Below are 112,599 nucleotides of genomic sequence, written 5' to 3'. Positions count from 1 at the left end.
TGACGGTGCACGCACTACCGCAGAACTTGCCGATGGCTCGTCCCTGCGCTGGGCGTGCCCCCTCATCATCGGCAGTTCAGTGGAGGCGTGGTGCGCGCTTGCCGGTGTGAAGACACAGATCGAGAAACTGCCTCTGGCGATTATCTGGCTTGAGGTGAACGGCGATGATCTGCTGGTCGAACCCGGGCTGCTGCATGTGTTCGAGCCCACCACAAGCGCTTACCGCGTCAGCTTCGGCGGCACTGGTGCCCGCCCGGGGCATCAGATTGTAACGGTTGAGATGACCGGCAACTCACCTGAGTGCACAGCCGCAAAGGCAACCGACGCGCTCACCCGGCTGGGTGTGTTGCGACCCGGCGCAACAGTCACAGAAATTGCCTGCCAGCCGGCCCTGAGCATCGTTGCCCCAAGCGCCAGCAATCGGGACGCCTTGCGCACAGCACACACCCGATTGGCCGAGCAAGGGATCACGCCCAGGCTAATCGGCACCCTGAATGATCTCAAAGCCGACACGCTCAACGATCACATCCTTCAGGGCCTGACCGCTCACCTGTAATAGGCCGGAAAAAAATCCGTCTTGTCCGGGTCGCACCCGGCTGACTGACACAATGCTTGATAGCGAGGCGCATCGAAGATCTGGCGCAAGACCGGAATGGGGACCGGTTCTCCTCCCAGTCGGCGCTTGAAGTCACTCAGCCCGTCGCCTTCTGTTATCCCGCCGCCCAGATTGCAGGCAGGTGCGCCACGGTCCGCGAGCGCGCGCAACCCCAGCCACAGTAAGCCGTCCCCATCGCCAGACGACGTTTCGCGGGCGGCAACAAACAGATATTCACCGCAGGCTGGCGCGATGCCCATTTGTGCGACCGACGTGACCTCACCCGCCGCATCGCACACACCGACAAGAACCGTATCGGGAAGCCTCACCAGATCACGCAGGATATCGTCAGAAAAGCGGTAGACGGACGCCGCACCCCGGCGAGACATCAGGTCGGGGTAAAGGCGCATAAAGGCCTCCGCCAATCGCGCCTGGTCCGTCTCGATGGATGCCGCCTCAAGCCATTTGCGCAATCGCTGTGCCCGTTTCTTGCTGGACAGCGCACGCAGCCGTTCTTCTTCACCCACTGTCAGATCAACGCGGTAAAGCGTCCGGCCTGCATCAGACATCTCAGGCCAGGCACCTGCGAGACGCCCCGGCATCGCGAGCGGGTGCTGCATGATGTATCCGGCGACATACCCCTGCCCCTGCGCGAAGGCCCGCCATGCATCCGGCAGTTGAGAAAGATCGCCAGTGCCGGCAAACCCGCTGAAGCCGTAGGGGGTGAAGACATCAGTCGCACCGCGATAGCTGCGCTCCGCGATGGGGCACACAGCCTTGCAGCCGTCACCTTCGGCGACAAACAGCTTTGTCCGTGTCCCTGCCGCACGGCCCATCAGGCCGGCAAAGTCCCGTCGATGGGCGAAGCAATGGTCAATGCCGTCAAGCGCTGCAGCCCACCCGTCGGCATCCGTATCTGCCACAAGCCAACTGCGCATCATGTGAGGACATCTCCGGCAGCAAGTGAATGGTCAGCGATCACATCGAGGCACCGGCCGTCACCACACAGCACCCGCGCCACGCCATCAGCATCACCCTGCACAACCTGACCCGGCACGCCCAAGGACTCACAAGGCGCGCAAAGCCGCGCGGATCGGATCTCAACCCGGCGGCCATCTCCGGCAAAGCAGAAGGCTGCAGGCAGAGGTACGGGTAAGGCACGCACCAGATTTGAAATGGTCTGCGCGGCACCGGCCCAGTCAATGCGGCTGTCATCCGGTGTGCGGCGCGGGGCCATGCTCGGCCGTCCTGCCTGCGGTCGGGCCGCTGGCAGATCGCCGGTTGCGGCAATGCCGTTGAACAGGTGCAGCACGCTTGAAGCAGATACAGCGTTCAGTTTGGCGGTGAGGCTCCAAAGATCGTCATTGTCGTCTATGGCAACATGTGACTGGGACAGGATTGGCCCCGTGTCAGCGCCCTCGCCAATCCTGTGCAGGGTGACACCAGTCTCGGTCTCCCCATTGATGAGCGCCCAGGACACGGGATGCACGCCGCGATAGCGCGGCAATAACGACGAATGCACATTCACCGCACCCAATCGGGGTGCGTTGAAAACCGCTGGCGGCAACAGGGCAAAACGGCACACAAGCAGCAGATCCAAAGCTGCCAGTCTGTGCTCCAATTCCTCAAGCCGCTGGCTTCGGTAGACGGGAACCGAAAGGTGCGACGCAACGCTGTGCATCTCCGCATCATCGGCGTCGGCCAGGTCCGTTGGCACCGCGCAGAAGTCGGGCACGAAACCGTCCTGCCCCAGAGCCGAGAGGATGCCAGCGCCTTGCGGTTTACACCCGGCGAATGCCCATCGAATACCGGCCTGGTCCGTCATGGCGTCTATGTCGCGTCCGCGTCCCATTCACCTGCCATTGGGAAAAAGGCGGCATTGGGGCGGATAGGCTGATCAAGGCCCGGTATCAGCATGGGCTCGATTATCGCCTGAATGTTCTTGGCATTGAGATCGAGGTGATATTCCAGCCAGAACCAGAACCGCCCCAGATCCTGAACATAATCTCCCAACTGCTCCGCCTCGCCGACCCACTGGACAATGTTCCACATGAGCCGCCCTTCGAGGATCGCCGCCCAAATGTTCTCAGGCACATAGAGCGTCTGCATCACCTCGCCCTCGTCATCCCAGTCAATGACAAGACCGGTCTCGGAGTTGGCCTTGAGGACGAAGGAAAAACCTGAATGCGGCCCCTCGATCGTGTGCCGGATACGCGCATCAAAATCGATGTAATCACGCGTGATGTACTTTTGCACAAGGTCTGTGCGGGCGCGGCTACGGGCTTCAAAATCCTCGTAGCGCACATCGTTCAGATAGGCATTGATCGCATCAAGCTTGGGCCGGAACCGCTTTTGCAGTTCGCTGATGTCCTCGAGCATCCGGTCCCAGTCGATCTCCCCGTGGGTGCGCACGATCCCGCCATCAACACTCCACCGGTCTCCAGGGTAGAGCTGCACCAGCTCACAGCCCGATTGCGCATAGTCGGTGTTCATCATGTCTTCGAACAGGGCGGCCGTCGTGCGATTGGCCCAGTTGTTGTGGAAGTACTTGTCATCCAGCCAGCAGAAGTCACCAGCAAAGGGCGCGATGCGTTTTGGCTTCACATGATCGAGCATGCGCCGCTGATCCGCGAAGGCGACCTTGCGCTTGTCGGCCTCGCGCCGCATCTCGTCTTCGCTCATGCGGAAGCAGCCGGGGAACATCGTGACGCCACCGCTCTGGATGAAAACGATATCGATCTCAGGCCATCGCGCCTTGATGTCCTTGCACAGGGCAACGTCATTGAGGTTGTCATTGACGTTGAGGAGCACGCAATCAGGGCTCTCGATGACAAAGCCCGAATTCTCCCAATCGTGGCTCCGCTCAACGGCAGAGGGCACGCGGGTCAGCGGGGTCACGCCGCCCAGCATCACGGTTTCCCAGCTCTTGAGCCTGCGGATGTCGTGAAAGCCCATGGCCCGCATCACCCGCTCCGACGTATGAGCCCGCAGCGATGGATGCTCGTCATAGGCCGGCAGAAAGACCGGCGTGTCGCGATCAATGTAATTGATCGACGGAATGTGGAAGTGATCTTCATGGGTGTGGGTGATGAAGAGATAATCCACATCCTTCACCACCTCTTCGGGGGGGACGCGGGCCGGCGGATACTTCCAAGTGCTCAGATTGTAGACCGGCTCATTCAGGAACCACGGATCGCACAGGAGCGTGCCGAACGCCCCGCTTATCTTGAGCGTCGCATGGGTGATGAACTGAACATCAAGCCCGGTCATCCATCACTCACTTTCCTGCAGCATGGTTTCGAAATAGCCGCGCACCTGTGAGGCATCCGGAAAGCCCGGTGTCATAAGCGACGCGGGGGCCTCATAGAGAAACGGGTTTGCCATGTTGCGCGCAATGAAACTCGGGTCCGCCGCATTGTTGAAGCGAAAATTCGCGGTTATGCGGGCCTGCTCAGTTCTGTTGGTGCCCGAGCGGTGAACAAGGAAAGGCGAGAACAGCAATGCTGCGCCAAGGGGCACGTCGACCTCCACGAAGTCGGTGTCGCTTAGCCCGTCCATGTCCATGCTCAGCGGATAGTCCTCTCCCGCTCCGTCGAGCAGCGGCCGCAGCCCGTCCCTGTGGCTGCCGGGCACAACCTGCAGCCGTCCCATCTCCGCTGTGACAGGCAAGAGAGGGAGCCACACGACCATCCCGTCAATACTGCCCTGCATGTTGCTCCACTCCTGGTGGGCCGGCAGCCGGTGATAGCGCTCCGACCGCGCAAGGCCCGGCGAATGAAACCACACAACAGGACGGGCACAGATAGCCGGAACAGCAACCCCGAGCGACCGCATCAGCTTCTGAATGGCGGGGTCCGTGCTCAGCCGATGCAGGCTGACCGTGTGATTACACAGCCGCGCCGCCCCATGATAGGCCTCAAACCGGTTCTCAAACAGGTCGCGGAGCATTTGGTTGAAGCCTGCGGACTCAATGTCCGGATACGGATCACCCGTCTTTATGCCTGCCGTCAGCGAAAATATGCGTGCGATGTCACCGCGGAGCTCGGCAAGGGCGTCAGCTGCAATCAGCCCCGGCACCACCACATAGCCGTCACGGGCATAGCGCCGGCGAAGCACGTCAGGCGTGGTTTCGCATGCGGCTGTCATCCGTGTGCCCAGACAGCGGGCGGCGCAGCTTCGTCAACCAACTCCAGCAACCGGTCTATGCGCGTTTCGTCATTGAAATCCGCCTGCACCTTTGCACGCCCCCGCGCGCCGATCTGAGCCAAGCGCTGCTGGTCGGACAAGGCATCGTCCAGCCAGCCCGCAACATCTGCAGGGCTGTCCGGCAGGGCAAGAAGCTCCGTGCCGAAGTCAAAGAGCTCTGACAGCCAGCTTGTCTTCGCCGTCGCAGCCACCGCTGACTGAACCATCATATCCAGAAGGCGTTCGTGGAAATCGAAATAGGGAGCAAAGAGATTGAGCCCGATCTGCGCGCGGGCATAAAGCCCAGGGAGCTCTTCATATGGCAGCGACGGAAGCGCGTTGAATGCATCACCCGACTGGCGCTTCATTGCCACCCAGCTTTCACCGACAAAGGTCACCGGCAGTTTCCTGAGTTCCTGAACATAAGACCAGCGGTACTGATACCGGGCAGCCAGGTCGACCAGCCGCCCCACCTGGATGGCCGAAGCTGGCGCGCCAACCAGATCAAGCACCCGCGAGTAGCCCGAATTCATATAATCAGCCACTGGATCGGCATGCGGGTTGCGGGCTGCCCGCTCCAAACACTCATCGATTATCTGGCGCACCTGCTCGGGCATCTTGTGGCCCGCAAGAAAGTCGTCCGGCGCCATGGCCTGCCCCACCATCAGGACAGGCAGATCGCGCTCCACCGCAGGAAGCGGCGCCGATGCGGAGACTGTGCTGGTGAAGAGCCTGATATCGAGTTGGACTTGAAGCGCCTGCTCCAGGAACGTCCGGTGCTCGCGGGATGCCACGAACAACACCGTGTTCCCAGGCAACTCCTCAATGCGCGCCGCATGCTGGATAGGATGATCGCCCAGCATCACCGCATAGGGACAGCCGAAGCGCTCCACCAGCAGGCTGCCATCACCGAGTTTGATGTCGCGGCCCCAGCCCTGGTAGCCAATGAAGAGATCTATCTGCCGTGGCACGCGCAGCGATTGAAGGTTGGACAGATCGATGACCATCACCTCATGCCCGCGCGCCTCAAACAGCTTTGCATCCAGCGCGACCCGGTCACGGATCACGTTGTGGGCGCTCTCGCCGTTGAACATGACGATTGTGGCCACGTGCGAAGCTCCCCGCCAGCCTGTTTCGGTCTCTTGATGGCAGCGGGAGCCTAGCCAAACCGTGCTTAACGGTTCGTTAAGCATGCGCTGCGCGCAATGCGCCGCATGACGAGAATCGCAATCATGCAGCCCTATTTCGTGCCCTATGCGGGGTACTTCCGGCTGTTTGCGCAGGCAGATTTGTTCGTCATCTATGACTGTGTGCAGTTTACGCGGCGAGGCTATATCCACCGCAACCAATTGCCCGACACCGGAGGCAAGCCGCAATGGCTGACCCTCCCCCTTCAATCCGCGCCACGCGAAACGCGGATCGATGAAATGTGCTTGGCCGACGACGCACCTGCGCGGCTGACCGCCCAATGCCGCAGGTTCCCGTCGCTCACCACCCTGCCGGAAAGCTGGGCCACTCTCTTTGCGGCAGCCCAGGGCCCGCTGGTGCCGTGGCTTGCGCGCTCCCTGGACATAACCTGCACGGCTCTGGGCATCACCACACCGATGCGGCGCTCCAGCAGCCTCGACCTGCCCGGCAGCCTCAAGGGTCAGGAGCGCATCATCGCGATCTGCGAGCGGCTCGGGGCATCGACCTATGTGAACGCACCGGCCGGGCGCGACCTCTATGACGCGACACGTTTTTCAGCGCATGGCATCACCCTCGAATTTCTGCCCCCCTATGACGGGCCGAAATGGAGCATCCTGCATGCCCTGCTGACAGAAGGCAGCGCCGCCACGGCAGCGCGCATCAACGGCGGAGACACCGAATGACTGACCCCAAGGCCGGCCCCGACCTCAACGCGGACATGCGCCGCACCTATGATGCGCGCGATGCAGCGCACTGGGAGCGCATGGAAGCCCTGGTGGCAAACGGCAAGCTGTCATTGCGTGACGTGCTGACCAGCTATCCTGCCTTCATCCGCCGCCGCGACCTGCCGCGTGTCCTGTGCCACTACGAACTCTTTCGGATGATCGAAGACATGCCCGGCTCCATTGCCGAGCTGGGTGTGTTTCGCGGGTCGGGCCTGTTCACATGGGCCAATCTGCTTGAAACCTTCTGCCCCGGTGACCGCACCCGCAAGGTCTATGGCTTTGACCATTTCGCCGGCTACAAGGACCTGGAGGACCGGGACGGCGCGGCTGCCCCCTGGATCGACAACACCATCGGCCGCATGGTCTCCAGCGGTGAGATCGTGCAGGAACTTGTGGACCTACACACCGCTGACAATCTGCTGCCCGGCATCGAGCGCGCCCGGGTCATCGACGGCGAGATCCGCGAGACAGTTCCGGCCTTCGCCGAGGCCAATCAGGGCTTGCGGCTGGCACTGCTTTATTTCGACATCGGCACCTACGAGCCGACAGCGGTCGGCCTCAAACACCTCTATCCGCTCGTCATGGAGGGCGGGATCATTGCCTTCAACGGCTACGGCATGCCGCCCTGGCAAGGTGAGGCAGAGGCCATAGAGGAATTCTTCGAGCCGCTTGGCGGCGCCCCCCACATGCGCAAGTTCCCCTTCTCCACCGTCCCGAACGCCTACTTCATCAAAGGCGAGGATTGATGTCCGCAAGGCGCATTCCGCTGATGCAGCCGATGCTGCCGACGGCGGACGATCTGCTCCCCTATCTCCGCCGCATCGACGAGAACCGCTGGTACTCCAATTCGGGCCCGCTCCTGCGCGAGTTTCAGGCGCGGCTGGCGCACGCATTCGGCACGGCTGAAGGGTCTATCGTGCTTGCCGCCAATGGCACGCTGGCCCTGCAGCTTGCCCTCACCGCCACCGCACGACCCGGCCGCCAAAAATGCCTGATGCCTGCCTGGACATTTGCCGCGACCCCGCTGGCTTCCATGCAGGCGGGGCTGGAACCGCATTTCGCCGATATTGATCCTGCCACCTGGGCCCTGTCACCGGATGCCGTCATGGCGCGACATGACCTCGACGATCTCGCCCTGATCGTCCCTGTCGCCCCCTTTGGACACCCGCCGGATGTGGCGGCTTGGAACAGGGTGATGGACCAGACCGGCGTGCCGGTCGTGATTGATGCAGCCGCGGGCTTTCACGGGCTGGCGCACGCGCAATCGGCCCCCGCAGCCACCATGCCCATCATGGTCAGCCTGCATGCAACAAAACCACTGGGCATTGGCGAAGGCGGGCTGATCCTGACCAATGACGAAGAGCTGGCAGCAAGGCTCGACCGCCTGCGCAGTTTCGGCTTCGGCGACCGGGCCGTGCTGGACGCTGCCGGTACGAATGCCAAGCTCTCGGAGTACCACGCTGCCGTTGGACTGGCAGCGCTGGACGCTTGGCCGAACAAGCGCAGTGCATTGGTCAAAGCCCACGCCCGCTATGCCTCCAACATCAGGTGCATGACAGGCATAGGGCTGATGGGCGGCTTCTCAGCCGACTGGACATCCACAACGCTCAACATTCTGACCGAGGAACCGGCCGCGGCTGTGATCGCACGGTTTGCCGCTCACGATATCGAAGCACGCTCATGGTGGGGCTCCGGCTGCCACCGGCATCCGGCTCTCTCGGACTTGCCGTCAGACCCCCTGCCCTACACCGACGCGCTGGCACCGCATGTGCTTGGCCTCCCCATGTCGCCGAATATGTCAGACGCCGATATCGACCGCGTCTGCGCTCTACTCCGTGCAGGCTAGACCTGTCAGCAGGTCGGTCCCACCCGGCAAGCTCACCCGAACCACGCGCAATCAAATGCGGAGCGGTTTGCGGTAAAACAATGCACCTTTCCGCCATGAGGCGTGTTCTAGTCAGATGACCCAGCATCACACCGACGCCGACCGCCTCGCCGACGAGATCATCCGCCAGACAGGCGGCACGATCGTGCTCGCCATGCCCCTGGGGCTTGGGAAAGCCAATCTGACCTGCAACGCGCTGGTGGCTCGCGCCATGGCGGACAGCTCTATCTCGCTGACTATCCTGACGGCCCTGACGCTGGAAAAACCATCTCCGTCCAACCCCATAGAGCGGCAATTCATCACGCCGGTGATCGACAGGCTGTTCGGCGGCTACCCGGACCTTGCCTATGCGGGCCCTTTGCACAAGGGCACCCTGCCGCCCAATATCGAGATCATCGAGTTCTTCTTCCTTGCTGGCCGCTGGCTGTCCTCGCCGCGGGCGCAGCAGAACTACATCTCGGCAAATTACACCCACGCCCTGGGGGCGATCCTCGACCGCAAACCCAACGTGCTGGCGCAAATCGTTGCCCGCCGCGGGGAAGGTGACGGCGCGACAGTTTCCCTGAGCTGCAATCCGGACCTGACACCTGACCTCTTGAAGGCGCGCGAGGAGGGGCTGATCAACCCGCTGCTGGTGATGGAGGTGAACGACAATCTGCCATTCATGGATGGTGATGCCGCCTATCCCGAGAGCATGGCAGATCATGTGCTGGAGGGGGCGGACTGGCCGCTCTTCGCGCCGCCGCGTGAGCCCGTGTCTCCGACCGACCATGCCATCGGCCTGCAGATCGCCCGGCTCATTCCCGATGGGGGCACGTTGCAGATCGGGATCGGGTCCATTGGCGACGCAGTCGCTGCCGGCCTGATCCTCCGCCATCAACGCCCGGGTGATTTCCACGATGCGGTAATGGCACTCGAGCAGAACAGACCGACCGGCACATCACACTTATCCGCCTTCAGAGAGGGCTTGTTCGGTGCCAGCGAAATGTTCGTGCCCGCCTTTCTCGACCTGATGGAAGCGGGTGTGCTGTCCCGCGAAGTGGACGGGGCCTGTCTGCAGGCCGGGTTTTTCCTTGGTCCCACGGATTTCTATCAGCGCCTGAGAGACATGCCGGATCAAGAGCGGGCGCGCATTGCCATGCGGCCGGTCTCCTATGTCAATGAGCTGTACGGGCCGGAGGACGAAAAGCGGCGGGCCCGCGTCAACGCCCGCTTCGTCAATAGCGGCATGATGGCCACCCTGATGGGCGCCGTGGTGTCCGATGGGCTGGAAGACGGCCGGGTCGTGTCGGGCGTCGGCGGGCAGTACAATTTCGTGGCCCAGGCTTTTGCCCTGGAAGGCGCCCGCTCAATCATCGCCATCCGCGCTACCCGTGAAGGCCCAAAGGGCACGGAAAGCAATATCCGCTGGGGCTATGGCCACACGACAATCCCGCGCCACCTGCGCGATATCGTGGTGACGGAATATGGCGTCGCCGATTTGCGCGGAAAGTCAGACGCGGACGTGATTGCCGCCATGCTGGCAGTTACCGACAGCCGATTTCAGCGCGAGTTGATTGAAATAGCGATCAAGGCGGGCAAGCTGCCTGGGGACTTCGAACTCGACCCACGCTTCCGCTCCAACACTCCTGAGGCCCTTGCCGCCCGCCTGAGTGATGCCGAAGCCCGTGGTGATCTGCCGCCCTTCCCTTTCGGGACCGACTTCACGGAAACCGAGCAACGGCTGATGCCTGCCCTCGCGCTGATGCGTGATGCATCTGCCAGCATGACGGGGGTGCTGCGGCTGGCACAGGCTGGCATTTTCGGTCGCCCGGACCCGCAGGAAGACGCCTGCCTCGACCGCATGGCCATGAGCCGTCCTGCTACATGGCGCGACCGGCTTTATGCGACGCTGTTGCGCGGTGCAGTCCGCCAGACGTCAATCATCTGAAGCTGCCTGGGCTTGCTTTACCGGGCGCTCATCAAGCGCCTTGTGGACGAAGCTGATGCAGACCGACCCGTCCCCGACGGCGGAAGCCACACGCTTGACCGAGCCGGAGCGCACATCACCAACCGCGAAGATGCCGGGACAGGACGTTTCCAGATGAAAGGGCTTGCGCTCCAGCGGCCAGGCGGCTCGTTGAAGGTCTGTATCATCAAGCGCGTCTCCGGTCCGCACAAATCCCTTCTCGTCCAGCGCCACTGCCGGATCGAGAAACCCTGTCGCCGGCGCCGCCCCGATGAAGAGGAACAGGTGCGATGCCGGAAGGCGCGAGACCTCACCCGTCTTGTTGTGTCGGGCCTGGATGCAGTCGATCCGGTCGTCTCCCTCAAGGGCCTCGACCTCCATATGGGTCAGCAGGTCGATGTTCGGCGTGCGCTCGATGCGCCGGATCAGATATTGCGACATGGAGGCGGCGAGCCCGTCGCCGCGCACCATGATGGAGACTTTCCGCGCCCGCGACGACAGATAAACAGCCGCCTGACCCGCGGAGTTGCCGCCGCCGACAATCACCACCTCTTCGCCGCGGCACATCATGCCCTGGATATGACTTGCCCCGTAATGGACACTGGTGCCCTCGAAGCGGTCGAGGCCTTCGATCTGCGGCTGCCGGTAGACGGCACCCGTCGCCAGCACCACGGTGCGGGCTTTGAGTGCCATGCCGCAATCGGTGGTCAATGTGTGCCACGGGGCACCGCAGGTAATCTCCGCAGCCTCCTGGGCAATGGCAATCTCCGCACCGAACTTCTGTGCCTGGAGAAACCCACGGCCCGTCAACGCCTGGCCGGAGATGCCCGTGGGGAACCCGAGATAGTTCTCGATGCGTGAAGATGATCCCGCCTGTCCGCCGATGGAGCACTTCTCCAGAACCACGACCGACAACCCTTCTGAGGCTGCATAAACGGCTGCCGCCAGACCCGACGGCCCACCGCCGATAACCGCCACATCAAACTGCGCCCCATCCGGCAGATCGGCTGTCATGCCGAGGCAGTCCGCCACCTGCTTGATGGTTGGTCGTGCCAGCCGTTGTTCACCACAGACAATCACCGGTCGCTCCGGCTCCGGCGCGTCATCGTCCGGCACCATGCGATAGGGCACACCGTTGCGCGACAGGAACTCGCGGATTGACGCCGTGAGCTGCTCTGAAGCATCGCCGATGATGAGGATGTCACCATGGTGCTGCGCAATCATCCGCATACGGCGCAGAATGAACGCTTGCAGGATCTTCTCGCCCAGCATCGGTTCAACTGCCAGGAGGTCCCGCAGCCGCTGCGGGCCAATCTCGACGACCTCGAGATCGGTGCGCGCGCGGCCGCCGACAAATGAACCGCGCCCGCTCATGGTCACGGTCTCGCCGGAGAAACTGCCCGCCTCGTGCACATGGAAGCACTCTTCCCGCTCGCCCTCCCTGCGCAGGATTTCGAGCGCGCCGGACATGACGATGAAACAACTGACATTGCGCTCGCCGATCGACCACAGGCGCGTACCCGCCGCAATCGACCGCACCTCGCCATAGGGTCGAAGCTGGTCGATCTCACTGTCGCTCAGGACCGGATAAAGCTCATCGGGCCGTCCGGCGGCACCTGCGGCCCATGGCGGGGTATCAGGTGCCTCGGCGGCAGGTACCCCGCCTGCAACATCTGTAGAGGACATGGGGTCTCCTTGTCGGGAAGGGTCACGCAGCCGCGATGATGCGCGCGCATGCCTCCGCGAGAAGTCCCCCCAGCTGCGGATTATACTCAGGAAACAAATGCGCCTCTATGGCTTCCAGTTCCATCAGAAGCAGTTTCCCCTGATGCGGCACCACATCAATGCGGGTGGCAAGCGCCGGTGCAGGCAGCACGTCAAGAAAGGCCCCGCAGGTCTCAAGATCAGAGGCAGTCGGCTCATAGATTTCGTTGCGGCCGCCATGATGTGTGTGGATCAGATAATTTCCCTCGGCCGGGAGCTTGCGAAGCGCATGAGAGAAACGGTCTTCCACGAACACGAATGAAATTTCTCCCTCATCCAGAATGCCTGGGAGAAAGGGCTGAGCGAACTGGCTGACCGGAATAGTGTCATCGCCCGGTTCATCGGCCCTGATCCGGCGCATATCGAAGCCGCCACCGCCCACAAGCGGCTTCAGGACAATCTCGTCGGCACCAAGCCGGGCCCGGACATCGTCCACGGTCACTCCATCACGGTCGATAAAGGCGGACGGGATAACAGGCAGCTCCTGTGCTTCCAGTTCCCCCAGATAGCGTTTGTTCATGTTCCACAGGATTGTGGCGGGATCATTCATCACCGGTGCATGGCCCGCGGCCTGCTGGACGAAGGCCGCAAACGCCTCCGGCTTTTCCTTGTAGTTCCACGTGGTGCGGATGAAATAGAGATCAATGTCATCCCGCGCCGGGTCCGACTGCTCCCAATCGAGCTCCACGAGATCCAGTCCGGCTGCCTGGAAAGCCGGCATGAAGGCATCCCGCTCCCGGTCGTGCTCATAGGCATCCGGCCACCGGTCCGGAGAACCCGTGAGCGTGTGGCGACAGGCAACGAAGGCGACGCGCTTTCGGTCAGCCATGAGCGTGAATTCTCCCCGCAGAACTGTATTCAGCAACCAGAGGTAGAAGAAAATTCGTCCGTAATCAAACTAACTATCTGTGACAGATGGATTTTTCGTTCCCAGCTGGAATCGGTTCGGCATTGCTTAACATTCATCAATTACCACTTATGCGCGGAACCGATTGCGCCGATGGATTGCCATGCTTGGACGCCTGACAAACATCTACTGGCCAGCGCCCGCGGAGGGGCGCGAACTGCGCGCGGCTTCCGGGCGCATCCTCTCTGCATTCTGTCTCATGGCGGCCCTGTCGGGCACGATCGTCAATATCGTCAACCTGCCCTATCTCGACCGTTTCTGGGCGGAGATGGCCGTGGCTCAGGCAATCGCCTTCGGTTTCGCCGGCCTGCCTTTGCTGGTCAATGAACAAGAGAACTTCGCGCGACGGGCCCTCATCTGCTGCAGCGGCCTCATGGTGTTCTTCATCCTGCTGTCACTGAGCATCGGCAATGTCCTGTCCTCAACAAACATCCTGTTGCTCTCAGCAATTGCCGCCGTCACGCTCGCAGTGGGATGGCAATTCGGGCTGACTGCCACGGCAATCATCGTCGCCGTCTATCTCGGCAACTTCGCAATTGAGCTTCAGGGCCCTGCTTCGGGCATCACGGATCCTGCTGTTCTTGTTGCGCTCATTTGCGCTGCAATCATCATTTTCATCGGCTGCACAATTTATCGCCGCGAAATGCAGCGCGCCGTGCGTCGCATCGAAACCCAGCGCATCCGGGCGATGGAGGCCGACCGTGCCAAGACCGATTTTCTGACGGTCATGAGCCATGAAATCCGCACCCCGATGAACGGCGTCATCGGCATGCTTCAATTGCTGTCCACCGCAGACATTCCGGATCAGGAGCGTGATCAGGCGGAAACCGCGCTGATGTCTGCGACATCGCTCCTGGAAATTCTCAACAATATTCTCGACTATTCACGCAATGAGGCCGGTGCCAGCACCATGCGGCCGCAGCCCTTTGACCCCGCGTCACTGCTTGAAGAAGTGATTGCGCTGTTCACACCACTGGCTGACAGCAAGCACATTGCCCTCGAACTCGACGGCGCCCGTGCACTGTCGAGATGCGTGATAACCGACCCTGACGCGCTGCGCCGGATCGTCACCAATCTGATCAACAACGCGATCAAGTTCACCCAGCAAGGCCACGTGCGCGTCGGGGTGCGCGAGATGCGCAAGGCCGACAATACATGCTGCCTGCGCATTGAGGTGGAAGACACCGGCATCGGCATCCCCAATGACCGGCTGGACGAGATCTTCGAAAGTTTCCGCCAGCTTGAGGACACCATCACCAGAAGCCACGGCGGCACGGGACTGGGGCTTGCCATCTGCCGCCAGCTTGCGGACCTGCTGGATGGAGAGATCGGCGTGCAGAGCAAGCTGGGTGCCGGCAGCTGCTTCTGGCTGGAAGTGCCCTTCACTCTGCCTCACCAGGAAGCCCTGCCAGAACAAACCTTGCTCAACGCAGGCGACTGATGTCTTGGCTTTCCCTGCTTCGGCCCCAGGGGGTTCAGGCTGCTTTCAGGAAATCCAGCCGTGCATCGACCCGGCCCGGGGCCACTTCCAACACATCCATCTCGACGATGCCGTGTTTGACGAACGGGTCCTGCCGGATGAAGGCCTCAAGCGCGGGACGGTCCGTGGCCTGAGCGAGAAAGACACCGCCCTGTTGCGGCTGCAAACCGCCCACAAGAAGGAACACACCGTCGTCGAAGCCACGGGCTATCCATGCGTTGTGGGCATCCATGAACTCAGGCGCCTTTGCTTTGTTCGCTCCGAACCGCAATACGACGATAAACATTATGCTTACTCCAAGGTCAGGCACCTTTCACAGGCACCGAAAACAACCGGGGTCAGTGCCTTAGTCTGGCAATCTCGGCATCCAGCCAGCGGCACATGTCGTCAACTTCGCGTGCGACGAATGCCTTGTCGCGAAAAGCGGTCGCCAGAGCGGCAACGCCCTGGCTGCGCATCAGCACATGCATGGCCAGATCATCTGCAGCATCTGCGAAGCCAAGCTGCTCGAACTGACCAACAAGCCACCGCCGGAAAAGGGTGAAGACCTGACGCGCCCGTCCTCGATGGGCGTGCTCAAGCTTGGCGAGTTCATTATTGAGCGTGCCGACAGGGCAACCATGCGCCATGATGCTGGCCCTGTTTGTGATCAGAATACGGATGAAGCTGACAATCCGGTCCCGCGGGCTGTCGGACTCCGCTTGCCAGTCACGCAGCATGGCCCGCGTATTGGCCAGCCTCAGATCGATCACTGCATCCAGGATCTCGTCCTTGGTCTTGAAGTGATAGTAGAAATTGCCACGCGACAGCCCGGCAACACCGGCGATGTCAGCGAATGACGTGGCTTCAAAGCCACGCTCGTAGAACAACCGGTCGGCCACAGCGAGGATGAGCTCCCGCGTCTGTCCGCCGCCCTTGCCGGCAGTCTTTCCGGCATCGACGTTCTTTCGCCCGACTGCGGGCCTCCCGGTTACCATGACGCTCTTTCATTTCTAGGACGAATGTCCAACCAATTAGGACATTTGACCTAAACTCGTCAAGCAGCCTCTTCATCGAAGGTCATGATTTCGGAGTTGTCAGTGAAAGCAATCTGAACCGGATCAACGGTGCCATTGCGCCCGGCCATGCAAACTAGGCCAGCGAAATACCGGTCACAGCCGGAAAAGGAAGCAACTTTCGGCGGAACTATTCAGCAGCCTGCTTGCTGTCGCGGTCCCTCAGGAAGCGGTAGAGCTGCGCATCCCAATGGCTGGTGGCGGAGATCGTCGCCCGCTCTGTCCAGGGCCGCCAGCGCGGGGCGCCCGCCCCCTGTGGATCATCCCCCAGCACCGTGACGCGCTGGATGACCCGCTCGCCGATAAAATCATTGATGACGAAATGCTGCGTGACCCGGTTGTCCCACATGCCGATGGCGCCCTCCGTCCAGTGGAGGCGCACGGTGAAGCGCGGGTTTTGAACCCAGCGTGTGAGGAAGGCGAGAAGCGCCTCACTCTCAAACGGATTCATCTCGACGATGCGGCGGGTGAAGTGCTCATTGACATAAAGCGCTTTCTCACCGGTTGTCGGATGGACGCGCACCACCGGATGAATTGCCATTGCGTCGCGATTGCCATGCGGACGGGCATCATGCAGCGCCGTAAGCCCGTCCAGCATCTCCTGCATGGGTTCTGACAGGTCATTGTAGGCGGCGATGAGATCAGTCCACATGGTGTCACCCCCGGCCTCCGGGCAGGCGACCATGTTGAGGATCGACATCAGCGGCGGGTGCTCCGTAAACGTCAGATCCGTATGCCACTCGTCGGCAATGCCGCCCTCCGTCGCCTTGAGCTCGAAAATGTGCGGGCTCGGCATGCCGGGCTTAGCGAGGTTGGGGTGCGCCCCCTCCAGCTCACCGAACTTCTGCCCGAGGGCCACATGCTCGTCCGGCGACAGGTGCTGATCGGGAAACAGCAGCACTTTATGCTGGGACAGCAGCGCCTTGACCGCATCCGTCTCCTCAGCGCCGATTTCCGCGAGCCTGATGCCCGTTACCTCCGCGCCCAACGTGCCCGCAAGCCGTTTCACATCCCATGACTGGCCCATGGTTTCTCCTCCCGCATCACTCGCAGGCGGTCTGCCGCCGCCCCTTTGCCTGGATGCTAGTTGGGGATCCGGCATAGCCGCAAGCGCTTTGCAGACATCCATTAATCCAGGCTTTGCCGATAACCTTGTCGCAACATCATCTACCGCACGGCAAGGCACGTCCTTCATCTGCGCACCATCCCGCGCATGGCCACCCAGACATTGGAGGCGCGCCCCTGCCGACTGCGCCGCACATGCGGGGGCCCAGGAGAATCGTCCGGGCCCCCGTTTTCATGTGGAGAGGCAGGCGTTTACGCCGGGCCTTAGAGGGAGATCCCCGCACGCATAAAGGCGGCCTGCTGCTGGGCGCCATTGACGAAGACATCCTTGCGAACAACTTCGCCCGCCTCATTCAGGGTGACCACGTCCAGCATCTCGCATGTGGCGGTGAACGGCACGCCGTCGGTGCCTGTGAAATTCATCACCATCTGCCATTCAAAGACCCAGAAATCACTGCCACACAAAAGGCGGCCCCGCTCCAGGGAAAAGTCGTACTGCTCGAACAGGCCGGCGCAATGGGACAGGAGTTCATCCCGCCCGACGACGGGCTCGGAGCCATCATGGACATGGAACACGGTATCGGCGGAATGAAGCGAGGCAATCAGCTTCGGATCCCGTGTCTCCCAACCCAGGTGGTACCGCTCGAACAGGGCCTGCGTGTCCGGTGTTTCAAGTATATCTGCTGCTGCCGGCATCGGCTTTGCTCCGCATTTCCATTGGTAATGGACCCAGAAATCACGGAGGGGCCGGTGCGGCGTAGAACAAACGTGCGGCGGATCAGGCCTGGCAAGACTGAGACGCCGCGCCGATGGCAGCGCGATATCCCGCGACTGCATCCCGCGGGGTGAGGCCGAGAGTGACCCGGAAACTACGCGACAGATGCGCACTGTCGGCAAAGCCGTTGTCGAGCGCCGCATCGCGAACGAGCCCGCCGCCCATCAATTGGCGGGCAGCATCCTGCAAAGCAGACCATGACTTGAACCTCCGGAAGGTCATCCCGGTGGCGCTCTTGAAGTAGCGAAGAGCCCGCGTGCGCTCCATGCCAAGGCTTGCCGCCAGTTCCTGCTGCGACATGCGCACCATTGGATCAGCCCCCACCCGGCGCAGGACCCTGGCAATGTCATCCGGACAGGCCGGCTGCCGGTGGCCGAGCCACAGGCGCAATTCTGCCAGCGCAGCCCTGTCTCCCAGAAGAGCATCCAGAGCGACATGCCTGAGCGGGCCGGTCAGCGGGCGGGCCAGCTCATCCCCAAACGGATAAGCCAGACCGGTGAGATTGAGGATGCGGGCCCGTCCCCCGATCCATACCTGATGATGGATATCCTGCCGCACGAGCAGTACGTCGCCTTCAACCCGCGCGGCTCCTGTTTCGAGCAGGATCGGCCCATCAAGCCCCTGCAGCACAGACATCGCAGGCAAGGCATGAGCCTGCAGCCGTTCGGATGCGAACGGAAACAAGGAACTGACAAAGGGGTCGCCGAAATCACTCATGAAACCTGCCCGGCCATCTGAACCCGCCACAACGGCCTGTCAGGCTCGCACAACGGCCGCATCGGGCCAATGGAGAAGCCGGTCCGGATACATCCGTTTGCATAACCCCGATTTTTAGTGTGAAATTCATCAAACTAAATCGCGGCATCAAGGGGCCGGGGCCGCATTCGCCGACGTCAGGTCGGTCGCCAACGACAAATCAGGCCCATCCAGGGAGTGACTGCCATGGACGGAGACGAACCTGTAACTAAACAAGATATCCCTTCTGCCGGCGCGTTCTTTGCCGACAATCCCGAACGGGCGGATCTCGAATTCTTCGGCCGCATCGCCCACAACGACCGGCGCGGCTTTCTCAAAGGCGCGGGCCTGACAACACTGGGCACCATGCTGGGCATGGCGGTGCCGTTTCACCGCAACTACCCGCAAGGCATGATCCCCGCAGCCTTCGCCGAAGATGATGTGCTGGTCGGCAAGGACGGGCTGACCCTGCTCAACGACCGGCCGATCAACGCGGAGACGCCGGCGCATCTTCTTGACGATGCGATTACCCCCACCAACCGGCACTTCATCCGCAACAATGGCGTGCCGCCCGCCGACATGGACGCCGCCACCTGGCAGCTCACCATTGACGGCATGGTGGACAATCCGATGACGCTGTCGATCGACGACCTCAGAAACCAGTTCGAGGTCGTGACCATGGCACTCACCATTGAGTGCGGCGGCAATGGCCGTGCGGCCTTCAACCCGCCCGCAAAAGGCAATCAGTGGACGCTGGGGGCCGTGGCCTGCTCCGAATGGACGGGCGTCCGCCTCAAGGACGTGCTGGAGAAGGCCGGCGTGCAGGATGGTGTGGTCTATACGGCCCATGTGGGTGCCGACACGCATCTCAGCGGCGACCCGGACAAGCTGCCGATCTCCCGCGGCCTGCCCATCGACAAGGCGATGACCGACAATGTGTTGATCGCCTTCGAAATGAATGGCGATGCACTGCATCCGCAGAACGGGGCACCGTTGCGCCTTGTGGTGCCCGGCTGGCCCGGCTCCTGCTCACAGAAATGGCTGACCCGCATCTATCTGCGCGACCAGGTGCATGACGGCCCGAAGATGACCGGCACCTCCTATCGCGTGCCCAACCGGCCCGTGGCGCCGGGTGAGGACGTCGACAAGGCGGACTTCGTCATCATCGAGCGGATGCCGGTGAAGTCACTGATCACCAGCCCGCAGACCAACACGGAGTCGGGGCGAAGCGTGGAAGTGCACGGCCATGCCTGGTCCGGCGACCGGACGATTGAGGCCGTGGACGTATCGATGGATTTCGGCACCACCTGGCAAAAGGCCGAGCTGGACGCCCCGGTGAATGACGGGGCCTGGCAGAACTGGCGCATCAACCTCGAATTCCCGCAAGCCGGTTATTACGAGGTATGGGCCCGGGCGACCGACAGCGACGGCGACATGCAGCCCTTCGCCATCAACTGGAACCCCAAGGGCTACCTCAACAACACCATGCACCGGGTGGCCCTGCGGGTCGCCTGACCTGCCGGACCCATCGTCCCAACCATCGTTGCACCGCAAGATGAACGACAAGGGGCGGGAGACATTCTCTCCCGCCCCTTCGCCTGCCCCCCCCCCCGGAAAGGAGCCTCCGCGCATGACCCATCCCCGCCTTACAGCAGCCGCCCTGCTGATCGCCACCGGCCTGGCTTTCGCCCTGGTCCCGGCGCAGAACGGCGCCCGCGCCCAGGACACTGTCGAAGAAGAGGAAAGCGAGTTCGGCGTGCTGAAAGTCGCCGAGGGTGTCGAGGAGACCTATTACAACTGCGTCGCCTGCCACTCCGAACGCATCATCGCTCAGCAGGGCCTTACCCGCGACGGCTGGGACGAGCTGCTGGTGTGGATGGTGGAAGAACAGGGCATGCACGACATCGAAGACCCCGAGCGCTCAAAAATCCTCGACTACCTGGCCGCGCACTACAACGAGGACCGGCCGAACTTTCCGCAGTAGCGCAGAACATCAGCGTGGCGGCAACATTATGCGAGAACCCATCAAGCACCTCTTGCCGCTTGCCTTTCGTGCCTGCGCATAGGTTTTTGCGAGAAAAATGTCCAAATGGATCCCATCGAAATGCAGGAGCGGTTTGAGTCGGAACTATATTCAGCTCAGATCATATTTCAGATTTTGGACGAGTGTATATTTGATGAAAAAATAAAATACCGCATAAAACACGCGCGCCCATTCTTCAACACTATGTATGTCCTGATAGTCGACAGTCTGTGCGCACGAATTATTCGCTTATTCGACCCAGCAACACAGGGTCGCAACGGTATGCATGAGAATTTCTGTGTAGATAGGGTCGAGAAAGTTGTTGGAAAATCCGTCATTACAGATTCAGACAAACTTGCGATCAAGGCACTTCGGAAATACAGAGACAAACATCTCTCTCACGCTGATCTCAAAACCAGCACCGAAGAATTACCACCCCATCAAGAAATAAAGAACCTGATATCCATCGCGATCGACGCGCTCCACCGTGTGAACGGTACTATATTGATCCATAATGGAAATACGGACACACGCGGAAGACGCGTCGTTACAAGAACAACTGCTCAGTTCAATGAGATTATGACCTACGGTGCGTTTCTCATAGAACATAAAGATTCTGATGAATACAGGTCATTACTTCAAGACTTCCATCAATGACATCGCGAGAAGGAAGGCTATTAGCGTTGTATGAGGACTTCTCCTAATTCGCATCGCCATTCCTAGTCGCTCGCACCGACAAACTCCAGTTTTGTATTGACAATGTACCCACAAACGATAATTCTATACGCATGGTACAGATACCCACAGCCTCCCCTTCGTCAGCCGCTCACAGTGCGGACCAAAAGCGCAGCATAAATCTGCGCATCGAGGCCGGCACGCGCCAGCTGATTGACCAGGCAGCCGCTGCATTGGGTAAGACCCGCACCGAGTTCATGGTGGAAAGCGCCCGGCGCGAAGCCACGGATGTGCTGCTGGACCAGCGGCTTTTTGCGCTGGACGACACGGCATTCAATGCCTTCGTGGATGCACTTGATAATCCCCCGTCCGCAGGCCCCAAGCTACGCGCACTCATGAGCCGCAAGCCCGGGTGGCAGGACTGAATGGCAAGCCCTTCGGTCGGGCTGCCACTATCCGCGCCCGCACCACTGACCACAGATCATGTGGTGGAAGGCTTTGACTGCGGGGAGCCGGCCCTTGACCACTGGCTGGCAAAGCGCGCCCTGAAAAACGAAAGCCGTTTCTCCCGCACCTACGTAATCTGCCAAGGCGACCGCGTCGCGGCCTACTATTCCCTCTCCGCCGGCGCAGTGGCACGAGCAGCCGCTCCCGGGCGGCTGCGGCGTAATGCGCCCGACACAATCCCGGTTTCGATAATCGGGCGATTGGCTGTCGACCGGGCCTATGCCGGACGCGGCCTAGGCTCAGATCTGTTGGCGGACGCCTTGCGTCGCGTGGCGCTGGCAGCACAAACCATCGGCATCAGCGCTGTGCTCATCCAAGCAAAAAGCGACGCCGCCAGATCATTCTACCTGCAGCATGCGGAGTTTCTCGAATTTCCCGAGGACAGCCGCACCCTCTTCCTCCCCATCGATACGCTGATGGCCGCAATCAGTTGAGGCACCTGGCCTCAACGCCAATGCTCGGTGGGAAATGGCGGGAAGTAGGATTCAAACCCAGCCGGCGCCGCAAGGCGCTAACCAAAAGGAACCGGCGGTTCGGCCACTACGCCGTGTCGCCAATGCTCTGGAAGAAAATGGCGGAGAGGGAGGGATTCGAACCCTCGGTACCCGTGAAGGCACAACGGTTTTCGAGACCGCCCCGTTCGACCACTCCGGCACCTCTCCGCGGGGGTTCGGGGCGGCGCTTCGCGGCCCCGGGGTCGACAGGGCGCGGACAATAGCCGCGAGGCGGGGCGATCCGCAAGGGCGGGCAGGCGGGAAAGTTCGCAGGAATGCGCCGCGCACCGCGAGCGGCGTGCGCGGCTAGCCGATGAGGGCGTCCCACAAATCGCTGAGGAAGTCCGACAGCCAGTCGATCACGGGGTCCGCCACATCAAAGAAGGGGATGTAGTCCTCCAGCACGTCACGTGCGTCGGCACTCACCGCCGCCAGCACAAGCGCGCCAAGCACCACCCAGAAAAGCAGGATAACGATCCCGCGCAGCAATCCACCCATCTGTTGTCTCCCCCCTGAAACCGGCCGGCCTGCTGAAACACTTCTGCCCGCCCCGGCCGGTCAGTCCACCAGAGCATAGTCGACCGTGGCGACCACGCGCACGGTCTTTTCAAGCTGGCTGTCCGCGGAGACGCCGCCCGTATCATCCCGCGCCCGGATGACGATGACGCCCTGGTTGGCGCGCACAATGCCACCCAGCGTGGCGCCGGAATTGGCGGCGAATTCCGCAGCGCCGTCCCGCGCGGCGGCCGTCGCCTCGGCAATCAGCTCCGGCTTGATGGTGTTGAGGCTGTTGTAGGAATAGGTGGGCCCGCCGAGATCAGCCAGCACCACGCCCTGCTTGACGAGCTGGCCCGTCTCGCGGCCGAGCCTGGAGATGAGCTCGACGTTCTCGGTCCGCAGCAGCATGTTCTGGGCGATAATGTAGCGCGCCTGGCCGACGCCGCCGGAGCGATAGGCCTGCGCCAGCAGATCCGTCACCTCCAGCCGTTCAAGGCTGATTTCCGCGTCCGTGATGCCGCGCGCCAGCAGGAAATCGCGGATGATGGCGGTGTCTTCGTCGATTTCCGCCTGCACTGCCGCCAGATCATTGCCAGCCGCCGTATAGCGCAGGCGCCACATGGCGAGATCCGCCGTCACGTCCCGCTCGGCCAGCCCCTTGACGGTGACATAGCGCTCGGACGTGCGGCCCTCATAAAAGCCCTCGCCCACCTTGAGGCCGCCGAAGGCGACCCCCGCCGCCAGAATGGCCAGTCCCACGAAAGTAAAAGGTCCGTCGCTCATCATCTTCTCCCCGCCAGTGTCTTTCAGTCGCGCTGCCTGTATGCGCTGCCTGTTTGCGCTATTCGTCTGATACCCTGCCTGTTCCAAGCAATGATCGCCGATTCGAGCAACAAGATGGCAACAGCCACTTCCCCAGCATCCGCGACCGGAACCGAGCGCCTGCGCGCCTGGGCTATCCACGCTTTTACCGCGTCCGGCGCCGTCATCGCCATGCTGGCGCTCACCGCGGTGATGGAGGGGGACGCGGCGCAGGCGTTTTTGTGGCTGGGACTGGCCTTCGTGGTGGATGGCCTCGATGGGCCGCTCGCCCGCCGCTACCGGGTGGCAGAAGTGCTGCCGCGCATCTCCGGCGACACCTTGGACCTCGTCATCGACTATCTGACCTATGTGGTGGTGCCGGCGGTGCTGCTCGCCCGTTTCGGCCTCGTGCCGGACGGCATCGGCGCACTGACGGCAGGGCTTATCCTCGCGGTTTCGCTCTATACGTTTGCCAACCGCGACATGAAGACCAGCGACAATTACTTCGAGGGCTTTCCCGCCGTGTGGAACGTGCTGGTGCTTTATATGTGGGCGCTGGAGACGGACCCGTGGGCCAATCTGGCCGTCATTGCCCTGGCCGCCATCCTCACCTTCACCCGCCTCAAATTCACCCACCCCATGCGGGTCACCCGCCTGCGGCCTTTGACGCTGGCCTGCACGGGCCTCTGGGCAGCCCTCAGCCTGGCCGTGGTGCTCACCCATCCGGACGTCCCGCAGGCGCTGATCTGGCCCTGGGTGGCGCTGATTGGCTACTTTCTGGGCCTGACGGCGTGGCGCAGCCTCGACCGGACGGTCTGACATGCCATGTCCGGCGATGGGGGGACGGGAAAACGGGCCAAAACCCCTTTTGCCTGCTTGACTTGCGGCCCGCCAAAAGTATGATGCGCGCCCATTCGCCGGTGCGATCCACGGATGTCTTGCTTAAGGCTCCATGGCTTGTCCGGCGCATTTTCTTTGGATTTCGGGCGCCCTGGCGCGGTTTTCAGACCACCGCCTGGCCTGCGGCACGCCCTTAGATGAGATGGACAACGCCCATGTTCGCGGTCATCCGCACCGGCGGTAAGCAGTATAAAGTGGCACAGGACGATGTGCTGTCTGTCGAAAAGCTCGAAGGCGAGCCCGGCGACACCATCGAGATCACCGAAGTGCTGATGGTTGGCGGCGAAGGTGCCCCCAAGGTCGGCGCGCCGCTGATCGAGGGCGCCAAGGTGTCCGCTGAGGTTGTCGGCAACAAGCGTGACCGCAAGGTCCGCATCTTCAAGAAGGTGCGCCGCCACACCTACCGCCGCACCAAGGGTCACCGTCAGCACAAGACCCAGATCAAGATCACCGGCATCAGCGCGTAACCGCTAGCGACGCCCGGTCAGACAGGATTACGGAGTAAAGACAGATGGCACATAAAAAGGCAGGCGGTTCGTCCCGCAACGGTCGCGACTCAGAAGGCCGGCGCCTTGGCGTGAAGAAGTTCGGCGGCGAGAACGTCATCCCGGGCAACATCATCATCCGTCAGCGCGGCACCAAGTGGCACCCGGGCGACAATGTCGGCATGGGCAAGGACCACACCATCTTCGCCAAGATCGAAGGCACCGTGTCCTTCCGTGAGCGCGCCGGTAAGCGCACCTACGTGTCCGTGGTTCCGGATGAATAAACAGACGGTGGACATTTGCCACCGTCATCGGTGGCATCCATTCGCACGGCAATAGCCAATTCGGGAGGGAGATGGATCGCCATCTCCCTTTTGTTTTGCGCGTTATACTGCGAACGACCACCAGCGGCTTTCCCGCCGATCGGCACTTCAGGACTGTCACTAGATAACAAGATCATGGCCCAAACACTGCCCCGAATGAGCGATATCGCGATCGAGACCGGCCGTCTCGAGATGCGTCCGCTTGCGCCCGGTGACGCAGACGCCCTGGCACGCATCGCCAGCGATGAGCGCGTGGGCCTCAAGCTGGGTCTCGTCCCCTGCCCGTGCTCTGTGGCCGAGGTGGAAAGCTGGATCGCAGCCGCCCCGGCCCAGATCGATGCGGGCACGGACTATCTTCTCACGGTGCGCGACAGGGCCTCAGGCACCATCATCGGCAGCGCCGGACTGGACGAGCTGATCGAGCAGGGCATCTCGGGCCGCGAATACGACCTCGGCTACTGGTTCGACCCTGCCTGGTGGGGCAAGGGGCTGGGTAGTGAATGCGCCTTGGCCTTGCGCGACTGGGCCTTTGAAACCCTCAAGACCGGCGGTCTGCGGGCGTCCTGCCTGATGGACAATCAGGCGTCCGCACACGTGCTGGAAAAGGCGGGCTTCCACTACATGAATACGGTCCTCAAATATCGCCCCGCGCGCCGCCGGACAGCACTTGTGGCGCAGTTCCGCATGGACAAGCCCCGCTGGGAGCGCTGCGTGCGCCGGGAAAGAAACACTGAAGGTGTGGCGGCATGAAGTTTCTCGACCAGGCCAAGGTCTATGTGCAGTCCGGCGCCGGGGGCAACGGCACGGTCTCGTTCCGCCGCGAAAAATACATCGAGTTCGGCGGCCCCGACGGCGGCGACGGGGGCCGGGGCGGCGATGTATGGGCGGAATGCGTGCACTCGCTCAACACGCTGATCGACTATCGTTACCAGCAGCACTTCAAGGCGCGGCGCGGTGAAAGCGGCGCAGGTCGTGACCGCTCAGGCAAGGCGGGCGACGATGTGGTGCTGAAGCTGCCCGTGGGGACGCAGATCTTCGAGGAAGACAACGAAACCCTGATCGCCGACCTGACCGAACCCGGCCAGCGCGTGCTGCTGACCAAGGGCGGCAATGGCGGCTGGGGCAATGCGCGCTTCAAGAGCTCCACCAACCAGGCTCCCCGCCGCGCCAATGAAGGTCAGCCTGCGGAAGAACGCTGGGTGTGGCTGCGCCTCAAGCTGATCGCCGACGCGGGCCTCGTCGGCCTCCCCAATGCGGGCAAGTCCACTTTCCTGGCAGCAACCACAGCCGCCAAGCCCAAGATTGCCGATTATCCCTTCACCACGCTCAATCCCGGCCTCGGTGTCGTGACGGTGGATGAAGCGGCCTTCGTGCTGGCGGACATCCCCGGCCTCATCGAAGGCGCCCATGAAGGCCTTGGGCTGGGCGACCGTTTTCTCGGCCATGTGGAGCGCACCAATGTGCTCCTGCACCTCGTCGATGCGACCCAGGACGATGTGGCCGACGCGTACCGCACCATCTGCAGTGAGCTGACGGCCTATGGCAACAAGCTGGACGAGAAGCCGGAAATCCTTGCCCTCAGCAAGGTCGACAGCCTGACGCCGGAAATGCGCGAAGAGAAAGCTGCTGAACTGGCAGCCGCGGCCGGCCGGAAGCCCATGCTGCTGTCGAGTGCCAGCGGTGAAGGCGTGACCGACGTGCTGCGCGCCATCAATGCCTATGTGGCAGAGACGCGGCGCATGCAGGTGGAGGAGGCCGAGGCCGAAGAGGCCCGCGAACAGGCTGAACTCGAAGGCCGGCCCGACCCCACCGAAGGCTGGCAGCCATGACCACGGCCACATCAGGCACATTGCTGGCTAACGGCTCGCGCATCGTCATCAAGATCGGCTCCGCCCTGCTGGTTGATGCCGCAACCGGCAAGTTGCGGGAGAACTGGCTTGCGACCCTCGCCGAGGATGTCGCCCGGCTGCGCGCCCGTGGCCAGCAGGTGATCGTGGTCTCGTCCGGCGCCATCGCCGTGGGAAGCAAGGCCCTCGGCCTTGGCCCTCGCAACACGCTGGCACTGGAGGAAAGCCAGGCAGCAGCCGCTTTCGGCCAGATCGGCCTGGCCCGCGCCTACCAGCAGGCGATGGAGCGCCATGACATCCGCATCGCCCAGGTGCTGCTGACCCTTGGTGATACCGAGCGGCGCCGCGCCTACCTCAATGCGCGCTCAACGCTGACAAAGCTGCTCGATTTCGGGCTCGTGCCTGTCGTCAATGAGAACGACACAGTCGCCACCACCGAAATCCGCTATGGCGACAATGACCGCCTGAGCGCCCGTGTCGCCAGCATGGTGGACGCGGATTGCCTGGTGCTTCTGTCGGATGTCGATGGTCTTTACACGGACGACCCAACCCGGAATCCGGACGCGAAACTCATCCCCCGGGTGGATGCCATCACGCCGGACATCGAAGCCATGGCCGGCACGGCCGGCACGGACATGTCAACCGGGGGGATGGTGACCAAGCTGGAAGCCGCCCGCATTGCGACCGAGGCCGGTGTGCACATGGTCATCGCCAAGGGTGCGGTAGATCACCCCCTTTCAGCGATCGAGGCAGGCGGCAACGCAACCTGGTTCATGGCTCACGACACACCCGTCGTGGCCCGCAAGCGCTGGATCTCGGGGGCGCTGCAGCCCGCAGGCACCATTGTGGTGGATGCAGGCGCTGCCCGCGCCCTTTCCCAGGGCCGCAGCCTGCTGCCCGCAGGTGTCTCCGCCGTCCGCGGACGGTTCGACCGCGGTGATGCCGTGATCGTGAAGGATCAGGCCGGCACCGAGCTGGGACGCGGCCTCATCGCCTATGCATCCGATGATGCCGCCCGCATTGCCGGACACAAAAGCGGTGAAATAGAAGCCCTGCTTGGCTATCGTGGCCGCGACGAGATGATCCACCGTGACCATCTGGCGTTGAACCGCGCCGCCAAGCGCACACATAACGCCGAAGCCGGACAATCCACCGCCGGCGCACAGACGTCAGAAACCTAACCGAACGAGCATCGAGATGAGCGTCGCAGAAAAGCTTGAGACCGGGACCACCGACATCGCAGCTACCATGCGCGGACTGGGCATCAACGCCCGCACCGCCGCCAAGGCCCTGCGGTCCGCCCCGCGCAAGCAGAAGGACGCAGCCCTGCTCGCCGCCGCTGCCAGCCTGCGCGCTGACAGCAACGACATCCTCGAAGCCAACAAGCTGGACATGGACGCCGCCGAAGCCCGCGGGCTCACCGGCGCCATGCTCGACCGGCTGAAACTGGATGACGGCCGCATCGACGCCATCGCCAAGGGCCTGGAGGCGATTGCCGAGCTGGATGATCCCGTCGGGTCGACCATTGCCGAATGGGACGTGCACTCCGGCCTGCATATCGAGCGCCGCCGCGTGCCCCTCGGCGTCATCGGCATCATCTATGAGAGCCGCCCCAACGTGACGGCGGATGCAGGCGCGCTCTGCGTCAAGGCGGGCAATGCCGTGATCCTGCGCGGCGGATCCGAAAGCTTTCATTCGTCCCGCGCGATCCATGCGTGCCTCGTCGCGGGCCTTAAGGCAGCTGGACTGCCCGCTGAGGCAATCCAGCTCGTGCCCACCACGGACCGGGCTGCCGTCGGCGAAATGCTGAAGGGCCTTGATGGGGCCCTCGACCTGCTGGTGCCGCGCGGCGGCCGCAGCCTGACCGAACGCGTGACCACCGAAGCCCGCGTGCCCGTGCTCGGTCATCTGGACGGCCTGTGCCACGTCTATGTGGACAAGGACGCAGATATTGAAATGGCCAAGCAGGTGGCGGTGAACGCCAAGCTGCGCCGGACAGGCATTTGCGGCGCGGCGGAGACGCTGCTGGTAGATGAAGCCGTGGCAGCCACGGCCTTGCCCGCCGTTGCAGGAGCCCTGAAGGATGCAGGCTGCGAGATCCGCGGCGACGATGCCGCACAGAAACTGATGCCCGGCATAGCCGCCGCCACCGACGATGATTGGAGCACGGAATATCTCGATGCCATCATTGCCGTGGCCGTGGTTCCCGGCGTCGATGGCGCCCTCGGCCATATCGCCAAATATGGCTCGCAGCACACCGAGTGCATCATCACCGGGAACGAGCAGACCGCAAACAAATTCCTGACCGAGTGTGACAGCGCGATCCTGCTGCACAACGCATCCACGCAATTCGCCGATGGCGGTGAATTCGGCATGGGCGCCGAAATCGGCATTGCCACGGGCAAGCTGCATGCGCGCGGACCGGTCGGTCTCGAGCAGCTCACTACCTTCAAATATGTGGTGCGCGGCAGCGGCCAGACGCGGCCCTGATGACGTCAGCCGCCCTCCTGTCCAGCCTGTCGAACGGCCTGCGCATCGGCCTGCTCGGCGGCTCTTTCAACCCGGCCCATGAGGGCCACCGGCATATCAGCCTGGTGGCCATGCGTCGGCTTGAACTGCACCAGGTGTGGTGGCTCGTATCACCGCAGAACCCGCTCAAACCCGTGAAAGGCATGGCGCCGCTTGCGCAGCGCATGCAGAGTGCCCGCGAGATGGCGCATCATCCCGCGATCCATGTCACCGACATCGAGACCCAACTCGGCACCCGCTACACCGCCGACACGGTCCGCCAGCTGACGGAGCGGGCACCCAATACGCGTTTTGTCTGGCTGATGGGGGCGGACAACCTGCTGAACTTCCCGCGCTGGAACCGGTGGACCGAAATCATGGAGCGGGTGCCCATCGCCGTGATTGCGCGGCCGGGCTACAGCCTCAAGGCGCGCCTCTCCCCCGTCGCGACCCGCTATGCGGACCGCCAGTTCCCCCAGGCCCATGCGCGGCTTCTGCCCGACGTGACGCCGCCTGCCTGGGTCTTCATCGAAGATCAGCCCACCGCGATTTCCTCAACCCAGATCCGCCGCCAGATCGGCGCGGCCTGGCCCGTCCAGGACTGAGATCGCCGCGCCATCCGCACCCCGGGCCAGATTCCCCCCTGCCCGCCTCCTGACAGGCGATGTCAGCAGGAACATATACGGCCCGGTGTGGTTCTCATTCGTGCTGCTTTAGGCTCTTCAACCCGCAGAACTCGCCCATATGTGATGTGTCACGCAGGCGACATGCGGTTGACTTAGGCCTATTTGATTGGCGGAGTTGATGACCGGCTTGTCATCAGCCACCCCGCTGCACAGACGCGAGTGAGATTTATGCCTACTTCTTCCGGCAACACGGCGCCGAAACAGGACCTCTCCTCCGCACCGTCCCCGGAGCCTGCCCATGCGGCACACGGCCCGGAGCGCCTTGGCCGCACTGCCTTGCTCGACCGTTTCCGCGCCGTGCGGGGGGCCACTGAATGCCTGTCAGCACCCCTGACACCCGAAGACCAGATGCTCCAGTCAATGGAGGAGGCAAGCCCCGCCCGCTGGCACCGGGCCCACACCACCTGGTTCTTCGAGACTTTCTTGCTCAAGCCGCATGATCCGGCCTATGAGGTCCTTGATCCGGCCTATGACTATCTCTTCAACTCCTACTACCAGGCTGTCGGCCCGCAATATTCGCGCCCCCATCGCGGCCTCGTATCCCGGCCGACCGTGGCGGAAGTCACCGCCTACCGCGCCTATGTGGATGATGCCGTCACCGCCTTCGCCGACCGGGCGGACGACGCCACCTGGCAGGCATGCGCGCCGCTGATCGAACTGGGCCTGCACCATGAGCAACAGCACCAGGAGTTGATGGTCACCGACCTGAAACACGCCCTTTCGTTCAACCCGCGCTGGCCGGCCATCTATCCGGCACCCGAGACACAGGCTGCTGAAACCCCGCTGGGCTGGCAGGACTTTCCCGGCGGGATCATCCTGTGCGGCCATACGGGCAACCTGACCGAGGACGGTTTTGCTTATGACTGTGAAGGCCCGCGCCACCAGGTGCTGCTGCGGGATTTCGCACTGGCTAGCCGGCCGATCACCAATGCGGAGTTCATTGCCTTCATGGAAGATGGCGGCTACTGCGACCCGCGCTGGTGGCACTCGGAAGGGTGGGACCGGGTCTGCGCGGAAGCCTGGACGGCGCCGCTCTACTGGCTGCGAGACGGGGATGCGGCATCTCCCTCATCCGGCTGGACCACATACACCCTGCATGGCCGCGTGCCCGTGGCACCCCGTGAGCCCGTTTGCCACATCTCCTTTTTTGAGGCAGCAGCCTACGCCGCATGGGCCAGTGAGCAGACCGTGGCCGGCGAGACGCACGATGTTCGCCTGCCCACAGAGTTTGAGCTCGAACACGCAGCCTCAGGCCTTGATCCGCGCGCGGGCCATTTCGCGGGAACCGCACCGGGCACACGAGCGCTGCACCCGCGTGGGGCCCGCTTGGACGCAGAGGCCAGCGCTGGCGGGCTTCAACAGATCTTCGGTGACGTGTGGGAATGGACCCAGAGCGCCTATGCGCCCTATCCGGGCTTCAAACCCGCTGCCGGTGCCATCGGCGAATACAACGGCAAGTTCATGGCCAACCAGATGGTGCTGCGCGGCGGCAGCGTGGCGACGCCGGAGGACCACATGCGTGCCACCTACCGTAATTTCTTCCCCGCCCACTCCCGCTGGCAATTCTCAGGACTGCGCCTCGCGCGCGACCTCTGACGGCGTCGCTACCTCAGTCTGATCACAGCCAACGCCGCATTTCCCAGGATACGACCATGACGGCCGATACGATTTTCGAAACCGATACCGCCCCTTCCGCCGCTGATCTTGCCTTTTTCGTCGATCAGAAACCGGCGCTCGCCACCTTCCTGGATGATGCGCTGACCGGGCTCTCGGCCGAGCCAAAGCAGATTGCGCCGAAATACTTCTACGACGAGCGCGGCTCCGAACTGTTCGACCAGATCTGTCAGACCCCGGAATATTACCCGACACGCACCGAGCTCGGCCTGCTCGACCGCCATGGTGCGGACATTGCCGCTGCCGTGGGGCCGGACTGTCTGGTGGTGGAATATGGCGCGGGCTCCAGCCTCAAGATCCGGCGGCTGCTGGGCGCCCTTGATGCGCCAGCAGGATATGTGGCCGTCGACATCAGCCGGGACTATCTGCGCGCCCAGATGAGCGGCCTTGCCCGTGACCTGCCGTCAGTGCCCGTCGGTGCGATCTGCGCTGATTTCACCAAGGGCTTCGACCTGCCGCCGGAATCCGCCGCGCTCGGCAGCCGCCGCCTCGGCTTCCTGCCCGGCTCCACGATCGGCAATTTCACTCCGGAAGACGCCCAGGCACTTCTGGCGCGCAGCACCAAACTGCTGGGCAAGGGCGGATTGTTCCTCATCGGGGTGGACCTCAAGAAGTCCAAGCAGATTCTCGACGCCGCCTATGATGACGGCCAGGGCGTGACCGCGGCCTTCAATCTCAACCTGCTGAAGCGCATGCGCACGGAGCTGGGCGCGGAGCTGGACGAGCACGGCTTTGAGCACGTGGCCTTCTACAACCGGGAACAGGGCCGGGTGGAAATGCACCTGGAAGCCAAGGGCGAGCAGACCATCAGCCTTGAAGGCCAGGACTTCACTTTCTCCGACGGCGAGCGCATTCACACCGAAAGCTCCTACAAATATGCCCCTGAGGAGTTCGCGGAAATGGCGCAGAGGGCCGGTTTCGAGCCAAAAGCCCTGTGGACCGACCCGGACGGGCTGTTCAGCCTGCACCTCCTGGAAGTAGCCGTTAACGCTTGATCCGGTTCAGCTATTTGCGATCCGGGGCCTGATCGTCATATTCTCCTCATGCAAGCGGGCGATGCTGCCCGCGAGGACCGGATCGAGAGACGATTCGGTTCACGCCACGGCCCTTCAGGCCGCCGACACTCGCCCGGAGGAGTATGAAGGGCCACAGGACAGGAGCTGACACCTGAGTATCGACTTTGCCGGCCATGAGGCCGTTGAGGCAGCGGACAACGCCATGCCACAAACACAGTCGCCGTCACCTTCCGTGACATCAAACCAGTCCGAGCGGCTCCGCGACGCCGCCCTTGCGTGTCTCGAAGACACCAAGGCCGAGGATATCGTCTCCATAGATCTCGCAGGCAAATCGTCCCTCGCCGATGGCATGGTCATCGCGAGCGGCCGGTCACAGCGCCATGTGGGCTCGGTAGCCGATTACCTGGTCGAGGCTTTCAAGAAGGCAGGCTGCAAGTCTCCGCGCGTCGAAGGCATGACCCATTGCGATTGGGTTCTGATCGACGCCGGTGACATCGTGGTGCATGTGTTCAGGCCCGAGGTGCGCGAGTTTTACAATCTCGAGCGTCTCTGGTCCTCTGACATGCCGGAAGACCAGCTGGCCAACTGACCATCCTGCCGGCCCCGCCCGGCAGGCCATGAGCGCCCGCATGACCGCGTGCGGGCCTGTGAGACGACCTCAATGCGCATCACCGTTTGCGCCATAGGGCGCATGCGCGACAAGAACGAGCGCGCCCTGGCGGATGAGTACCTGGCCCGCGCCACCACGCAGGGCCGCAATCTCGGCATCACCGATGTCTCGGTCATCGAACTGGAGGCCCGGAAAGACAGCGACCAGGAGGCCGAAGCGCTTCTGGCGGCTGTGCCGGACAATGCCGTGATCATCGCCATGGACGAGCATGGCGGCCAGAAATCCAGCCGCGACTTCGCCGCCTGGCTCGATACGCTCAAGGATGACGGCAACCGCGACATCGCCTTCCTGATAGGCGGGGCGGACGGGCATGGCCGTGCGGTACTGGACAGGGCCCGGGCAAAACTGTCGCTCAGCGCCATGACATGGCCGCATATGCTGGCAAGGATCATGCTGCTCGAACAGATATACAGGGCCATATCCATTCTTTCCCGCCACCCCTATCATCGCGATTGATGAAAAGTGAGTCGGCGCCGCACAGGGCAGCGCCGCACATCCGCATCACCATAACCAATGAGACTTTTCGGCCGATCCAGACAAGGCGGCTCCGGGTCCGTAGAGGACGGGCCCGCGCGTCCGCTCGTAATTGCGTTGCTCCAGGGATGGGGCGCGGGCGCAGCGGATGCGCGCCTGCCTGCCTTCAGTGCCCGCACACCGGCCTTCAACCGCCTGGCACGCAGAGCCGCGGCAACCACCCTGACCCCAGCCCCTGTGCCCGCAAGCCTGGCAACCGGCCTCACCGCCATCGCTGAAGGCCAGGAGCCTCAGGACCCCCGCGCCCGCCTCGACGCGCTGATGCGTGCGGATGGCGGGCTGATGGCGGATCGGGGGTTCAGCGCCTTCGCCCATGACCTCAGCCGTATCGGCGGTGATTGTCACCTTCTTTGCTGCCTGACACCTTCGGGCATCGAGGGGTTTACGGCCCATGCCGCCCGCATTGCCGCGACGCTTGCCTATGAAGGCATCCGCGTCTGGGTGCACGCGATCCTGGACGGACGAGACAGTGCCCCCGATGCGGCCCTCAAGGCCATGCACGAGTTCCGCGAAGATGTGGCCGGCGTCGAGGGCGTTCAGTTCGCCACCATCTCCGGCCGTGCCTTTGCCCTCGATAGCACCGCGGACGACAAGGCGCTGGCCCTCGTGCGCAACGCAATGGTGGACGCAGACCCGCAGACCCGCGACGGTCTCGGGCAGTTCATCGATGCGCAGAACCGGGGCGGCATCAATGATGGCGACATCACCCCGATGGCGGACATCGCCTATCCCGGCATGCGCGGTGATGATGCGCTGTTGGTGCTGCATCCGCAGGCCGAAGGCATGACGCCGCTCCTGCGCACCCTGCTGCCGGAAGGCGGCCTTACCATTCCGGCAAGCCGCCCCGTGACCCTGTCTGCCTGTCGCCGCGTGATCGGCTGGACCCAGTCAGCACCGCCGTCCCTGCCTGCAAGCCGCGCTGCGGCGTTGCAGCCCTTGCTGACGCTTGAGCCCCTTCAGCCCCGCCTGCCATCCGTGCTGCGCGATGCAGGCCTCACCGTCGCCATGGCTGTGCCGCAGGCCCAGCACGGCCTGTGGGCGGAAAGCATGGAGGGCTGCCGCCTCGCCGCCAGCCGCGCTGTCCCGGCGCCCACGGCCCTTGATGTGGCGGATGCTGCGGTCCAATGGATCAAGCAGGGTGAAACCGATGTGATCTTTGCCCTGCTGGGCGGCGTGCCCGCCTCAGCCCGCAGTCTGGGCACCATGGCTTCGGGCTCGGCAGCCCGCCGCATTGTCGAGCAGCAGGACAAGGCGTTGGGCCGCCTTGCGGCCATTCTCGAACGCCGCGGCGGTACCCTCGTCGCCATGGGCACCGACACGAGCCTTGCCGCCGCCAGCGCCCTGCCCTTGCTGATCCATGGCGGTGCGGTGACGCAGGAGACGCCCCTTGCAACCGGCACCCTTGCCAATGTGGCACCCACCCTGCTGGCACTGGCCGGCCTGCCGCTGGAGGTCATGCCGCACCGGGACACTGGCGGCATATCGACGCCGTTACTGACGCTGCCGGAGGGGCTGGATGCGGCATCCTGAACGGGGACGGGTCCGGATTGCGGGACACCCCGCCCCCTTGCGCGTGCTGGGGGCACTCATCCTGCTTCCGTTCCTGGCACTGGCTGCCCCGGCGCAGGAAACCCGCGTCGATCCCAGCCAGGCTGAAGAACTGCTGGAAGTGGAGCGCGCCCTGGACGGGGCGGAGATCTCCCGCGATGAGGCACAGACACGTGCCCGCGCCGCCGCCCGCATTGTCCGCCAGTTGCAGGAGCAACTGGTGGCGGCCGGTGACCGCGCTCAGGCGCTTGAAAGCGCGATTGCCGACCGGGCCGGACATCTTGATGGCCTGACCGCTGCCCGCGCCGTTAGCGAGGCCATCCTGGCCGCCCGGCGGGAACAGCTCGTGGAAGCCCTCGCCGCCCTGCAGCGCCTCGACTTGGACCCGCCGCCGGCCCTGCTGGTGAACCCGCAGGATGCTCTCTCAGCTGCCCGCGGGGCCATCCTTCTGGGTACGCTGGTGCCGGAACTCAAATCGGTAGCCGACGAAATCTCGGCCCAGATCCGCGCCCTCGACGATCTCACCCGCACCATTGAGGCAGAAAGCCGCCAACTGGCCCGGGATGCAGAAGCCCTGGAGGCCGAACAACGCCGGATTGACGAATTGCTGGTGGCAAAGCGCGAAGAAGAGCTGGTGACGACGGCGGACGCCAGACGCGCAGCTGAACGCTATGCAAGCCTCGCCGGGCGCGCCAAGTCCCTGCGTGACCTTCTGGGCGGGCTTGAACGCGACGTGCCGACCGTGGCGGCCCTGACACCCGATCTGGCTGAGGAAGCCGTACGGCCGGATTTTGCCAGCCTGCGCGGCCATCTGCGCAGCCCGGCCTCCGGGCGCATAGTGCGGGCCTTCGGGGCAGAGGATCTGAGTGGTGACGAGATACAGGGACTGAGCCTTGAGGGGCGCCCGCGTGCCCAGGTCGTAAGCCCCGCGGATGCCGAAATCGTGTTTGCGGGCCCGTTTCGCAGCTATGGCAACGTGTTGATAATCACACCGGGCGACAATTACCTTATCGTCCTGGCCGGCCTGGCGGAGATTTATGCGACACCGGGCCAGCAGGTGCTTGCCGGGGAACCCGTCGGACGGCTCCCCGAACAAGCCGCCAAGACCGGACAGGGCCCCAGAACGGGCAGAGGAACCGCCGGGGATGCCAGCCGCGGCCCGCTGCTCTATATTGAACTGCGAAAAGACGGTGCCCCCATCGATCCGGCACCGTGGATCAGATTTGCGTCCCGTCCGGCCTGAGCCCATCTTCGGGTGGCCACATTTCGGCGGAACTGTATGCGCAAGAGGCGGCGGCCATTCCGGCATGCCGGCCGGACAGGAAGACAAAGGGTAGCTTATGATGCACCGGACGGTGATTGCAGGAGCAGCGGGCCTTGTGAGCCTCGCTCTTGTGGGTGTTTTTGCGTTGGATGCCGGTCCCTCCCGCGGCGGTGCGGAAGCAGCCAGCTCCGAAACCTACCGGCAGCTTGACCTTTTCGGGGACGTGTTCGAACGCGTCCGCGCTGACTATGTGGAAGAGCCTGTCGACAGCGAACTGATCGACAATGCCATCAACGGCATGCTGACCTCGCTGGACCCGCATTCGAGCTACCTCAACCCCAAGACCTTCCGCGACATGCAGGTGCAGACCCGCGGCGAGTTTGGTGGCCTCGGGATCGAGGTCACCATGGAAGAGGGCTTTGTGAAGGTGGTGGCGCCGATCGACGACACCCCGGCTGACAAGGCGGGCCTCCAGGCCAATGACCTGATCACCCATCTCGACGGCGACCCGGTGCTCGGCCTGACCCTTTCCGAAGCGGTCGAGAAGATGCGCGGGCCGGTCAACGCACCCATTACAGTTACCGTGGTGCGCGAGGGCAAGACCGAGGCCTTCGACGTAACCATCGTGCGCGATATCATCCGCATCAAGTCGGTGCGCTACAAGCGCGACAACGGTGTGGGCTATATCCGCATCACCACCTTCAACGAGCAGACCGCCGACGGCGTGCGCGCGGCCCTGAAGGACATGGCGGATGTGCCGGGCTACGTGCTCGACCTTCGCAACAACCCGGGCGGTCTCCTGGATCAGGCCATCGAAGTGTCTGACATCTTCCTAGAGCAGGGCGAAGTGGTGTCCACCCGCGGCCGCTATCCGGAAGATACCCAGCGCTACAATTCACGGCCCGGCGACCTCGCCAACGGCAAGCCCGTTGTGGTGCTGGTCAATGGCGGCTCCGCCTCAGCATCGGAGATCGTTGCAGGTGCGCTGCAGGATCACGAGCGCGGCGTTGTCATCGGCACCCGTTCCTTCGGCAAGGGGTCCGTCCAGACCATCATTCCGCTTGGCTCCGACGGTGCCATCCGCCTCACCACGGCGCGCTATTACACCCCTGCCGGCCGGTCGATCCAGGCCAAGGGCATCGCGCCGGACGTGAAGGTCGAGCAGAACGTCGAAGAGGACAAGGACATCCGCACCACGGGCGAAGCAGGCCTCGCAGGCCATCTTGCCGGGGACGATGACGACGAAAAGGGTGGATCCTCCGCCTACGTGCCGGAAGACCCGAAGGACGATTTACAGCTGATCTATGGCCGTGACCTCGTGCTCGGCAAGCGCAGCTTCGACCGCAACAACCCGGCGGCAACGCCGACGGCCAAGGCAGGCACGTCCGGTGCCATGGAGCCGATCCCCAACTAGGAGGGTAGGCTCACAGCCTGACAATCCGTTCATCAAACGCGGCCCCGCTGACAGAAATGTCACGCGGGGCCGTTGCTTTTGCAGCGCCGGCCACCGGCAGACTGGACCTTGACGGGACAAGCCCTTATGCCAGCACGCGTGTTCGGGTTATTCTCCCGGCAGGGTCAGTTTCCGCGTAAGCCCACCTGATTGCTCACCCATTTCTTTTCAGGCAGATGACCGCCTTATCCCCCGACACCGATCCGGCCGAAACCGCCAGCGACGAGACGGATGCCCCGCGCAGCCGCCTCAACCCGCTCGCCATCGCCGTTTTCACGCTGGCGGTGATCATCGGCGGCCTGCTGGTCTGGCTGTCCTTTACGGGTGGCCCGCAGCCGGGACAATTCGTGGTGCCCCTCAACACCGAAGGCGGCGGGGGCCGCACCATCCTGAGCGGCGATACGGTGACCGCCCCGCCGCCTCCCCAGGTGCTGGATGGCACGGACACGCCGCCGACTGACACGGCACCGCCGCCCGATGAGCCAGTGGTGGTGGCTGCGCAGGACGCGGCAGAACCCGGAGACACGGCTGACGCATCTGCTGAACCAGGTGGCCTGCAGGAGATCGGCAGCCTGGAGCCGCTGCCCCTAGGCGCGCCCCTGCGCGAGGCACCGATCGCGGGCCTGTTCGAAGAAACTGACAACGGCCTTCTGCCGATTATCAGCGGCGATGGCGCCCGTGCTGTTGCAAGCTACGCACGGCCCTTCACCAAGCCTGCCACCGGGGTCGAAGCCCGGCCGCGCGTGGCGATCCTGATCACGGGTTTCGGCCTCAACCGCACCTTTGCCGAGCGCGCACTGGAGCAGCTTCCAGCGGACATCTCGCTGGGCTTCACACCCTATTCCGGTGACCTGCAGAACCAGATCAATGCCGCCCGCGTCGACGGACATGAAGTGGTGCTCGAGCTTCCCATGGAGCCGTTCAACTATCCTGACAATGATCCCGGCCCCTACACCCTGCTGACGAGCCTGCCGGAAGACGCCAATCGCAAGCGCCTGGAATGGCTGCTGGCGCGCGGCACCGGATATTTCGCTACCGTCAACCGCCAGGGTGGCCGCTTCCTCTCTGAAACAGACGCTCTGTCGCCCATCCTCACCGCCCTCAAGCTGCGGGGCCTTGGCTTCATCGACACCGGGAGCACGGTCCGCAGTGCTACCGTGGAAAGCGTTCCGGAAGCAGGCTTCGACTGGGCCAGGGGGAGCCAGGTAATCGACGCAACGAAGTCACCGCGCCAGATTGACCAGGCCCTGAAGGAGCTGGAGGACAGCGCGCGCCAGTCCGGCATGGCGCTGGGCATAGGCACCGCCCTTCCCGTTACCGTGGAACGCGTTGCCATGTGGGCTGAAAAACTGGATGCCAAGGGCATTGATCTGGTACCAGTCTCCGCGGTGCTGGCAGACCGCTGAGCACCCTTCCGCGTACACCCGACCCGGGGCCTCCTGCATGACGTCTCTTCCCTACCGCCCCTGCGTGGGCATCATGCTGCTCAACAAGGACGGAAAGGTCTGGATCGGCCGCAGGGCCGTGGACCGGGTGGTGCAACAGGACGAGCCCGGCTCCTGGCAAATGCCCCAGGGCGGTATAGACGCGGGCGAGGACCCGCTGCCCGCAGCCTTGCGTGAGCTTGAGGAAGAGACCGGCATTTCCCAGGTGGACGTCATCGGGGAAAGCGATGGATGGTTCAGTTACGACCTGCCGGCGCATCTGCTGGGCAAAGCGCTGAAAGGCAAATATTGCGGCCAGAAGCAGAAATGGTTCGCCATGCGCTATCTCGGCAGCGATGACGAGATCGATCTGTCACAGGCCGAGGACGACGAGTTCGATGCCTGGCGCTGGGAAGATGCCCAGGTGCTGCCCGACCTCATCATCGAGTTCAAGCGCCCGGTCTATGAGCAAGTGATAGAGGCTTTCGCCCATCTGACGGGGAAGTAACTCCCCGCCCGCGCGTTACCGTCAGGCTGCGTCAGCCAACCGCTTGGCGTGGGTCGAAAAGCCCCACCAGACGACCGAGGTCAGGGGCTTGGCCACCCGCGGGCCGATACGGATGCCGCAGGCATTGGCAATCATCGCAACAAGCCTGTCAGTGTGGCGGCGCTGGTACAGGCCAAGCGCGCGGGCCTGGTAGGCCTTGGCGCAGCCCTCTCGGTCATAATCCGCGTTCGGACGGTTTGCGCAGTAATAGGCATAGGACAGCTCATCATCGTCCGCCTCGCTGACACGCCCGAGAGCGATCTTCAGCCGGCGCAGCTTGGACGGCACATCCGTTTCGTAGCGCTGGAAGTGGTCGTAGAAGAGCTTGTAGTGATTGAACTCATCACGGGCGAGGCGGCCTGCGATTTCCTTCAGCACCGGCTCATCACTGGCATCGCGGATGGCGGAATAAAATGACGACGTGCCCGTCTCAACCACGCAGCGCGCGAGCAACTCACCGCCGCGGCTGCCGCGCGTTGATTCTTCCACATCCTGCGGAATGGAATAGCCGTCCTGGAACTCCTTGAGAGCCTTGTCGAAGGAGAAACCGGGATCGGCAAGCTCGGCCCAGCGCGCAAGGGCTGCCCCGTGCTGCTCTTCCTCCGCACCCCAGCGTTCCAGCTCGTCGAGCATGGCCGGGTCATCGGCGAAAACGACGCTGAGATAGCTCACATAGTCAGGCGCATTGGCCTCCACCAGCGAGGCGGCCTTCACCGTACGCAGGAGGTCGGCATCGACCTTGGCGGCGTCGAAGGCCTGCCAATCGATATCGTCGAGCGTCCAGTGCTGGCTCATATGTCTCTACCCCGTTGAGATCTCTGTTGCGCCGGCCCGCTCCCCCAAGCCCCTCGAACCGTGCCGCTTGATATAATAAACCCGCCTGGACGCATAGATGTCCAGACGGGTTTATCGACATTCTTTCTGGGGATTTCCCAAGCCGATCAAGCACCTGGCGGTATCTTGCGGCTGTCCGGGAGCTCCCGTCTAGAGTGCGGACCGCAGCTGCCGGAGATGGTTGAGCTTCGTTTCAGCCCGCATCCGCGCGGCATCCGTCGACGCATCATCCAGATCTTCCTGGGCATTCTGGATTTCCTGGTCCAGCGCAGCCGAATCCAGCTCATCCAGCGGCACGGAATGCTCAGCCAGAAGCGTCAGGCCTTCCGCGTTCACTTCCGCAAAGCCACCACGCACGAAAAGGCGGGTTTCCTCGCGGCCGTTCTGAACGTCCACAACGCCGGGGCGCAGGGTGGTCATGAACGGGGCATGTCCCGCCATCACACCGAAGTCACCCTCGGCACCCGGCACGGTTACCATGTCCGCATCCGCAGACATCAGCAGCCGCTCCGGGCTTACGAGTTCAAAATGCAGCTTGTCAGCCATCAGCTTTTACCAGTCGCCCCTTACGCGGCTTCCGCGGCCAGACGCTCGGCCTTCTCGACGGCGCTCTCAATGGTGCCGACCATGTAGAAGGCTGCTTCCGGCAGGTGGTCATAGTCACCGTCGCATAGCGCCTTGAAGCCCTTCACGGTGTCCTTGATGTCCACGAGCACGCCCGGGGTGTTGGTGAACTGCTCGGCCACGAAGAACGGCTGCGACAGGAAGCGCTCGATCTTACGGGCGCGGGCCACCGTCAGCTTGTCTTCTTCGGAAAGTTCATCCATGCCCAGAATGGCGATGATGTCCTGCAGCGACTTGTACTTCTGCAGGATTTCCTGCACCCGGCGGGCCGTTTCGTAGTGCTCTTCGCCGACAACACGCGGCTCGAGAATACGGCTGGTGGAGTCCAGCGGGTCCACGGCCGGATAGATGCCCTTCTCGGAGATGGCGCGCGACAGCACGGTCGTGGCGTCAAGGTGCGAGAACGACGTGGCCGGAGCCGGGTCGGTCAGGTCATCGGCCGGCACGTAAATGGCCTGCACGGACGTGATCGAGCCCTTGGTCGTGGTGGTGATGCGTTCCTGCAGCGCACCCATGTCGGTGGCAAGCGTCGGCTGATAGCCCACGGCCGACGGGATACGGCCCAGAAGCGCCGACACCTCGGAACCCGCCTGGGTGAAGCGGAAGATGTTGTCCACGAAGAACAGCACGTCCTGGCCTTCATCGCGGAACTGCTCGGCCACGGACAGGCCGGCAAGAGCAACACGGGCACGCGCTCCGGGAGGTTCGTTCATCTGGCCGTAGATGAGGGAGCACTTGGACCCCTCGCCGCCGCCTTCCTTGTTCACGCCGGATTCGATCATTTCCCAGTAAAGGTCGTTGCCTTCACGGGTACGCTCACCGACGCCGGCGAACACGGAGTAACCGCCGTGCGCCTTGGCGATGTTGTTGATCAGCTCCTGGATGAGCACGGTCTTGCCCACGCCGGCACCGCCGAACAGGCCGATCTTACCGCCCTTGGCGTAAGGCGCGAGCAGGTCCACCACCTTGATGCCGGTGACGAGCATTTCGGCTTCCGTGGACTGCTCCACGAATTCCGGTGCTTCGGCGTGGATGCCGCGGCGCTCGGTGAACTGGATCGGGCCGGCTTCATCCACCGGCTCGCCGATCACGTTCATGATGCGGCCCAGCGTTCCCTCACCAACCGGCACCTGGATCGGCGCACCCATATCGGTGGCCTCCTGGCCGCGCACCAGACCTTCGGTCGAGTCCATGGCGATGGTGCGGACGGTGTTCTCGCCCAGATGCTGCGCCACTTCGAGAACAAGGCGGTTGCCGTTGTTGTCGGTTTCAAGCGCGTTCAGGATCGCCGGCAGATGGTCGTCAAAGGTGACGTCCACAACGGCGCCGATGACCTGGGTAATTTTGCCCACTGCGTTGGAGCTCATGGTCTGTGTCCTCGGTCTCGTCTCAGTCTCATGCGGCACGGAAGGTGCCTTGTTTTTTGAAACCGCCGCGGCACGTGCCGATGCGGGGTCGATTTCGGTTGCGGTCGCCTCTATGACCGCTGAACTCGGTGCTGCCGGTGCGGGAAGGGATTTGGGCCCCTTCGGCCGTTGCCGGACAACAAGCTTGAGCACATTGGAAATGCTCTCAAGCAGCGGACGGAGTACCCGCCCAATTCCGTTTTGCTTCGCCACCAACAGCGCCCCCCGGCTTGCTGCCTGGACCCTGCCGGTCTCCCAACCCCGCACGGCCAGTCTTGAACGTGGTCGAAGGGGCTTGGCGCCGCTCTTGTTCGTCTTGGTTCAGTGTGCCGCAACGCGAAGGCCGCAGCACCTGAATTCGGGCGCCTCCGCTAGAGGGCTTCGGCACCCGAAATGATCTCGATGAGCTCCTTGGTGATCTGCGCCTGGCGCGACCGGTTATAGGTCAGCGTCAGCTTGTCGATCATGTCGCCCGCGTTGCGGGTGGCATTGTCCATGGCACTCATGCGTGCGCCCTGTTCGGACGCGGCGTTTTCCAGAAGGGCGCGGAAGATCTGCGTGGTGAGGTTCCGCGGCAGGAGATCATTCATGATCTCGGTTTCTTCCGGCTCGTATTCGTAAGGCGTCGGCTCACCGGCATCATCAGCCCGCTCCGGGATGGAGGCGGGGATGACCTGCTGGCCTGTCGGCACCTGCGTGACGACATTCTTGAACGCCGAGTAGAACAGCGTTGCGACGTCGAACTCGCCGGCCTCGAACATGTCCAGCACACGCTTGGAGACGGTTTCAGCCTGGGCGTAACCGATCCGGCGCACATCGGTGAACTCGAACGTATCCACGATGAGATTGGCGAACTGGCGCTTGAGAATGTCACGCCCCTTGCGGCCCACGCACAGGATTTTCACTTCCTTGCCCTGGGCCAGAAGCTCCTGCGTCTTCTCGCGTGCCAGGCGTGCGATCGACGAATTGAAGCCGCCGCACAGACCACGGTCAGCCGTGGCAACGATGAGCAGGTGCACATCGTCCTTGCCCGTACCCACCAGCAGCGGCGAAGCACCGGCTGACGTCAGCATCGCGCCGCCGAGATTGGCGAGCACGGCGTCCATGCGCTCGGCATAGGGACGCGCAGCCTCCGCAGCCTCCTGCGCCCGGCGCAGCTTGGAGGCTGCCACCATCTGCATGGCCTTGGTGATCTTCTGCGTCGCCTTGACGCTCGCGATCCGGTTGCGAAGTTCCTTGAGGCTCGCCATTGGCTGTTCTCGGTCCTCTTAGCGGCTCAGGTTACGCGAAAGACTTGGCGAAGGCTTCGACGCCTTCACGCAGCTTGGCGTTGGTCTCGTCGGACAGTGCGCCGGTCTCGCGGATCGCGGTCAGCACATCGGCATGCTTCTCGTGGAAGGTGCGCAGCAGCTCTTCCTCGAAGCGGGCAATGTCTGCCACCGGCAGCTTGTCCAGGAAGCCCTGGGTACCGGCGAAGATCACGACAACCTGCTCTTCCATGGCCAGCGGCGAGAACTGCGGCTGCTTGAGAAGCTCGGTGAGGCGCTCACCGCGGTTCAGCAGACGCTGGGTGGTGGCATCGAGGTCGGAACCGAACTGCGCGAAGGCCGCCATTTCGCGGTACTGCGCAAGCTCGCCCTTGATGGCGCCGGCCACCTTCTTCATGGCCTTGGTCTGGGCCGAACCACCCACGCGGGACACCGACAGGCCGACATTCACGGCCGGGCGGATACCCTGGTAGAACAGGTCCGTTTCCAGGAAGATCTGACCGTCGGTGATCGAGATCACATTGGTCGGAATATAGGCGGACACGTCGTTGGCCTGGGTTTCAATCACCGGCAGCGCCGTCATGGAGCCGAGGCCATTGTCTTCATTGAGCTTGGCCGAACGCTCCAGCAGGCGGGAGTGCAGGTAGAACACGTCACCCGGATAGGCTTCACGCCCCGGAGGACGGCGAAGCAGCAGGGACATCTGGCGATAGGCCACGGCCTGCTTGGAAAGATCGTCATAAACGATCAGCGAGTGCATGGAATTGTCACGGAAGTACTCGGCAATCGCGCAGCCGGCGAAGGGCGCCAGGAACTGCAGCGGAGCCGGCTCGGACGCGGTAGCGGCCACAACCACGGAGTATTCCATGGCGCCGTTTTCTTCGAGCGTCTTCACGATCTGGGCGACGGTGGAGCGCTTCTGGCCGACGGCGACATAGACGCAGTAGAGCTTCTTGCTCTCGTCGTCGCCCTGGTTGGCCTGCTTCTGATTGAGGATCGCGTCGATCGCAACGGCAGTCTTGCCCGTCTGACGGTCACCGATCACCAGCTCACGCTGGCCGCGGCCGATGGGGATCAGAGCATCGATGGCCTTGATGCCGGTCTGCATCGGCTCGTGCACGGACTTGCGCGGGATGATGCCCGGCGCCTTCACGTCCACAACGCGGCGCTCGGCGGCATCGATCGGGCCCTTGCCGTCGATCGGGTTGCCCAGCGGGTCAACCACGCGGCCGAGCAGCCCCTTGCCGACCGGCACGTCCACGATGGCGCCGGTGCGCTTGACGGTGTCGCCTTCCTTGATCTGCTGGTCAGAGCCGAAGATCACGACGCCGACATTGTCGGCTTCGAGGTTCAGCGCCATGCCGCGGATGCCGTTCGGGAACTCGACCATCTCACCGGCCTGAACCTTGTCGAGGCCATAGACACGGGCGATGCCGTCACCGACGGAAAGCACCTGGCCGATCTCGGTAACCTCGGCATCGGAGCCGAAGTTCTGGATCTGCGCTTTAAGGATCGAGGAAATCTCGGCGGCTTGAATGTCCATCAACCGGCCTCTTTCATAGCAAGCTTCATGCGATTGAGTTTGGTGCGCAGGGAGGTGTCGACCATGCGGCTGCCGAGCTTGACCACGAGGCCGCCCAGCAGGCTGTCGTCCACCTTGGTGCTGAGCGTGACGTCGCTGCCGGTAGCGGCTTTGAGCGTCTCAGTAAGCTTCTGCACCTGCGCATCGGTGAGGGGGTGGGCGGAAGTGACTTCCGCCGAAACTTCGCCGCGATGCTTCGCGACGAGGGCCTTGTAGGCGCCAATCATGCCTTCCAGCGCGAACAGGCGCCGGTTGGTGGCCACAAGACCCACAAACTTCTTGGTGAGATCAGCCGCGCCGGCACGCTCGAGAATGGCGCCCATGGCTGCGGTCTGTTCGGCACGGTCATAAAGCGGGCTGGAAACGAGATTGCGCAGGTCTGCGCTTTCGCCCATCAGCCGCTCAAGAGCGCCAAGATCACCGGCAACGGCATCGATGGCACCGGACTCCTTTGCGAGGTCGAAAAGAGCACTCGCATATCGCCCGGCGACACCTGAAAAATTCGCGTCTTCGCCTGCCACGTATCTGCCCGCTAGAATTCACTGGTTGGATATTTCGCAACCTTGCCAAGCGCCGCGCGCCCAATGATGCCAAGGCATTGAAATAACGAAGAAAAATCGGTGCTAGCCAAATGTGCGGAATACCCGCCCCCGGCAAAACCGCGCGTTAGGTATCACACCGGTTTCCGCCGTGCAACATAGGGGGCGCGGCGTGCTGACGCACTTACGCCCCGCATAGGCGGATTCCGCTCCCCAGCGCCTGTTGGTCCTCATTTATCCCCGCCTCAATCGGGCTTGTCCGCCCCGGATTGGGCCATATCAGCCGCAGATTTCCGCCATTGAGGCCAATTCGGCCCCTGCGCGGCCACCAATGAGTCGCCCACCCGGAGCCGCCCCTGCCCGCGAACACCCGGCAAGGGTGTGAAATGCACGTAATTTTAATCGGTTGCCGCGAAACTGGGCTCTTGCAGGCGCCAGAAACGCGCCCCCACCAACGCCGCAGGCACAAGCCGGTCAGGGTCAGAAGACGCATGATGAAAGAGGAACCGTGGTCATCAGCCTCCGCACTGATGACCCTGATTAGCACGGCGCTGATCGGTGTACTCATCACCTATGCGTCGGTGCATTTCGCCCGCAATATCGAGCAGGGGTCGACCGAGCAGCGGTTCAGCTTCGCCCGCGAGGAAATGATCGCGGCGATCGAGAACCGCATGCGCTCCTATGAGTCGGTGCTGCGCAGCGGCAATTCAGTGTTCCTTGCCAGCGATGAAGTGACCCGCCGCGACTGGCGTGAATTTCATAACGGCCTGCAGCTGGACCGCCATTTCCCAGGCATCCAGGCCCTCGGCTATTCTGAGTGGGTGAAGCCCTCGGAGCTTGAAGCCTATGAGGCACGGGTGCGGGCTGAAGGCTTCCCCACATTTCACCTGAAGCCCCAGGGCCTGCGGTCGGAATACACTTCCATCATCTACATCGAGCCCATGGACCTGCGGAACCGCCAGGCCTTCGGCTACGACATGTGGTCCCAGGAAACCCGACGGGAGGCCATGTCGCGCGCCCGCGATACCGGCGAGATCACCATCTCGGGCCCCGTCCGCCTGGTACAGGAAATCGATTCCAAGGTTCAGGCCGGCATCCTCATGTATCTGCCGCGCTATGCCACCGAGTTTCCGGCAACTCTGGAAGACCGACGGACCCAGAATCTCGGATTCGTCTACGGTGCCTTCCGCATGGATGACCTGATGGAAGGCATTCTCGGCTCGGACCTGCGTGAAATCGAGATCGAAGTCTTCGACACGACGCGCGCGGACGCTGCCAACCTGCTCTACCAGAGTGACAAGATCGGCAGCGACGAGAAGACGTCCCAGACGCTTGAAGGCACAGACCGGCTGGAAATGTATGGCCGCAGCTGGGAAATCGTATCGCGCAGCAAACCGTCGCTGTTTGCCCGCGACGGCGATGTGGGCCTTACCGAATTCTTCCTGCTCGGCAGCGCAGGCGCCAGCATCTTCATCTTCGTGCTGGTGGCGGTGATGCTGAACACCCGCCGCCGCGCTGCGGCCATCGCAGAAGAGATTACCCAGGACCTCGATGACCGCACCAAGGAGCTGTCGGCCTCCCTGTGCCGGCAGATCATGATCGAAGACGAACTGCGCGTCATGGTCACCAAGGATGTGCTGACCGGGCTTGCCAACCGCACCGCCTATGGCGAGTGGCTGGAGGATGTCCGCGCTCACCTGGAGGAGGCCGAAGGAAGCCCGGCTCTGGCCGAAAGCGATACCTCCGCAGCCGATGATGAAAGCGGGCAGGACAGCGAAGCCCCGCAGGGCCCCTGCTATGGCCTGATGATCCTCGACCTCGACCGATTCAAGACGGTCAACGACACTCTTGGCCACCTGAAGGGCGATGAACTGCTGGCGGCTGTCGGCAATCGTCTTCATACGGAGCTTCCGTCGGGCCTGCGCATCGCGCGGCTGGGCGGGGACGAGTTTGCAATCCTGGTGGAGGAAGACGAGGAGCGCAGTCGCGCACTTGCCCTGGCCGAAGACATCATCGCCCTGTTCCAGTCACCCTTTGCCTGCACCAACCGGCCCATCAAGACGGCCTGCAGCATCGGCATCGCCTTCATCGACGCCGATTGCACAGACCCGCACCGCGCAATGTCGCACGCGGATATCGCGCTTTACCGCGCCAAGGCCATGGGCCGCGCCCAGGTGCGCATCTTCGACAAGGAACTGGAAGCCGACATGGTGCGCCGTGCCTCCATTGAGGATGCCCTTGACGGTGCGCTCGACCGGCGCGAGTTCCACCTCGAATACCAGCCCAAGCTCGACGCCAATGGCGGCACCGTGGTCGGCGCCGAAGTGCTGCTGCGCTGGATCCACCCGGAACTCGGTTTCGTGCCCCCGGACATGTTCATTCAGACAGCGGAAGAAACTGGCGACATCGAAGCCATCTCCGAATGGATCCTCGATGAGACCTGCCGCCAGTTGCGCAGCTGGATGGATGACGGGGTGACGGACATTCCGCTCGCCATCAACCTGTCATCGCAGCAGCTTCAGTCATCGAACCTCGCCGACAACATCGCCCGCACCTTGCGCAAGTACGATGTGCCTGCGGACCGGCTGGATATCGAGATTACCGAGAGCATGCTGATCGCCGATTTCGAAGCGGCCCATTCGCAGATCGAGAAGCTGCGTCAGATGGGCATCAGGATCGCGCTGGATGATTTCGGCACCGGCTACTCGTCCCTGTCCTACCTGCACCGGCTGGAAGTGGACGTGCTGAAGATCGACCGTTCCTTCGTCAACAGCCTCGACAAGCCGCAGTCACGCCTCATCGTGCAGTCGATCATGACCCTGGCCAAGACCCTGAACCTGCGTACGGTGGGTGAAGGGGTCGAAACGCTGGACCATGCCCGTTTCCTGCGCGCCAATGGCTGCAACGAGATGCAGGGCTGGCTGTTCAGCAAGTCCCTGCGCGCGGGCGATTTCGAGGAATGGCTCAAGTCCGGCGTCAACATGCCGATCGCCGCCAAGATCGCCGTGGTGCAATAACGGCTAAAGAAAGCTCTGCGGGTCCACATCCACCGCAAGCCGCACCGCGTTGGGCACCTTCACCGCCCCCAGCCACGCCCGCACATACTTCTGCACCGGAAAATCCCGCACCGTCTTCAGCAGGAAGCGCATGCGATACCGCCCGCGCAACAGTGCAATCGGCGCAGGCGCCGGACCGAGCACGCGCACCCCCTCCGCCTGCGGCGCGGCCCGCACAAGCTCCCGCGCAACGTCCATCACCTGGCCCTGTTCCGGGCCGGACAGGATGACCGAGACTAGACGGCCAAAAGGCGGCATGCCTGCCGCGTGCCGTTCATCGGCTTCCTGCTCCAGAAACCGGTCCCGGTCTCCGGCGATCAGCGCCTGCATCACCTTGTGGTGCGGCATGTAAGTCTGCAGCAGCACGCGCCCCGGCTTTTCGCCACGGCCCGCGCGGCCGGCAACCTGGTGCAGCAACTGGTAGGTCCGCTCCGCCGCCCGCAGATCCCCCCCCGTCAGGCCGAGGTCGGAATCAACGACGCCGACCAGGGTGAGGTTGGGGAAGTTGTGCCCCTTGGCGACGACCTGTGTGCCGATGACGAGATCCACTTCCTGCCTCGTGATCTGCGCCATGGCTTCCTGCGTGGCAGCAGGCCCATGCAGCAGGTCACTCGACAACACCGCCAGCCGTGCCTCGGGAAACCGCTCCGCCGCCTCCTCTGCGATCCGCTCCACCCCCGGCCCACAGGCGGCCAGTGAATTCTCCGTGCCGCATTCCGGGCACGCATGGGGCGTTGGCGCGCGCGTGCCGCAATGATGGCATTGCAGCTCCTTGCGGAAGCGGTGCTCCACCAGCCACGCATCGCAATTGGGACACTCGAACCGGTGCCCGCAGGTGCGGCACAGGGTGAGCGGCGCATAGCCCCTGCGGTTCAGGAACAGCATCGCCTGATTGCCGGCAGCCAGCGTGTCGCCGATCGCCATCACCAGCCGGTGCGACAGCCAACGGCCGCGCTCCGGCGCATCCGCCCTGAGGTCGACCGCCTCCACATCCGGCAGCCGCGCCGCGCCATGACGTTCCGGCAGGACGAGCCGCTGATAGCGCCCGCGCTGCACATTGACGACGGTTTCAAGCGACGGCGTTGCGGAGGCCAGCACCACCGGAAACCCGCCCAGCGATGCCCGGGCCACCGCCATGTCACGGGCATTGTAGATCACGCCTTCCTCCTGCTTGAAGGCAGCTTCATGCTCTTCGTCCACGACGATGAGGCCAAGCTCCGTGAACGGAAGAAACAGTGCGGACCGGGCCCCGACAACCACCCGCGCGCGTCCCTCGGCAACGCCGCGCCAGATGCGGCGGCGCTCCTTCTGGCCGAGATCCGAATGCCACGGGGCCGGTGCTGCCCCGAAACGCGTCTCAAAGCGCTTGAGCAATTGCGGCGTCAGCGCGATCTCGGGCAGCAACACAAGGACCTGCCGCCCCTGACGCAACGCTTCGGCGATTGCCTCGAAATAGACCTCCGTCTTGCCGGCGCCGGTGACCCCATCCAGCAACGTGGCCGAAAATCCCTGCCCGATACGCTGCGCCAGATCAGCGGCGGCCTGCGCCTGCGTGTCATTCAGGCGTGACGCACCGGCTGCCGAGCCATCCGGGGCAGCCAGCGGCTCGGGAAAAGGCGCTTCACCCGGCATGTCGACGGCTTCAAGCGCCCCGGCGTCGACCAGCCCCTTCACCACCCCGGTACCAACGCCGGCCATATCGGCAATTTCGCGGGCGGGCCGGGCCAGCTCGGGACCGGTGTCGTGCAACATCTCCAGCACGCGTTCACGCTTGGGCGTCATCCGCGCCGGCTTGTGTCCGCTCAGGCGGTAGCCGGTGACCCGGGGAGACGGCTCCAGTGCCTGTGGCACCCGCATCGCCAGACGCAACACAGCGCCCGGCGCAGACAGGGTGTAGGCGGCCACCCAGTCCACGAACTGGCGCAGCATGTCGGGCATGGGCGGCGCGTCAAATCGACTCACGACAGCCTTGAGGCGGGCGGGGTCTATCGGCTTTGTCTCGGCCGTATCCGGCAACGGGTCCCACACCACCCCCGTTACCTCGCGGGGGCCCAGCGGCACGCGGACAAAGTCTCCCGGCCGCAGATCAAGGTCATCCGGCACCAGATAATCGTATGCCCCCGGCAGCGCGAGCGGCAGCAGCACCCGCGTGGTGCGCGGGGTTTCTCCGGGGGCGAGGTCCATATCAAGGGTCGGCTGCTGGGCCATTTGATCCTGTGCCGGGTTGGCGGGGGCGAATCCCATACCGTACAGTCTAACGAACACAAGAGATTCGTTTTGCCGCTGCCTTTGGCCGCTGTCGGCCACGCCCCCCGAAAGATCACCATGCGGGGCGCCGCGCGCAAAGGGACGGCCACCTCAGGATGAGCACGCGCAGATGAGCACGCCCACCGACACCGCCGGGTCCACCAAGAGCACAACCGGCAATGCCGACGCCATGCGCTCCGCCCTCACCACACCGGCCGCGAAGACGGAAATCGACGCGGAAGCTGTGAAGGCATTCCTTACCGCGCACCCCGACACGCTGCATGACGAACCGGACCTGCTGGCCCGGCTGACGCCCGCCACCCATCGGGATGGCGAGGCCGTGGTGGATTTCCAGATGTTCGCCATCGAGCGCCTGCGTCAGGAAATCGAAGACATGCGCGAATTGCAGCAGGCAATGGTCAACGCGGCGGAAGAAAACGCCATGTCGCGCGACCGCATCTTCTCAGCCGTGCTGAAGGTGCTGGATGCCCGCAATTTCGAGCACCTGGTCCATTACATCACCACCGAACTCGCAGCCGACATCGAAGTCGATCTGGTAGCGCTCGGCGTGGAAGCATCTGATTCGACCCGCAGCATGGCGGGCATGCGCTCCCCCGTGTCGGAGCCGGGCGGACCGTCCGTCATGGTGCTGGAGAGCGGCATGGTGGACGCATTGCTGGGCTACAAGGCCGATGGCAGCCCGCGCGACCATGCCCTGCGTGACGACGTGGACGGCGCGGAGGAAATCTTCGGGCCCCATGCGGTTCAGGTGCAGTCGGAGGCGATGATTCGTCTCACCTTCTCCCGCGCTGCACCTCCGGGCATTCTTGCGCTGGGGTCCACCCGCGCCAACCAGTTCTACCCGGAACAGGCCGTGGACCATCTGAGCTTTCTCGCCCGCGTGATCGAGCGCAGCATCCGCCTGTGGCTCGACTTGCCGCCTGCCTGAGCCATGCCCCGCACGCAGCCAGGACAGGGTGCCACCCGCGAGGTCCTGCCAGCTGAAACGCGGGATGCGCTGGATGCCTGGCTGGCAAGCCTGGCGCTGGAAAAGCGCTATAGCGCTCACACCATCACCAATTACCAGCGCGACCTTCTGGGCTTTTTAGCCTTTGCCGCGCTGCATACCGGGGAGCCTGTTTCACTCGCCGCCCTTGGTCGACTGAAGGCCGCGGACTTCCGCGCCTGGCTGGCCGACCGGCGGCAGGGTGGCGGCGTGGGCCCGCGCACGCTGGCGCGCGGCCTGTCCTCGCTGCGGACCTTCTATCGCCATCTTGCGCGCGAGGGACTGGTGGAAAACGCGCAGATAGGGCTCATCCGTACACCCAAGCTGCCGCAATCGGTGCCCAAGGCATTGAGCGTGGATGCCGCGGGGCGGATGCTGGAAGAGCTGGACCCGGACAAGAGCTGGACGGATGCCCGCGACCTCGCAGCCCTGATCCTGCTTTACGGCGCGGGCCTGCGCATCTCCGAGGCCCTGTCGCTGGATGTGCGGGACTGGCCCGACCGCGGCGTTGCCCTGAGGGTCACCGGCAAGGGCAACAAGACACGCGTGTTGCCGGTGATTGACCTGGTGCATGACGCGGTGGAGCACTACCGCGCCGTTTGCCCCCACGAGCTTGCACCCGCAACGCCGCTGTTTCGCGGCGTGCGGGGCGGACGCCTCAATCCGCGTAGCCTTCAGGCCTCCATGGAACGCCTGCGCCATGCGCTTGGCCTGCCGGACACCGCGACACCGCATGCCTTGCGCCATTCATTTGCGACGCATCTGCTGGGCGCAGGTGGTGACCTGCGCACGATCCAGGAATTACTGGGCCATGCCAGCCTCTCCACGACGCAGGTCTATGCGTCAGTGGATGCTCAGAAGCTGATGGACGTCTATGACCGCGCACACCCGCGGGCAGCGGGCGCGCCTCGCCAGGGAAAATAGCCCCGGCAAAAAACCGGTGGGCGTTACATGTGCAGCGCGCGCTTGTCGACGGCGAGGGCTGCTTCCTTGACGGCTTCCGACAGGGTGGGATGCGCATGACAGGTCCGGGCAATGTCTTCCGCCGACGCGCCGAACTCCATGGCGACGGCGGCTTCGGCAATCATGTTGCCCGCATCCATGCCCAGGATATGCACGCCGAGCACCCGGTCCGTCCTGGAATCCGCCAGCACCTTCACGAACCCGTCCGCCTGCTTGTTGACCTTGGCACGGCCATTGGCACTGAACGGGAACTTGCCGACCGTGTAGTCGATGCCCGCCTCCTTGAGTTCCTCTTCCGTCTTGCCGACGGTGGCGACTTCCGGAGCCGTATAGATGACACCCGGGATGACATCGTAATTCACATGGCCTGACTGACCGGCGAGGATTTCAGCAATCGCCACGCCTTCATCTTCCGCTTTGTGGGCCAGCATCGGCCCAGCAATGGCATCACCAATGGCATAAATGCCGTCCACATTGGTCTTGAAATGGGCATCCGTCGCAACGCGGCCGCGCTCATCCATCTCGACACCTGCTTCCGCAAGCCCCAGACCTTCCGTATAGGGACGGCGGCCGATGGCAACCAGCGCGTAGTCCGCCTCGATGACGTCCCCGTCCCCGCCCTTGGCCGGCTCGACCGAGACCTTGAGACCGGATTTGGTCTTCTCGATGCCGGTGACCTTGGTGCCGAGTTTGAAGTCGAAGCCCTGCTTTTTCAGCACACGCTGGAACTGCTTGGCCACTTCAGCGTCGGTGCCGGGGATAATACGATCAAGGAACTCGACCACCGTCACCTTGGCACCGAGGCGTGCCCAGACAGAGCCCAGTTCGAGGCCGATCACACCCGCGCCGACAACCAGCAGATGCTTGGGCACCTCCGGCAGCGACAGGGCACCGGTAGAAGAGACGATGCGCTTCTCGTCGATTTCGACACCCGGCAGCGGCATCACATCCGAACCGGTGGCGATGACGATGTTCTTGGCCTCAAGCGTCCGCGTGCCGCCCTCGTTGAGCGCGACCTCTACCTTGCCCGCACCAGCAATCTTGGCCGTGCCATAGACGGGCTCGACCTTGTTCTTCTTGAACAGGAACTCAATGCCCTTGGTGTTGCCGTCGACGCCCTCGTCCTTGAAGGACATCATCTTCTTGAGGTCGATGGTCACATCCTTGGCGGTGATGCCGAGATCGGCCATGTGGCCGGTGGCCTCCGCATACATCTCCGAAGCATGCAGCAGCGCCTTGGAGGGAATGCAGCCGATATTGAGGCAGGTGCCGCCGAGGGTCGTACGCTTCTCCACGCAGGCCACCTTGAGGCCGAGCTGTGCTGCACGAATGGCGCACACATAACCGCCGGGACCGGCGCCAATCACCACAAGATCGAACTGATCGGACATGGGAGCAATTCTCCTGTTCGGCGCGGGAGCGGAAGGGAGGGAGCCCCGCGCGGCAAAGTCAGGCTGCCCGCACCTAGCGGCCGGGCGGCAGGGGAACGTCGCGGCCGGTCAGCCCGGCCTTGCCTGACGCCGCTGGCGCCTGGCCTGCGGAAGGAAGATAAAAGGCATCCTCCTCCGCCCAGTAGAACTTGTTGTCGTACCGCACCCGGACAAATGGACCGCCCGGTGCCCGCGCATTGCGGCCGACAGGACCATAAAGATCCATGTGCCGCTCGATGCGCGTGCAGGCAGGGGCGCCCTGCCCCTGAGCCACAGCGCTGAAATCTTCAAGCGCCGGACAGATGAGTGCACTTTCGACGGCAACCGTCAGCGCCTGCGACGGGCCCGCGGGAAGCAGGACCACCGCCAGCGCCGCTGCACCACCGAGTGTGGTCAGGGTACGGATCACAGGTCGAGAAGCAGACGCTGCGGGTCTTCCAGGCTTTCCTTCACACGCACCAGGAAGGTAACGGCCTCACGGCCGTCGACGATGCGGTGATCATAGGACAGCGCCAGATACATCATCGGCCGCACCTGGATTTCCCCGTTCACCACCATCGGCCGCTCCTGGATCTTGTGCATACCCAGAATGCCCGACTGCGGCGCGTTGAGGATCGGCGTCGACATCAGGGAGCCATACACACCGCCATTGGAAATGGTGAAGGTACCGCCCTGCATCTCGTCCATGGTAAGCTTGCCGTCGCGGGCGCGCGCACCGAAATCGTTGATGGTCTTTTCGATGTCGGCCAGGGACAGCTGATCGGCATCACGCACCACCGGCACGACGAGGCCATTCGGCGTGCCGACGGCGACGCCCATATGCACGAAGTTCTTGAAGACGAGATCATCACCGTCGATCTCCGCATTCACCTGCGGGATCTCCTTCAGCGCGTGACAGCATGCCTTCACGAAGAAGCCCATGAAGCCCAGGCGCACGCCATGCTTCTTCTCGAACACATCCTTGTACTGCTTGCGCAGATCCATGACCGCGCCCATGTCCACCTCGTTGAAGGTGGTGAGCATGGCGGCCGTGTTCTGCGCGTCCTTGAGGCGCTTCGCGATGGTCTTGCGCAGGCGCGTCATCCGCACGCGCTCCTCGCGCGGCGCATCCTCGACGGCCACAGGCGCACGCGGCGTGGACGCCGGAGCCGGTGCGGGCGCCTCAGTCTTGGCATCAAGCGCTGCCTGAACGTCCGACTTCAGCAGGCGGCCATCCTTGCCGCTGCCTTCAATGGCAGCAGGGTCGATATCGTTTTCCTCAACCATCTTACGCACGGCCGGCGAAAGCGGCTTGTCGTCGGAGGCCTCAGCAGGCGCGGGTTCCGACTTGGCGGGTGCCGGTGCGGCCTCGGCCTTTTTCGGTGCGTCCTTCTTCGGCTCATCCTTCTTGGCGTCCTGCTTCTTGGCAGGCGCTGCCTTTACATCACCGGCGCCTTCGCCAATGGCGCCAAGAAGCGCATTGACCTCGACGGTGTCGCCCTCATTGGCGGAGATCTCCGCCAGCACGCCTGCAGCCGGCGCCGGGACCTCGACGGTCACCTTGTCGGTTTCCAGCTCCACAAGCGGCTCATCCGCGTTGACGGCGTCGCCGGGCTTCTTGAACCACTGCGCCACCGTGGCTTCGGTGACGGATTCGCCAAGGGTAGGAACCCTGATCTCGGTGCTCATGTAACGGCCTCGTTTCGGTTGGGAGCGGCACATGGGAACCCGGCCACACCCCATCAAGTCAGATGGTCAGCGCTTCATCCAGAAGCATGTTCAACTCTTGTTTATGCTTGCTCATCAGGCCCGTCGCGGTGGACGCGGTGGACGCACGGCCTGCATAACGCGCACGCCTGTGCGTCGCGTCGATATGCTTGAGCACCCATTCGATATTGGGCTCCATGAAGGTCCAGGCCCCCATGTTCTTGGGCTCTTCCTGACACCACACCATGTCCGCCTGCGGGAAGCGCTCGAGTTCCTTGATCATGCTCTTGGCCGGGAACGGATAGAGCTGCTCCACGCGCATCAGATAGACATCGTCGATGCCGCGCTTTTCGCGCTCTTCCAGCAGATCGTAATAGACCTTGCCGGAGCACATCACGACACGGCGGATCTTCTTGTCTTCCTTGAGCGCAATGGTGGAGCCGGGCCGGTACTCGGCGTCATCCCACAGAACACGGTGAAACGACGAGCCGGGGCCCATCTCATCCAGCGTCGACACGGCGCGCTTGTGCCGCAGGAGCGACTTCGGCGTCATAATGATCAGCGGCTTGCGGAACTTGCGGTGCAGCTGACGGCGCAGGATATGGAAATAATTGGCCGGCGTCGTGCAGTTGGCCACCTGCATGTTGTCTTCAGCGCAGAGCTGCAGATAGCGTTCGAGGCGGGCGGAGGAGTGCTCCGGACCCTGACCTTCGTAGCCATGCGGCAGCAGCATCACGAGGCCGGACATGCGCAGCCACTTGCGCTCACCCGATGAAATGAACTGGTCGATGATGACCTGCGCGCCATTGGCGAAATCGCCGAACTGCGCTTCCCATAGCACCAGCGCATTGGGCTCTGCCAGCGAGTAGCCGTATTCGTAGCCAAGCACGGCGGCTTCCGACAGCATGGAATCGACCACGTCATATTCAACCTGGCCGTCCTTGAGATTGTTGAGCGGCATGTAGCGCTCTTCGGTCTCTTGGTCGATGATCGCTGAATGGCGCTGGGAGAACGTGCCGCGCACGCTGTCCTGCCCCACGAGACGAACCGGATACCCTTCATTGATCAGCGTGCCGAAGGCCAGCGCCTCGCCGGTGGCCCAGTCGAGCCCCTCGCCGGAGGTGATGGCCTCCTCGCGCGCCTTGAAGATACGCTGCACCGTGCGGTGCGCCTTCACACCTTCAGGAATTTCAGTGAGCTTGCGGCCGATCTGCTTGAGCGTCGACATTTCCACAGCCGTATCGCCACGGCGTGCCTCACCCTCGGCAACTGACAGGCCGCTCCAGCGCCCGTCCAGCCAGTCAGCCTTGTTGGAGCGGAAATTGTCCGCATTGTCGAAGGCATCCGACAGCAGAGTGCTGAAATCATCGCGCATGCGATCAACTTCCGCCTGCTCAACGAGCCCCTCTTCGATGAGGCGCTGGGCATAGATTTCAAGCGTCGTCTGCTGGCCCTTGATGGTCTTGTACATCAGGGGCTGGGTGAACATGGGCTCGTCGCCCTCGTTGTGCCCGAAGCGCCGGTAACAGAACATGTCGATGACGACGTCAGCCCCGAAGGTCTGGCGGAACTCGGTGGCGACCTTCGCCACATGCACCACCGCTTCCGGGTCATCGCCGTTCACGTGGAAGATCGGCGCCTGCACCATCTTCGCCACATCCGACGGATAGGGCGAGGACCGCGAGAAGCGCGGGGAGGTGGTGAAGCCGATCTGGTTGTTGACGATGAAATGGATCGTGCCGCCGATACGCGCGCCCTTGAGCTGCGACAGGCCGAAACACTCCGCCACGATTCCCTGCCCGGCGAAGGCCGCATCCCCGTGCAGCAGCACCGGCATGACCGTGGCCCGGTCGCGGTCATAGAGCATGTCCTGCTTGGCGCGGGCCTTGCCCAGCACCACCGGGTTCACCGCCTCGAGGTGAGACGGGTTGGCGGTGAGTGACAGATGCACCTTGTTGCCATCGAACTCGCGGTCCGACGACGTACCCAGATGGTATTTCACGTCGCCCGAGCCCGCGATGTCTTCCGGGTTCACGGAGCCGCCCTTGAACTCGTGGAAAATCGCCTGATAGGGCTTGCCCATCACATTGGCGAGCACGTTGAGGCGGCCACGATGCGGCATGCCGAGGATCAGCTCCTTCAGGCCCATATTGCCGCCGCGCTTGATGATCTGTTCCATCGCCGGGATCAGGCTTTCGCCACCATCCAGGCCGAAGCGCTTGGTACCGGTATATTTGACGTGCAGGAACTTCTCGAAGCCCTCAGCCTCGATCAGTTTCTGCAGGATCGCCTTCTTGCCCATATCGGTGAAGGCCACTTCCTTGTCGCGGCCCTCGATGCGCTCCTGGATCCAGGCCTTCTGGGCCGGGTCGGCGATGTGCATGAACTCGACGCCGATCGTGTGGCAGTAGGTGCGCCACAGGATTTCCAGCATCTCGCGGATGGTGGCGGTCTCAAGACCCAGCACGTTGTCGATGAAGATCGGCCGGTCCATGTCCTCTTCGGTGAAGCCATAGGACTTGGGGTCGAGCTCCGGATGCTCCTTCGGCGGCTCGATATTGAGCGGGTCGAGCTGCGCGATGAGATGGCCGCGAATACGGTAGGCGCGGATCATCATGATCGCGCGAATGCTGTCCAACGTGGCCTTGCGCGCTTGGGCATCGGTCAGGCTTGCGCCCACCGCCTGCGCCTTGTCGCGGATCTTGCCGTTGAGATGCGCTTCGGCTTCCACCCAATTGGTGTCGAGCGCCGCCACCAGATCGCCGCCGGCAACCGGCGGCCAGTCGGTGCGGGCCCAGGACGGCCCGTTGGCCTCCGTCGCCACCGCTTCCGCATCATCCTTCAGGCCATCGAAATAGGCCCGCAGCCGCGCATCCACAGAAGCAGGGTTCTGCGTGTAGCGGTGATGCATCTGTTCGAGATACTGGGCGTTGCCGCCATAGAGGAATGACGTTTCGTCAAAGGCTTCGTTTTGCGGCGTCCGCTGACGACCCGAGCCATCTGCCATTTTTTCGCTCCGGCGCGGCCTCTTTGCCGGGCGCGCCCCGGCAGTCCCGCGCGTCTAGTCAGTTACCAATCCCCGATTGCGCTCAAGCTTCGCACGGGTTTGGTTAACGTGCTATTCAAAACGTCCCCGGAAAAGGTGACATTTTGAGGACTCTGGCCCCCCGGAACTGCATGCCGGGACGGCATGTCGGAGCATGAGGGGCCAGCGTCAATTTTGTCTTAACCTTTGAGGACCTCGGCGAGGGTCGAGCCCAGGGCTGCCGGTGACGGCGACACCTTGATGCCCGCAGACTCCATCGCCTCGATCTTGCTGTCGGCCCCGCCCTTGCCACCGGAGATGATGGCGCCGGCATGGCCCATGCGCCGGCCCGGAGGCGCGGTCACACCGGCAATGAAGCCGACCATCGGCTTCTTGACCTTGGACTGCTTGATGAATTCCGCAGCGTCTTCCTCAGCCGAGCCACCGATTTCACCGATCATGATGATCGATTCGGTCTTGTCGTCGGCCAGGAACATTTCAAGGCAATCGATGAAGTTGGTGCCGTTCACAGGGTCACCGCCGATGCCGATGCAGGTGGACTGGCCGAGGCCCGCCGCCGTGGTCTGTCCCACCGCTTCATAGGTGAGCGTACCCGACCGCGACACGATGCCGACCGAGCCCGGCTTGTGGATGTGGCCCGGCATGATGCCGATCTTGCATTCACCCGGCGTGATGACGCCTGGGCAGTTGGGACCGACGAGACGGGTCTTGGAGCCGCACAGGGCCTTTTTGACCTTCACCATGTCGAGCACCGGAATGCCCTCGGTGATGCAGACCGCCAGCGGGATTTCCGCGTCGATCGCCTCAAGGATCGCATCCGCCGCGAAAGGTGGCGGTACGTAGATCATGGTGGCGTCGGCACCGGTTGCTTCGCGCGCCTCGCCTACCGTGTCGAAGACCGGCAGATCGAGATGCTTGGTGCCGCCCTTGCCGGGGGTCACGCCGCCCACGAGCTTGGTGCCGTACTCGATTGCGGTTTCGGAATGAAACGTCCCCTGAGCACCAGTAAAGCCCTGGGTGATGACCTTGGTATTCGCGTCGATTAGGACAGCCATTACTTGGCCTCCTTCACTGCCTTGACGATCTTGTCGGCCGCATCGGCCAGATCATCGGCGGGAATGATGGCAAGGCCGCTATCGGCCATGATCTGCTTGCCGAGCTCCACATTGGTGCCCTCAAGGCGCACCACCAGGGGAACGGACAGCTTGGTTTCCTTGGCGGCCGCGATCACGCCCTCGGCGATGATGTCGCAGCGCATAATGCCGCCGAAGATATTGACCAGAATGCCTTCCACCGCCGGGTCCGACAGGATGATCTTGAAGGCTTCGGTCACTTTCTCCTTGGTGGCGCCACCACCCACATCCAGGAAGTTGGCGGGCTCCGCCCCATAGAGCTTGATGATGTCCATGGTGGCCATGGCAAGGCCGGCGCCGTTCACCATGCAGCCGATATTGCCGTCGAGCTTGACGTAGGAAAGGTCGAACTTCTTGGCCTCGAGCTCGGCCGGATCCTCTTCATCCGGATCATGCAGATCCTCGATGTCCTTGTGCCGGTAGAGCGAGTTGGAGTCGAAGTTCATCTTGGCGTCGAGGCACAGTACGTCGCCGCCCTTGGTCACAACGAGCGGGTTGATCTCGACCAGGCTGGCATCTGTGCCGATGAAGGCATCGTAGAGCCCCTTGAACAGCTTCTGGCCGGCCTTGGCTTCCGCCCCCTGCAGGTTCAGCGCCTTGGCGAGCGCCCGGCCATGGAACGGCATGAAGCCGCAGGCGGGGTCGACGGTGATCGTGTGGATCTTCTCCGGCGTTTCCTCGGCCACTTCCTCGATATTCATGCCGCCTTCCGTGGACGCGACAAACGCCACGCGGCTCGTGTCGCGGTCTACCAGCAGTGAGAGATAAAGCTCGCGGTCGATGTCGGAGCCTTCCTCGATATAGAGGCGCTTGACGAGCTTGCCCTCGGGTCCGGTCTGATGGGTCACCAGCGTCATGCCCAGCATGCGCTCGGCTTCGGCGCGCACATCGTCGATGCTCTTGACCACCTTGACGCCGCCGCCCTTGCCGCGACCGCCTGCGTGGATCTGCGCTTTGACGACCCAGACGGGTCCGCCCATGTCTTCTGCGACCTGTACCGCCTCATCGACGGAAAAAGCGGGCTTGCCTTTGGCGACGGGCACACCGAAGCCTGCGAGCACGCCTTTGGCCTGATACTCGTGGATGTTCATGTTGTTCCGGCCTGTAGGGACGGCAGGCATGCCCCGGGAGATGGGACGAACCTAGGCAGATGACACCCGTCAGATGACACCCTTCAACCGTCCAGGTGGAGGGAAAGTCGTTCGTTGAGTCTGTGCCCTTATAACACCCGGAAAAGCCGGACCAAAAGGGCTGAACTCCAAGTTTCACGCGCCCTTCCCATGCGCCGGATACGCACAAAATCGTGACGCAGCGTCACCCGCGCGGACAGCGCATACCAAGCAAAAGGGCGGACCCGCATTCGAGGTCCGCCCTGAGTGCCTGCCCCGCCGGCGGCATCTGGATAGCGGAGGGAAAACCCCGCCGCCGGGGCACTGCCGGGGTATTGCCCGAGTGTATTGCTCAGAGGTTTTCGGGATTGCCCTCAAGGATCACGAACTCGACCGTGTCGCTGTCGGATCCCGACCGCACCATCTTGCCTTCACCGGAGCCTTCATAGTCGAAGCAGCCGCTGGTGCGATCCGAGCCCGGATAAACGCAGAACTTGCCGCCCTCGACGCTCCACTTGCCCACATAGGTGCTCCAGTTGCCGGCCTGAGCACAGTCGCGCTCCTTGCCGTGGAAGGTGCCGTCGGCCTTGTAGAGCTCGTAGAAATCCTTGCGCGGCGAGGCACAGCTTCGATAGGTGCCTTCGATCGTGTTGCCGATGAGCGCCGACGCCACCTCGTGGCCATGCAGGAACGGCTCTGCCTGAGCAGGCAGGGCCGCAGGGACCAGGAAACAGGCGGCGGTGAAAGCGGAAACAACCAGATTACGCATGATGCTCTCCCATGTTGCGCGGTCATTGTCTTGGCTGCGGGGCCGCCTGCAGGCGCCCCCGTGCAGTCATCCTGCGCGGGGTTATGGGAGCCTTAAATGATCTGCCTCAATAATCCGGTTTTTCAGTGTGAAATAGGGTGTCCACCCCGGCAACCGGGCGGCGCACCAAAGAAAACGGCGCGGCCCCGCTCGGGACCGCGCCGCTGTTGTGTACCGGAAGGCAGGCCCGGAAAGGCCCTGCCAACTCGCCTCAGGCGAGGTCCGGATTGATCTTCTGGCAGCTCTCGACGAGGCCTTCCACGGCCTTGACGGAGGTCGAGAACATTTCCTTCTCGGCTGCGTCGAGCTCGATCTCCACAACCTTCTCGATGCCGCCGGCGCCGATGATGGTGGGCACGCCGACATAGCGGTCGCTGACACCATATTCACCATTGAGCTGGGCTGCGCAGGGCAGCAGGCGCTTCTTGTCCTTGAGATAGCTCTCGGCCATGGCAATGGCGGAAGAGGCGGGGGCATAGAAAGCCGAACCGGTCTTCAGCAGGCCGACGATTTCCGCACCGCCATCGCGGGTGCGCTGCACGATCTGGTCAAGCTTCTCCTGCGTGGTCCAGCCCATCTTCACAAGGTCCGGCAGGGGAATGCCGCCGACGGTCGAGTAGCGCACCGACGGCACCATCGTGTCGCCGTGGCCGCCCAGCACGAAGGCCGTGACGTCTTCAACGGACACGTTGAATTCCTCGGCAAGGAAGTAGCGGAAACGCGCGGAGTCCAGCACGCCGGCCATGCCGACAACCTTGTTGGCCGGCAGGCCCGAGAACTTCTGCAGCGCCCACACCATGGCGTCGAGCGGGTTGGTGATGCAGATCACGAACGCGTCCGGGCAGTTGTCGCGGATCCCTTCACCCACGGACTTCATGACTTTGAGGTTGGTTTCCACCAGGTCATCGCGGCTCATGCCCGGCTTGCGCGGCACGCCGGCGGTGACGATCACCACGTCAGAGCCTGCAATGTCCTTGTAGTCGCTGGAGCCGGACATGGCGGCGTCAAAGCCTTCCACCGGCGAGGCTTCGGCGATGTCCAGCGCCTTGCCCTGGGGCACGCCGTCGACGATGTCGAAAATGACGATATCGCCCAGTTCCTTGAGGCCCGCGAGGAGGGCCAGCGTGCCGCCGATCTGGCCGCCGCCGATGAGTGCGATTTTCTTGCGCGACATGGGGGTACTCCGCTCTTGTCTTTGCTGTTGCTGTGTCTGCTCGTGGATGGGCGCCTGCCGGGATCCGGCTGTGCCCGATTTGGAGGCCTTGGCAGGGCGCCCCATGAACCAGTTGAAAAAACCACCGGACATGACGTGTCATCCAAGGCAGTGCGGGCCGCGAATAGGCGCCAGACGGACCATGATGCCGCCTGCATGCCGGGCCGCGCGGACCCGCAGGTGAGAATGGCTGCGCTTCACCTATCCCATGGCCCCGCCCCACGCAAGGGACGACACCAGCGCCCGCTTCCGGCCCACGCACCACCGCTGGCGGGTCCGCGTGCCGGGATGGGCCAATCCGCCTGCGAAACGGTGCATCCCTCCCCCATCGGCACAGCTGCATGGCGGGAACACCCGGGACCTTGCAGCCTGTCACGGAAGTTTCGCGTCCGCCGTTAATCATGCAGGTGAACTTGTTTGACACACAGGCGGCCAACGGTTCACAGTTCGTTAGGTATTTCTTAAGGAATCCGGCACGCGCCAGGCATGGGAGCGGGCAAAGTAAGCCCGCGTCATCGGGGAAACCATGCAGCGGAATGCCGGGCCCGGAGCGCACATGATGCGCGCGCCGAGCCCACCGGAAAACGGCGGAAATACTGTGAATCTTGGGGCGGGCAGGTCTCTGATTTCTGCACCACCGGACGGCTCCGGATCCCGGTTCCCGCGTTTGCGCGGGACAAACCGGTATCCAGCGGACCACCGTCACGGATCTCCGGTAGGGAACCGGAGGGGCAGAACGGGCGACGGAGCAAAATCCGGGCGCCGATCGGGGTCACTGCCTTGGCAGTCTTCTTGCAGCGAACTGGCCACACGGGCGGCCAGTCCCGGCAGGAGACAGTTTGGGGGCGATGACGCATGACGGCGTTTACAGAACAGAATTTCATGTCCGGTGAGACCGGGACCAGCCGCAAGCCGAAGAGCCGCCTGCGCAGGCTCGCCGCGCCGCTGGCCATCATCGCCGGCACACTCAGCCTCGGCGGCTGCGCGGCACCGGTGATCGGCGCGATCACCGTGAGCCAGCTTTCCACCGCCGCAGGCATCGCCTCTTCCATCATGTCCGGCCGCGACCTGACCGAGCACGTTGTTTCGGCAATCGTCGGTGAGGACTGCCGCTTCCTCGAGGCGATCATGCGCGGCCGCCCGATCTGCGTGCCCTACGGCTCGCCGGAAGCAGAAGACAGCTTCCAGGGCATCATCGTGGCCCTGCGCAAGGATGACGGCACCCCGGCCTATGAAGACGGCGCCGAGGTGCAGGTGGCCGGTCTCGACGAGGCCGCCATCCAGCTCGGCTTTGCACCCATCGTGCCCGATTACGACATGACCACCGCTTCCATCGACGCCGTTGAGCGCGACATCACCGTCAGCAACCGCGGCGACATGCGCAGGGTCTCTTTCGGCATGATGTCGGCCACCTATGGCCCCAGCCACTCCATGGATGACCTGCTGGCTGAACAGCGCGGCAAGCGCCCGTTCCTGAAGGGCACCACGGCCGACGCGGAAACCGGTGTCATTTCCCCGGCGCAGCCCACGGCCGAAGCGCCGAAAGTGATCTATGCCTCCGCGACCGGCGAAACCCTGGTGATGCCGCAGCCGCTTGAAGCCAAGCGCGCCGACGGCAAGACGATCACCCCGGACCTGCCGCAGGAAAAAACGCGCCTCGAAAAGATCATCGAGCGTGCCCGGATGGCCCCGATCCCGGATTGATCAGCGGCGCGTGCAAGCCGTCATCGCGCTTAAGGGATCACAAGAGACAGAGAAGCCCGCGCAGGCCTGTGCCGCGCGGGCTTTTTGCTGACCTGACGCAGGCGCCTCACACCGCGTGGCCGAGCGCCATATAACTCTCACTCTGCATCTCGATCAGCCGGGACACGGTCCGCTCGAATTCGAACGATCCATCACCCGCCGGATACAGCGCCTGGGGGTCCGTTTCCGCCGAGCAGACCAGCTTGGTCTTGGTCTCGTACATCGCATCCACCAGCGTCACGAAGCGCTTTGCCTCGTTGCGGGAGGCAGGCCCCATGGCGGGAATGCCATCCACCAGCAGGGTGTGAAAGCTACGCGCGATCTTGAGGTAGTCTGCAGGCCCGAGCGGCTGGCGGCACAGATCATCGAAGTGAAAACGCGCCACGCCCATGGCCGCGCGCGGCACCGGCACCTTGCGGCCCTTCACCTCCACATGGCATGGAGCCGGCCTGACGCCCGGCGTCAGCCGCGCCCAGGCAGCGTCCATCGCCCGCGCCGCCGCCTGATCCAGCGGCGCATGATAGACAGGGGCCCCGGCCAGATGCCGCAGGCGGTAATCCGCCGCCGCCACCAGTTCCATCACATCCATCTTCTCGCGCAGCAGATCAATGAAGGGTAGGAAGAGCTGCCGGTTAAGGCCACCCTCATAAAGCGTGCCCGGCTCCCGGTTGGACGTGGCCACCACGACCAGTCCCCGGTCGAACAGCGCCGTGAACAGGCGGCCCAGGATCATCGCGTCCGTGATGTCCGTCACCTGGAACTCGTCGAAACACAGCAGCGTCGTCGTCGCCATGATGTGGTCGACCACGGACGGAATGGGATCGCCATTCCTGGACCCGTTGCCTTTCGCCCTGCCGGCCTTCTCCCGCTGCCGCCACGCATGCACATCGGCATGCACGCCCTGCATGAAGTCGTGGAAATGGATGCGCTGCTTTTTCTTCACCGGCGCATGGGCAAAGAAAAGATCCATCAGCATGGACTTGCCACGCCCCACCCCGCCGAAGAGATAGAGCCCGCGCGGCGCAGGCACGGTGCCGCCAAGCCCGAACAGCCCGCGCTTGCGCCCCGGCTGATAGCCCTTCAGCGCGTCATGCAGCATCTGAAGCTGATCCGCCGCCGCCTCCTGCGCCGGATCGTGCTCGATGGCGCCGGAGTGAACGAGATCGCGATAGGCGGAAATGGTGTCGGTCGGTTTGCCCATGCCAGCCGATTAGCGGCTTTGCGGGCGGGCGGCAAGAGCAGGCCGCCCGGCAGCAGCCGGGATGCGACGGGGCCGTGGTCTACTTCCCCGGCCAGCGCCAGTCGGCCTTGCGCTTGTCGAGCCAGGCGCGGACGGATTCCTTGTAGTCGGGTTCGGCCACCATTTCGCTCAGCAGTCTGTCGGCTTCGGCGACCGATGATCCCACATCGCGATGCTGGTCCACATAGATCTGCCGCTTGGTGACCGCCATGGAGTGGGGCGCGACGCTGTCCGCAAGCTGGCGGGCATAGGCCATGACCTCGGTCATCAGGTCTTCCTTCGACACCAGCCGGTTGATGAGGCCCATCTCATAGGCCTCGTCCGTTAGGAAGACGCGGGACGACATCAACAGGTCATTGGCCCGCGCCAGCCCGACAATGCGCGGCAGCAGCCAGGACAGGCCGTATTCCGCCGGCATGTTGAACCGGCCATGGGCGGTTGTGAGCTTGGCCCCCGGCACCGCAAAGCGGATATCGGCGTAACACGCCAGCACGAGACCGACCCCGGCCGCCGCGCCGTTAAGCGCTGCGATCACGGGCTTGGTGAGCCCGAAATGATAGGCGAAATTCTGATCGAACTCCGGCCGCACGCCGAAGCCGGGAGTGGGAATGTCAGCGGTCGTGCCGCTGTCATAGCCACCCTTGGCCGCATGGCCTTCAAGCGCCTGCATGTCGGCGCCCGCACAAAAGGCCCGCCCCTCGCCGGTGACCACGACAACCCGCACGGCGGGATCAGCCTCAGCCTGTTCGAGGGAATGGCGATATTCCGTATGCATACGGCCTGTCCACGCATTCATGCGGGCGGGCCGGGCAAGGGTGATGGTGGCGATGCCGTTGGCCACCGAATAGAGCGTTGACTTGAGTTCCATGGTGCTAGTGTGCACCGAGCGCCCGCCACGCGTCGAGATGCGGCGTGACGAGCGGAGACAGCTCATCCACCGGCACCCGCAACCCGAAATGGCGGTCGAGTACCTCCGCCATCTCCGCGACATCCGCAAGCTGCCGCACTTGCGCCTTGCCATCCCGGCCGCGGATTGTGAGCTCTGTGTTGAACAGGGTGATGCGGCGATCAGCCTCCGGACGCGCTGCGATCAGGTAGGTCACGAAGATCGAAGTGGGGTGGGTCGCCGTGAACCAGTTGGACAGCTCGTAATCGGCCTGTGACTGGCGCTCGAGGGAGAACTGGTAGACAGGCACCCACGCGGTGCCGAGCTTGGCCTGCAGCTCGAAGGTCTCGACCGCACCGCCCATGGGCACGATCCGGCGCAGCTCATGCGGCGTTGCGGCTTCCTCGTTCATCACAAAGGGGATCGGGCCGGTCAGGGTGATGCCGCCAAAGCCTGCATCCGCGATGTAGGGCCCTTCGGGAAGATCAACCATCAGCAGCATGTGCGTGCGGCCCGTCGGCTCGCCGTCCGGCGTCTTCCAGCGGACGCGCCCCATCAGCCGCGAAACACTGAAGCCCAGGGCGTCCAGCGCCGCCGCCAGGAGGGCATTGACCTCGAAGCAATAACCGCCCCGCCCGCGGCTGATGATCTTCTCCTGCAGGCTTTCAAGATCCAGCCTGGGCGCCGTGCCGGCCAGCACGGTGAGGTTCTCGAAGGGGATACGGAGCGCCTGCGCATAATGCACCGCCTTCAGGACATCGAGCGTGGCAGCACGCGGCCCCTCATAGGCGATGTGGGCCAGATAGGCATCAAGATCGAAATCAGCGGACACGGCAGGCAACCTCCTGTTGGGTGCGCCGCCACCAAAAAGAATGGCCCCGTCAGCAGACAGGGCCATTCGCCGAAAACCAGATTAGCCAATCCGCCGGGCTGTCACTTCATCGTCGGGATGACGAAGCTGGCGCCTTCATTGCCGCGCGACCAGCGGGCGGTGACGGTCTTGATCTTGGTCCAGAACTTCACACCTTCCGGCCCGTGCTGGTTGGTGTCGCCGAAGGCGGACCGCTTCCAGCCACCGAAGGTGTGATAGGCAAGCGGAACGGGGATCGGCACGTTGATGCCCACCATGCCCACATTCACCTTGGAGGCGAAGTTGCGGGCGGCATTGCCATCCTCGGTGAAGATCGCAACGCCATTGCCGTATTGATGGTTGGACGGCAGCGCCAGCGCCTCTTCCGGCGTCTTGGCGCGGGCGATCTGCAGAACCGGACCAAAAATCTCTTCCTGGTAGGACTGCATGTCCGGCGTCACCTTGTCGAACAGGGAACCGCCCATGAAGAAGCCGTTCTCATAACCCTGAAGGGTGAAGTCGCGGCCATCGACCAGAAGCTCCGCGCCTTCCTTCACGCCCATGTCGATGTAGCTCTTGATCTTCTCGCGGTGCTCAGCCGTCACCACCGGACCATAATCCGCATCCGGATCAGTTGACGTGCCCACCTTGAGCGCTTCGACGCGTGGGATCAGCTTGTCCACCAACCGGTTGGCCGTGTCCTCGCCCACCGGCACGGCCACGGAGATCGCCATGCAGCGCTCACCAGCCGACCCGTAGCCTGCGCCGATCAGATCGTTCACAACGCCGTCGAGATCCGCATCCGGCAGGATGATGGCATGGTTCTTGGCCCCGCCCATGGCCTGCACGCGCTTGCCGTGGGCGGCACCCGTTGCATAGATGTATTCAGCCGTGGCGGACGCACCGACAAAGCTGATGGCCTCGACGCGCGGGTCCGTCAGCAGCGTGTCCACGGCGGGCTTGGACCCGTTGACCACATTGAGCACGCCTGAGGGCGCGCCTGCTTCCATCATCAGCTCCGCCAGGCGCAACGGCACCGACGGGTCTTTCTCGGACGGCTTGCACACGAAGGTGTTGCCGCAGGCAATCGCCACGCCGAACATCCACATGGGGATCATCGCCGGGAAGTTGAACGGCGTGATGCCCGCGCACACGCCAAGCGGCTGGCGCATGGAATACATGTCGATGCCGGGGCCTGCGCCCTCGGTGAACTCGCCCTTCTGCAGATGCGGAATGCCGCAGGCAAACTCGATCACTTCGATACCGCGCTGGATGTCGCCCTTGGCGTCGGCAATCACCTTGCCGTGCTCGCTAGAGAGCATATGCGCCAGCTCGTCCATATTGGCTTCGACCAGGCGCTTGAACTCGAACATCACCCGCGCGCGGCGCTGCGGGTTGACCTGCGACCAGCCCGGGAAAGCGGCTTCTGCGGCGTCAATGGCGGCGCGGGTCTCGTCTTCGGTGGCAAGCGGCGTGCGGGCCTGCACCTCGCCCGTGTTCGGGTCGAACACATCCAGGAAATTGCCGCTGGTCCCGGCAATCTTGGCGCCATTGATGAAGTGATGAAGGTCCTTGGCCATGCGCGTCACGCGCGCCTTGACGAGCGCGCGCCTCCCTCGGGTGAAACCGTGCCAGCCTGTCACTCGGTCTGGCTTGGAGGTGACTTAGCGCTTATCGCGTGGGGGCCGCAAGCCGGAGCAGCAGGCAGGCGCCCCCCTACGCGTTAGACCCGTTGGCGCCGCTGCGTCAAAGGCGATTGGCAAAGGCACAGCGGCGCCACGGAGTGGTCGTAGGATAGCGTCAGTCTGCCGAGCTGGCAGCGGGCTGGGGCCTCGCCCGGGACGACAGGCCGAACCACCTGTCGCCCAACCGCAGGGCGACACCAACCAACAGGATCAGCACCGGCACCTCGACGAGCGGACCGATCACTGTGGCAAAGGCCACCTGTGAATTGAGACCGAAAGCCGCAATGGCCACCGCGATGGCAAGCTCGAAATTGTTGCTGGCCGCAGTGAAGGAAAGCGACGTGGTCCGCTCGTAATCCGCTCCCAGCATCTTGCCCATCGCGAAACTGACGAAGAACATGATGAAGAAGTAAAGCGCCAGCGGAATGGCTATCCGCACTGCATCGAACGGCAATTCCACCACCGCCTCGCCCTTGAGCGCGAACATGACAAAGATGGTGAAGAGCAGCGCGATAAGCGTGACCGGCCCGATCCGCGGCAGGAAAGTGTTTGCGTACCAGTCTTCGCCCTTGGCCCGGCGCAGCACATGGCGCGTCAGGAAGCCGGCCGCAAACGGCACACCGAGGTAAAGCACGACGGCACCGGCGATAACGCCGAAGCTCACATTGATGACCTGCCCTTCAAGGCCCAGCATCGGCGGCAGCCAGGCAAGGAAGACCCACGCATAGACACTGAAGAAGACGAGCTGGAACAGGCTGTTGAAGGCAACAAGCCCGGCGACATATTCGTTGCTGCCACGCGCCAGCTGGTTCCAGACGATCACCATGGCAATGCAGCGAGCGAGACCGATGAGGATGAGGCCGGTCATGTAGGCCGGTTCATCGGACAGGAAGATGACCGCCAGGGCGAACATCAGCACCGGGCCGATGAGCCAGTTCTGGATGAGCGACAGGAGCAGCACCTTGCGGTCCTCAAAGACCGTCGGCAGCGCCTCGTACTTCACCCGCGCCAGGGGCGGATACATCATCAGGATAAGCCCCGCGGCGATGAGCAGGTTTGTCTCGCCCCACGACGCCGTGCTGATCAGCGCCGGGACACCGTCGAAGACGACGCCCAGCAACGTGCCCGCCGCCATGGCGGCGAATATCCATAAGGTCAGATAGCGATCGAGAAAGCCGAGCCGTCCGGCGGCCTTCGTGTGCTGTGCAGAAGTCTGTGCGCTCATGTGCTCAGCCAGCCTCGGACATGTCGCGGCCGATATCATCGAGCCGCTTCTGGAGCGTCAGCTTGTCGAGCGAGGAAATCGGCAGGCTGGTGAAGATCTGGAGACGGCGTTCGATCTGCCCGTACACCTCAGCGAATTTCTGGGCGATGATCGCGTCAGAGCCCTCGGCCGCCGCCGGATCCTCGAAGCCCCAATGGGCGGTCATCGGCTGACCTGGCCAGGCCGGGCACAATTCGCCGGCGGCGCTGTCGCACAGGGTGAAAACGAAATCGAGCTTGGGCGTATTGTCGCCGGAAAACTCGTTCCAGTCCTTGGAGCGCAGGTCGCCTGTCGGATAATTCAGCTTGCGCAGCAGATCGAGGGCGTAGGGATTGACCTGCCCCTTGGGGTGGCTGCCGGCACTGTAGCCCCGGAATTTGGGTTTGCCGATCCGGTTCAGGATCGACTCCCCCATGATGCTGCGCGCCGAATTGCCGGTGCACAGGAAAAGCACATTGTAGAGTTCGGACATCATGCTCTCCTTTGAGCTGTCTGATGATCTGCGAAAGACAAAACAGGGGGCCGCAAGGGCGCTCAGCAGCAGCCCGGGAGACGCCGCTCGGAGGCCTCCACCTCGGCAGGCGGGGCAGCGGTCACGGGACCTTCACCGAAATGATCGATGACCTCGCTGGTGAGGAAGGCTTCCCAGGCCATGCCCGCGGGGTCCTTGACCCAGCTCTTCTCGGAGCGCGCGTAGCAGCACTCGGTCTTGCCTTCCTCGTAGACATCGGCGTCCGCCGCGTCGAAGCGGCTGTAAAGCGTGGAAAGCTCGTCAGCGTCATCGGCCTGGATACCCAGATGCGCAACACCCTGGGCATCCGCGTCCCGGCCTTCCGTGGCGACGAAATTGACGCGCGGATCATCCAGCATCCACTTGGCATATCCGGGACGCTCAACCGTCGGCTCTGCGCCGAACATGGCAGCGTAAAAACGCGTGGCCTGGGCAATATCGGGGACGGTGACGGACACATGAAGTCGGGTCATGTCGGGAGCCTCCTCAGGCTTTTTCAGTTTCAGCCGGTGTGCTGACACAGACGCCGCACCGGCCTTCACAGCAATCCTCCAGCAGGAACGCGGCCAGCGCCGCGACCTTGTCGAATTGCGCGCGGTAGATGATGGAGCGGCCGTCCTTGCGGCTCGCCAGCAACCCGGCCCGGGCCAGTTCCTTCAGGTGAAAGGACAAGGTGGCCGGCGCGAGCCCCATGCGGGCGGCGATTTCCCCCGCAGGCAGTCCGCCCTTGGCGGGGTCGGGGTCATGAGCTTTCACCAGGAGCCGGAACACCTCTAGGCGGGTGTCCTGGGCAAGGGCGGCAAAGGCTTCGGTGGCGTCTGTCGTTTTCATATTTTGAATATGGTCGAAATATGAAAGCGATTCAAGGGCCGATCATCAGATCCACCGCGTGAGGGCATTTACCAAGGCGACTTCGGCGCTGGAATTCCTCAGGCCCCAGACGATAAGTTAAGCCCCGTTAAGAGTATTGCGCCGGGAGGGCGGCGCAGCCGGGGGGCACCACGTCAATGACAACCACTTCGCCGAAGCGCCATGGCCGCGCCCTGTGCGCTGCCGTGACAGCACTGGCTGTCTGCCATTCCGCGCCGGCGCATGCCGTCAATATTCGTGATGACGTAGCTGCGGCCGCCGGGGGCATCGGCAATTACTTCGACACCACCAACCAGTTCATGTCCGTCGGCAATCTGGTGAATGTCGGGGGCAATTTCTGCACCGGCACCCTCATCAACGCCCGCACGGTGCTGACGGCGGCTCACTGCTTCTACGAGGATAACGGCACCATCACGCCCAATCTCGATCAGGCGGGCATTACCTTCGCCCCCATCGGTGTGCCGGCCAGCAACCAGTCCGACTATGCGAGCATCACGCTGCACCCGGACTATACTCACTCCCCCAGCGGCCTCGCCGACATGCAGGACGTGGCCCTTGTCGCCCTCGACACCGCAATCACCACCGTGCCGACCGGCAAGCTGCTGACCACCCTGCCGCAGACCGGCAGCAAGATCTATCTTGTCGGCTATGGCAGTTCCGGCACGGGCTCCAACGCCAGCGTGGGCGACGACGACAAGCGGCGCATCGGCACCAATATCCTTGATCAGATCGCCCCGCTCGACGTGACCGTCGGGCCGGTACGCTTTCATACCGATGGTGAAGACGCCCTGATCTTCGATTTCGACGACCCGCTGGACCCGGGCAAGAACCAGACCGGGTCGGCCACCGCCACAGACCTCGAAGCGTCGTCCGGCGGCGGCGATTCCGGCGGTGCCCTGTGGGTAGAGATTGGCGGCGAGTTCTATGTGGTGGGTGTCAACAATGCCAGCGGCAACATCCTGACCGGCAATGGTGACGGGTTTTACGGCGAGACGATCATTTACACCCCGCTGGCGCCGCTGACCTCGTGGATCGCCGATAACTCGCCCCTGCGCAACGTCTCGGCAGAGGCAGGCAACGGTGCCTGGGAAAACGCCGCCCGCTGGTCAGAAGGCGTGGTGCCGGACAATGTCACGCCGGGCTTTTCACTCTCGACCCCGTCCCGTTTTTTCAATGTGACCTTGTCGGAGCCAGGCACCACCACCCTGTCGAGCGACCGGACCATCGACCGGTTGACGCTCACCGGCGGCAGCGCCGGCCTGATGATCGCCGGCGGCACGACACTGGAGAACGAGATCGGCACCGAGGTAAGAGCCGGAACGCTGCGCGTGGACGGCAACCTCACCACGACCGCCCTGAACCTCGCAGGCGGCATGCTCACCGGATCCGGCACCGTAAGGACACTGGCCGCGATCAACACCGCCGGCAGGATCGCGCCGGGCAATTCCATCGGCACCCTGACAATCGACAGCCTCTACAATCAGCGCGCTGACGCGACACTTGCCATCGAGATCGACCGCACAAGCGCCGACAAGCTGCTGGTGACCGGTTCCGCTGATCTTGACGGCACGCTCGAGGTGAGCCTCGTACCGGGCGGCACCGTGCCGCTTGAAAGCACCACCTACACGATCCTGGAAGCCGCAGGCGGCGTTAGTGGCGGCTTTGCCACCATTGCCGATGCCCTGCCCGGTCTGCTGACGGTGGAGAACGTCTCCATCGGCACAACGCAGGTCCAGCTGCGGATTGGCGCTGCGACCTTCGCCGAGGCGGTAGCCGACGATGCCAATCGCGGCATCGCCTCGGCGCTCGACAGCCTGCGCGGCACGACCGATGCGCAGGTGGATCAGGTATTGTCGCAACTCGCCGTGCTGACACCAACCCAGCGCGACACGCTGTTTGCTCAATTGACCCCCGTGCAGGGCTTCTCCCAGACGGCGTCGGGCCTCTCCTACGCCGCGACCTTGGCAAGCCAGCTGGGCATCCGCATGGCGGATCTGCGCAATGGGGCGCGCGGCATATCGGTGGCACAGCTGCGCCTCGCGGGGGCCCAGCTCGCCGGTACCAGCGGTGATCCGCACGCTCTGCGCACCGCAATCGCCCGCGCCAGGACCGCACAACGGAACGCCCTGCCCCACGCCCCCGCCTTCGCACTGCCCGACCGCATGGGCGCGTTTCTCTCCGGCGATGTGAGCTTCGGTGACACCGCAGCTCCCGGCGGCGCGCGGCAGGACTTCACCACCTCGGGCCTGACCGCCGGCCTGGACTACCGGCTAACGGATGATCTGGTGGTCGGCGCCGCAGCATCGCTCAGCGCCACATCCACTGACATGTCTTTCGGCGGCGCGACGGAGGCCCGCGCCTATGGCGGCAGCATTTACGCCTCCTGGCGCTCCGCACCGGATGCTCCCGTGCTGGGCGGCGACATCTTCATGGATGCCTATGCGGGCGCCGCCGCAACGAGTGCAGACACATCCCGCGTGGCCCTCATCGGCGCGAGCCGGATGGAGGCCCGGAGCGACACCACCGGCACAACACTGTCGGCAGGCCTGCGCGCCGGGCATATACAGCGCCACGGTGCCACGAGTTTCGGCCCCATGGCCTCACTGGATTACGTCAGGACCCGGACGGATGGATACAACGAACAGGGCGCGGGCGCGTTCAACCTTTCTGTCGCCGATGCGGCGCAGACCTCGGTAACCTCGACCCTGGGCGCGCAGATCGCCCACGAGATCACCGCCGGCAACTGGGACCTCGCCCCCTATGCGAGCGCCGGATGGGTGCATGAGTTCAACGGGGATGCGCCAACGGTAACGGCAAGTTTCGCAGGCGCCCCCGGTGCCCGCTTCACCACAACAGGCCTTGCCCGCGACACTGACTGGCTGCGCGGCGGTATCGGCCTCACAGCCCGCTTCGGCGACACGGCCCTGATCAATCTCGGCGCCAACACCGATATCGGCCGAACCGACACAAGCCGCACCCAGCTGTCACTCTCGCTCCGCGCAGCCTTTTAGGGTCAGGCGGAGGCGGGGGCCTTCTGGGTCTTCTTATCGGGATTGCGCCAGAGATAGCGGTAGATGCCGAAGAGGTTGATGCCGAACAGGATGATGTTCTGCATCGCCAGCGGGTCCTGGTCCTGGAAGAAGGCGGCGGTAATCCACAACATCGACGAGAAGGTGAAGATCACAAAGCCATAGCCCGTGATGCGGGTGGAGATGTGCGCCGCCACCATGAGGGCTGCGATGGTGCCGGTGCCGCTGGCCGTCCAGCGGAGGATTTCCACAAAGTCCATGATGCCGCTCCCGCGTGCCGCTCATTGGTCAGGGTCCACGGGGAATAACGGCTGAGGCGGGCGCTGGTTCCGGTGATGCCGCACGCTCTAGAGCGGCTGCAGGATTTCTATGCGGTTGCCGAACGGATCTGCCACGAAAAAGCGGCGAAAGCCTTCAAGTGCGTCATCGTCTTTCACCTCGATTCCGGCTGCAAGCATGCAGGCGCGAACGGCGTCGATGTCACTGACCTGAAAGGCCGGGTGGGCCTTTCTTGCGGGCCGGAACTCTGCCTCGACACCCATATGGATGCGGATGTCGCCCTGCTCGAACCAGCAGCCGCCCCGCTTTGCAAGCTCCCGGGGTTTCGGCACCTCGGGCAAGCTGAGCAACTGCCCGTAAAAGAGCCGCGCCGCCTCCTCGCCCCCGGCGGGCATGGCAAGCTGCACATGATGAAGCTGAGTAATGGTCATGGGGCACCTCCCAATCGGATGGCCCTGACGATAACACATGGGCCCAGCACAGGGTCGCCGGACCGGGTCGACGGGCGGGGATGCTGCCGACAAAAAAAACCGCTGCCCCCGGAAACCGGGGACAGCGGCGTGATGTGTCGGCCGTCCAGAGATGGACAGGTCAGACGCTGACGGGTCAGACCTGACGTTCCACCATCATCTTCTTGATCTCTGCGATCGCCTTGGCAGGCGACAGGCCCTTCGGGCAGGCCTTGGCGCAGTTCATGATGGTGTGGCAGCGATAGAGCCGGAACGGGTCTTCCAGATTGTCGAGCCGTTCGCCCGTGGCCTCGTCGCGGCTGTCAGCCAGCCAGCGATAGGCCTGCAGCAGCGCGGCGGGGCCAAGATAACGGTCCTGGTTCCACCAGTAGCTGGGGCAGGACGTGGAGCAGCAGGCGCACAGGATGCACTCGTAAAGACCGTCGAGCTTTTCGCGGTCCTCGCGGCTCTGCTTCCATTCCTTTTCAGGGGCCGGCGTATCGGTCTTGAGATAGGGCTCGATGGAGGCGTGCTGGGCGTAGAAATTGGTGAGGTCCGGCACCAGGTCCTTCACCACCTTCATGTGCGGCAGCGGGTAGATCGCCACCGTGCCCTTCACGTCGTCGATGGCCTTGGTGCAGGCCAGCGTGTTGGTGCCGTCGATGTTCATCGCGCAGGACCCGCATATGCCTTCGCGGCAGGAGCGGCGGAAGGTGAGCGTGGAGTCCACCTCGTTCTTGATCTTGATGAGCGCGTCCAGAACCATCGGCCCGCAGCTGTCGAGGTCCACCTGGTAGGTGTCCACGCGCGGGTTCTGATCATCATCCGGCGACCAGCGATAGATCTTGAAGGTCTTGACCTTCTTGGCGCCCTTGGGTGCCTTGAACGTCTTGCCCTTACCGGAAATCTTGGAGTTACGCGGCAGCGTCAGTTCGACCATTTTTCTGTTCCAGTCCCTTTAACGCTCAATACACGCGCGCCTTGGGCGCGATGTATTCGACATCGTTGCTCATCGTGTAGCTGTGCACCGGGCGGTAATCGAGGGACACATTGCCCTTTTCGTCCACCCAGGCCAGCGTGTGCTTCATCCACTCGTCGTCATTGCGGTCAGGGAAGTCCTCACGCGCATGACCGCCGCGGCTTTCCTTGCGGTTGGCAGCAGAGTTCATGGTGACGGCAGCCTGGGAAATGAGGTTGTCGAATTCCAGGGTCTCGATCAGGTCCGAGTTCCAGATCATCGACCGGTCCTCGACCTTGATGTCCGGCAGGCCGGAATAGACGTCGGCGATCTGTGACACGCCTTCGTCCAGCGTTTCACCGGTACGGAACACCGCACAATTGGTCTGCATGCTCTTCTGCATCTTGAGACGCAGCTCGGCGGTCGGCGTGCCGCCCGAGGCATGGCGGAAGTGATCGAGGCGGGCGAGCGCATTCTGGCCAGCATCCGCCGGCAACTCACGCTGGCGCTCACCCGGGGTGAGAATTTCCGCGCAGCGCAGACCCGAAGCGCGCCCGAACACCACAAGGTCGATCAGCGAGTTGGAGCCGAGACGGTTGGCACCATGCACCGACACGCAGGCCGCTTCGCCAATGGCCATCAGGCCCGGCACCACGGCATCCGGGTCACCGTCCTTCGGCGCAACAACCTCACCGTGATAATTGGTCGGGATGCCGCCCATATTGTAGTGCACCGTCGGCAGCACCGGGATCGGCTCCTTGGTCACGTCCACACCGGCGAAGATGCGGGCGCTTTCGGAAATGCCTGGCAGGCGCTCGGCCAGGATCTTCGGATCCAGATGGTCGAGATGCAGGAAGATGTGATCCCCTTCCGCGCCCACACCGCGACCTTCGCGGATTTCCATGCTCATGGAGCGCGATACCACGTCGCGCGAGGCAAGGTCCTTGGCCGACGGCGCATACCGCTCCATGAAGCGCTCGCCTTCGGAGTTGGTGAGGTAACCGCCCTCACCGCGCGAGCCTTCGGTAATCAGGCAGCCTGATCCGTAAATGCCGGTCGGGTGGAACTGCACGAACTCCATGTCCTGCAGCGGCAGGCCGGCACGCAGCACCATGGCGTTACCGTCACCCGTGCAGGTATGCGCGGAGGTGCAGGAGAAATAGGTGCGGCCATAGCCGCCCGTGGCGAGGATCACCATGTTGGCCTGGAAGCGGTGAATGGTGCCGTCATCCATGTTGAGGACCATCACACCGGCGCAGCGGCCATCGACCATGATCAGGTCGAGCACGAAATACTCGATGAAGAATTCCGCGTTGTGGCGCACGGCCTGGCCGTACAGCGTATGCAGGATCGCATGGCCCGTACGGTCAGCCGCCGCGCAGGTGCGCTGGGCGATGCCTTCACCGTAATTGGTGGTCATGCCGCCAAACGGACGCTGATAGATCTTGCCTTCCTCGGTGCGCGAGAACGGCACGCCGAAATGCTCGAGCTCATAAACGGCTTCCGGCGCATTGCGGCACAGATATTCAATCGCGTCCTGGTCGCCCAGCCAGTCCGACCCCTTGACGGTGTCGTACATGTGCCAGCGCCAGTCATCATCGCCCATATTGCCGAGCGAGGCGGAGATGCCGCCCTGCGCTGCCACCGTGTGGGAGCGGGTGGGAAACACCTTGGAGATGCAGGCCGTCCGCAGGCCGGCTTCCGCGCAGCCCAGCGTGGCGCGCAGGCCGGAGCCGCCGGCGCCGACAACCACCACATCGAAGGTGTGGTCGATGATCTCGTAGGATCCGTTCGTGGTCATGAGTTCAATTTTCCTCTACGCAGCCGGATTGCCTCAGGCGCCGAGCGCCAGCTTCAGAACCGAGAAGCCCGCAACGGCCGCGATGACAATTGCAAAGAACGTGTTCGCCAGCAGCGACAGCATCTTCCGGCCTTCACCATGGACATAGTCCTCGATGATGACCTGCATACCCAGGCGCATGTGATAGGTGCCGGTGAAGATGAGCAGCAGGAAGCCGACGGCAACCAGCGGATTGCCGATGAAGGCCTTGAAGCTGTCATGCCCGGCGCCGAGCTGAGAAATGATCGCCGCGATCAGGGCAAGGCCGAGCGGCACCATGGCCACCGCCGTCACCCGCTGGGCGATGAAATGGCCCGTGCCGTCCTTGGCGGAGCCCAGACCGCGCACCTTGGCGCGCGGCGTACGCAGATCGGTATTGGAAGAGGTCATGTCTTAGGCCCCCATCATGCGGAAAGTGGCGAACCAGATGGCAAGCGTGGCACTAACCGACAGGATCAGCGTGCCCCAGGCCATGAGATCAACGGTGCCGAGATTGAAGCCCTTGCCCGCATCCCAAATGAAGTGACGCAGGCCGCCCAGCATGTGGTGGATCAGCGCCCAGGTATAGCCGAACAGCACGAGACGGCCGATCAGGCTGTCGGCAATGCTCATGAACTGCGCATAGGCCTCCGGGCCGATGGCGGCAGCCGCCAGCCACCAGGCAAGAATAAGAGTGCCGAAGAACAGGGCCGCGCCGGTAATGCGGTGAACGATGGACATCACCATTGAGATCAGCGGCGAGTAAATCTGCAGATGCGGCGACATGGGCCGCTCTCGAAGCGCTGCCTCTACCTGCGTATCAGCCATTTGCGAATGCCTCTCAGTAACCGTATATTTTCAAGGGAGAACCCTAATGCTGCGCTTACTTATCGCGGGTTACCGCGCGTGGCAAACGGCAGACTTCCAATTTTCCGTCATCCCCCGAGCTAGGGCGATCACCGCAGGCGGCAATGGGACAGGGCGCACCCCGTGCCGGTCGAATAAAGGCCGTGCCGGCGGGAACAAGAAACCGTCGCGGCACCTTCACCATTATTCCGACATGAAGCGCGGCCAGCATCGGTCGTGCTGGCATGTGCCACCCCGTTTCGACGCAGTTTCAAGGACGGATTTCCCCGTGAAAACGCACGCGACACTCAAAGCCTCCACGATCCCGGGCGCGCTTGCCCTGGTGATCGCCGGTGCAGCGGCCCTCCCCGCCGCCGCCCAGACCCCGGCCCGCAATATCGAGCTCGACCCGAGCCTCACCACCCTGTCGGTTCCCCACGTCAAGGTCTGCCAGCAGGGCTTCGAAGGCCTGTTCGGCGTGCCGGAAGGGGCAGACCCGGATGAAGCGCTGATTATCCGCGGCGCCAAGCAGAGCTATTTTGAAGACAAGCGCTATGGCGACGAATTCATCAGCACGCTGGACATCGCAATGCCCTACGAACGCGTGCTGCCGCCCGGGCCGCCGGACGGCGCCGTATTGACCGGCAAGATCACCTGCTCCTTCGCAGAAGCCCCCGAAGGCGGCTTCCCGCTGACACCCGCCGTGGTGACCATTGAGGAAGAAGGCCAGATGCGGACGCTGACAGGACCGGAACTGGGCCTGTTCCGCTAGCAGAGGCGCAAACGCAACCCGGGTTGCGTGACCCGGGAAAACCAGCAAGACGCGGCGTCAACCGATCCCCGGTTGGCGCCGCAATCCGTTTTGCGCCTGCGGCGGATTGAGCGGCTTGGTGTGCCGCGGTGAGGCTGGCCGGGTCATCCACCGCCAGTTTCACGGATCAGCCCATGTCTCCTGCCGCCACCCCTGCGCATGACGCGTCACCTCTCGCCCCCATCGATACCGAAAAACTGGACGGTGAACTGCGCCGGGTGGCCGACGCCGTGCTCGGCCAGCCCTTCACCCGGCTGCTGGGCACCCGCATCACCGAGATCAGTGCGGGCACTCTCACCCTTGCCATCGACAACCGCCAGGACCTGAGCCAGCAGAACGGGTTCATCCATGGCGGCGTCATCGGCTACCTCGCCGATAATGCCTGCGCCGCTGTTGCCGGCACCATGCGCCCGGAGGGGGCTCTGGGCGCGGTCACTGCTGAATACAAAATCAACATCCTGCGCCCTGCCGTCGGCCACACGGCCGTTTCACGCGCCACAATCATCCGCGCCGGCCGCAGCCAGAGCGTGACCGAGGCAAGGGTGAGCTGCATCACCGGCACGGAAGAAAAACTCGTCGCCGTGGCACTGGCGACGATCAGCTATCTCTATCCGTAAATGTCTGCGGCTAGCGCGGCACTGCCACCCACATGTCGAGGTCGAGGATCACGCCCTCTGCCTCATCCGGCAGAGGATGGTCCGCGCAAGGCAGATCCTTGGTCGCGATCATCCTCAGGCGCAGGAGGCCTGCATCGTCCCGGCCCGGCAACGCCGCCTTGTCGAGAACCTCACTCCACGCATAGACCGTGTCGCCCGCAAACAGCGGCGCCACATGGCGGCCGCCATTGAGACCGACGACCTTCACGGCATTGGCCAGCCCGTTGAACGACAGGGCCCGCGCCAGGCTGATGACATGACCGCCATAAATCAGCCGCCGCCCGAACCGGCCCGCGCCTTCCGTATACTGATTGAAGTGGACGCGCGCGGTGTTCTGATAAAGCCGCGTTGCCAGCTGGTGCTCGGCCTCTTCCACCGTCATGCCGTCCATATGGTCGATTGTCTCGCCCACGGCATACTCATCCCAGCGATACGGCTCGCCGCTGGCAGCAAAGTCGAAGCCGGTCATCTTCGGCACCGCGGCAGCATCCAGCGCGTCTGCAGGCACGTGGTCCGGCAGTTCCGGCGGCACATGCCCCTCAATCACCGAGGCCGCGTCGCGCTTGCGGACCATCACCCAGCGCACATAGGAGAGCACTTCCTGGCCGTTCTGGTTGAGGCCGCGCGTGCGCACATACACAACGCCAGTCTTGCCGTTGGAGTTTTCTTTGATGCCGATGACGTCAGAGACGGCCCGCAGCGTGTCGCCGGGATAGACAGGCACGCCGAAACGGCCATCCGCATAGCCGAGATTGGCAACTGCATTGAGCGAGATGTCCGGCACCGTCTTGCCGAAGACGAGATGGAAGACCAACCAGTCATCCACCGGCGCTGCGTGCAACCCGCACTGGCGGGCGAACTCAGCCGACGATTGCAGCGCAAAGCGTGACCCGTAGAGCGCCGTGTAAAGCGCTACATCGCCCTGCGTCACCGTGCGGGGCGTGGCGTGCGTCAGGACCTGCCCGGGCGCGAAGTCTTCCAAGAAATTGCCGGAGGATGATTTCTGTCCACTCATGATGCAGCCTCGCTTGATGCATCCTTGGCGGCAATTGCATCTGCCACAGCAACAAGCCGCCGGGCTTCTTCCGCATGCAGAAGCTCCACCATCTTGCCGCCGACGGTGATGACACCCTTGCCCTTGGCCTCGGGCGCATCGAACGCGGCAATGATCTCGCGCGCTTCGGCGACTGCTTCAGCATCCGGGGCGAATATCTCGTTGCAGGGTGCAATCTGCGAGGGGTGGATCAGCGTTTTACCGTCAAAGCCGAAGTCACGGCCCTGCGCACATTCATCCCGGAAACCCGCCTCGTCCTTGATGCCGTTAAACACCCCGTCAATGGCGATGCGCCCGGCGCCACGAGCGGCCAGCAACGACATCTGCAGCGCCGTGACGAGCGGTGCCCGCCCCGGCACCCGGGCGGCCTTAAGCTCCTTCACCAGATCATTGGTGCCCATCACCATGACGCAGAGCAGCGGATGCTGCGCGATCTCCTGCGCGGCAAACACGGCCGCCGGCGTTTCCATCATCGCCCACAATGGCTCGTCGGTAAGAAGCTGTGCCGCCGCATCAAGGTCGCCCGGCCCGTTGACCTTGGGGATCAGCACACCGTCGGCACCGATGCCGCTGACGGCAGCAAGGTCTTCCGCGCCCCAGGGCGTATCGAGCCCATTGACCCGCACGATAACCTCGCGCGGGCCATAGCCGCCCTGCTTGACCGCAGCGACGACCTGCGCTCGGGCGTCCTCCTTGGCGTCCGGCGCGACCGCATCTTCCAGATCGAGAATGAGCGCGTCCGCGTCCAGCGTGCGGGCCTTTTCCAGTGCACGCGCATTGGCGCCGGGCATGTAGAGGACGGAACGGCGCGGGCGGCCTGCATCGAACTGGGGTAACATCTGTCTCATCCGCTTCACAGTTGCGCTTTAGCTTTGCCAGTCTTATGGCGCACCTGCTGGCCGCGGCCAACTGCGCCCGCCGACAAATCACACAGCTGATCTCAGGACCCACCCGCTTGCGGCCCTGTCCCGCCCGACGATCGCCAGCAAAAAGAACCGCCGACGCTCCGGAAACGCCCCCATGACCGTTCTCGCCATTTCTTCCCAGGTTGTTGCCGGCCATGTGGGCAACTCGGCCGCCCAGCCGGTGCTGCAGATGCTTGGCCATGAGGTCTGGGCCCTGCCCACGGTGTTGCTATCGCACCATCCGGGCCACGGTGCCCCCATGCGCCGGGCAACCCCGGCAGCGGATCTCAGGGCCATGGCCGCAAGCCTTGAAGACGGGGGCTGGCTGTCGGGACTGACGGCGGTGAGCACCGGCTACTTCACCGACCCGGACCAGGTGGATGCAGCCGCCTCCATCCTTACAGGCATCCGGCATCGGCACCCGGACATCACCATCCTCGTGGACCCGATCATGGGGGACCAGGGCTCCCTCTATGTGGCGGAGGACGTGGCCCACGCCGTGGCGCGCGACCTGGCCCCCATGGCAACGATCCTGACGCCCAACCTGTTCGAGCTGTCACATCTGACCGGACGTGAGGATGTGCGACAGCTCGACGACATCGACGCCATCGAGGCAGCCGCCCGCAGCCTCGGCACCGCCGAGGTCATCGTCACCTCGACACCCGCGGCGCAGGCCGGCCATATCGGCACGATCGCGGTGACGGCGGACGGACGCCACGTGACGGAAAACCTGCATGTGGAGAACGCGCCCAACGGTGTGGGCGACGTGGCGGCGGCGTCCTATCTCGGTCACCGGCTCAATGGCCAATCCGTGCAGCAGGCCTTGGAGGCGGCGATCACCATGGTGGCGTCGCTGATTGCCGAGGCGCGCGTGACGGGCAGTCGCGACCTGCCTCTTGCGGCGGGCCGTTACGCCATCATCGCGCCCGCGCGCTGACACCAAGGCTGTTCGATCACGCGGCCGACTGGCGCTTGACGATACGCTCATTGGGGAAGCGGATGGTGATGGCCGTGCCCTTGCCGGGCGCGCTGTCGACCACCAGCGTTGCCTGATGGCTGCGCGCCAAGGCAGCCGTGAGCGGCAGGCCGAGGCCCGTGCCGTCAGCCTTGTAGACCGTCGCATCCGAGGACAGCTGCGAGAACGGCTCGAACGCCTTGGCGAGGTCCTTGCGGTCAATGCCGACACCCGTATCCGCGACTTCAAGGGCCAGCCGCCCGTCGGGCTCAAGGCGCGCGCGCAGGCTGACGCTGCCGCCTTCCGGGGTGAACTTCACCGCGTTGGACACGAGGTTGATGATCATCTGCTTCAGGGCGCGTTCGTCGGCATACAGATAGGGCAGCTCCGGCTCGATCTCGACGGAGAGTTTCAGGCGTCCGCTTTCCGCCCGTGTGCGGATCATGCGGCTGCAGGCATTGAGCACGCTTTCCACCCGCAACTCATCCTCATTCAGCTCATAGCTGTCCGCCTCAATTTTCGAGAGGTCCAGGATGTCGTTGATGATCGACAGGAGATGCGTACCGCTGTCGTGGATATCGCCGACATATTCCCGGTACTGAGGATGATCAACCGGGCCGAAGACTTCCTTGTTGATGATTTCCGAAAACCCAATGATGGCATTGAGCGGCGTGCGCAGCTCGTGGCTCATATTGGCCAGGAACTCGGACTTCGCCGCATTGGCCAGCTCCGCCTGGTCACGCGCGGACCGTAATTGCTCGGCGGTCTGTTCGCGCGCGGTCATCTCGCTGCGCACCCGGTCGAGCACCTGATTGTACTGCTCGGCGATCTGGCCGGCTTCCGTATAGGGCTCCACGGGCACACGGGTGGAGAAGTCACCGGTGTGGCGCTGCTCGTCCATGGCGTGGATAAGATCATGAATGGCTGTTGATGCACCGTGTTCGGACGCATTGAGCCCCATATGCTCAGCCTCCGCGCTGACACGCAGGGGCAGGAAGACGTTGATGACACGCAGGACAATATAGCCGAGACCGAAGGCATAGACGCCCGCGACCGCAACACCGAGCGCCTGCACGCCGAGCTGCTCAAGCCGCGTCAGCCCCGTGCCCCACAGATCAGGATCACCCAGCAGCGCAACAGCAAGCGTGCCCCAGATGCCGGCGGCCAGATGAACGGGTACGGCGCTGACCGCGTCGTCGATCTGCCTGCGGCGCAGGAGCGACTGCGCGCCCAAGGCGACAATGGCGCCGATACCGCCGATGAGAGCCGAAGACCCGATACCCACCACATGGGCGGGCGCGGTGATGGCGACGAGACCGGCGAGGACGCCGTTAAGACTGTCCACCGCATCCGGTGCGCCCCGGCGTGTCCAAGTCAGCATCATCGCGACCATGCCGCCGGCAGCCGCCGCGATCAGCGTGTGCACCATGATGTGCGGCACCGACACGTCCATGGCCAGGGTTGAGCCGCCATTGAAGCCGAACCAGCCGATCCACAGCAGAAACATGCCGAAGACCGCGATAGGCGTGTTGTGGGACTTGCCAAAGGAGTCCGCATGTTCGAAGCGGCCGATGCGCGGGCCGATGATAAGCACCGCCGCCAGCGCGACCCAGCCGCCGATGCTGTGCACCACGGTGGAGCCCGCGAAATCGATGAAGCCGAGGCCCTGCAGCCAGCCTTCCTGCCCGGTCATGCCAAACCCACCCCAGGCCCAATGGCCGAATACGGGGTAGATGGCAGCCGACAGCACCAGCGCGGTCAGAAGATAGCCGCGGAAGCTCATGCGCTCGGCGACCGCACCGGAGACGATGGTGGTGGCCGTGCCGCAGAATGCCATCTGGAAGAAGAAGAACGCCATCAGCCAGGCGCTGCTCGGCCCGTCAAACGGGCCGGGATTGAACATGAAATAGCTGGTGCCGATGACCCCGCCGAGGGTCGCCCCGAACATCAGGCCGAAGCCGACGGTCCAGAACGCCAGCGTGGCCACGCAGAAATCAGCCACGTTCTTGATGGCGACATTGATGGTGTTCTTGGCCCGCACGAGACCCGTCTCAAGACAGGTGAATCCCGCCTGCATCAGCAGCACCAGAACGGTGCACACCAGAAGCCAGATCGTATTGTCCGTGACCGCCGCGTCGCCCATACCCAACTCTTCCACCACGCACTGACAGAAATTCAGCGACGAAGCGTGGGGGAAGAAGGTTAATTTTGCCGCAACGCAACACACCCATCCTCCGTATGGGGAAGGATGGGTGTGCTGTGGGGTATCAGGCGGATGGTGAAGTGCCCTCGGTTGCCACGAAGGAGCCAACCGTATCGCCCGCCGTCTCTGCGATCTTCTTGGCGGTGGGGGCTTCGCGTGGCAGACGGCCCAGGGCCAGTTCCGGCGGCGCGGTATCGGGAATGTCCGGACTGGGTTCCGGCGGGCTGAAATAGCCCAGCGCATAAGACCCCATGGTGTAGCCCAGCAGCTCCTGCAATGCAGGATCCAGTGTCTTTGCGACCTCCGGCGGGCAGGACAGATACTGGTTTTCTTCCGTCCGCAGCCAGCCCAGGCAATAGGTCAGGTTCATGCCCACGCGCGGCGCATCGGAGCGGTTCTGCCCGCCCCCGTGAATGACCGAGCCCGAATAAAGAAGAACGGAGCCTGCCGGCATCACGGCCTGGCAGACCTCGGACGGATCAGCCTCGCGGCCTTCTTCCCAATGCTGGCTGCCGGGCACGACCTGGGTCGCCCCATTTTCCTCGGTGAAATCCGTCAGGGCCCAGATCGTGTTGAACTGGGGTTCGATATCCGGCAGGTAGCCGCCCCAGGCCAGCTTGTCGCGATGCAGCAACTGTTTGCCCTGCCCCGGCAGCAGGCGAATGAGCTGGGTGAGATGCAGCTGGATACGGTCGCAATAGGGCGCAAGGAAACGGTTGGCCGCCGTCAGCACCGAGTCATTCATCACCACCTCCCGGCAGGCCGGAGAGCGGGCAACAAGCGCGCCGGTGCGCGTGGTGTTGCGGCCCGTGAAATCATCAAGCCCCTTCGCGGACCGGTCCATCAAAGGCTGTGTCTCTGCCCGCACCTGCGACAGCAACGCATCATCCAGGGCGCCGGTGAGGATCAGCGCCCCGTCGCGGGCGATGATGTCGGCAATCTCGTCCTGCGGGGCATCCGCAGGCAGGCTTACAAGCTGTGGCATCGTCAATTCCTCCCGTCTTGACCATGGGCCGTGAACAGCGGCACCAGCGCCGCGGCAAGTGTTCGGCGCATGCGCTCCTGCGGCCAGGCATCCGGCTCCATCGCCACGCGCACCGCAATCCCGTCGACAATGGCAATGGTCGCATCCGCTACCACCTCCGGCTGGCGCACCTCTTCGGTGGCCAGTTCGGCGGCTAGCGCTGCGGAAATCGCCTCATACCCTTCGCGGTGCCTGGCGCGGAACGCAGGGTCGCTGACACCGCGGCCCCAGAACTGAAGAAAGACCCGCCACTCGCGCGCGGTCTCCTCGTCCCGGGGCAGATAGGCCATCGCCCGGTCCACAATGCCCTGCCCGCGCGTCTCGACCATGCGCTCGACATTGCGCAGGCCCACCTGCTCGAAGGCGGCCATCAGCACATCGTCCTTGCTGCTGAGATAATGGACTACCGCCCCGGTGGTGAGATTTGCGGCCTTCGCCACATCCACCAGCCGCACCGCCTCAAGCCCCCGGTCATCAATGGCCCGGACGGCGGCGGCGGCAAGCTGGGAGCGGCGCTCCATATGGTCGACTCGTTTTGGCATAATGGTGATTATATAAAAAGAGCCGGTCGGCGCAAGCCCTGCCTGAGCATGCCCCCTGTCTGGGCCCCTTGCCTGCCCCCCCCTTGTCAGAGCCCGTCGTCCCAGGCCGCGTGACCCCCAAACAGAAGGCGCCGGCGGGATTGCCCGCCGGCGCCTGATGTGGTCGTGGCCGAAGGTGGTCCGCCCGTCAGGCAGCCTTCGACAGATATTTGGTGTTGAGCAGTTCGGCGATCTGCACAGCGTTGAGGGCAGCACCCTTGCGCAGATTGTCGGACACGACCCACAGGGCCAGCCCGTTTTCCACCGTCGGGTCAACGCGGATGCGGCTGACGAAGGTGGCGTAGTCGCCCACGCATTCGACCGGCGTCACATAGCCGCCGTCCTCGCGCTTATCGACCACCAGAATCCCCGGCGCCTCGCGCAGCGCGTCGCGCGCCTCATCGTCGGTGATCGGCTTGGCGAACTCGATATTCACCGCCTCACCATGGCCGACAAACACCGGCACACGCACCGACGTCGCCGTCAGCTTGATCTTCGGGTCGAGGATCTTCTTGGTCTCGACGGTCATCTTCCACTCTTCGGTGGTGTAGCCGTCTTCCATGAAGTCGCCCCCATGCGGGATCACGTTAAATGCGATCTGCTTGGGATAGATGTTCCGCTCAATGGGATCGTTCACATAGACGGCACGCGTCTGGTTGAACAGCTCGTCCATCGCGTCCTTGCCCGTGCCCGACACCGACTGATAGGTCGACACGATGACGCGCTCGATCTGCGCAAGGTCATGCAGGGGCTTGAGTGCCACCAGCAGCTGCGCCGTGGAGCAGTTGGGGTTCGCGATGATGTTCTTCTTGGTGTAGCCGGCCAGCGCGTCGGCATTCACTTCCGGCACGATCAGCGGCACATCCGGGTCCGTGCGCCAAACCGACGAATTGTCGATCACCACCGCGCCCTTGGCGGCGATCTTCGGCGACCATTCCTTCGACACGCTGCCGCCCGCCGACATGATGGCAATGTCGGTGCCGGTGAAATCGTAATTCTCAAGCGCCTGGCACTTCAGCGTCTTGTCGCCGAAGGACACGTCCTTGCCCTGGCTGCGGCGCGAGGCAATGGCCACAACTTCGGTGGCCGGAAACTGACGTTCGTCGAGAATGTTGAGCATCTCGTGCCCGACATTGCCCGTGGCGCCGATGACGGCGACTTTCAAACCCATGATGATGTGCTCCGTTTTGTCCGTGAGTTCCTCTCCTGCGCCGCGCCCGATCCCCGCCTTGAGGTGTGCCGGTGCGGCCCCGCTGCGCCTGCGCCTCCCCTGCGGCCGGCAGAAGAGAGTGTGAGCGGCGCAAGAGGCAGGATCAGACGGTGGTTCCGCCAGTGGTTTTGGTGGTGGAACCGGTCTTGGTGAGGATGGTTGTAGGGGTGAAGGTGGACCCGGCGGCAGCCATGGCGTCACGGCCATGCGGCGCACAGGGCGCGCACGGGGCGTCAGGCTCCGGGAAGGTCAGTCGATCGGCCATCAGGTCCGTCTTCAGCTCTTAATCGCGCGCTGTATATGTCATTGCCCACAGGCAACGTCAATGAGACCCGCCCGCCGGTCTCCACATGAGACCACCGGTCTGGCAACCCGCAACCGGCAGAAAAGTTCCCGCCAAACAGCGAGTTTATCCGGCGGGGGCGCCATTTTTCCGGCCAGCCGGGCACAGGGGCGGCTCACCCGGATGTGAGGGGCCGCGCCACCTTGTCGCCGCTTTCCGCCCGGTACACTGCGCGATGATCAAGGGGAGACCGCACATGACGACCCGCATCCTCACAAGCATTGCCCTTGCGGGCCTGCTTGCCGCCTGCGCCGGAGACCGCTCCGAGCAAATTGCCCGGCAGAACGCCGCCGACCATCAGGCCTGCCTCGATCTCGGCTTCACCGAGGGCACCGAGGACTATGGAAACTGCCGCCTGAAGCTGCGCGAGATCCGCGCCATGGAGCAGAACTCTCGCTCCAGCGGCAATGTGGGTGTCGGCATCGGGATCGGCATCGGCCTTTAAGGGAGCAGCACCATGACGCCCGCCCGCCTCGCAAGGACAATCGCCCCCGCCATTCTGCTGGCAGCACTCACCGCCTGCACCAGCCCGGAGGAACGCGCTGCCCGCGCCCAGGCACAGCTTGCCGCCGACAAGGCCGAATGCACGGAACTCGGCTTTACCGAGACCACCGAACCGTTCGGCAATTGCCTGCTGAAGCTGCGTGAGATCCGGGCGCTGGAAGCCGATACCCAGGCCCGCCGCCAGGCCGCGGCACAGGCTTTCTGGGGCCCCAACTGGCCGTTCTATTACGACCGCTGGCGGCGCCATCCTTACGGCTGGTAATAGTCCTCCCCCCCCCCGCTCATCCTCCGGCTTGACCGGAGGATCTCAGAATGAGGGGCTTCTGAAGCCGAGCGCAATTGAGGGAGACCCTCCGGTCAAGCCGGAGGGATAGCGGGTTTTCTCTACGCCCCGCCTCAGCCTTCGCCCATCGCCTTCACGACGGCGTCACCCATCTGCTCGGTCGAGACCTTGGTCATACCGTCCTGCATGATGTCGCCGGTGCGCAGGCCCTGGTCCAGCACCGTGGTGATGGCGCGCTCGAGCCGGTCTGCCACGTCACCCATGGTGAACGAGTAGCGCAGGCACATGGCGAGGCTCGACAGCATGGCAATCGGGTTGGCGATGCCCTGGCCCGCAATGTCGGGCGCAGAGCCGTGCACCGGCTCATAGAGCGAACGGCGCTTGCCATTGCCGTCCGGCGCGCCCAGCGACGCCGACGGCAGCATGCCCAGCGAGCCGGTCAGCATGGCAGCCACGTCCGACAGCATGTCGCCGAACAGATTGTCAGTGACGATCACGTCAAACTGCTTGGGCGCGCGCACCAGCTGCATGCCGCCTGCATCCGCCAGCATGTGGGAAAGCTCCACGTCCTGGTAATCGCGCTTGTGCACCTCGGTCACGACCTCGTTCCACAGAACGCCGGACTTCATCACATTGCGCTTTTCCATCGAGCAGACGCGGTTGTCACGCGTGCGGGCGAGGTCGAAGGCCACCGCTGCGATGCGCTCGATCTCGTAGGTTTCATAAACCTGCGTATCCACCGCGCGCTTCTGGCCGTTCGGAAGGTCGGTGATCTCTTTCGGCTCACCGAAATAGACACCGCCCGTCAGCTCACGGACGATCAGGATATCAAGCCCGTCGACCAGCTCCTTCTTCAGCGACGAGGCTTCCGCCAGCGCACCGAAGCAGATGGCGGGACGGAGATTGGCGAACAGCTCCATGTCCTTGCGCAGGCGCAAGAGGCCGGCCTCGGGCCGCACATCATAGGGCACGTCATCCCATTTGGGACCGCCGACAGCACCGAACAGCACCGCATCCGCCGCCATGGCGCGGGCCATGTCATCCTCGGAGATCGACTGGCCATGGGCGTCATAGGCCGCACCGCCCACAAGCCCTTCCTCAACCTCGAACGAGGTCAGCCCCTGCGCGTTCATCCAGTCGATGGCGCGGCGCACCTCCCCCATCACCTCGGGGCCGATGCCGTCGCCCGGCAGGAGAAGAAGCTTGTGCGTGGTCATGGGATCAGGTCTCCGGAAACGAACTATCGATCAGTTGGCCGGGTTCCTAGCAGGGACGCGGGATCAAGGCCAGTGGCAAGCTGCAGCAGGCCGCACCTCGAAAGCCCGGACATCCCGTCGCATCACATCTGGAGACGCCCGCCTAAAGCGCGGCCTTGTCCAGCCCCAGCGCCAGGGCAACACGCTCCAGCGCGTGCTCTTCCTGCGGGGAGATCGCCTGATCGGCGATAATGGCGACGCGGGCGGCGTGCTTGACGGCGCGCACCGCCATCTCGCCCTCCTTCACCGAGGCAATGGAGATCAGCACGTCGAGCGCCGTTGCCTCATAGTCCGCGGTGAAGGCCTGGATCAATTCGTCCATCTCTGCATTGAGCGCCGAGAGATCGAACGCGCGGAAGGCGTCATCCGCGGCAAGCTCCGCCATAAGCCGGCCTTCCTCAATGGACGCGAACTCGCCATCGGAAAAGGCAACCAGCAGATAAGCCCCGCAGATGGCGTGGGTGACTGTCTTGGGGTCAGTGTGGCTCATGCGAGTGTCCGCTCCGTCATGACCATCGCCATTTCATGGAATGAAATACATTTGGCTCTTTGCAAGACCTAGCCTCAGATTCATTTACTGAACTACGGTCCACTAAAGCTATTTTTTGGCTTGATTGTGATGTCCACCGGTTTGACGCCACTTTCATTGACCACCTGCAAAGCCAAACGAGCTAATTTTCTGGTGTACTTCACACACAGATCCAAGGCATCGACCAAATCACCTTCTTCTGAAGCAAACGGATTTTCAGGCACCTCAAGCACAACCTTTGCAAGGTTAAATTTTACAGGTCCGGTAGACAAAAGAACAAAACGATTAGCCGTTGTCGCACCAACAAGAGGTGACCCATGAATAATGTTATTCCGGTAGCGTGAAAGACAAGCGAGCCACCCCGAACTATCCTGCGTGCCGGCAGAGATAAGTTCCTCTCCCAGTTGAGTTGGTGCTTCAACATCTCTCAACCATTTCAGCAAAGACACATAGGTTTCAAAATCCGGCTTCTGAAAAATCACACGGCTTGCAAACTTCGAAAGATGATCTCGAACCATTGAGGCTTCGACGAAGAAGCCATGAATACTTTCAAACACTTCATAGTCATCTATATGCGTACTACGAATCCCAAGTTGCTGGCCGGAAAACAACGCCCTTCTCAAATGCCGCTCATAACCTATAGACGCCTTGCGCAGACAATTTACAGCGCACCTCAAATGAAAGGCTATGTGTATGGCCGTATCCGCAGTGGGGTACTCAGACTGGGCTCTCAATGCAGCCGCAGTGCGATGCCATGTCTGTTCAGCGTCCCACCCGTCAAATTTGTCGAGTAAGAATGTTGCGGGACTCCATACCACTGCTGGAACAGGAGGCAGTTCAACAATTTCCTCTAAGCCCAGCAGTCTAAGGCCGAGCGTGTCAAGAAAACTCAGGAAATCCGCAGGTTTGACCTGGGTAAAGAGCGCTGCGCCATGACCGGAGGGGCGGGGCTCAATTAGCAATAGCTCTTCTTGCTCTTCATAACGGCCGATCAGCCCGCCGGAGAATCTCATCGTCGTAGTGCTGGCTACTTTCTGGTAGCTGAGAATCTCCGCAGCAATGTTGTTTGTGTTCTGCAATCGCCTTACGCCCTGGCGCGCGCTGCCTTTTCCGTTTCTTTACTTGCCGCCAGCCTGTCACACGCAACCGGCAGCGCGCAAGGCGTGTCCTGTCACCCTGGGCAATAAAAAAAGGCGGAGCAACCGCAGCTGCTCCGCCTTCTGATAAAACCGCGCTTGCAGTGACGGCCTTACGCCCAGGCGCGGGCGCCTTTGTCCTTGGCTTCGAACGCGTCGATCGCGTCCACCTGCTGCATGGTGAGGCCGATGGCATCGAGGCCATTGAGCAGGCAGTGCTTGCGGAACGGGTCGATCTCGAACGTGATCTTGCCGCCGTCCGGCCCGGTGATTTCCTGGGCTTCGAGATCAACGGACACAACCGCATTGGCGCCGCGCTGGGCGTCGTCCATCAGCTTGTCCACGTCTTCCTTCGGCAGCACGATGGGCAGAATGCCGTTCTGGAAGCAGTTGTTGTAGAAGATGTCGGCAAACGAGGTGGAGATCACGCAGCGGATGCCGAAATCAAGCAGCGCCCAGGGCGCATGCTCGCGCGAGGAGCCGCAGCCGAAATTGTCGCCCGCCACGATGATCTTGGCATCGCGATAGGCCGGCTGGTTCAGCACGAAGTCCTCGACCTCGGACCCGTCATCCTTGTAGCGCATCTCGTCGAACAGATGCACACCCAGCCCCGTCCGCTTGATCGTCTTGAGGAACTGCTTGGGGATGATCATGTCGGTGTCGATGTTGAGGATCGGCATCGGCGCCGCAACACCCGTCAGCTTGTCGAATTTATCCATCTTGCTGTTCCCTTAGTCGAGGTCGCGCACGTCAACGAAATGCCCGGCGATGGCCGCGGCGGCGGCCATGGCGGGGGACACGAGGTGTGTGCGGCCGCCGCGGCCCTGGCGGCCTTCGAAGTTGCGGTTGGAGGTGGAGGCGCAGCGCTCACCCGGGGCCAGCTTGTCGGCGTTCATGGCAAGGCACATGGAACAGCCCGGCTCACGCCAGTCAAAGCCCGCTTCGATCAGCACCTTGTCGATGCCTTCGGCCTCCGCCTGCTCCTTGACGAGGCCTGAGCCCGGCACGACGAGCGTGCGGATGCCTTCCTTCACCTTGCGGCCCTTGGCCACGTCGGCGACGGCGCGCAGATCCTCGATGCGGCCATTGGTGCAGGAGCCGATGAAGACCGTGTCGACGGCGACGTCGGTCATCTTGGTGTTGGCATCAAGACCCATATAGTCGAGCGCGCGCTGCACGGCGCGGGCCTTGTCCGGATCGTCGATCTTGGCCGGGTCCGGCGTCATGCCGGTGACGGCCACAACATCCTGCGGGCTGGTGCCCCAGGTGACGATCGGCGTCATGTTGTTGACGTCGATGGTGATCTCGCGATCGAACTTGGCGCCCTCATCGGACGGCAGCGTGCGCCAATAGGCTTCCGCTGCTTCCCACGCCCCACCCTTGGGCGCGCGCGGGCGGCCCTTGAGATAATCGTAGGTCACATCGTCCGGCGCGATCAGCCCAGCGCGGGCACCGCCTTCGATCGTCATGTTACAGACGGTCATACGGCCTTCCATGGAGAGCGCGCGAATGGCTTCACCGGCATATTCGATGACATAGCCCGTACCGCCGGCCGTACCGATCTCGCCGATGATCGCCAGCACGATGTCCTTGGCGGTGAGCCCTTCCGGCAGCGTGCCTTCCACATTGACGCGGAAGTTCTTCGCCTTCTTCTGGATCAGCGTCTGCGTCGCCAGCACATGCTCAACTTCGGACGTGCCGATGCCGTGCGCCAGGGCGCCGAACGCGCCATGGGTGGAGGTGTGGCTGTCACCGCAGACGATGGTGGTGCCCGGCAGGGTGAAACCCTGCTCCGGCCCGACGATGTGCACGATGCCCTGACGGATATCCATCATCGGCAGATACTCGACGCCAAACTCCTTGGTGTTGGCTTCGAGCGTCTCGACCTGAATGCGGCTTTCCTCGTCAGCGATACCGCCGGCGCGGTCGGACGTGGGCACGTTGTGATCGGCCACGGCCAGCGTCTTTTCCGGACGGCGCACCTGGCGGCCGGCCATGCGCAGACCTTCAAAGGCCTGCGGGCTCGTCACTTCGTGCACGAGATGCCGGTCAATGTAGAGCAGGCTGGTCCCGTCTTCACGGGTCTCGACAACATGGTCGTCCCAGATTTTGTCATACATTGTGCGGGGGCCGGACATCAGCTCGCTTCCTTTTCAATCGGATCCAGTCATGGGGCACCGGCGCCCGCTCGCACGCGGGCTGTCCGGTGTCTGGTCATATAGGCACCGGCGGCAGGCACAAACACCCTGCCGCCATCAGGGAGAAGGACGGGCTTACGCCTTCTTCTTGCCCTTGGCACCGGCCTTGTGGTCCACGCGCTCGGCGATACGGGCGGACTTGCCGCGGCGGCCGCGCAGGTAATAGAGCTTGGCGCGGCGCACCTTACCGGTGCGGACCAGCTGAATGCTGTCGATCAGCGGGGAGTAGATCGGGAACACGCGCTCCACGCCCTCATTGTAGGAAATCTTCCGTACCGTGAAGTTTTCCTGCAGGCCCTCGCCGGACCGCGCGATGCACACGCCTTCATAGGCCTGGATACGCTCGCGCGAGCCTTCCACCACCTTCACGTTGACGCGGACCGTGTCGCCCGGGCGGAAATCAGGGATTTCCTTGCCTTCGGTCAGCTTGGCCTGCTGCTCTTTTTCAATCTCTTCGATGATGTTCATGTCGAACCCTCGATTTCTCTTATCGTCTAATGATCCAGTTCCGGACGCACGTCGCGCGCGCCGGCAGTCCTTGCAACATAGGCAGCCCAGAGATCCGGGCGCCGCTCGCGGGTGATGCGCTCGGCTTCCGCCAGACGCCACGCCCGCACCTTTTCATGGTGGCCGGAGGTCAGGACCGCCGGTATCTCCATGCCGTTGAACTCCTGGGGCCGCGTGTAATGCGGGTATTCCAGAAGCCCGTTCTCAAAACTCTCTTCATCGCCCGAGGCGTCCGCCCCCATCACGCCCGGCAACAGCCGCACGCAGGCATCCATGACGGTCAGCGCCGCCATCTCGCCGCCGGAGAGCACGAAATCTCCGAGCGATACTTCAAGCCCCGGCCGCGTGGCGAACAGGCGCTCATCAAGCCCCTCGAACCGTCCGCACACGAACCGGACGCCCGGCCCCGCCGCCATTTCGCGGACAAGGCCCTGGCTCAGCGGCACGCCGCGCGGCGTGAGATAGACGAGCGGCCCCGGCCCGTCGGCCACAGCGTCGATCGCCTCGGCCAGCACATCGGCCCGCATCACCATGCCCGGGCCGCCGCCCGCCGGCGTGTCGTCCACCGTGCGGTGCCTGTCATGGGCATGTTCGCGGATGTTGTGCACATCCATCGCCCAGGTGCCTGCCTCAAGCGCACGGCCCGCAAGGCTCGTGCCCAGCGGCCCCGGAAACATCTCCGGGTAGAGGGTGAGGACGGTGGCGGTCCAGGCCGGGGAGGCAGTCTCAGCCATTGGCCTCGCCCTCCCCGGGTTCCGCGTCCTCGAGAAGACCGGCAGGCGGCACACACACGATCCGGCGCGCGGCGATATCTACCTCCGGACACACCGCGCGCGTGAACGGCACCAGCAGGGCCTTGCCCTTGCCGGTCTCGTCAGCGCGCTGGACGTCCAGCAAATCGCCCGCGCCGAAATCATGAACGGCAATCACCCGTCCGATCTCCTCGCCATCGGCTTTCACCACCACGCAGTCCACGAGGTCTGCATGGAAGAAAGCCTCTTCACCATCCTCATCCACGCCCGGCTCGCCGAGCGCGTCGCGAGACACATAGAGCCGCGTGCCCTTCAGTGCCTCTGCCTGATCGCGGTCCGTGACCCCATCAAGCTTCGCGGCCATGCCGCCTTTGACCGGCTTGGTGACGCGCAGGACAAAAACCCGCCCGTCTTCCGTGTGCACCGGCCCGTAATCGCCGATGGCCCGCGGATCCTCCGTGAACGTCCTGACCCGCACCTCGCCGCGCACCCCGTGGGCACCGGCGATCGCGCCAAGAAGTATGTCCGTGGACCCGTCAGCCATGAGACGATGACCGCTTTAGGAAGCGGCTTCCTCTTCAGCCGGGGCTTCTTCGGCGGGAGCTTCCTCGGCCGGAGCTTCTTCAGCAGCCTTGGCGGCTTCAGCAGCTTCTTCCTCGGCGATGCGCTTGGCTTCGATGCGCTCCTGCGCCTTCTTGCCCGGCAGGGCCTTCTTCGGGTTGTTGCGTGCTTCGCGCTTCACAAGGCCCTCGGCGTCCAGCAGACGGGACACGCGGTCGGTCGGCTTGGCGCCCTGGCCGAGCCAGTACTTGGCGCGCTCAAGGTCGAGCACGACGCGGTTTTCGTTGTCCTTGGCCAAGAGCGGGTTCAGCGTACCGATCTTCTCGACAAAACGGCCGTCGCGCGGGGAACGCACATCCGCCACCACGATGCGGTAGAACGGACGCTTCTTGGCGCCGCCACGGGCAAGCCTGATCTTCAGTGCCATCGTTAAGGTCTCCTTGGTTGTCTCACCTGCCGGGGCGCTCATGGCCGCGCGGCAATTCTCGTTAATCCGTACTCGTCATGTGCGGGCTGCTCTTCTTGGTTCTTCTTCGCCCGCGAAAATTCGTCGTTACTTCTTCTTCGATCCGCCCAGTCCGGGAAGCGAGCCACCCCCCAACCCAGGAAGACCGCCAGATCCTGCAGGCGGCAGACCACCGCCCATGCCGGGCATGCCGCCACCGAGGCCGGGCATACCGCCCCCCATACCGCCCCCCATGCCGCCGGGAGGCGTGACACCGGGGGGCATACCGCCACCGCCGCCGATGGCGTTCATCAGCGCAGCCATACCCTTGCGGCCGCCCTTCTTGCCCATCATCTTGAAAACATCCGCCATCTGACGGTGCATCTTCAGAACGCGGTTCACTTCCTGCACCTGGGTGCCGGAGCCCGCGGCAATGCGCTTCTTGCGGCTTGCGTTCAGAAGCTTCGGGTTGCGGCGCTCGGTCTTGGTCATCGAGGAGATGATCGCCGCCTGGCGCTTCAAGACCCCGTCATCCATGCCCGCCGCATCAAGCTGCTTCTTCGCCTTGCCCATACCGGGCATCAGCGACATGACGCCGGACATGCCGCCCATCTTCGCCATCTGCTTGAGCTGCTCCGCCAGATCATCCAGGTCGAACTGACCCTTCTTCATCTTGGCGGCCATCTTCTCGGCCTGCTCGGCGTCGAGCGTCTCGGCGGCCTTCTCCACGAGCGACACCACGTCGCCCATGCCGAGAATGCGGCCCGCCACGCGCTCGGCGCGGAAGACTTCCATCTCGTCCAGCTTTTCGCCGGTGCCCAGAAGCTTGATCGGCTTGCCGGTGACAGCGCGCATGGACAGCGCCGCACCGCCGCGCCCGTCACCATCCGCGCGCGTCAGCACGATGCCGGTGAGGCCGACGCGCTTGTTGAACAGATCAGCGGTGTTGACCGCGTCCTGGCCGGTCAGGCTGTCGGCCACCAGCAGAATTTCATGCGGATTGGCGGCGGACTTGATCTCCGCCATCTCGGCCATCAGCGCTTCATCGACGGCAAGGCGGCCCGCCGTATCCAACATCACCACGTCATAGCCGCCGAGACGGCCTGCTTCCATGGCGCGGCGCGCAATCGCCACCGGGTCCTGGCCCGCGACGATGGGCAGCGTGTCGATGCCCGCCTGCTCGCCCAGCACCTTGAGCTGTTCCTGCGCGGCGGGACGGCGCACGTCGAGCGATGCCATCAGCACCTTGCGCTTGGCCTTGTCGCGCAGGCGGATCGCCACCTTGGCCGTGGATGTCGTCTTACCGGAGCCCTGCAGGCCCACCATCATCACCGGTACCGGCGCAACCGCGGCAAGGTCGATCCCCGCCGCGTCATCCGCCGCATCGTCCGAAGACGGCGCGGGCGCGCCCTCTTCGCCGCCGCCGGCAAGCATCGCCACCATCTCGTCATGGACGATCTTGATGACCTGCTGGCCCGGCGTGACGGAGCGCAGGACTTCCTGTCCCACAGCGCGCTCGGTCACCTTCTTGATGAAGTCGCGCGCCACCGGCAGCGCCACATCCGCCTCGAGCAACGCCCGGCGCACCTCGCGCATCGCCTCGGAGACATCTTTCTCCGACAGCGCCCCGCGCTTGGTCAGCCCCTCGAAAATGGAGCCCAGGCGTTCCTGTAAGGTGTCAAACATCCGCGCCGAAAATCCGCCGTTTCAAACCGTTTTCCGCGACACACCGCCAAAAGATCCGACAAGCCAAAGCAGTAACGCACCCGTGGGCGCAACGCGCTGACGGGTGGCGACGTGCGGACGCGAAAGCCCGCTGGCCGAAGGAGACAGACGATGTCTCGGAAAGTGGCTAGGGTTTTAGGGCGAAACCGGGTGTGGGGTCAAGCGGGAGGAGGTCTTAGCGAGCCCGTCCCTTCTCACACCAATACGGAACAATCACGCCAGGTTGCTTTTGAAAGAGGTCTGCAGCGATCTGGCAGTTGTTGAAGTTATAGTCGTCACCCTCATCAGCATCGAATGTGGCCATATGTATCCGAAGGTCTCCAAATACAGAACCGCGATACAAGCTGTAGACTTCCCGCCCCTCATCTTCACAGCTTGCCAACAGGAGTGTTGAGACTATTCCGATAGCCAGAACAAACGCTTTCATCTTCATTTCTCTTCACCCTCCAGCTTCTGACTCATCGAATCCGCTGCTTTTATAAAATGGAACTCCTCGTCAGAAATCTCTGCGGCGCCGCCCTCATCACCACGTTCACTCTCCCTCCACCCAATCCATCACCGCTGCCTTCTCAGCTTCCGTCAGCCCCGCCTCAGCCCGCGCGAGGTCTTCTTCCACGTCTTCCCCGGCCGCCTGCGCCCGCAGCAGTAATCCGTAGGCGTATTGCCCGTCTGACAGTGGCGGGTCCCTCGCAATCATGACCAGGCTGACATCTTCATAGTCCGGCGGGCCGCCGTTGAGCAGCAATCGTCCATAGAACGAAAGCGCCGGGCCATACTCGTCCCATGTCAGCAGTCCGAGCGAGAGCAACGCATCGCGGGCAGCAGCCACACGCTCCTCCTTGGTTTGCGGACTGGCATAACCGAACTTGCCGTGGATTAGCGCGCGCGTGATGGACAGCAGCTGCGCCTCGCGGCTGGCCTGGGCTTCAAAGAGCAGGTGCTCAGCCAGATCACCCAATTGTCCGGGTGCGTCCAGGCCAAGCTCCCGGGCCAGGTCCAGGGCAGAGGCTGCGCAGGTCTGCTCGAATACGTACCAGGGTTCGATCTCCCGCTGTGCGGGCGTCCCGTCCGGGTGACGCAGCCAGAAAAGCGTGCTTTCCACCCACACCCAGCGCGGCCGGTTGAAACGGCCAAGCGCGTGGCCGCAGGTGAATTGCCACCAGGCATGTTGCCACCTTGCGGACAGGGGCGTTGCATCAAAGGCGTCATACACAAAGACGCTGTCCGGGCTGGTGGTGACGGACCTGCCGGCAAGATCGTGGAAAAACGCCCCATTACGGCCCGGTGCCCACCGGCGCTGATCAACAAGCTCTGCCAGGCGCGCCCGCTGCGAGGCTGCTGCCATCCGCATCTCGCTCAGTAACGCGTCTTCGGTTGGCCATGAGTTCGCCAGCTCGGGCCTCCACAGAGGCCGGCACGGGCTGTCAGGGTCCTGCGCCGCCAGCGCCTGAAACAATTCAGCGGCCTCAATGACATCAGCCCCGGCCACATCGCTGGCAAGACGGCTGGCCTCGTAGCACGCGCCTTCCGCCACAAGCCCCTCGAACGCCAGGCGCCAATCAGGCTGCGCCGGGGGCAATGTCCCCCACAGAAGCGCGGCCATCAGTCCCGCAAAAACAAGCGTTCCGCCAAAAAGATAAGTGCCCGCCCGCCGCATAAGCGCGTAATCCCCTGGTCCCTCTCAGGCCCGCAAAATAGCACATCTACACGCATTACGGGATTGAGATTGCAGACGTGTCGGGAAACAAGGCAGAAGAACACCCTGACTGCCAAACCCTGCGGGGCAGGGCCCATCAGGTATGAGATGAAACCAATGCGGCTTTCCACGCTGTGGAAGCTGCAAGGTTTCAGTTACGCCGCACGCAGGACATGAAGCGCCGTGTTTCCGCCGATTTATCCGAGGTGCTGAAGGAGCTAGGTGCAGCTGGCATTCCGACCGGCATTCCCGCGTCAAAAATTTCCGGGCTGGTTGGATTGGTTGTATCGGTGACTCAGGGCGTCTTGCTCGTGCGGAAGCATGATCGCCTGAAGAAACAGCTTCAGAGCCTGACGGCAGAAGAAATACGTCGTGTCAGGCGGGTGACGAATGCTGAGGCGAGACAGCAAGACTTGCGGAAACTGGAAATGGAAATAGGCAACCGGCTAAAGGCCAGGCGCTGCAACTAGCCCCCTCACCACCGGTTCTTCACCTCTTCCGCAAAGCCGAGAAGCCGCTCCACTTCCAGCACCGAGCCGTCATCCAGCCGCACGCGGCCGGAGAAATGGCCGAAGGTCTGGTGGGTGTCGGAGCGGATGAGGCCGAGATTGGTGTAGGCAGCCCGGTCGAACACCGGCTCGAAATCCATCTCGAACCGCCCGTCATTGGAGGAAAACCGCCACGGTGCGGCGTCAAAGCCTTCCTCGGGGATGTGGAAGGTCACCTGATCGAGCTTGTGCGCCCGGCCATCGACGAACACCATGTTCTCGCTCGCCGCCGAGGTATCGCCGAAGCCGTAGCCGATATTGAACCCGAAGGGCCGCCCCTGGACGAGGCCCGAGGCGGAGCCCCAGTACCAGACATTGTCATAGGCCCAGCAGCCGCGGCCCCAGTCGAGCACCCCGAAATGCCGGTCCGGCGAAAAGCTATGGGGCACGCCCGCTACCGTCACTTCGCCGGTGGCGGCGAGGCAGTTGATCTTCTGGTTGTAATAAAAAAGCCGGTCGCCTTCGGGAAAGGGCGTGGCGATGGTCATCCGGTCCATGTCGGGCTGGGCGAGGAATATCTCGCCCGCAAGCCCCTTGCCGCCCTCGAATGCCGGGCAATCCAGGATCAGCCGCCGCCCGCCATCCACATGGCGGAAGTCAAGCGACACGCCCTTGTGCGACGCAGCGATATCGCCCGTATCCGCGCTTTCCGGCAGGCCCAGCTGCCCGCGGGTGAACAGCGGAATGGCCGCGACATCGCGCATGGTGCGCGCGGTGAAGTCGAACCAGGTGACCGACAGAAGCCCCATATAGGAATTATCGGCGATGACGAGGCCGATGCCGTAATCGTCACCGAAAATGCCGTAATAGTCCCATTCCTTGATGCGGTACCAGGGCGCCCGGATGGCCGCGCGGCTGTAGCGCTTGCGCTCGTCCGTCGCGTAGCCCGCCTCGGTCAGATGGCCCCGGGCATCATGCAGCGGGCCGGGAGAAAGTTCATGCTGCGTGCTCATTCGGCGCCAACCTCTTCGACGAAATAAAACTCCTTGTCGAAGAACGCGTACAGCACATTGGCGGGCGCGCCATAGGCGTGGGCGACATAGTCCCGCTGACTGTGATGCAAATCCCAGCCGCGCTGTTTGAGATGGGTGTCGCCGGGCATGGAATGGGTGGGGTCGGGCTGGTTGTCGGCCACGAAGGCGCCGCGCTCGCCGCCCAGCGACCGCATGGCCCCGCGCGGCATCAGCGTGTAGGCGACGTGGCGGGGGCCCTGATAGACGTGGATGCCCTCGAACTGGCGCACTGCTTCACGCGCGGCAAGCCCCATGCGCATGTGGTCCGGATGCGCACTGGCCCCGCTTTCCGGCCAGAAGGTGACGACGAGATCCGGCTCGTAGCGATGAAACGCCTTCACGATCTCCATCACCAGCGCCAGGAACGGCACATCCCGCTCAAGCCCGCCATCGGGCATGCCCCACACTTCCTGCGCCTTGAGCCCCAACGCATATCCGTTCTTCAGGACCTCGGCGGTACGGATGATGCCGAGTTCCTGCTGCCGGGCCACCTGCGGCATCTGCGTGCCCGCTTCACCCGCCGTGGCAGTGATCATGAAAACCTCAGCCCCGCCCTCAACAGCGCGGGAAAGGAGGGCTGCCACCAGCTGCTCGTCGTCGGGATGGGCGAAGATCGCCAGAACGCGCTTGGCACCCAACTCATCGGCCAGCGATGGGACATGGGTCACGCCGGGCTCCTCGAACTGCGCATCCAGCCAGATGACCCCGATCATCGCCGCGAACAGCATGATGCCGCCAATGACCATAACCAGCCGGCCGATTGTTTCCCGCATGGTTTCCTCCCCGTTTGTTGCCCCGTTTCTGCCATGCGCTGCGCCAAAGCGCCATTGTGCGGGCGGGCGCGTTTCCCGGCGCCCTGGCCCACCCTCTTGTCACCCCGTGGCTTGACCACGGGGTCCAGGGCAGCCTGTCACCTCCCCCACGGTCCGCCCTGGATTCCGCGATCAAGTCGCGGAATGACAAGAGGGGGTGTGGTGGGGGTCCAACGCGGGGAATGACAGCTATGTGCCGGTGTGCGCGGCTGTTTCTGGTATTTCACGCTCAAAAGCGCCATATAGGCGGCCATGACAGTCCCGTTTCACAAGATGAATGGCCTCGGCAACGAGATCGTGGTGATCGACGCCCGCGACAATGCGCTTGCATTGGACGCCGACGCCGCGCGCCTGATCGGCAGCACCGAGACCGGCCCCGGCTGCGACCAGATCATGGTGATCGGCCCCGGCCGTGATGGGACGGATGTCACCACCGCCATCTGGAACAAGTCCGGTGAAGAAGTGGAAGCCTGCGGCAACGGTGCGCGCTGTGTGGCCGCCTATCTCTACAAGGCAGGGCTTTCCGGCGACATCCGCATGGGGACCCTGGGCGGCGACATCGTGGCGAGTGACGCGGGCAACGGGCAGATCACCATCGACATGGGCGTGCCGCGCTTCGGCTGGCAGGATATTCCGCTGGCGGAGGAAATCCGCGACACCCGCGCCATCGAATTGCAGATCGGCCCCATCGACGCCCCCATCCTCCATTCGCCGTCCGTTGCCAATGTGGGCAACCCGCACGCGATCTTCTGGGTCAAGGATGCGGACGCCTATGATCTGGAGAAGATCGGCCCGCTGCTCGAGAACCATCCGATGTTCCCCGAGCGCGCCAACATCTCGCTGGCCCAGGTGATTGACCGCAACACCATCCGCACCCGGGTGTGGGAGCGCGGGGCGGGTGCCACGCGCGCCTGCGGCACCGCGGCCTGCGCCATCGCCGTCTCCGCCGCCCGCAAGGGGCTGACGGAGCGCGACGTGACTGTGCACCTGCCCGGCGGCCCGCTGCATATTTTGTGGAACGACGACGACCACATCATGATGACCGGCCCCGCCGAGTTCGAGTTCGACGGCGAGATCGAGCTTTCAGGAGCCGCGTGATGGCGGACCCGGAGATCATCACCTTCGGCTGCCGCCTCAACGCCTACGAGAGCGAGGTGATGCGCGACCATGCGCGCGCCGGCGGCATGGACAACGCCATTATCATCAATACCTGCGCTGTGACCAGCGAAGCGGTGCGCCAGGCCCGCCAGGCGATCCGCAAGGCGCGGCGCGATCATCCGGAAGCGGAGATCATCGTTACAGGCTGCGCGGCACAGATAGAGCCCGAGACATTCGCGCAGATGCCGGAGATCTCCCGCATCGTCGGCAACGCGGAAAAGACCAAGGCCGAAACCTTCCTCAAGGGCAGCAACGCGCCGCGCGTCGCCGTCGCCGACATCATGGCCGTGCGCGAAACCGCAGGGCATCTGATCGCCGGCTTCGAGGCCCGCGCGCGAGCCTTCGTGGAGGTGCAGAATGGCTGCGACCATCGCTGCACCTTCTGCGTCATCCCATACGGTCGCGGCAATTCCCGCTCCGTTGCTGCCGGTGAAGTCGTCAGCCAGATCCGCAAGCTGGTCGAGAACGGCACGCAGGAAGTGGTGCTGACCGGTGTCGACCTGACGTCCTGGGGCGGCGACCTGCCCGGCACCCCGCCGCTCGGCAACCTCGTGCAGCGCATTCTCAAGCTGGTGCCTGAGCTTCCGCGCCTGCGCCTGTCGTCGATCGATTCCATCGAGGCCGACCCGGACCTGATGCGCGCCATTGCCGAGGAAGAGCGCCTGATGCCGCATCTGCATCTGTCTCTGCAGCACGGCCACGACATGATCCTGAAGCGGATGAAGCGGCGGCATTCGCGGGCCGACGCCATCGCCTTCTGCGAGGAAGCCCGCCGCCTGCGCCCGGAGATCGCCTTCGGGGCCGACCTCATGGCCGGCTTCCCGACCGAAACGGACGACATGCACGCAGCCAATCTATCGCTGATAGAGGCCTGCGGCCTCAGCCATGTGCATGTGTTCCCCTATTCAGCCCGCCCCATGACGCCTGCCGCCAAGATGCCGCCCGTTGACGGCGCCACCATCAAGGCGCGCGCTGCTGAGCTGCGCGCCAGGGCGTCCACAGCGCTGGAAGCCCGGCTCGACGCCCATGTGGGCACCACTGTGCGCCTGCTTGCCGAAAAGCCGGATGAGGGGCACACGGATGATTTTGCCGCCGTGCGCCTCAGCACGCCCGTTGCGCCCGGCACCATCTGCCGGGCTGACGTGACCGCACGTCACGGCGCCACCCTTGTTGCCACCCCGAACCTGTCTGCCGCTGCATGAGTGACCAAACGACGCCGGATATTGAACCGGACCTCAAAAAGCCTGCCCGCATCATTGATTTCGGCAGCGACACACCGGCACCCGCCGCGGCGCCCGAGAAGAAGGGCCTGTTCAAGCGCCTGAAGGAAGGCCTGAGCCGCTCCACCTCCTCGATGACCACGGGCATCGCCTCGGTCTTCACCAAGCGCAAGCTGGACGGGGCGACAGTGGACGAGCTGGAGGACCTGCTGATCCAGGCCGATCTCGGCATCGAGACGGCAACCGCGATCACAGATGCGGTCAGCGACGGGCGTTATGACAAGGAAGTAGACGAGGCAGAAGTCCGCTCCATCGTGGCGTCCGAAGTGGCGAAGGTGCTGGAGCCGGTCGAACAGCCGATCCTGCTAGACGGCACCCACAAGCCGCATGTCATTCTGGTGGTCGGCGTCAACGGCACCGGCAAGACCACCACCATCGGCAAGCTCGCGAAGCACATCACCCAGGCCGGCAAATCAGTGGTGCTGGGCGCGGGCGACACCTTCCGCGCGGCCGCCATCGACCAGCTGAAGATCTGGGGGGAGCGCATCGGCGCGCCCGTCGTCGCCCGCGACGTCGGCGCGGATTCCGCGGGGCTTGCCTTCGACGCCATCGCCAGGGCGCAGGAGACGAACGCAGACGTTGTGATGATCGACACAGCCGGCCGCCTGCACAACAAGGCGGAGCTGATGTCGGAACTCGAAAAGGTCGTGCGCGTTATCAAAAAGCGCGATGAAACCGCACCGCACACGGTTCTTCTTGTGCTTGACGCCACGACCGGCCAGAACGCCGTCAACCAGGTGGACGTCTTCACCAGGGCAGTGGGCGTGACCGGCCTCATCATGACAAAGCTGGACGGCACCGCGCGCGGCGGCATTCTCGTTGCCATCGCCAAAAAGGCGGGTCTGCCCGTTCACGCAATCGGGGTTGGCGAAGGCGAGGATGATCTGCAACCCTTCGTGGCCCGTAACTTCGCCAATGCCATTGCCGGTCTGGACGAGACCGCCACCCCGACTTCCAGCAGCGAGTAACCCGCACCGATGACAGATCACGCCGTCCACAAAGAGCCCCTGAGCCCGCTTGTGCGGATGCTGATCGAGATCGGCCCGCTGGCCGTGTTCTTCATCGCCAACAACCGCTTCGACATTTTCACCGCGACGGCGGCCTTCATGGTGGCGATTGCCATTTCCCTGGCCGCCTCATGGATCCTCGCCCGCCACATCGCCACCATGCCGCTTGTAACCGGGGCCTTCGTGCTGGTGTTCGGCACGCTGACCCTGGTGCTGAACGACGAGTTGTTCATCAAGCTCAAGCCGACCCTGGTGAACGGCCTGTTTGCGGCGATCCTGTTCGGCGGCCTGTTCTTCGGAAAGTCACTGCTGAAGATCGTGTTCGACGGCACATTCCGCCTGACCCAGGAGGGCTGGCGACTGCTCACCTGGCGCTGGGCGTTCTTCTTCGTGTTCCTCGCCGTGCTCAATGAAATTGTCTGGCGCAATTTCTCGACGGATTTCTGGGTCAGCTTCAAGCTGTTCGGCAATGTGCCGATTACCATGGCCTTCGCCATCGCCCAGGTCGGCCTCCTGCAGCGCTACGCCCTGCCCGACCCCAAGACCGAGGCCGAGAAGGAAGCCGAGGCCGACCGTCAGATCGATACGCTGTAGCCAGCGCCTGCATTCGCTGCCCTGTACCCCCTGGTCAAGCCACGGGGTGACAAAAGGGGGCATGTCATTCCGTGGCTTGACCACGGAATCCAGAGCGTCACGCTGATGCCGTGGAAAAGACCTACTACGTCTACATCATGGCGAGCGGCCGCAACGGCACGCTTTACATCGGCGTGACCAATGACATCGCCCGTCGCGCACATGAGCATCGCACTGGCCTTGTCGAAGGCTTCACCCGGCAATACGGCGTGCACCGGCTGGTACATGTGGAGGCATTTGCTGATGTTCGCGAGGCGATCCGGCGCGAGAAGCGGCTGAAGGACTGGCGGCGGGAGTGGAAGCTGGCGCTGATCGAAGAGCACAATCCGCGATGGCGCGATCTGTGGGACGACATGCTTTCATAGTCAGCGTCTGCATTCGCTGCCCTGGACCCCGTGGTCAAGCCACGGGGTGACAAAAAGGGGCATATCATTCCGTGGCTTGACCACAGACTCCAAAGCGTCACGCGCAGCCCCTACGAAAACCGCTGGACCAGCTCCGGCGTCTCCAGCACGCGCCCCTTATCCCAGCCGGTCCAGCCGATCTGCGTGGCGTGGGGATGGGCACCAGCGAGGAGGCGTGTTTCAGGCGGGCCGCCGCGCCACAGGGCCAGCACGAGCTGGACGGGCTCGTTGTTGGTTTCCGGCTCGAACCTGAGCCACGCGACAGGCGCGTCGGCGTTTGCCCGTTCGCCTGCAGCGGCGATCGCACCATAGGCCCGGTCACGCACCTCCTGCGGCATGTACTGCCACATGATCGAATGGAAGACGCAGCGCACTTGGCCCGGCGTACCGGGTCCCGCCAGAACGTCCGCAAGCCAGTCATCCGCCGAGGCGGCATCCACCTGCGGCCTGACCGTCTGCGCGATGGCGATGGCGGCCTCAAGCCGTGCCAAACGCTCTGACTGGTCTGCCCAGATGTAAGCACGGATCTTCAGCGCATTGGCCGGGTCCAGAACATCAATCGGCGCATAGTCGCAGGCGCGCCGCCCGATGATGCTGAGCGGTGCAGCGACCGGCGGCACCGCTTCGAACAGCCATTGCGGTTCGATGCGGCAGGGAGAGGCTTCATCTCCCCATGAGGCACCGCCGAACCGATAGTAAAAACTATCAAGCCCCTGCAACAGGCCGGCGCTCGCCCCGATCTCAAACAGGCTGACCGGCAGGCGCGTGAGCTGCGCCAGCTCAAGCAGCCCGGCCATCAGCGCACCGGCACGCCCAACTTCGTTGGTCTGCGGCGGCTGCGTTACGAAATCAGCCGTGAATGCCGGGTGGGCGGCAAAGGCCTCAAGCGCTGTCTGCCAGAGATTGTCCGCCACCCCGTCTCCGCCGCATGAAGGATAGTGCCGGGCAAGCGCCGGGGCCTGACCGCCAAGCGCCAACGCATGCGCACAGCCGAGAAAGCGCAGCGGCACGACATCCGCCGAGACATCGCCCGTGGTCGCGCCCTGACACCAGGGCATGTAGGTGGTGACGAAATCGGTGCCGAGACGCAGCGCATCCGCTGCCTGTGTCATCAGGGCGCCTGAGAAGGGCGAGCCGAGATCCGTGCACCATTGCGCCTGCTTCAGGAACCCGTCCGCGAATGCGTCAAGCTTGCGGGCCATGCGTCACCTCCATGCCGGTGTTGGTCTGCACCTAGAAGCGTGGGCGACAAGGACCGGTGCCGGTAAGCGGGACTGACGCAAGGCAGCTATCCGTCAATCCGCCCCGTGAACCATGTTTCCCATATCCCCGGCAGGGTTGGTGAAGGGGACAAAAGCACCCGCCTGCGCAACTTCGCGATGCTGTGTCAGCGCCCAGCGCACACTTGGGAATGCGAGATCGCCCCACGGAATCTCATTGTTGCGCACAAGGGCAACTTCGAGGCTCTCCTCGCCAGCCATTACATCCGGCGACAGAAGCGTGGCCTTGTACATCAACTGGACCTGCCCGATGCGCGGAATGGAATAGACCGCCAGCAGCGCATCGATCCGGATATCGGCGCATGCCTCCTCCCGCGCTTCGCGCATGGCCGCAGCCTCTGTGGTTTCACCGAGTTCCATGTAGCCTGCAGGCAGCGTCCAGAAGCCGTGCCGTGGTTCGATGGCACGGCGGCACATGAGAATGCGCGGCTCCCCGTCATCCGCTCCGTGCCAGGTGACCACAGAGCCGACGACAATCTTCGGGTTCACATAGTGGATATAGCCACAGTCATCACACACATGGCGCGCATGGGTGTCGCCCTCCGGCACACGCAGGGTGAAAGCATGCCCGCCACCCACATCGCACTGCAGCGCCGCCGCGTGACGTTCCGCACCCGACATATTGTCAGTGACAGCATCTGCGGGCGGCGCTGAAAGGTCAGCCTGCTTGTCCGAATCCGGCATGATCTTTTTCCATCCATCGTCTTAATTCTGCAGGCAACGTCACACTGAAGCCACACCCGGCCCTCCGCATGCGGAGTTTCCGCCATCCGCGCGGAACCCCGCGCGCCCGATGATGTTGACGTAACGCTGACCGGCACCATTTCCAGCACAGAATTGACCGCATCAAGGCCAATGCGTACTTGCGTCGCGTGCTGATTGGTGCACTGTTAGTATGTTGACAATCAATGAGGGTTACCACCCTCGTGAATGACCTTCGGAGCTTCTCCGGTCCAGGCCAGACACCGCGGGACGCGACTGCTACGGACCAGTCCCGCCGCGAGGCGTGAGTGCCGGCATGACGGACAACAGCAAACGAGGTTCAAGAAGCAACGTACCCGGACAACCGGTCCTGAACGGAACTGACACCGCCAGGGACCGCAGCGAAGACCGGCGAGCAAAGCCGGCGCCCAGGACCGGTACACAGAGTATCGAGTAGTCACAGTTTCCATCAATCACGACCGGACATTCACCAGAGGCCCGGCACAGGGACAGGATGCGTACACTCCCTGGCCGCAACGCGTCGTTCGAAGACCAGCCGCACAAAGACGGCTCCGCAGCGGGAACACCCCGGAAGGCGGAGAGGCCCCGGCAGGGGGGCCATGCCAGATCACATGGCACAGTGCGGCGGAGCAGACAGCGGCGGGGGGAATGACCGGCACCCGACCGGAGCGATCCGGACAACCACCAAGAGGGCATCAATGGCTAAGAAAGTTGATCTCGACCAATCCCCCGGACACCTCCTGCGCCGCGCCACCCAGTTCGCGCAGGATCTCTTCACCAAGGAAGTCGGCCCGGGCGGCCTGACGGCCCGTCAGTTCGCGGTGCTCGTCACCGTCGAGCGGGATGAGGGCCTGAGCCAGACGGATCTCGTCAAGCAGACCGGCATCGACCGCTCCACCCTGGCCGACATGATCAGCCGGATGATTTCCCGCGGCCTGCTGCAGCGCAAGCGCACGGCATCCGACCGCCGCGCCAACTCGGTGAGCCTGACGGCCGCCGGCCGCCGCGCCCTCAACGCCACCATGCCCCAGGCCGTGCGCGCCGAGAAAATGGTACTCGACGCCCTGTCACCGAAGCAGCGCGAAGCCCTGTTTGAAGTGCTGGGCGTGATCTCCAACCTGGCGGATGACGCAGTGGATGCGGTGAATGCCGCCACCGGCCGCAAGACGGCGACGAAGAAGAAGGCAGCCGCCAAGAAGACGGCTGCGAAGAAGACAACCGCCAAAAAGAAGACCGCAGCTAAGAAGACCACCGCCAAGAAGACCACGGCGAAAAAGGCAGCCACCAAGAAGACCGCTGCCAAGAAGAAGACCGCAGCGAAAAAGAAGACGGCCGCCAAGAAGCGCACCAGCCGCCGCTAGGCGCGCTGGAGCCTCTGAAACACGTGCCACATCGGCGCGTGCTTGAGGTCAGATACGAATGTCGAGAGTGGTGCCGGGGCGCGTGTTGCGGGTCCCGGCATTTTCTTGCCCGTCCCGCGCCTCGAAGCCACGCAGCGGGGCCTCGCGGGCAAAGTCACGCGCCGACCGGCGCTGCTCATCCGCCTTGCGGGCATCGTCCTGCCGACGGGTCTCGTCTGCCTGACGGGTATCCTGCCGTGTCTGCTGCGCCTGCCGTGCCTCGGCGGAAATCTCCACCTGAACAGCATTGCTGCTGCCGCGCGCGGCCAGTTTCTCGACCTGCGGCGGGGCATAGGGCCGCGCATTCTTCGGCGAGACATAAGCCTGCGCCTGCGCGGAAATCAGCGATGCGGAAATAGGCAGGGCCATCGAGACCTGTTCTAACACTTTTCGGGTGATACAGGTTTAGGCCGCAGAAGGTTTCCGGCCTGTTAACCGGATTGC

The 112,599-nt window shown here is 63.5% G+C and carries 112 protein-coding genes and 1 tRNA gene (1 of these 113 only partly in view); 45 read left to right on the top strand and 68 right to left on the bottom strand.

Annotated features, from left to right (window positions below; translation table 11 throughout):
* Positions 1-556 carry the final stretch of a hypothetical protein gene (locus tag HG718_RS15175; protein ID WP_160586451.1) on the top strand. The gene continues 839 nt to the left of window position 1, outside the view, so the window shows 556 of its 1,395 coding nt (coding positions 840-1,395); its start codon lies beyond the left edge, outside the window; its stop codon occupies positions 554-556.
* On the opposite strand, the gene HG718_RS15170 is transcribed toward HG718_RS15175, so the two are convergent.
* From HG718_RS15170 to HG718_RS15150, 5 genes are all read right to left on the bottom strand, one after another.
* Positions 547-1,431, bottom strand: a complete 885-nt coding sequence (locus HG718_RS15170; RefSeq protein WP_160586450.1) for a GNAT family N-acetyltransferase — start codon at positions 1,429-1,431, stop codon at positions 547-549. The two genes, HG718_RS15175 and HG718_RS15170, sit on opposite strands and share 10 nt — an antisense overlap.
* A gap of 101 nt (positions 1,432-1,532) precedes the next feature.
* The gene (locus HG718_RS15165) at positions 1,533-2,447 is read right to left on the bottom strand and encodes a methionyl-tRNA formyltransferase (RefSeq protein WP_160586449.1); all 915 of its coding nucleotides are present in this window, start codon (positions 2,445-2,447) and stop codon (positions 1,533-1,535) included.
* On the bottom strand, positions 2,426-3,865 hold the full coding sequence (locus HG718_RS15160) for an MBL fold metallo-hydrolase (RefSeq protein WP_160586448.1): 1,440 nt from the start codon (positions 3,863-3,865) through the stop codon (positions 2,426-2,428). Before HG718_RS15160 ends, HG718_RS15165 begins: the two co-directional genes overlap by 22 nt.
* Before the next feature lie 3 nt (positions 3,866-3,868).
* Positions 3,869-4,741: a phytanoyl-CoA dioxygenase family protein gene (locus HG718_RS15155; protein ID WP_160586447.1), complete on the bottom strand. Its 873-nt coding sequence runs from the start codon at positions 4,739-4,741 to the stop codon at positions 3,869-3,871.
* The gene (locus tag HG718_RS15150; protein WP_160586446.1) at positions 4,738-5,889 is read right to left on the bottom strand and encodes a glycosyltransferase family protein; all 1,152 of its coding nucleotides are present in this window, start codon (positions 5,887-5,889) and stop codon (positions 4,738-4,740) included. The genes HG718_RS15155 and HG718_RS15150 overlap by 4 nt, the downstream gene beginning before the upstream one ends.
* A 105-nt stretch (positions 5,890-5,994) precedes the next feature.
* On the opposite strand from HG718_RS15150, the gene HG718_RS15145 reads away from it, so the two are divergent.
* The 4 genes from HG718_RS15145 to HG718_RS15130 all read left to right on the top strand — a co-directional run bounded on the left by HG718_RS15145 (position 5,995) and on the right by HG718_RS15130 (position 10,508).
* A complete protein-coding gene (locus tag HG718_RS15145; RefSeq protein ID WP_160586445.1) occupies positions 5,995-6,651 on the top strand; it encodes a WbqC family protein in 657 nt (218 codons plus the stop codon).
* Positions 6,648-7,439, top strand: a complete 792-nt coding sequence (locus tag HG718_RS15140) for a TylF/MycF/NovP-related O-methyltransferase (RefSeq protein ID WP_160586444.1) — start codon at positions 6,648-6,650, stop codon at positions 7,437-7,439. Before HG718_RS15145 ends, HG718_RS15140 begins: the two co-directional genes overlap by 4 nt.
* Positions 7,439-8,539 (top strand): DegT/DnrJ/EryC1/StrS family aminotransferase, encoded by a 1,101-nt coding sequence (locus tag HG718_RS15135; RefSeq protein WP_160586443.1) that lies wholly within the window; start codon positions 7,439-7,441, stop codon positions 8,537-8,539. Before HG718_RS15140 ends, HG718_RS15135 begins: the two co-directional genes overlap by 1 nt.
* Before the next feature lie 115 nt (positions 8,540-8,654).
* Positions 8,655-10,508 carry an acetyl-CoA hydrolase/transferase C-terminal domain-containing protein gene (locus HG718_RS15130; RefSeq protein ID WP_160586442.1) on the top strand — a complete coding sequence of 618 codons (1,854 nt, stop codon included), beginning with the start codon at positions 8,655-8,657 and terminating at the stop codon, positions 10,506-10,508.
* Here the strand turns inward: HG718_RS15130 and HG718_RS15125 are convergent.
* Both HG718_RS15125 and HG718_RS15120 read right to left on the bottom strand, forming a co-directional pair.
* Positions 10,497-12,212 carry an FAD-dependent oxidoreductase gene (locus HG718_RS15125; RefSeq protein WP_160586441.1) on the bottom strand — a complete coding sequence of 572 codons (1,716 nt, stop codon included), beginning with the start codon at positions 12,210-12,212 and terminating at the stop codon, positions 10,497-10,499. The two genes, HG718_RS15130 and HG718_RS15125, sit on opposite strands and share 12 nt — an antisense overlap.
* A 22-nt stretch (positions 12,213-12,234) precedes the next feature.
* Positions 12,235-13,119, bottom strand: a complete 885-nt coding sequence (locus HG718_RS15120) for an ATP-grasp domain-containing protein (protein WP_160586440.1) — start codon at positions 13,117-13,119, stop codon at positions 12,235-12,237.
* Positions 13,120-13,396: 277 nt separating this feature from the next.
* Between HG718_RS15120 and HG718_RS15115 the strand changes: the two genes are divergently transcribed.
* Complete coding sequence (locus HG718_RS15115; protein WP_160586439.1) at positions 13,397-14,638, top strand: sensor histidine kinase; 1,242 nt, start codon at positions 13,397-13,399, stop codon at positions 14,636-14,638.
* Positions 14,639-14,672: 34 nt separating this feature from the next.
* Here HG718_RS15115 and HG718_RS15110 read toward each other — a convergent pair whose 3' ends face one another.
* From HG718_RS15110 to HG718_RS15090, 5 genes are all read right to left on the bottom strand, one after another.
* Positions 14,673-14,963: a YciI family protein gene (locus tag HG718_RS15110; RefSeq protein WP_027840216.1), complete on the bottom strand. Its 291-nt coding sequence runs from the start codon at positions 14,961-14,963 to the stop codon at positions 14,673-14,675.
* A gap of 52 nt (positions 14,964-15,015) precedes the next feature.
* A complete protein-coding gene (locus HG718_RS15105) occupies positions 15,016-15,654 on the bottom strand; it encodes a TetR/AcrR family transcriptional regulator (protein ID WP_160586438.1) in 639 nt (212 codons plus the stop codon).
* 208 nt (positions 15,655-15,862) lie between these two features.
* Entirely contained in the window at positions 15,863-16,759 is an 897-nt protein-coding gene (locus tag HG718_RS15100) for a TauD/TfdA dioxygenase family protein (RefSeq protein ID WP_160586437.1), read from the bottom strand.
* 302 nt (positions 16,760-17,061) lie between these two features.
* Positions 17,062-17,493: a nuclear transport factor 2 family protein gene (locus HG718_RS15095; RefSeq protein ID WP_160586436.1), complete on the bottom strand. Its 432-nt coding sequence runs from the start codon at positions 17,491-17,493 to the stop codon at positions 17,062-17,064.
* A gap of 82 nt (positions 17,494-17,575) precedes the next feature.
* A complete protein-coding gene (locus tag HG718_RS15090) occupies positions 17,576-18,289 on the bottom strand; it encodes a helix-turn-helix domain-containing protein (protein ID WP_160586435.1) in 714 nt (237 codons plus the stop codon).
* 225 nt (positions 18,290-18,514) lie between these two features.
* Here HG718_RS15090 and HG718_RS15085 point away from each other — a divergent pair, with 225 nt between their 5' ends.
* The 5 genes from HG718_RS15085 to HG718_RS15065 all read left to right on the top strand — a co-directional run bounded on the left by HG718_RS15085 (position 18,515) and on the right by HG718_RS15065 (position 21,946).
* Positions 18,515-19,822 carry a sulfite oxidase gene (locus HG718_RS15085; protein ID WP_160586434.1) on the top strand — a complete coding sequence of 436 codons (1,308 nt, stop codon included), beginning with the start codon at positions 18,515-18,517 and terminating at the stop codon, positions 19,820-19,822.
* 115 nt (positions 19,823-19,937) lie between these two features.
* Positions 19,938-20,291: an aldehyde dehydrogenase gene (locus HG718_RS15080; RefSeq protein WP_160586433.1), complete on the top strand. Its 354-nt coding sequence runs from the start codon at positions 19,938-19,940 to the stop codon at positions 20,289-20,291.
* A gap of 105 nt (positions 20,292-20,396) precedes the next feature.
* Entirely contained in the window at positions 20,397-20,987 is a 591-nt protein-coding gene (locus tag HG718_RS15075) for a hypothetical protein (RefSeq protein WP_160586432.1), read from the top strand.
* A gap of 131 nt (positions 20,988-21,118) precedes the next feature.
* On the top strand, positions 21,119-21,430 hold the full coding sequence (locus HG718_RS15070; RefSeq protein WP_160586431.1) for a type II toxin-antitoxin system TacA family antitoxin: 312 nt from the start codon (positions 21,119-21,121) through the stop codon (positions 21,428-21,430).
* The gene (locus HG718_RS15065; protein ID WP_160586430.1) at positions 21,431-21,946 is read left to right on the top strand and encodes a GNAT family N-acetyltransferase; all 516 of its coding nucleotides are present in this window, start codon (positions 21,431-21,433) and stop codon (positions 21,944-21,946) included. It begins immediately after the preceding gene.
* 138 nt (positions 21,947-22,084) lie between these two features.
* Here the strand turns inward: HG718_RS15065 and HG718_RS15060 are convergent.
* From HG718_RS15060 to HG718_RS15050, 3 genes are all read right to left on the bottom strand, one after another.
* Positions 22,085-22,174, bottom strand: a tRNA-Ser gene (locus tag HG718_RS15060).
* 138 nt (positions 22,175-22,312) lie between these two features.
* On the bottom strand, positions 22,313-22,504 hold the full coding sequence (locus HG718_RS15055) for a hypothetical protein (protein WP_160586429.1): 192 nt from the start codon (positions 22,502-22,504) through the stop codon (positions 22,313-22,315).
* Between the two features lie 60 nt (positions 22,505-22,564).
* The gene (locus tag HG718_RS15050; protein WP_205345611.1) at positions 22,565-23,287 is read right to left on the bottom strand and encodes an SIMPL domain-containing protein; all 723 of its coding nucleotides are present in this window, start codon (positions 23,285-23,287) and stop codon (positions 22,565-22,567) included.
* 114 nt (positions 23,288-23,401) lie between these two features.
* On the opposite strand from HG718_RS15050, the gene HG718_RS15045 reads away from it, so the two are divergent.
* The 17 genes from HG718_RS15045 (at position 23,402) to HG718_RS14965 (ending at position 40,145) form a co-directional block, all read left to right on the top strand.
* Positions 23,402-24,124 carry a CDP-alcohol phosphatidyltransferase family protein gene (locus tag HG718_RS15045; protein ID WP_160586427.1) on the top strand — a complete coding sequence of 241 codons (723 nt, stop codon included), beginning with the start codon at positions 23,402-23,404 and terminating at the stop codon, positions 24,122-24,124.
* Between the two features lie 236 nt (positions 24,125-24,360).
* On the top strand, positions 24,361-24,672 hold the full coding sequence (rplU, locus tag HG718_RS15040; RefSeq protein ID WP_027840208.1) for a 50S ribosomal protein L21: 312 nt from the start codon (positions 24,361-24,363) through the stop codon (positions 24,670-24,672).
* Positions 24,673-24,716: 44 nt separating this feature from the next.
* A complete protein-coding gene (rpmA, locus tag HG718_RS15035; protein WP_160586426.1) occupies positions 24,717-24,974 on the top strand; it encodes a 50S ribosomal protein L27 in 258 nt (85 codons plus the stop codon).
* 195 nt (positions 24,975-25,169) lie between these two features.
* On the top strand, positions 25,170-25,763 hold the full coding sequence (locus HG718_RS15030) for a GNAT family N-acetyltransferase (protein ID WP_160586425.1): 594 nt from the start codon (positions 25,170-25,172) through the stop codon (positions 25,761-25,763).
* On the top strand, positions 25,760-26,842 hold the full coding sequence (obgE, locus tag HG718_RS15025) for a GTPase ObgE (protein WP_160586424.1): 1,083 nt from the start codon (positions 25,760-25,762) through the stop codon (positions 26,840-26,842). The genes HG718_RS15030 and obgE overlap by 4 nt, the downstream gene beginning before the upstream one ends.
* Positions 26,839-28,041: a glutamate 5-kinase gene (gene proB / locus HG718_RS15020; protein ID WP_160586423.1), complete on the top strand. Its 1,203-nt coding sequence runs from the start codon at positions 26,839-26,841 to the stop codon at positions 28,039-28,041. The genes obgE and proB overlap by 4 nt, the downstream gene beginning before the upstream one ends.
* A gap of 16 nt (positions 28,042-28,057) precedes the next feature.
* Positions 28,058-29,350, top strand: coding sequence for a glutamate-5-semialdehyde dehydrogenase (locus HG718_RS15015; RefSeq protein WP_160586422.1), 1,293 nt, complete (start codon positions 28,058-28,060; stop codon positions 29,348-29,350).
* The gene (locus tag HG718_RS15010) at positions 29,350-29,973 is read left to right on the top strand and encodes a nicotinate-nucleotide adenylyltransferase (RefSeq protein ID WP_160586421.1); all 624 of its coding nucleotides are present in this window, start codon (positions 29,350-29,352) and stop codon (positions 29,971-29,973) included. The genes HG718_RS15015 and HG718_RS15010 overlap by 1 nt, the downstream gene beginning before the upstream one ends.
* A 249-nt stretch (positions 29,974-30,222) precedes the next feature.
* Entirely contained in the window at positions 30,223-31,650 is a 1,428-nt protein-coding gene (gene egtB / locus HG718_RS15005; RefSeq protein ID WP_160586420.1) for an ergothioneine biosynthesis protein EgtB, read from the top strand.
* 56 nt (positions 31,651-31,706) lie between these two features.
* Entirely contained in the window at positions 31,707-32,723 is a 1,017-nt protein-coding gene (egtD, locus tag HG718_RS15000; RefSeq protein ID WP_160586419.1) for an L-histidine N(alpha)-methyltransferase, read from the top strand.
* Positions 32,724-32,946: 223 nt separating this feature from the next.
* A complete protein-coding gene (gene rsfS, locus HG718_RS14995) occupies positions 32,947-33,333 on the top strand; it encodes a ribosome silencing factor (protein WP_160586418.1) in 387 nt (128 codons plus the stop codon).
* A 72-nt stretch (positions 33,334-33,405) separates the two neighbouring features.
* Entirely contained in the window at positions 33,406-33,870 is a 465-nt protein-coding gene (gene rlmH / locus HG718_RS14990) for a 23S rRNA (pseudouridine(1915)-N(3))-methyltransferase RlmH (protein WP_160586417.1), read from the top strand.
* Between the two features lie 135 nt (positions 33,871-34,005).
* Positions 34,006-35,478 (top strand): hypothetical protein, encoded by a 1,473-nt coding sequence (locus tag HG718_RS14985; protein WP_160586416.1) that lies wholly within the window; start codon positions 34,006-34,008, stop codon positions 35,476-35,478.
* Positions 35,465-36,739, top strand: coding sequence for a murein hydrolase activator EnvC family protein (locus tag HG718_RS14980; RefSeq protein ID WP_160586415.1), 1,275 nt, complete (start codon positions 35,465-35,467; stop codon positions 36,737-36,739). The genes HG718_RS14985 and HG718_RS14980 overlap by 14 nt, the downstream gene beginning before the upstream one ends.
* 100 nt (positions 36,740-36,839) lie before the next feature.
* Positions 36,840-38,174 carry a S41 family peptidase gene (locus HG718_RS14975; protein ID WP_160586414.1) on the top strand — a complete coding sequence of 445 codons (1,335 nt, stop codon included), beginning with the start codon at positions 36,840-36,842 and terminating at the stop codon, positions 38,172-38,174.
* A 215-nt stretch (positions 38,175-38,389) separates the two neighbouring features.
* Entirely contained in the window at positions 38,390-39,619 is a 1,230-nt protein-coding gene (locus tag HG718_RS14970) for a divergent polysaccharide deacetylase family protein (RefSeq protein WP_160586413.1), read from the top strand.
* Between the two features lie 37 nt (positions 39,620-39,656).
* Positions 39,657-40,145 (top strand): RNA pyrophosphohydrolase, encoded by a 489-nt coding sequence (locus HG718_RS14965; protein ID WP_160586412.1) that lies wholly within the window; start codon positions 39,657-39,659, stop codon positions 40,143-40,145.
* Positions 40,146-40,166: 21 nt separating this feature from the next.
* On the opposite strand, the gene HG718_RS14960 is transcribed toward HG718_RS14965, so the two are convergent.
* The 6 genes from HG718_RS14960 to HG718_RS14935 form a co-directional block, all read right to left on the bottom strand.
* Positions 40,167-40,979 (bottom strand): ferritin-like domain-containing protein, encoded by an 813-nt coding sequence (locus HG718_RS14960; protein WP_160586411.1) that lies wholly within the window; start codon positions 40,977-40,979, stop codon positions 40,167-40,169.
* Positions 40,980-41,168: 189 nt separating this feature from the next.
* Positions 41,169-41,564: a F0F1 ATP synthase subunit epsilon gene (locus HG718_RS14955; protein WP_027839652.1), complete on the bottom strand. Its 396-nt coding sequence runs from the start codon at positions 41,562-41,564 to the stop codon at positions 41,169-41,171.
* A gap of 20 nt (positions 41,565-41,584) precedes the next feature.
* On the bottom strand, positions 41,585-43,009 hold the full coding sequence (atpD, locus tag HG718_RS14950; RefSeq protein ID WP_027839651.1) for a F0F1 ATP synthase subunit beta: 1,425 nt from the start codon (positions 43,007-43,009) through the stop codon (positions 41,585-41,587).
* Between the two features lie 410 nt (positions 43,010-43,419).
* Positions 43,420-44,298, bottom strand: coding sequence for a F0F1 ATP synthase subunit gamma (locus HG718_RS14945; protein ID WP_027839650.1), 879 nt, complete (start codon positions 44,296-44,298; stop codon positions 43,420-43,422).
* 31 nt (positions 44,299-44,329) lie between these two features.
* Complete coding sequence (gene atpA, locus HG718_RS14940; protein WP_027839649.1) at positions 44,330-45,859, bottom strand: F0F1 ATP synthase subunit alpha; 1,530 nt, start codon at positions 45,857-45,859, stop codon at positions 44,330-44,332.
* The gene (locus HG718_RS14935) at positions 45,859-46,419 is read right to left on the bottom strand and encodes a F0F1 ATP synthase subunit delta (protein WP_027839648.1); all 561 of its coding nucleotides are present in this window, start codon (positions 46,417-46,419) and stop codon (positions 45,859-45,861) included. The genes atpA and HG718_RS14935 overlap by 1 nt, the downstream gene beginning before the upstream one ends.
* A 548-nt stretch (positions 46,420-46,967) precedes the next feature.
* On the opposite strand from HG718_RS14935, the gene HG718_RS14930 reads away from it, so the two are divergent.
* The gene (locus HG718_RS14930) at positions 46,968-49,454 is read left to right on the top strand and encodes a putative bifunctional diguanylate cyclase/phosphodiesterase (protein WP_160586410.1); all 2,487 of its coding nucleotides are present in this window, start codon (positions 46,968-46,970) and stop codon (positions 49,452-49,454) included.
* Between the two features lie 3 nt (positions 49,455-49,457).
* Here HG718_RS14930 and HG718_RS14925 read toward each other — a convergent pair whose 3' ends face one another.
* On the bottom strand, positions 49,458-51,701 hold the full coding sequence (locus HG718_RS14925) for a primosomal protein N' (protein WP_244617563.1): 2,244 nt from the start codon (positions 51,699-51,701) through the stop codon (positions 49,458-49,460).
* Between the two features lie 169 nt (positions 51,702-51,870).
* Between HG718_RS14925 and HG718_RS14920 the strand changes: the two genes are divergently transcribed.
* On the top strand, positions 51,871-52,689 hold the full coding sequence (locus HG718_RS14920; RefSeq protein ID WP_160586409.1) for a DUF484 family protein: 819 nt from the start codon (positions 51,871-51,873) through the stop codon (positions 52,687-52,689).
* A gap of 3 nt (positions 52,690-52,692) precedes the next feature.
* On the top strand, positions 52,693-53,670 hold the full coding sequence (locus HG718_RS14915; RefSeq protein WP_160586408.1) for a tyrosine recombinase XerC: 978 nt from the start codon (positions 52,693-52,695) through the stop codon (positions 53,668-53,670).
* A gap of 23 nt (positions 53,671-53,693) precedes the next feature.
* On the opposite strand, the gene lpdA is transcribed toward HG718_RS14915, so the two are convergent.
* From lpdA to mdh, 8 genes are all read right to left on the bottom strand, one after another.
* Complete coding sequence (gene lpdA, locus HG718_RS14910) at positions 53,694-55,100, bottom strand: dihydrolipoyl dehydrogenase (RefSeq protein ID WP_160586407.1); 1,407 nt, start codon at positions 55,098-55,100, stop codon at positions 53,694-53,696.
* 73 nt (positions 55,101-55,173) lie between these two features.
* Positions 55,174-55,548, bottom strand: coding sequence for a hypothetical protein (locus tag HG718_RS14905; RefSeq protein ID WP_160586406.1), 375 nt, complete (start codon positions 55,546-55,548; stop codon positions 55,174-55,176).
* Positions 55,545-56,807, bottom strand: a complete 1,263-nt coding sequence (gene odhB / locus HG718_RS14900; protein WP_160586405.1) for a 2-oxoglutarate dehydrogenase complex dihydrolipoyllysine-residue succinyltransferase — start codon at positions 56,805-56,807, stop codon at positions 55,545-55,547. Before odhB ends, HG718_RS14905 begins: the two co-directional genes overlap by 4 nt.
* 58 nt (positions 56,808-56,865) lie before the next feature.
* The gene (locus HG718_RS14895) at positions 56,866-59,832 is read right to left on the bottom strand and encodes a 2-oxoglutarate dehydrogenase E1 component (RefSeq protein WP_160586404.1); all 2,967 of its coding nucleotides are present in this window, start codon (positions 59,830-59,832) and stop codon (positions 56,866-56,868) included.
* Positions 59,833-60,050: 218 nt separating this feature from the next.
* Positions 60,051-60,926, bottom strand: a complete 876-nt coding sequence (sucD, locus tag HG718_RS14890; protein WP_160586403.1) for a succinate--CoA ligase subunit alpha — start codon at positions 60,924-60,926, stop codon at positions 60,051-60,053.
* Positions 60,926-62,095 (bottom strand): ADP-forming succinate--CoA ligase subunit beta, encoded by a 1,170-nt coding sequence (sucC, locus tag HG718_RS14885; RefSeq protein WP_027839640.1) that lies wholly within the window; start codon positions 62,093-62,095, stop codon positions 60,926-60,928. The genes sucD and sucC overlap by 1 nt, the downstream gene beginning before the upstream one ends.
* A 370-nt stretch (positions 62,096-62,465) precedes the next feature.
* A complete protein-coding gene (locus tag HG718_RS14880) occupies positions 62,466-62,882 on the bottom strand; it encodes a hypothetical protein (protein ID WP_027839639.1) in 417 nt (138 codons plus the stop codon).
* Between the two features lie 250 nt (positions 62,883-63,132).
* Positions 63,133-64,095 carry a malate dehydrogenase gene (gene mdh / locus HG718_RS14875; protein ID WP_027839638.1) on the bottom strand — a complete coding sequence of 321 codons (963 nt, stop codon included), beginning with the start codon at positions 64,093-64,095 and terminating at the stop codon, positions 63,133-63,135.
* A gap of 894 nt (positions 64,096-64,989) precedes the next feature.
* Here mdh and HG718_RS14870 point away from each other — a divergent pair.
* Positions 64,990-65,838: a hypothetical protein gene (locus HG718_RS14870; protein ID WP_160586402.1), complete on the top strand. Its 849-nt coding sequence runs from the start codon at positions 64,990-64,992 to the stop codon at positions 65,836-65,838.
* A 106-nt stretch (positions 65,839-65,944) separates the two neighbouring features.
* On the opposite strand, the gene zapE is transcribed toward HG718_RS14870, so the two are convergent.
* The 8 genes from zapE to HG718_RS14830 form a co-directional block, all read right to left on the bottom strand.
* Positions 65,945-67,078: a cell division protein ZapE gene (zapE, locus tag HG718_RS14865; protein ID WP_160586401.1), complete on the bottom strand. Its 1,134-nt coding sequence runs from the start codon at positions 67,076-67,078 to the stop codon at positions 65,945-65,947.
* A 79-nt stretch (positions 67,079-67,157) separates the two neighbouring features.
* The gene (locus tag HG718_RS14860; RefSeq protein WP_160586400.1) at positions 67,158-67,985 is read right to left on the bottom strand and encodes an enoyl-CoA hydratase-related protein; all 828 of its coding nucleotides are present in this window, start codon (positions 67,983-67,985) and stop codon (positions 67,158-67,160) included.
* 4 nt (positions 67,986-67,989) lie between these two features.
* A complete protein-coding gene (locus HG718_RS14855) occupies positions 67,990-68,835 on the bottom strand; it encodes an arylamine N-acetyltransferase family protein (protein ID WP_160586399.1) in 846 nt (281 codons plus the stop codon).
* Between the two features lie 101 nt (positions 68,836-68,936).
* Positions 68,937-70,433, bottom strand: a complete 1,497-nt coding sequence (locus HG718_RS14850) for a CoA-acylating methylmalonate-semialdehyde dehydrogenase (protein ID WP_160586398.1) — start codon at positions 70,431-70,433, stop codon at positions 68,937-68,939.
* Between the two features lie 220 nt (positions 70,434-70,653).
* Positions 70,654-71,763 carry an ACR3 family arsenite efflux transporter gene (gene arsB, locus HG718_RS14845; RefSeq protein ID WP_160586397.1) on the bottom strand — a complete coding sequence of 370 codons (1,110 nt, stop codon included), beginning with the start codon at positions 71,761-71,763 and terminating at the stop codon, positions 70,654-70,656.
* A gap of 4 nt (positions 71,764-71,767) precedes the next feature.
* Positions 71,768-72,277 carry an arsenate reductase ArsC gene (locus tag HG718_RS14840; RefSeq protein WP_188658377.1) on the bottom strand — a complete coding sequence of 170 codons (510 nt, stop codon included), beginning with the start codon at positions 72,275-72,277 and terminating at the stop codon, positions 71,768-71,770.
* A gap of 59 nt (positions 72,278-72,336) precedes the next feature.
* A complete protein-coding gene (locus HG718_RS14835; RefSeq protein ID WP_160586395.1) occupies positions 72,337-72,786 on the bottom strand; it encodes an ArsI/CadI family heavy metal resistance metalloenzyme in 450 nt (149 codons plus the stop codon).
* 13 nt (positions 72,787-72,799) lie between these two features.
* Entirely contained in the window at positions 72,800-73,144 is a 345-nt protein-coding gene (locus tag HG718_RS14830; RefSeq protein WP_160586394.1) for an ArsR/SmtB family transcription factor, read from the bottom strand.
* Between the two features lie 176 nt (positions 73,145-73,320).
* Between HG718_RS14830 and HG718_RS14825 the strand changes: the two genes are divergently transcribed.
* A complete protein-coding gene (locus HG718_RS14825; protein ID WP_160586393.1) occupies positions 73,321-76,194 on the top strand; it encodes an autotransporter domain-containing protein in 2,874 nt (957 codons plus the stop codon).
* Between the two features lie 2 nt (positions 76,195-76,196).
* On the opposite strand, the gene HG718_RS14820 is transcribed toward HG718_RS14825, so the two are convergent.
* The 6 genes from HG718_RS14820 to sdhC all read right to left on the bottom strand — a co-directional run bounded on the left by HG718_RS14820 (position 76,197) and on the right by sdhC (position 80,545).
* Entirely contained in the window at positions 76,197-76,472 is a 276-nt protein-coding gene (locus HG718_RS14820; RefSeq protein WP_160586392.1) for a hypothetical protein, read from the bottom strand.
* An 87-nt stretch (positions 76,473-76,559) separates the two neighbouring features.
* Complete coding sequence (locus tag HG718_RS14815) at positions 76,560-76,922, bottom strand: VOC family protein (RefSeq protein ID WP_160586391.1); 363 nt, start codon at positions 76,920-76,922, stop codon at positions 76,560-76,562.
* Between the two features lie 175 nt (positions 76,923-77,097).
* Positions 77,098-77,880 carry a succinate dehydrogenase iron-sulfur subunit gene (locus tag HG718_RS14810; protein ID WP_027839625.1) on the bottom strand — a complete coding sequence of 261 codons (783 nt, stop codon included), beginning with the start codon at positions 77,878-77,880 and terminating at the stop codon, positions 77,098-77,100.
* Positions 77,881-77,905: 25 nt separating this feature from the next.
* The gene (gene sdhA, locus HG718_RS14805) at positions 77,906-79,699 is read right to left on the bottom strand and encodes a succinate dehydrogenase flavoprotein subunit (protein WP_160586390.1); all 1,794 of its coding nucleotides are present in this window, start codon (positions 79,697-79,699) and stop codon (positions 77,906-77,908) included.
* A 33-nt stretch (positions 79,700-79,732) separates the two neighbouring features.
* On the bottom strand, positions 79,733-80,128 hold the full coding sequence (gene sdhD, locus HG718_RS14800) for a succinate dehydrogenase, hydrophobic membrane anchor protein (RefSeq protein ID WP_160586389.1): 396 nt from the start codon (positions 80,126-80,128) through the stop codon (positions 79,733-79,735).
* 3 nt (positions 80,129-80,131) lie between these two features.
* A complete protein-coding gene (sdhC, locus tag HG718_RS14795) occupies positions 80,132-80,545 on the bottom strand; it encodes a succinate dehydrogenase, cytochrome b556 subunit (protein WP_027839622.1) in 414 nt (137 codons plus the stop codon).
* A gap of 307 nt (positions 80,546-80,852) precedes the next feature.
* Between sdhC and HG718_RS14790 the strand changes: the two genes are divergently transcribed.
* Both HG718_RS14790 and HG718_RS14785 read left to right on the top strand, forming a co-directional pair.
* Entirely contained in the window at positions 80,853-81,335 is a 483-nt protein-coding gene (locus HG718_RS14790; protein ID WP_160586388.1) for a hypothetical protein, read from the top strand.
* A 173-nt stretch (positions 81,336-81,508) separates the two neighbouring features.
* Positions 81,509-81,991 (top strand): PaaI family thioesterase, encoded by a 483-nt coding sequence (locus tag HG718_RS14785; protein ID WP_160586387.1) that lies wholly within the window; start codon positions 81,509-81,511, stop codon positions 81,989-81,991.
* 10 nt (positions 81,992-82,001) lie between these two features.
* On the opposite strand, the gene HG718_RS14780 is transcribed toward HG718_RS14785, so the two are convergent.
* Together HG718_RS14780 and HG718_RS14775 are read right to left on the bottom strand one after the other, a co-directional pair.
* On the bottom strand, positions 82,002-83,045 hold the full coding sequence (locus tag HG718_RS14780) for a MaoC family dehydratase (protein WP_160586386.1): 1,044 nt from the start codon (positions 83,043-83,045) through the stop codon (positions 82,002-82,004).
* Positions 83,042-83,923: an HpcH/HpaI aldolase/citrate lyase family protein gene (locus HG718_RS14775; RefSeq protein WP_160586385.1), complete on the bottom strand. Its 882-nt coding sequence runs from the start codon at positions 83,921-83,923 to the stop codon at positions 83,042-83,044. Before HG718_RS14775 ends, HG718_RS14780 begins: the two co-directional genes overlap by 4 nt.
* Positions 83,924-84,104: 181 nt before the next feature.
* On the opposite strand from HG718_RS14775, the gene pdxY reads away from it, so the two are divergent.
* Complete coding sequence (pdxY, locus tag HG718_RS14770) at positions 84,105-84,926, top strand: pyridoxal kinase (protein ID WP_160586384.1); 822 nt, start codon at positions 84,105-84,107, stop codon at positions 84,924-84,926.
* Positions 84,927-84,942: 16 nt separating this feature from the next.
* On the opposite strand, the gene amt is transcribed toward pdxY, so the two are convergent.
* The 5 genes from amt to HG718_RS14745 form a co-directional block, all read right to left on the bottom strand.
* Positions 84,943-87,087, bottom strand: a complete 2,145-nt coding sequence (gene amt, locus HG718_RS14765) for an ammonium transporter (RefSeq protein ID WP_160586383.1) — start codon at positions 87,085-87,087, stop codon at positions 84,943-84,945.
* 124 nt (positions 87,088-87,211) lie between these two features.
* Positions 87,212-88,132: a phytanoyl-CoA dioxygenase family protein gene (locus HG718_RS14760; RefSeq protein WP_160586382.1), complete on the bottom strand. Its 921-nt coding sequence runs from the start codon at positions 88,130-88,132 to the stop codon at positions 87,212-87,214.
* Between the two features lie 2 nt (positions 88,133-88,134).
* Positions 88,135-88,692, bottom strand: a complete 558-nt coding sequence (locus HG718_RS14755; protein WP_160586381.1) for a TetR/AcrR family transcriptional regulator — start codon at positions 88,690-88,692, stop codon at positions 88,135-88,137.
* A 208-nt stretch (positions 88,693-88,900) separates the two neighbouring features.
* On the bottom strand, positions 88,901-89,923 hold the full coding sequence (locus tag HG718_RS14750; protein ID WP_027839617.1) for an aspartate-semialdehyde dehydrogenase: 1,023 nt from the start codon (positions 89,921-89,923) through the stop codon (positions 88,901-88,903).
* A 142-nt stretch (positions 89,924-90,065) separates the two neighbouring features.
* Positions 90,066-90,227, bottom strand: coding sequence for a hypothetical protein (locus HG718_RS14745; protein ID WP_160586380.1), 162 nt, complete (start codon positions 90,225-90,227; stop codon positions 90,066-90,068).
* Between the two features lie 274 nt (positions 90,228-90,501).
* Here HG718_RS14745 and HG718_RS14740 point away from each other — a divergent pair, with 274 nt between their 5' ends.
* Both HG718_RS14740 and HG718_RS14735 read left to right on the top strand, forming a co-directional pair.
* The gene (locus tag HG718_RS14740; protein ID WP_160586379.1) at positions 90,502-90,750 is read left to right on the top strand and encodes a hypothetical protein; all 249 of its coding nucleotides are present in this window, start codon (positions 90,502-90,504) and stop codon (positions 90,748-90,750) included.
* Positions 90,751-90,762: 12 nt separating this feature from the next.
* Positions 90,763-91,071: a hypothetical protein gene (locus tag HG718_RS14735; protein WP_036263116.1), complete on the top strand. Its 309-nt coding sequence runs from the start codon at positions 90,763-90,765 to the stop codon at positions 91,069-91,071.
* Positions 91,072-91,205: 134 nt separating this feature from the next.
* Here the strand turns inward: HG718_RS14735 and leuB are convergent, their stop codons facing one another.
* The 12 genes from leuB to HG718_RS14675 all read right to left on the bottom strand — a co-directional run bounded on the left by leuB (position 91,206) and on the right by HG718_RS14675 (position 101,804).
* Positions 91,206-92,309, bottom strand: a complete 1,104-nt coding sequence (leuB, locus tag HG718_RS14730; protein WP_160586378.1) for a 3-isopropylmalate dehydrogenase — start codon at positions 92,307-92,309, stop codon at positions 91,206-91,208.
* A gap of 142 nt (positions 92,310-92,451) precedes the next feature.
* Entirely contained in the window at positions 92,452-92,838 is a 387-nt protein-coding gene (locus HG718_RS14725) for a TerB family tellurite resistance protein (protein WP_160586377.1), read from the bottom strand.
* Positions 92,839-92,930: 92 nt separating this feature from the next.
* Positions 92,931-93,956, bottom strand: coding sequence for a hypothetical protein (locus tag HG718_RS14720; protein WP_160586376.1), 1,026 nt, complete (start codon positions 93,954-93,956; stop codon positions 92,931-92,933).
* Positions 93,957-94,126: 170 nt separating this feature from the next.
* A complete protein-coding gene (gene leuD, locus HG718_RS14715; RefSeq protein WP_160586375.1) occupies positions 94,127-94,732 on the bottom strand; it encodes a 3-isopropylmalate dehydratase small subunit in 606 nt (201 codons plus the stop codon).
* A 12-nt stretch (positions 94,733-94,744) separates the two neighbouring features.
* Entirely contained in the window at positions 94,745-96,151 is a 1,407-nt protein-coding gene (gene leuC / locus HG718_RS14710) for a 3-isopropylmalate dehydratase large subunit (RefSeq protein WP_160586374.1), read from the bottom strand.
* Between the two features lie 135 nt (positions 96,152-96,286).
* Positions 96,287-96,679, bottom strand: a complete 393-nt coding sequence (rplS, locus tag HG718_RS14705; RefSeq protein ID WP_027839610.1) for a 50S ribosomal protein L19 — start codon at positions 96,677-96,679, stop codon at positions 96,287-96,289.
* A 26-nt stretch (positions 96,680-96,705) separates the two neighbouring features.
* Complete coding sequence (trmD, locus tag HG718_RS14700) at positions 96,706-97,452, bottom strand: tRNA (guanosine(37)-N1)-methyltransferase TrmD (protein WP_160586373.1); 747 nt, start codon at positions 97,450-97,452, stop codon at positions 96,706-96,708.
* Positions 97,445-98,014, bottom strand: coding sequence for a ribosome maturation factor RimM (gene rimM, locus HG718_RS14695; protein ID WP_160586372.1), 570 nt, complete (start codon positions 98,012-98,014; stop codon positions 97,445-97,447). The genes trmD and rimM overlap by 8 nt, the downstream gene beginning before the upstream one ends.
* A 15-nt stretch (positions 98,015-98,029) precedes the next feature.
* On the bottom strand, positions 98,030-98,458 hold the full coding sequence (gene rpsP, locus HG718_RS14690; protein ID WP_027839607.1) for a 30S ribosomal protein S16: 429 nt from the start codon (positions 98,456-98,458) through the stop codon (positions 98,030-98,032).
* A 126-nt stretch (positions 98,459-98,584) separates the two neighbouring features.
* Entirely contained in the window at positions 98,585-100,162 is a 1,578-nt protein-coding gene (gene ffh, locus HG718_RS14685) for a signal recognition particle protein (protein ID WP_160586371.1), read from the bottom strand.
* A 214-nt stretch (positions 100,163-100,376) separates the two neighbouring features.
* On the bottom strand, positions 100,377-100,628 hold the full coding sequence (locus HG718_RS14680; RefSeq protein ID WP_160586370.1) for a hypothetical protein: 252 nt from the start codon (positions 100,626-100,628) through the stop codon (positions 100,377-100,379).
* A gap of 105 nt (positions 100,629-100,733) precedes the next feature.
* Entirely contained in the window at positions 100,734-101,804 is a 1,071-nt protein-coding gene (locus HG718_RS14675; protein ID WP_160586369.1) for a hypothetical protein, read from the bottom strand.
* A gap of 266 nt (positions 101,805-102,070) precedes the next feature.
* Between HG718_RS14675 and HG718_RS14670 the strand changes: the two genes are divergently transcribed.
* Complete coding sequence (locus HG718_RS14670; protein ID WP_160586368.1) at positions 102,071-102,367, top strand: hypothetical protein; 297 nt, start codon at positions 102,071-102,073, stop codon at positions 102,365-102,367.
* A 5-nt stretch (positions 102,368-102,372) separates the two neighbouring features.
* Here HG718_RS14670 and HG718_RS14665 read toward each other — a convergent pair whose 3' ends face one another.
* Together HG718_RS14665 and HG718_RS14660 are read right to left on the bottom strand one after the other, a co-directional pair.
* Positions 102,373-103,398: a DUF2804 domain-containing protein gene (locus tag HG718_RS14665; RefSeq protein ID WP_160586367.1), complete on the bottom strand. Its 1,026-nt coding sequence runs from the start codon at positions 103,396-103,398 to the stop codon at positions 102,373-102,375.
* On the bottom strand, positions 103,395-104,231 hold the full coding sequence (locus tag HG718_RS14660) for a PIG-L deacetylase family protein (RefSeq protein WP_160586366.1): 837 nt from the start codon (positions 104,229-104,231) through the stop codon (positions 103,395-103,397). Before HG718_RS14660 ends, HG718_RS14665 begins: the two co-directional genes overlap by 4 nt.
* Positions 104,232-104,522: 291 nt before the next feature.
* Here HG718_RS14660 and dapF point away from each other — a divergent pair, with 291 nt between their 5' ends.
* The 5 genes from dapF (at position 104,523) to HG718_RS14635 (ending at position 108,713) form a co-directional block, all read left to right on the top strand.
* Positions 104,523-105,368: a diaminopimelate epimerase gene (gene dapF / locus HG718_RS14655; protein ID WP_160586365.1), complete on the top strand. Its 846-nt coding sequence runs from the start codon at positions 104,523-104,525 to the stop codon at positions 105,366-105,368.
* Positions 105,368-106,630, top strand: a complete 1,263-nt coding sequence (gene mtaB / locus HG718_RS14650) for a tRNA (N(6)-L-threonylcarbamoyladenosine(37)-C(2))-methylthiotransferase MtaB (RefSeq protein ID WP_160586364.1) — start codon at positions 105,368-105,370, stop codon at positions 106,628-106,630. Before dapF ends, mtaB begins: the two co-directional genes overlap by 1 nt.
* Complete coding sequence (gene ftsY / locus HG718_RS14645; RefSeq protein WP_160586363.1) at positions 106,627-107,676, top strand: signal recognition particle-docking protein FtsY; 1,050 nt, start codon at positions 106,627-106,629, stop codon at positions 107,674-107,676. Before mtaB ends, ftsY begins: the two co-directional genes overlap by 4 nt.
* 9 nt (positions 107,677-107,685) lie before the next feature.
* Positions 107,686-108,309 (top strand): septation protein A, encoded by a 624-nt coding sequence (locus tag HG718_RS14640; protein ID WP_160586362.1) that lies wholly within the window; start codon positions 107,686-107,688, stop codon positions 108,307-108,309.
* A 110-nt stretch (positions 108,310-108,419) separates the two neighbouring features.
* Complete coding sequence (locus HG718_RS14635) at positions 108,420-108,713, top strand: GIY-YIG nuclease family protein (RefSeq protein WP_027839593.1); 294 nt, start codon at positions 108,420-108,422, stop codon at positions 108,711-108,713.
* A gap of 110 nt (positions 108,714-108,823) precedes the next feature.
* Here HG718_RS14635 and HG718_RS14630 read toward each other — a convergent pair whose 3' ends face one another.
* The gene (locus HG718_RS14630) at positions 108,824-109,954 is read right to left on the bottom strand and encodes a DUF2332 domain-containing protein (protein WP_160586361.1); all 1,131 of its coding nucleotides are present in this window, start codon (positions 109,952-109,954) and stop codon (positions 108,824-108,826) included.
* A 93-nt stretch (positions 109,955-110,047) separates the two neighbouring features.
* Positions 110,048-110,716, bottom strand: coding sequence for an NUDIX hydrolase (locus tag HG718_RS14625; protein ID WP_244617561.1), 669 nt, complete (start codon positions 110,714-110,716; stop codon positions 110,048-110,050).
* A gap of 737 nt (positions 110,717-111,453) precedes the next feature.
* Here HG718_RS14625 and HG718_RS14620 point away from each other — a divergent pair.
* Entirely contained in the window at positions 111,454-112,116 is a 663-nt protein-coding gene (locus tag HG718_RS14620) for a MarR family winged helix-turn-helix transcriptional regulator (protein ID WP_160586360.1), read from the top strand.
* Between the two features lie 48 nt (positions 112,117-112,164).
* Here the strand turns inward: HG718_RS14620 and HG718_RS14615 are convergent, their stop codons facing one another.
* Positions 112,165-112,524 carry a hypothetical protein gene (locus tag HG718_RS14615; protein ID WP_027839591.1) on the bottom strand — a complete coding sequence of 120 codons (360 nt, stop codon included), beginning with the start codon at positions 112,522-112,524 and terminating at the stop codon, positions 112,165-112,167.
* Positions 112,525-112,599: the final 75 nt, after the last annotated feature.

Origin of the sequence: Pyruvatibacter mobilis (assembly GCF_012848855.1) — a bacterium.
Lineage (GTDB): Bacteria > Pseudomonadota > Alphaproteobacteria > CGMCC-115125 > CGMCC-115125 > Pyruvatibacter > Pyruvatibacter mobilis.
The sequence above is the reverse complement of the archived record's forward strand: the minus strand, read 5'-3'. Positions and strand labels throughout refer to the sequence as shown.

What these genes read in the sequence shown, in the direction of transcription:
- HG718_RS15170 (WP_160586450.1), bottom strand. Translation starts at nt 1,431, where the DNA reads ATGGGCCGTGCGGCAGGGACACGGACAAAGCTGTTTGTCGCCGAAGGT.
- HG718_RS15165 (WP_160586449.1), bottom strand. Translation starts at nt 2,447, where the DNA reads ATGGGACGCGGACGCGACATAGACGCCATGACGGACCAGGCCGGTATT.
- HG718_RS15160 (WP_160586448.1), bottom strand. Translation starts at nt 3,865, where the DNA reads ATGACCGGGCTTGATGTTCAGTTCATCACCCATGCGACGCTCAAGATA.
- HG718_RS15155 (WP_160586447.1), bottom strand. Translation starts at nt 4,741, where the DNA reads ATGACAGCCGCATGCGAAACCACGCCTGACGTGCTTCGCCGGCGCTAT.
- HG718_RS15145 (WP_160586445.1), top strand. Translation starts at nt 5,995, where the DNA reads ATGACGAGAATCGCAATCATGCAGCCCTATTTCGTGCCCTATGCGGGG.
- HG718_RS15140 (WP_160586444.1), top strand. Translation starts at nt 6,648, where the DNA reads ATGACTGACCCCAAGGCCGGCCCCGACCTCAACGCGGACATGCGCCGC.
- HG718_RS15135 (WP_160586443.1), top strand. Translation starts at nt 7,439, where the DNA reads ATGTCCGCAAGGCGCATTCCGCTGATGCAGCCGATGCTGCCGACGGCG.
- HG718_RS15130 (WP_160586442.1), top strand. Translation starts at nt 8,655, where the DNA reads ATGACCCAGCATCACACCGACGCCGACCGCCTCGCCGACGAGATCATC.
- HG718_RS15125 (WP_160586441.1), bottom strand. Translation starts at nt 12,212, where the DNA reads ATGTCCTCTACAGATGTTGCAGGCGGGGTACCTGCCGCCGAGGCACCT.
- HG718_RS15120 (WP_160586440.1), bottom strand. Translation starts at nt 13,119, where the DNA reads ATGGCTGACCGAAAGCGCGTCGCCTTCGTTGCCTGTCGCCACACGCTC.
- HG718_RS15115 (WP_160586439.1), top strand. Translation starts at nt 13,397, where the DNA reads ATGGCGGCCCTGTCGGGCACGATCGTCAATATCGTCAACCTGCCCTAT.
- HG718_RS15110 (WP_027840216.1), bottom strand. Translation starts at nt 14,963, where the DNA reads ATGTTTATCGTCGTATTGCGGTTCGGAGCGAACAAAGCAAAGGCGCCT.
- HG718_RS15105 (WP_160586438.1), bottom strand. Translation starts at nt 15,654, where the DNA reads ATGGTAACCGGGAGGCCCGCAGTCGGGCGAAAGAACGTCGATGCCGGA.
- HG718_RS15100 (WP_160586437.1), bottom strand. Translation starts at nt 16,759, where the DNA reads ATGGGCCAGTCATGGGATGTGAAACGGCTTGCGGGCACGTTGGGCGCG.
- HG718_RS15095 (WP_160586436.1), bottom strand. Translation starts at nt 17,493, where the DNA reads ATGCCGGCAGCAGCAGATATACTTGAAACACCGGACACGCAGGCCCTG.
- HG718_RS15090 (WP_160586435.1), bottom strand. Translation starts at nt 18,289, where the DNA reads ATGAGTGATTTCGGCGACCCCTTTGTCAGTTCCTTGTTTCCGTTCGCA.
- HG718_RS15085 (WP_160586434.1), top strand. Translation starts at nt 18,515, where the DNA reads ATGGACGGAGACGAACCTGTAACTAAACAAGATATCCCTTCTGCCGGC.
- HG718_RS15080 (WP_160586433.1), top strand. Translation starts at nt 19,938, where the DNA reads ATGACCCATCCCCGCCTTACAGCAGCCGCCCTGCTGATCGCCACCGGC.
- HG718_RS15075 (WP_160586432.1), top strand. Translation starts at nt 20,397, where the DNA reads ATGGATCCCATCGAAATGCAGGAGCGGTTTGAGTCGGAACTATATTCA.
- HG718_RS15070 (WP_160586431.1), top strand. Translation starts at nt 21,119, where the DNA reads ATGGTACAGATACCCACAGCCTCCCCTTCGTCAGCCGCTCACAGTGCG.
- HG718_RS15065 (WP_160586430.1), top strand. Translation starts at nt 21,431, where the DNA reads ATGGCAAGCCCTTCGGTCGGGCTGCCACTATCCGCGCCCGCACCACTG.
- HG718_RS15055 (WP_160586429.1), bottom strand. Translation starts at nt 22,504, where the DNA reads ATGGGTGGATTGCTGCGCGGGATCGTTATCCTGCTTTTCTGGGTGGTG.
- HG718_RS15050 (WP_205345611.1), bottom strand. Translation starts at nt 23,287, where the DNA reads ATGAGCGACGGACCTTTTACTTTCGTGGGACTGGCCATTCTGGCGGCG.
- HG718_RS15045 (WP_160586427.1), top strand. Translation starts at nt 23,402, where the DNA reads ATGGCAACAGCCACTTCCCCAGCATCCGCGACCGGAACCGAGCGCCTG.
- rplU (WP_027840208.1), top strand. Translation starts at nt 24,361, where the DNA reads ATGTTCGCGGTCATCCGCACCGGCGGTAAGCAGTATAAAGTGGCACAG.
- rpmA (WP_160586426.1), top strand. Translation starts at nt 24,717, where the DNA reads ATGGCACATAAAAAGGCAGGCGGTTCGTCCCGCAACGGTCGCGACTCA.
- HG718_RS15030 (WP_160586425.1), top strand. Translation starts at nt 25,170, where the DNA reads ATGAGCGATATCGCGATCGAGACCGGCCGTCTCGAGATGCGTCCGCTT.
- obgE (WP_160586424.1), top strand. Translation starts at nt 25,760, where the DNA reads ATGAAGTTTCTCGACCAGGCCAAGGTCTATGTGCAGTCCGGCGCCGGG.
- proB (WP_160586423.1), top strand. Translation starts at nt 26,839, where the DNA reads ATGACCACGGCCACATCAGGCACATTGCTGGCTAACGGCTCGCGCATC.
- HG718_RS15015 (WP_160586422.1), top strand. Translation starts at nt 28,058, where the DNA reads ATGAGCGTCGCAGAAAAGCTTGAGACCGGGACCACCGACATCGCAGCT.
- HG718_RS15010 (WP_160586421.1), top strand. Translation starts at nt 29,350, where the DNA reads ATGACGTCAGCCGCCCTCCTGTCCAGCCTGTCGAACGGCCTGCGCATC.
- egtB (WP_160586420.1), top strand. Translation starts at nt 30,223, where the DNA reads ATGCCTACTTCTTCCGGCAACACGGCGCCGAAACAGGACCTCTCCTCC.
- egtD (WP_160586419.1), top strand. Translation starts at nt 31,707, where the DNA reads ATGACGGCCGATACGATTTTCGAAACCGATACCGCCCCTTCCGCCGCT.
- rsfS (WP_160586418.1), top strand. Translation starts at nt 32,947, where the DNA reads ATGCCACAAACACAGTCGCCGTCACCTTCCGTGACATCAAACCAGTCC.
- rlmH (WP_160586417.1), top strand. Translation starts at nt 33,406, where the DNA reads ATGCGCATCACCGTTTGCGCCATAGGGCGCATGCGCGACAAGAACGAG.
- HG718_RS14980 (WP_160586415.1), top strand. Translation starts at nt 35,465, where the DNA reads ATGCGGCATCCTGAACGGGGACGGGTCCGGATTGCGGGACACCCCGCC.
- HG718_RS14975 (WP_160586414.1), top strand. Translation starts at nt 36,840, where the DNA reads ATGCACCGGACGGTGATTGCAGGAGCAGCGGGCCTTGTGAGCCTCGCT.
- HG718_RS14970 (WP_160586413.1), top strand. Translation starts at nt 38,390, where the DNA reads ATGACCGCCTTATCCCCCGACACCGATCCGGCCGAAACCGCCAGCGAC.
- HG718_RS14965 (WP_160586412.1), top strand. Translation starts at nt 39,657, where the DNA reads ATGACGTCTCTTCCCTACCGCCCCTGCGTGGGCATCATGCTGCTCAAC.
- HG718_RS14960 (WP_160586411.1), bottom strand. Translation starts at nt 40,979, where the DNA reads ATGAGCCAGCACTGGACGCTCGACGATATCGATTGGCAGGCCTTCGAC.
- HG718_RS14955 (WP_027839652.1), bottom strand. Translation starts at nt 41,564, where the DNA reads ATGGCTGACAAGCTGCATTTTGAACTCGTAAGCCCGGAGCGGCTGCTG.
- atpD (WP_027839651.1), bottom strand. Translation starts at nt 43,009, where the DNA reads ATGAGCTCCAACGCAGTGGGCAAAATTACCCAGGTCATCGGCGCCGTT.
- HG718_RS14945 (WP_027839650.1), bottom strand. Translation starts at nt 44,298, where the DNA reads ATGGCGAGCCTCAAGGAACTTCGCAACCGGATCGCGAGCGTCAAGGCG.
- atpA (WP_027839649.1), bottom strand. Translation starts at nt 45,859, where the DNA reads ATGGACATTCAAGCCGCCGAGATTTCCTCGATCCTTAAAGCGCAGATC.
- HG718_RS14930 (WP_160586410.1), top strand. Translation starts at nt 46,968, where the DNA reads ATGACCCTGATTAGCACGGCGCTGATCGGTGTACTCATCACCTATGCG.
- HG718_RS14925 (WP_244617563.1), bottom strand. Translation starts at nt 51,701, where the DNA reads ATGGCCCAGCAGCCGACCCTTGATATGGACCTCGCCCCCGGAGAAACC.
- HG718_RS14920 (WP_160586409.1), top strand. Translation starts at nt 51,871, where the DNA reads ATGAGCACGCCCACCGACACCGCCGGGTCCACCAAGAGCACAACCGGC.
- HG718_RS14915 (WP_160586408.1), top strand. Translation starts at nt 52,693, where the DNA reads ATGCCCCGCACGCAGCCAGGACAGGGTGCCACCCGCGAGGTCCTGCCA.
- lpdA (WP_160586407.1), bottom strand. Translation starts at nt 55,100, where the DNA reads ATGTCCGATCAGTTCGATCTTGTGGTGATTGGCGCCGGTCCCGGCGGT.
- odhB (WP_160586405.1), bottom strand. Translation starts at nt 56,807, where the DNA reads ATGAGCACCGAGATCAGGGTTCCTACCCTTGGCGAATCCGTCACCGAA.
- HG718_RS14895 (WP_160586404.1), bottom strand. Translation starts at nt 59,832, where the DNA reads ATGGCAGATGGCTCGGGTCGTCAGCGGACGCCGCAAAACGAAGCCTTT.
- sucD (WP_160586403.1), bottom strand. Translation starts at nt 60,926, where the DNA reads ATGGCTGTCCTAATCGACGCGAATACCAAGGTCATCACCCAGGGCTTT.
- sucC (WP_027839640.1), bottom strand. Translation starts at nt 62,095, where the DNA reads ATGAACATCCACGAGTATCAGGCCAAAGGCGTGCTCGCAGGCTTCGGT.
- HG718_RS14880 (WP_027839639.1), bottom strand. Translation starts at nt 62,882, where the DNA reads ATGCGTAATCTGGTTGTTTCCGCTTTCACCGCCGCCTGTTTCCTGGTC.
- mdh (WP_027839638.1), bottom strand. Translation starts at nt 64,095, where the DNA reads ATGTCGCGCAAGAAAATCGCACTCATCGGCGGCGGCCAGATCGGCGGC.
- HG718_RS14870 (WP_160586402.1), top strand. Translation starts at nt 64,990, where the DNA reads ATGACGGCGTTTACAGAACAGAATTTCATGTCCGGTGAGACCGGGACC.
- zapE (WP_160586401.1), bottom strand. Translation starts at nt 67,078, where the DNA reads ATGGGCAAACCGACCGACACCATTTCCGCCTATCGCGATCTCGTTCAC.
- HG718_RS14860 (WP_160586400.1), bottom strand. Translation starts at nt 67,985, where the DNA reads ATGGAACTCAAGTCAACGCTCTATTCGGTGGCCAACGGCATCGCCACC.
- HG718_RS14850 (WP_160586398.1), bottom strand. Translation starts at nt 70,433, where the DNA reads ATGGCCAAGGACCTTCATCACTTCATCAATGGCGCCAAGATTGCCGGG.
- arsB (WP_160586397.1), bottom strand. Translation starts at nt 71,763, where the DNA reads ATGAGCGCACAGACTTCTGCACAGCACACGAAGGCCGCCGGACGGCTC.
- HG718_RS14840 (WP_188658377.1), bottom strand. Translation starts at nt 72,277, where the DNA reads ATGATGTCCGAACTCTACAATGTGCTTTTCCTGTGCACCGGCAATTCG.
- HG718_RS14835 (WP_160586395.1), bottom strand. Translation starts at nt 72,786, where the DNA reads ATGACCCGACTTCATGTGTCCGTCACCGTCCCCGATATTGCCCAGGCC.
- HG718_RS14830 (WP_160586394.1), bottom strand. Translation starts at nt 73,144, where the DNA reads ATGAAAACGACAGACGCCACCGAAGCCTTTGCCGCCCTTGCCCAGGAC.
- HG718_RS14825 (WP_160586393.1), top strand. Translation starts at nt 73,321, where the DNA reads ATGACAACCACTTCGCCGAAGCGCCATGGCCGCGCCCTGTGCGCTGCC.
- HG718_RS14820 (WP_160586392.1), bottom strand. Translation starts at nt 76,472, where the DNA reads ATGGACTTTGTGGAAATCCTCCGCTGGACGGCCAGCGGCACCGGCACC.
- HG718_RS14815 (WP_160586391.1), bottom strand. Translation starts at nt 76,922, where the DNA reads ATGACCATTACTCAGCTTCATCATGTGCAGCTTGCCATGCCCGCCGGG.
- HG718_RS14810 (WP_027839625.1), bottom strand. Translation starts at nt 77,880, where the DNA reads ATGGTCGAACTGACGCTGCCGCGTAACTCCAAGATTTCCGGTAAGGGC.
- sdhA (WP_160586390.1), bottom strand. Translation starts at nt 79,699, where the DNA reads ATGACCACGAACGGATCCTACGAGATCATCGACCACACCTTCGATGTG.
- sdhD (WP_160586389.1), bottom strand. Translation starts at nt 80,128, where the DNA reads ATGACCTCTTCCAATACCGATCTGCGTACGCCGCGCGCCAAGGTGCGC.
- sdhC (WP_027839622.1), bottom strand. Translation starts at nt 80,545, where the DNA reads ATGGCTGATACGCAGGTAGAGGCAGCGCTTCGAGAGCGGCCCATGTCG.
- HG718_RS14785 (WP_160586387.1), top strand. Translation starts at nt 81,509, where the DNA reads ATGTCTCCTGCCGCCACCCCTGCGCATGACGCGTCACCTCTCGCCCCC.
- HG718_RS14780 (WP_160586386.1), bottom strand. Translation starts at nt 83,045, where the DNA reads ATGAGTGGACAGAAATCATCCTCCGGCAATTTCTTGGAAGACTTCGCG.
- HG718_RS14775 (WP_160586385.1), bottom strand. Translation starts at nt 83,923, where the DNA reads ATGTTACCCCAGTTCGATGCAGGCCGCCCGCGCCGTTCCGTCCTCTAC.
- pdxY (WP_160586384.1), top strand. Translation starts at nt 84,105, where the DNA reads ATGACCGTTCTCGCCATTTCTTCCCAGGTTGTTGCCGGCCATGTGGGC.
- amt (WP_160586383.1), bottom strand. Translation starts at nt 87,087, where the DNA reads ATGGGCGACGCGGCGGTCACGGACAATACGATCTGGCTTCTGGTGTGC.
- HG718_RS14760 (WP_160586382.1), bottom strand. Translation starts at nt 88,132, where the DNA reads ATGCCACAGCTTGTAAGCCTGCCTGCGGATGCCCCGCAGGACGAGATT.
- HG718_RS14755 (WP_160586381.1), bottom strand. Translation starts at nt 88,692, where the DNA reads ATGGAGCGCCGCTCCCAGCTTGCCGCCGCCGCCGTCCGGGCCATTGAT.
- HG718_RS14750 (WP_027839617.1), bottom strand. Translation starts at nt 89,923, where the DNA reads ATGGGTTTGAAAGTCGCCGTCATCGGCGCCACGGGCAATGTCGGGCAC.
- HG718_RS14745 (WP_160586380.1), bottom strand. Translation starts at nt 90,227, where the DNA reads ATGGCCGATCGACTGACCTTCCCGGAGCCTGACGCCCCGTGCGCGCCC.
- HG718_RS14740 (WP_160586379.1), top strand. Translation starts at nt 90,502, where the DNA reads ATGACGACCCGCATCCTCACAAGCATTGCCCTTGCGGGCCTGCTTGCC.
- HG718_RS14735 (WP_036263116.1), top strand. Translation starts at nt 90,763, where the DNA reads ATGACGCCCGCCCGCCTCGCAAGGACAATCGCCCCCGCCATTCTGCTG.
- leuB (WP_160586378.1), bottom strand. Translation starts at nt 92,309, where the DNA reads ATGACCACGCACAAGCTTCTTCTCCTGCCGGGCGACGGCATCGGCCCC.
- HG718_RS14725 (WP_160586377.1), bottom strand. Translation starts at nt 92,838, where the DNA reads ATGAGCCACACTGACCCCAAGACAGTCACCCACGCCATCTGCGGGGCT.
- leuD (WP_160586375.1), bottom strand. Translation starts at nt 94,732, where the DNA reads ATGGATAAATTCGACAAGCTGACGGGTGTTGCGGCGCCGATGCCGATC.
- leuC (WP_160586374.1), bottom strand. Translation starts at nt 96,151, where the DNA reads ATGTCCGGCCCCCGCACAATGTATGACAAAATCTGGGACGACCATGTT.
- rplS (WP_027839610.1), bottom strand. Translation starts at nt 96,679, where the DNA reads ATGAACATCATCGAAGAGATTGAAAAAGAGCAGCAGGCCAAGCTGACC.
- trmD (WP_160586373.1), bottom strand. Translation starts at nt 97,452, where the DNA reads ATGGCTGAGACTGCCTCCCCGGCCTGGACCGCCACCGTCCTCACCCTC.
- rimM (WP_160586372.1), bottom strand. Translation starts at nt 98,014, where the DNA reads ATGGCTGACGGGTCCACGGACATACTTCTTGGCGCGATCGCCGGTGCC.
- rpsP (WP_027839607.1), bottom strand. Translation starts at nt 98,458, where the DNA reads ATGGCACTGAAGATCAGGCTTGCCCGTGGCGGCGCCAAGAAGCGTCCG.
- ffh (WP_160586371.1), bottom strand. Translation starts at nt 100,162, where the DNA reads ATGTTTGACACCTTACAGGAACGCCTGGGCTCCATTTTCGAGGGGCTG.
- HG718_RS14680 (WP_160586370.1), bottom strand. Translation starts at nt 100,628, where the DNA reads ATGAAAGCGTTTGTTCTGGCTATCGGAATAGTCTCAACACTCCTGTTG.
- HG718_RS14675 (WP_160586369.1), bottom strand. Translation starts at nt 101,804, where the DNA reads ATGGCCGCGCTTCTGTGGGGGACATTGCCCCCGGCGCAGCCTGATTGG.
- HG718_RS14670 (WP_160586368.1), top strand. Translation starts at nt 102,071, where the DNA reads ATGAAGCGCCGTGTTTCCGCCGATTTATCCGAGGTGCTGAAGGAGCTA.
- HG718_RS14665 (WP_160586367.1), bottom strand. Translation starts at nt 103,398, where the DNA reads ATGAGCACGCAGCATGAACTTTCTCCCGGCCCGCTGCATGATGCCCGG.
- HG718_RS14660 (WP_160586366.1), bottom strand. Translation starts at nt 104,231, where the DNA reads ATGCGGGAAACAATCGGCCGGCTGGTTATGGTCATTGGCGGCATCATG.
- dapF (WP_160586365.1), top strand. Translation starts at nt 104,523, where the DNA reads ATGACAGTCCCGTTTCACAAGATGAATGGCCTCGGCAACGAGATCGTG.
- mtaB (WP_160586364.1), top strand. Translation starts at nt 105,368, where the DNA reads ATGGCGGACCCGGAGATCATCACCTTCGGCTGCCGCCTCAACGCCTAC.
- ftsY (WP_160586363.1), top strand. Translation starts at nt 106,627, where the DNA reads ATGAGTGACCAAACGACGCCGGATATTGAACCGGACCTCAAAAAGCCT.
- HG718_RS14640 (WP_160586362.1), top strand. Translation starts at nt 107,686, where the DNA reads ATGACAGATCACGCCGTCCACAAAGAGCCCCTGAGCCCGCTTGTGCGG.
- HG718_RS14630 (WP_160586361.1), bottom strand. Translation starts at nt 109,954, where the DNA reads ATGGCCCGCAAGCTTGACGCATTCGCGGACGGGTTCCTGAAGCAGGCG.
- HG718_RS14625 (WP_244617561.1), bottom strand. Translation starts at nt 110,716, where the DNA reads ATGCCGGATTCGGACAAGCAGGCTGACCTTTCAGCGCCGCCCGCAGAT.
- HG718_RS14620 (WP_160586360.1), top strand. Translation starts at nt 111,454, where the DNA reads ATGGCTAAGAAAGTTGATCTCGACCAATCCCCCGGACACCTCCTGCGC.
- HG718_RS14615 (WP_027839591.1), bottom strand. Translation starts at nt 112,524, where the DNA reads ATGGCCCTGCCTATTTCCGCATCGCTGATTTCCGCGCAGGCGCAGGCT.